This window comes from Pseudomonas sp. zfem004, from assembly GCF_032621715.1.
Taxonomy (GTDB): Bacteria; Pseudomonadota; Gammaproteobacteria; order Pseudomonadales; family Pseudomonadaceae; genus Aquipseudomonas; species Aquipseudomonas sichuanensis.
Window position 1 is genome coordinate 1 of record NZ_JAVYJF010000020.1, and the last position, 95,831, is coordinate 95,831.

86 protein-coding genes, 3 tRNA genes and 1 other RNA gene are annotated in these 95,831 nt (G+C 62.1%); 44 read left to right on the forward strand and 46 right to left on the reverse strand.

Going from position 1 to position 95,831, the window contains the following annotated elements; translation table 11 throughout:
* Window positions 1-505 (reverse strand): Hcp family type VI secretion system effector (locus RTH46_RS20080; RefSeq protein WP_316906417.1); only part of this gene is annotated, 505 nt, incomplete at its 3' end.
* 541 nt (window positions 506-1,046) lie between these two features.
* Here RTH46_RS20080 and RTH46_RS20085 point away from each other — a divergent pair.
* The 10 genes from RTH46_RS20085 (at window position 1,047) to RTH46_RS20130 (ending at window position 9,790) form a co-directional block, all read left to right on the forward strand.
* Window positions 1,047-2,771 (forward strand): tetratricopeptide repeat protein, encoded by a 1,725-nt coding sequence (locus RTH46_RS20085; RefSeq protein WP_110995619.1) that lies wholly within the window; start codon window positions 1,047-1,049, stop codon window positions 2,769-2,771.
* Window positions 2,772-2,773: 2 nt separating this feature from the next.
* Window positions 2,774-3,391, forward strand: a complete 618-nt coding sequence (gene lolB / locus RTH46_RS20090) for a lipoprotein insertase outer membrane protein LolB (protein ID WP_279848205.1) — start codon at window positions 2,774-2,776, stop codon at window positions 3,389-3,391.
* 6 nt (window positions 3,392-3,397) lie between these two features.
* A complete protein-coding gene (gene ispE, locus RTH46_RS20095; RefSeq protein WP_410478587.1) occupies window positions 3,398-4,258 on the forward strand; it encodes a 4-(cytidine 5'-diphospho)-2-C-methyl-D-erythritol kinase in 861 nt (286 codons plus the stop codon).
* Between the two features lie 20 nt (window positions 4,259-4,278).
* Window positions 4,279-4,353 (forward strand) — tRNA-Gln (locus RTH46_RS20100).
* A 47-nt stretch (window positions 4,354-4,400) separates the two neighbouring features.
* A complete protein-coding gene (locus RTH46_RS20105) occupies window positions 4,401-5,342 on the forward strand; it encodes a ribose-phosphate pyrophosphokinase (protein ID WP_099773531.1) in 942 nt (313 codons plus the stop codon).
* A 120-nt stretch (window positions 5,343-5,462) separates the two neighbouring features.
* Window positions 5,463-6,050, forward strand: a complete 588-nt coding sequence (locus RTH46_RS20110) for a 50S ribosomal protein L25/general stress protein Ctc (protein WP_316906418.1) — start codon at window positions 5,463-5,465, stop codon at window positions 6,048-6,050.
* Between the two features lie 79 nt (window positions 6,051-6,129).
* Window positions 6,130-6,714 carry an aminoacyl-tRNA hydrolase gene (pth, locus tag RTH46_RS20115; protein ID WP_110995623.1) on the forward strand — a complete coding sequence of 195 codons (585 nt, stop codon included), beginning with the start codon at window positions 6,130-6,132 and terminating at the stop codon, window positions 6,712-6,714.
* A gap of 23 nt (window positions 6,715-6,737) precedes the next feature.
* Window positions 6,738-7,838: a redox-regulated ATPase YchF gene (gene ychF / locus RTH46_RS20120; RefSeq protein ID WP_153788462.1), complete on the forward strand. Its 1,101-nt coding sequence runs from the start codon at window positions 6,738-6,740 to the stop codon at window positions 7,836-7,838.
* A 201-nt stretch (window positions 7,839-8,039) separates the two neighbouring features.
* On the forward strand, window positions 8,040-8,336 hold the full coding sequence (locus RTH46_RS20125) for a cupin domain-containing protein (RefSeq protein WP_153788461.1): 297 nt from the start codon (window positions 8,040-8,042) through the stop codon (window positions 8,334-8,336).
* Between the two features lie 293 nt (window positions 8,337-8,629).
* The gene (locus RTH46_RS20130; protein WP_316906419.1) at window positions 8,630-9,790 is read left to right on the forward strand and encodes an MFS transporter; all 1,161 of its coding nucleotides are present in this window, start codon (window positions 8,630-8,632) and stop codon (window positions 9,788-9,790) included.
* 24 nt (window positions 9,791-9,814) lie between these two features.
* Here RTH46_RS20130 and ycaC read toward each other — a convergent pair whose 3' ends face one another.
* A complete protein-coding gene (gene ycaC / locus RTH46_RS20135; protein WP_125860386.1) occupies window positions 9,815-10,435 on the reverse strand; it encodes an isochorismate family cysteine hydrolase YcaC in 621 nt (206 codons plus the stop codon).
* A 353-nt stretch (window positions 10,436-10,788) separates the two neighbouring features.
* On the opposite strand from ycaC, the gene pgi reads away from it, so the two are divergent.
* The 4 genes from pgi (at window position 10,789) to RTH46_RS20155 (ending at window position 18,489) form a co-directional block, all read left to right on the forward strand.
* Window positions 10,789-12,453, forward strand: a complete 1,665-nt coding sequence (gene pgi / locus RTH46_RS20140) for a glucose-6-phosphate isomerase (RefSeq protein ID WP_279847551.1) — start codon at window positions 10,789-10,791, stop codon at window positions 12,451-12,453.
* Between the two features lie 176 nt (window positions 12,454-12,629).
* On the forward strand, window positions 12,630-14,564 hold the full coding sequence (acs, locus tag RTH46_RS20145; protein ID WP_316906420.1) for an acetate--CoA ligase: 1,935 nt from the start codon (window positions 12,630-12,632) through the stop codon (window positions 14,562-14,564).
* Between the two features lie 40 nt (window positions 14,565-14,604).
* Window positions 14,605-15,474 (forward strand): oxygenase MpaB family protein, encoded by an 870-nt coding sequence (locus RTH46_RS20150; RefSeq protein WP_153784939.1) that lies wholly within the window; start codon window positions 14,605-14,607, stop codon window positions 15,472-15,474.
* 78 nt (window positions 15,475-15,552) lie between these two features.
* Entirely contained in the window at window positions 15,553-18,489 is a 2,937-nt protein-coding gene (locus RTH46_RS20155) for a DUF748 domain-containing protein (RefSeq protein WP_316906421.1), read from the forward strand.
* A gap of 187 nt (window positions 18,490-18,676) precedes the next feature.
* Here the strand turns inward: RTH46_RS20155 and RTH46_RS20160 are convergent, their stop codons facing one another.
* Window positions 18,677-19,090, reverse strand: a complete 414-nt coding sequence (locus RTH46_RS20160; protein WP_125462545.1) for a VOC family protein — start codon at window positions 19,088-19,090, stop codon at window positions 18,677-18,679.
* Between the two features lie 60 nt (window positions 19,091-19,150).
* On the opposite strand from RTH46_RS20160, the gene RTH46_RS20165 reads away from it, so the two are divergent.
* Window positions 19,151-19,453, forward strand: a complete 303-nt coding sequence (locus RTH46_RS20165; RefSeq protein ID WP_153784941.1) for a putative quinol monooxygenase — start codon at window positions 19,151-19,153, stop codon at window positions 19,451-19,453.
* A 79-nt stretch (window positions 19,454-19,532) separates the two neighbouring features.
* On the opposite strand, the gene RTH46_RS20170 is transcribed toward RTH46_RS20165, so the two are convergent.
* The 16 genes from RTH46_RS20170 to rlmE all read right to left on the reverse strand — a co-directional run bounded on the left by RTH46_RS20170 (window position 19,533) and on the right by rlmE (window position 35,532).
* The gene (locus tag RTH46_RS20170) at window positions 19,533-19,883 is read right to left on the reverse strand and encodes a BON domain-containing protein (RefSeq protein ID WP_153784942.1); all 351 of its coding nucleotides are present in this window, start codon (window positions 19,881-19,883) and stop codon (window positions 19,533-19,535) included.
* Window positions 19,884-20,177: 294 nt separating this feature from the next.
* Window positions 20,178-22,283 (reverse strand): polyribonucleotide nucleotidyltransferase, encoded by a 2,106-nt coding sequence (gene pnp, locus RTH46_RS20175; RefSeq protein WP_110995212.1) that lies wholly within the window; start codon window positions 22,281-22,283, stop codon window positions 20,178-20,180.
* A gap of 244 nt (window positions 22,284-22,527) precedes the next feature.
* Window positions 22,528-22,797 carry a 30S ribosomal protein S15 gene (gene rpsO / locus RTH46_RS20180; RefSeq protein WP_009404303.1) on the reverse strand — a complete coding sequence of 90 codons (270 nt, stop codon included), beginning with the start codon at window positions 22,795-22,797 and terminating at the stop codon, window positions 22,528-22,530.
* 149 nt (window positions 22,798-22,946) lie between these two features.
* The gene (gene truB, locus RTH46_RS20185) at window positions 22,947-23,864 is read right to left on the reverse strand and encodes a tRNA pseudouridine(55) synthase TruB (protein ID WP_110995211.1); all 918 of its coding nucleotides are present in this window, start codon (window positions 23,862-23,864) and stop codon (window positions 22,947-22,949) included.
* A gap of 3 nt (window positions 23,865-23,867) precedes the next feature.
* A complete protein-coding gene (gene rbfA, locus RTH46_RS20190) occupies window positions 23,868-24,266 on the reverse strand; it encodes a 30S ribosome-binding factor RbfA (protein WP_110995210.1) in 399 nt (132 codons plus the stop codon).
* A gap of 116 nt (window positions 24,267-24,382) precedes the next feature.
* Window positions 24,383-26,923 (reverse strand): translation initiation factor IF-2, encoded by a 2,541-nt coding sequence (infB, locus tag RTH46_RS20195; RefSeq protein WP_153784943.1) that lies wholly within the window; start codon window positions 26,921-26,923, stop codon window positions 24,383-24,385.
* Between the two features lie 27 nt (window positions 26,924-26,950).
* Window positions 26,951-28,432, reverse strand: a complete 1,482-nt coding sequence (gene nusA / locus RTH46_RS20200; protein ID WP_110995208.1) for a transcription termination factor NusA — start codon at window positions 28,430-28,432, stop codon at window positions 26,951-26,953.
* Between the two features lie 59 nt (window positions 28,433-28,491).
* Entirely contained in the window at window positions 28,492-28,950 is a 459-nt protein-coding gene (rimP, locus tag RTH46_RS20205; protein ID WP_016391791.1) for a ribosome maturation factor RimP, read from the reverse strand.
* Window positions 28,951-29,079: 129 nt separating this feature from the next.
* Window positions 29,080-29,156 (reverse strand) — tRNA-Met (locus RTH46_RS20210).
* A gap of 98 nt (window positions 29,157-29,254) precedes the next feature.
* Window positions 29,255-29,340 (reverse strand) — tRNA-Leu (locus RTH46_RS20215).
* Window positions 29,341-29,360: 20 nt separating this feature from the next.
* The gene (secG, locus tag RTH46_RS20220) at window positions 29,361-29,753 is read right to left on the reverse strand and encodes a preprotein translocase subunit SecG (protein ID WP_011532138.1); all 393 of its coding nucleotides are present in this window, start codon (window positions 29,751-29,753) and stop codon (window positions 29,361-29,363) included.
* A gap of 3 nt (window positions 29,754-29,756) precedes the next feature.
* Entirely contained in the window at window positions 29,757-30,512 is a 756-nt protein-coding gene (gene tpiA / locus RTH46_RS20225) for a triose-phosphate isomerase (RefSeq protein WP_153784944.1), read from the reverse strand.
* A 65-nt stretch (window positions 30,513-30,577) separates the two neighbouring features.
* Window positions 30,578-31,918 (reverse strand): phosphoglucosamine mutase, encoded by a 1,341-nt coding sequence (gene glmM, locus RTH46_RS20230; RefSeq protein ID WP_153784945.1) that lies wholly within the window; start codon window positions 31,916-31,918, stop codon window positions 30,578-30,580.
* A gap of 16 nt (window positions 31,919-31,934) precedes the next feature.
* Window positions 31,935-32,786, reverse strand: coding sequence for a dihydropteroate synthase (gene folP, locus RTH46_RS20235; protein WP_316906422.1), 852 nt, complete (start codon window positions 32,784-32,786; stop codon window positions 31,935-31,937).
* Between the two features lie 8 nt (window positions 32,787-32,794).
* Window positions 32,795-34,702: an ATP-dependent zinc metalloprotease FtsH gene (gene ftsH, locus RTH46_RS20240; RefSeq protein ID WP_316906423.1), complete on the reverse strand. Its 1,908-nt coding sequence runs from the start codon at window positions 34,700-34,702 to the stop codon at window positions 32,795-32,797.
* A 203-nt stretch (window positions 34,703-34,905) separates the two neighbouring features.
* Window positions 34,906-35,532, reverse strand: a complete 627-nt coding sequence (gene rlmE / locus RTH46_RS20245) for a 23S rRNA (uridine(2552)-2'-O)-methyltransferase RlmE (protein ID WP_153784947.1) — start codon at window positions 35,530-35,532, stop codon at window positions 34,906-34,908.
* A gap of 102 nt (window positions 35,533-35,634) precedes the next feature.
* On the opposite strand from rlmE, the gene RTH46_RS20250 reads away from it, so the two are divergent.
* Complete coding sequence (locus RTH46_RS20250) at window positions 35,635-35,943, forward strand: YhbY family RNA-binding protein (protein ID WP_153784948.1); 309 nt, start codon at window positions 35,635-35,637, stop codon at window positions 35,941-35,943.
* Between the two features lie 99 nt (window positions 35,944-36,042).
* Here the strand turns inward: RTH46_RS20250 and RTH46_RS20255 are convergent, their stop codons facing one another.
* From RTH46_RS20255 to grpE, 8 genes are all read right to left on the reverse strand, one after another.
* Window positions 36,043-36,483 carry an MFS transporter gene (locus tag RTH46_RS20255; protein WP_153784949.1) on the reverse strand — a complete coding sequence of 147 codons (441 nt, stop codon included), beginning with the start codon at window positions 36,481-36,483 and terminating at the stop codon, window positions 36,043-36,045.
* On the reverse strand, window positions 36,461-36,943 hold the full coding sequence (gene greA, locus RTH46_RS20260; protein WP_178125730.1) for a transcription elongation factor GreA: 483 nt from the start codon (window positions 36,941-36,943) through the stop codon (window positions 36,461-36,463). The genes RTH46_RS20255 and greA overlap by 23 nt, the downstream gene beginning before the upstream one ends.
* Window positions 36,940-40,161, reverse strand: a complete 3,222-nt coding sequence (carB, locus tag RTH46_RS20265) for a carbamoyl-phosphate synthase large subunit (RefSeq protein ID WP_153784950.1) — start codon at window positions 40,159-40,161, stop codon at window positions 36,940-36,942. Before carB ends, greA begins: the two co-directional genes overlap by 4 nt.
* A gap of 106 nt (window positions 40,162-40,267) precedes the next feature.
* Entirely contained in the window at window positions 40,268-41,404 is a 1,137-nt protein-coding gene (carA, locus tag RTH46_RS20270) for a glutamine-hydrolyzing carbamoyl-phosphate synthase small subunit (protein ID WP_153784951.1), read from the reverse strand.
* A 350-nt stretch (window positions 41,405-41,754) separates the two neighbouring features.
* The gene (gene dapB / locus RTH46_RS20275) at window positions 41,755-42,561 is read right to left on the reverse strand and encodes a 4-hydroxy-tetrahydrodipicolinate reductase (protein WP_316906424.1); all 807 of its coding nucleotides are present in this window, start codon (window positions 42,559-42,561) and stop codon (window positions 41,755-41,757) included.
* Between the two features lie 13 nt (window positions 42,562-42,574).
* On the reverse strand, window positions 42,575-43,699 hold the full coding sequence (gene dnaJ, locus RTH46_RS20280) for a molecular chaperone DnaJ (RefSeq protein WP_110995198.1): 1,125 nt from the start codon (window positions 43,697-43,699) through the stop codon (window positions 42,575-42,577).
* Window positions 43,700-43,911: 212 nt separating this feature from the next.
* Window positions 43,912-45,837 (reverse strand): molecular chaperone DnaK, encoded by a 1,926-nt coding sequence (gene dnaK / locus RTH46_RS20285; protein ID WP_316906425.1) that lies wholly within the window; start codon window positions 45,835-45,837, stop codon window positions 43,912-43,914.
* Window positions 45,838-45,938: 101 nt separating this feature from the next.
* Entirely contained in the window at window positions 45,939-46,493 is a 555-nt protein-coding gene (gene grpE / locus RTH46_RS20290; protein WP_153784953.1) for a nucleotide exchange factor GrpE, read from the reverse strand.
* 182 nt (window positions 46,494-46,675) lie between these two features.
* Here grpE and recN point away from each other — a divergent pair, with 182 nt between their 5' ends.
* Window positions 46,676-48,349, forward strand: coding sequence for a DNA repair protein RecN (gene recN / locus RTH46_RS20295; RefSeq protein ID WP_316906426.1), 1,674 nt, complete (start codon window positions 46,676-46,678; stop codon window positions 48,347-48,349).
* 160 nt (window positions 48,350-48,509) lie between these two features.
* On the opposite strand, the gene fur is transcribed toward recN, so the two are convergent.
* On the reverse strand, window positions 48,510-48,914 hold the full coding sequence (gene fur, locus RTH46_RS20300; RefSeq protein ID WP_028691268.1) for a ferric iron uptake transcriptional regulator: 405 nt from the start codon (window positions 48,912-48,914) through the stop codon (window positions 48,510-48,512).
* 97 nt (window positions 48,915-49,011) lie between these two features.
* Between fur and RTH46_RS20305 the strand changes: the two genes are divergently transcribed.
* A complete protein-coding gene (locus RTH46_RS20305) occupies window positions 49,012-49,533 on the forward strand; it encodes an outer membrane protein assembly factor BamE (RefSeq protein WP_279847559.1) in 522 nt (173 codons plus the stop codon).
* Window positions 49,534-49,618: 85 nt separating this feature from the next.
* Here the strand turns inward: RTH46_RS20305 and RTH46_RS20310 are convergent, their stop codons facing one another.
* Window positions 49,619-50,053 (reverse strand): type II toxin-antitoxin system RatA family toxin, encoded by a 435-nt coding sequence (locus RTH46_RS20310; RefSeq protein ID WP_153784956.1) that lies wholly within the window; start codon window positions 50,051-50,053, stop codon window positions 49,619-49,621.
* A 161-nt stretch (window positions 50,054-50,214) separates the two neighbouring features.
* Between RTH46_RS20310 and smpB the strand changes: the two genes are divergently transcribed.
* Window positions 50,215-50,697 carry an SsrA-binding protein SmpB gene (gene smpB, locus RTH46_RS20315; protein ID WP_011532120.1) on the forward strand — a complete coding sequence of 161 codons (483 nt, stop codon included), beginning with the start codon at window positions 50,215-50,217 and terminating at the stop codon, window positions 50,695-50,697.
* Window positions 50,698-50,813: 116 nt separating this feature from the next.
* Here the strand turns inward: smpB and RTH46_RS20320 are convergent, their stop codons facing one another.
* Window positions 50,814-51,581, reverse strand: a complete 768-nt coding sequence (locus RTH46_RS20320; protein WP_153788105.1) for an FCD domain-containing protein — start codon at window positions 51,579-51,581, stop codon at window positions 50,814-50,816.
* A 260-nt stretch (window positions 51,582-51,841) separates the two neighbouring features.
* Between RTH46_RS20320 and RTH46_RS20325 the strand changes: the two genes are divergently transcribed.
* From RTH46_RS20325 to RTH46_RS20380, 12 genes are all read left to right on the forward strand, one after another.
* Entirely contained in the window at window positions 51,842-53,512 is a 1,671-nt protein-coding gene (locus RTH46_RS20325) for a lactate permease LctP family transporter (RefSeq protein ID WP_316906427.1), read from the forward strand.
* A 63-nt stretch (window positions 53,513-53,575) separates the two neighbouring features.
* The gene (lldD, locus tag RTH46_RS20330; RefSeq protein ID WP_153788103.1) at window positions 53,576-54,721 is read left to right on the forward strand and encodes an FMN-dependent L-lactate dehydrogenase LldD; all 1,146 of its coding nucleotides are present in this window, start codon (window positions 53,576-53,578) and stop codon (window positions 54,719-54,721) included.
* 69 nt (window positions 54,722-54,790) lie between these two features.
* A complete protein-coding gene (locus RTH46_RS20335) occupies window positions 54,791-57,601 on the forward strand; it encodes an FAD-binding and (Fe-S)-binding domain-containing protein (protein WP_153788102.1) in 2,811 nt (936 codons plus the stop codon).
* A 449-nt stretch (window positions 57,602-58,050) separates the two neighbouring features.
* Window positions 58,051-58,290, forward strand: a complete 240-nt coding sequence (locus RTH46_RS20340) for a hypothetical protein (RefSeq protein WP_316906428.1) — start codon at window positions 58,051-58,053, stop codon at window positions 58,288-58,290.
* A complete protein-coding gene (locus RTH46_RS20345; RefSeq protein ID WP_316906429.1) occupies window positions 58,287-58,538 on the forward strand; it encodes a DUF3077 domain-containing protein in 252 nt (83 codons plus the stop codon). Before RTH46_RS20340 ends, RTH46_RS20345 begins: the two co-directional genes overlap by 4 nt.
* 143 nt (window positions 58,539-58,681) lie before the next feature.
* Window positions 58,682-58,975 carry a hypothetical protein gene (locus RTH46_RS20350; RefSeq protein ID WP_279848084.1) on the forward strand — a complete coding sequence of 98 codons (294 nt, stop codon included), beginning with the start codon at window positions 58,682-58,684 and terminating at the stop codon, window positions 58,973-58,975.
* Window positions 58,976-59,069: 94 nt separating this feature from the next.
* Window positions 59,070-59,461, forward strand: a transfer-messenger RNA (tmRNA) gene (gene ssrA / locus RTH46_RS20355).
* 188 nt (window positions 59,462-59,649) lie between these two features.
* Entirely contained in the window at window positions 59,650-60,906 is a 1,257-nt protein-coding gene (locus tag RTH46_RS20360) for an integrase domain-containing protein (protein ID WP_316906430.1), read from the forward strand.
* A gap of 964 nt (window positions 60,907-61,870) precedes the next feature.
* The gene (locus RTH46_RS20365; protein WP_316906431.1) at window positions 61,871-63,268 is read left to right on the forward strand and encodes a YfjI family protein; all 1,398 of its coding nucleotides are present in this window, start codon (window positions 61,871-61,873) and stop codon (window positions 63,266-63,268) included.
* A complete protein-coding gene (locus RTH46_RS20370) occupies window positions 63,252-63,611 on the forward strand; it encodes a hypothetical protein (protein ID WP_316906432.1) in 360 nt (119 codons plus the stop codon). Before RTH46_RS20365 ends, RTH46_RS20370 begins: the two co-directional genes overlap by 17 nt.
* Window positions 63,589-64,569 carry an integrase domain-containing protein gene (locus RTH46_RS20375; RefSeq protein ID WP_316906433.1) on the forward strand — a complete coding sequence of 327 codons (981 nt, stop codon included), beginning with the start codon at window positions 63,589-63,591 and terminating at the stop codon, window positions 64,567-64,569. The genes RTH46_RS20370 and RTH46_RS20375 overlap by 23 nt, the downstream gene beginning before the upstream one ends.
* A complete protein-coding gene (locus tag RTH46_RS20380; RefSeq protein ID WP_316906434.1) occupies window positions 64,566-64,865 on the forward strand; it encodes a hypothetical protein in 300 nt (99 codons plus the stop codon). Before RTH46_RS20375 ends, RTH46_RS20380 begins: the two co-directional genes overlap by 4 nt.
* A gap of 109 nt (window positions 64,866-64,974) precedes the next feature.
* Here the strand turns inward: RTH46_RS20380 and dcm are convergent, their stop codons facing one another.
* Window positions 64,975-66,369 (reverse strand): DNA (cytosine-5-)-methyltransferase, encoded by a 1,395-nt coding sequence (gene dcm, locus RTH46_RS20385; RefSeq protein ID WP_316906435.1) that lies wholly within the window; start codon window positions 66,367-66,369, stop codon window positions 64,975-64,977.
* A gap of 233 nt (window positions 66,370-66,602) precedes the next feature.
* Between dcm and RTH46_RS20390 the strand changes: the two genes are divergently transcribed.
* The 6 genes from RTH46_RS20390 (at window position 66,603) to RTH46_RS20415 (ending at window position 72,400) form a co-directional block, all read left to right on the forward strand.
* Window positions 66,603-67,025 (forward strand): very short patch repair endonuclease, encoded by a 423-nt coding sequence (locus RTH46_RS20390; protein ID WP_316906436.1) that lies wholly within the window; start codon window positions 66,603-66,605, stop codon window positions 67,023-67,025.
* A gap of 176 nt (window positions 67,026-67,201) precedes the next feature.
* Window positions 67,202-68,830, forward strand: a complete 1,629-nt coding sequence (locus RTH46_RS20395; RefSeq protein ID WP_316906437.1) for an ATP-binding protein — start codon at window positions 67,202-67,204, stop codon at window positions 68,828-68,830.
* Window position 68,831: 1 nt separating this feature from the next.
* A complete protein-coding gene (locus tag RTH46_RS20400; RefSeq protein ID WP_316906438.1) occupies window positions 68,832-69,656 on the forward strand; it encodes an HNH endonuclease in 825 nt (274 codons plus the stop codon).
* Window positions 69,649-71,469: a DEAD/DEAH box helicase gene (locus RTH46_RS20405; RefSeq protein WP_316906439.1), complete on the forward strand. Its 1,821-nt coding sequence runs from the start codon at window positions 69,649-69,651 to the stop codon at window positions 71,467-71,469. Before RTH46_RS20400 ends, RTH46_RS20405 begins: the two co-directional genes overlap by 8 nt.
* On the forward strand, window positions 71,466-71,903 hold the full coding sequence (locus RTH46_RS20410) for an EcoRII N-terminal effector-binding domain-containing protein (RefSeq protein ID WP_316906440.1): 438 nt from the start codon (window positions 71,466-71,468) through the stop codon (window positions 71,901-71,903). Before RTH46_RS20405 ends, RTH46_RS20410 begins: the two co-directional genes overlap by 4 nt.
* Before the next feature lie 242 nt (window positions 71,904-72,145).
* Complete coding sequence (locus RTH46_RS20415) at window positions 72,146-72,400, forward strand: hypothetical protein (protein ID WP_316906441.1); 255 nt, start codon at window positions 72,146-72,148, stop codon at window positions 72,398-72,400.
* Between the two features lie 419 nt (window positions 72,401-72,819).
* On the opposite strand, the gene RTH46_RS20420 is transcribed toward RTH46_RS20415, so the two are convergent.
* Window positions 72,820-74,358, reverse strand: coding sequence for an MFS transporter (locus tag RTH46_RS20420; protein WP_316906442.1), 1,539 nt, complete (start codon window positions 74,356-74,358; stop codon window positions 72,820-72,822).
* A 187-nt stretch (window positions 74,359-74,545) separates the two neighbouring features.
* Between RTH46_RS20420 and RTH46_RS20425 the strand changes: the two genes are divergently transcribed.
* Window positions 74,546-75,421: a LysR family transcriptional regulator gene (locus tag RTH46_RS20425; protein ID WP_316906443.1), complete on the forward strand. Its 876-nt coding sequence runs from the start codon at window positions 74,546-74,548 to the stop codon at window positions 75,419-75,421.
* Here RTH46_RS20425 and RTH46_RS20430 read toward each other — a convergent pair.
* The 5 genes from RTH46_RS20430 to RTH46_RS20450 all read right to left on the reverse strand — a co-directional run bounded on the left by RTH46_RS20430 (window position 75,385) and on the right by RTH46_RS20450 (window position 81,129).
* Complete coding sequence (locus tag RTH46_RS20430; protein WP_316906444.1) at window positions 75,385-76,416, reverse strand: YhcG family protein; 1,032 nt, start codon at window positions 76,414-76,416, stop codon at window positions 75,385-75,387. The two genes, RTH46_RS20425 and RTH46_RS20430, sit on opposite strands and share 37 nt — an antisense overlap.
* 131 nt (window positions 76,417-76,547) lie before the next feature.
* A complete protein-coding gene (gene gabP, locus RTH46_RS20435) occupies window positions 76,548-77,939 on the reverse strand; it encodes a GABA permease (protein ID WP_316906445.1) in 1,392 nt (463 codons plus the stop codon).
* Window positions 77,920-78,156: a hypothetical protein gene (locus tag RTH46_RS20440; RefSeq protein ID WP_110992735.1), complete on the reverse strand. Its 237-nt coding sequence runs from the start codon at window positions 78,154-78,156 to the stop codon at window positions 77,920-77,922. The genes gabP and RTH46_RS20440 overlap by 20 nt, the downstream gene beginning before the upstream one ends.
* Window positions 78,157-78,419: 263 nt before the next feature.
* Window positions 78,420-79,775 (reverse strand): glucarate dehydratase, encoded by a 1,356-nt coding sequence (gene gudD / locus RTH46_RS20445; protein ID WP_153789280.1) that lies wholly within the window; start codon window positions 79,773-79,775, stop codon window positions 78,420-78,422.
* A gap of 16 nt (window positions 79,776-79,791) precedes the next feature.
* Window positions 79,792-81,129: an MFS transporter gene (locus RTH46_RS20450; RefSeq protein WP_110992737.1), complete on the reverse strand. Its 1,338-nt coding sequence runs from the start codon at window positions 81,127-81,129 to the stop codon at window positions 79,792-79,794.
* 327 nt (window positions 81,130-81,456) lie between these two features.
* Here RTH46_RS20450 and RTH46_RS20455 point away from each other — a divergent pair, with 327 nt between their 5' ends.
* Complete coding sequence (locus RTH46_RS20455; RefSeq protein ID WP_316906446.1) at window positions 81,457-82,173, forward strand: FadR/GntR family transcriptional regulator; 717 nt, start codon at window positions 81,457-81,459, stop codon at window positions 82,171-82,173.
* A 94-nt stretch (window positions 82,174-82,267) separates the two neighbouring features.
* Here RTH46_RS20455 and RTH46_RS20460 read toward each other — a convergent pair whose 3' ends face one another.
* From RTH46_RS20460 to RTH46_RS20480, 5 genes are read right to left on the reverse strand one after another with little or no spacing between them, the layout of a single operon-like run.
* Window positions 82,268-83,029, reverse strand: coding sequence for an ABC transporter ATP-binding protein (locus RTH46_RS20460; protein WP_316906447.1), 762 nt, complete (start codon window positions 83,027-83,029; stop codon window positions 82,268-82,270).
* The gene (locus RTH46_RS20465) at window positions 83,026-84,087 is read right to left on the reverse strand and encodes an iron ABC transporter permease (RefSeq protein WP_316906448.1); all 1,062 of its coding nucleotides are present in this window, start codon (window positions 84,085-84,087) and stop codon (window positions 83,026-83,028) included. Before RTH46_RS20465 ends, RTH46_RS20460 begins: the two co-directional genes overlap by 4 nt.
* Window positions 84,084-85,196: an ABC transporter substrate-binding protein gene (locus RTH46_RS20470; RefSeq protein ID WP_316906449.1), complete on the reverse strand. Its 1,113-nt coding sequence runs from the start codon at window positions 85,194-85,196 to the stop codon at window positions 84,084-84,086. The genes RTH46_RS20465 and RTH46_RS20470 overlap by 4 nt, the downstream gene beginning before the upstream one ends.
* Window positions 85,197-85,212: 16 nt before the next feature.
* Window positions 85,213-85,893 carry a Fe2+-dependent dioxygenase gene (locus RTH46_RS20475; protein WP_316906450.1) on the reverse strand — a complete coding sequence of 227 codons (681 nt, stop codon included), beginning with the start codon at window positions 85,891-85,893 and terminating at the stop codon, window positions 85,213-85,215.
* Window positions 85,893-88,220 (reverse strand): TonB-dependent siderophore receptor, encoded by a 2,328-nt coding sequence (locus tag RTH46_RS20480; protein WP_316906451.1) that lies wholly within the window; start codon window positions 88,218-88,220, stop codon window positions 85,893-85,895. Before RTH46_RS20480 ends, RTH46_RS20475 begins: the two co-directional genes overlap by 1 nt.
* 182 nt (window positions 88,221-88,402) lie before the next feature.
* Between RTH46_RS20480 and RTH46_RS20485 the strand changes: the two genes are divergently transcribed.
* The 4 genes from RTH46_RS20485 to RTH46_RS20500 all read left to right on the forward strand — a co-directional run bounded on the left by RTH46_RS20485 (window position 88,403) and on the right by RTH46_RS20500 (window position 91,461).
* A complete protein-coding gene (locus tag RTH46_RS20485) occupies window positions 88,403-89,125 on the forward strand; it encodes a response regulator (RefSeq protein WP_153789297.1) in 723 nt (240 codons plus the stop codon).
* On the forward strand, window positions 89,122-90,495 hold the full coding sequence (locus RTH46_RS20490) for an ATP-binding protein (protein WP_316906452.1): 1,374 nt from the start codon (window positions 89,122-89,124) through the stop codon (window positions 90,493-90,495). Before RTH46_RS20485 ends, RTH46_RS20490 begins: the two co-directional genes overlap by 4 nt.
* Before the next feature lie 198 nt (window positions 90,496-90,693).
* On the forward strand, window positions 90,694-90,861 hold the full coding sequence (locus RTH46_RS20495; protein WP_316906453.1) for a YhfG family protein: 168 nt from the start codon (window positions 90,694-90,696) through the stop codon (window positions 90,859-90,861).
* 3 nt (window positions 90,862-90,864) lie between these two features.
* On the forward strand, window positions 90,865-91,461 hold the full coding sequence (locus tag RTH46_RS20500) for a Fic/DOC family protein (RefSeq protein ID WP_316906454.1): 597 nt from the start codon (window positions 90,865-90,867) through the stop codon (window positions 91,459-91,461).
* A gap of 38 nt (window positions 91,462-91,499) precedes the next feature.
* On the opposite strand, the gene RTH46_RS20505 is transcribed toward RTH46_RS20500, so the two are convergent.
* From RTH46_RS20505 to RTH46_RS20520, 4 genes are all read right to left on the reverse strand, one after another.
* Entirely contained in the window at window positions 91,500-92,510 is a 1,011-nt protein-coding gene (locus tag RTH46_RS20505; RefSeq protein ID WP_316906455.1) for an NAD(P)-dependent alcohol dehydrogenase, read from the reverse strand.
* A gap of 141 nt (window positions 92,511-92,651) precedes the next feature.
* On the reverse strand, window positions 92,652-93,242 hold the full coding sequence (locus RTH46_RS20510; RefSeq protein WP_153787762.1) for an HAD family hydrolase: 591 nt from the start codon (window positions 93,240-93,242) through the stop codon (window positions 92,652-92,654).
* Window positions 93,239-94,108, reverse strand: coding sequence for an acyl-CoA thioesterase II (gene tesB, locus RTH46_RS20515; RefSeq protein WP_110992748.1), 870 nt, complete (start codon window positions 94,106-94,108; stop codon window positions 93,239-93,241). Before tesB ends, RTH46_RS20510 begins: the two co-directional genes overlap by 4 nt.
* An 88-nt stretch (window positions 94,109-94,196) precedes the next feature.
* Window positions 94,197-94,766 (reverse strand): GNAT family N-acetyltransferase, encoded by a 570-nt coding sequence (locus tag RTH46_RS20520; protein ID WP_153787761.1) that lies wholly within the window; start codon window positions 94,764-94,766, stop codon window positions 94,197-94,199.
* A gap of 184 nt (window positions 94,767-94,950) precedes the next feature.
* Here RTH46_RS20520 and RTH46_RS20525 point away from each other — a divergent pair, with 184 nt between their 5' ends.
* Window positions 94,951-95,637 carry a histidine phosphatase family protein gene (locus RTH46_RS20525; RefSeq protein WP_316906456.1) on the forward strand — a complete coding sequence of 229 codons (687 nt, stop codon included), beginning with the start codon at window positions 94,951-94,953 and terminating at the stop codon, window positions 95,635-95,637.
* Window positions 95,638-95,831 lie beyond the last annotated feature (194 nt).

The following is a 95,831-nucleotide window of genomic DNA, read 5'->3' on the forward strand; positions in this document are numbered from 1 at the left end:
TGTAGTCCTTGATGTCGACGATGATCGCGTCTTCCAGGACGGTGGTGTAGTAGTGCTCCTGGGTGCCCTGGGCCGAGGTGCGGTACCACTTGATCTCGATCTTGGTCATGCGCTCGCCCGAGGTCAGGGCGGCCAGCAGCAGCGGCGAAGCTTTGTCTTCCAGGACGGTGGTGTAGTAGTGCTCCTGGGTGCCCTGGGCCGAGGTGCGGTACCACTTGATCTCGATCTTGGTCATGCGCTCGCCCGAGGTCAGGGCGGCCAGCAGCAGCGGCGAAGCTTTGTCGAAGACCTTGGTGATTTTCACTGGCTTGTGCACGCGCTGGCCGGTCGGCTGGCCGGACTGCGGGTCACGCGGGATGATCACTTCGTGTTCGAAGCCCTGGACCATGACCTGGTCTTCGTGGCCTTCCTGGTAGGTGTTGCCCACCGAGTCGGCGGTGAACGCGCCAGCGGTGATCAGGCCTTGTTTTTCGCCAGTGACGGACATGTAGGCGGGAGTTGCCATGCGTGTTGCTCTCCATGCGTTGAGAAAGTCGCCCGGTGGCAGAAAGTTGCCGAACGGGGGACATGCATCCCTACAAAAGCTGTGCCAGATAAAATTTATGCTTACAAATCAATTACTTATATTGCCAATGCATTCATTTGGATTGGCTTTTCAGCGATCGCCATTCAAAAGTTGCGCAACTTCTTGCGCAGTGCTGGCAAAAAGTTGCGCACTTGGCTGAAGAGCCCGTGCCACAAGGGCTGCAGCGCTTCACATGGCCTTTTTTGACTTTCGAAGTGCGCAACTTCTTGCGCAGTTGAACCTGAGGTCAGATCTGCCGAGTCGCCGAGGGAAAACGATACCGAAGCGAGAGGCAGCAAGAAGCCTATAAATAGCGGGGCCGGATAAATACCGCAGAGGCCGGCAACAGGCCCTGCGCCACGTCGATACGGAACCTGTAGCACCCCGCGAAGGTCGCAGCTATCCGAACGCTTCGCAGGTGGGTTTGCCACTGCGCTTGTGTCATCATGCTCCGACCGCCGGTTAGCCACCAAAGCCCTCTATGAACAAATCCTACGCATTGCTGCTTGCCCTCGCCCTGCTCCAAGGCTGCCAAAGCCTGGCCCCGAATACGTCGGGCGGCCAGACCCCCGCCGCCGATGCCGGCAAGAGCGCGGAAAAGCCCGTGGTGTACGGATCGTTCAAGCAGGAAACCGTCTACAGCCTGCTGGTGGCGGAGCTGGCCGGCCAGCGCAACCGCTTCGACATCGCCCTGAAGAACTACGTCGACCAGGCCGAGAAAACCCAGGACCCTGGCGTTTCCGAACGCGCCTATCGCATCGCCGAGTACCTCGGCGCCGACGAACCGGCCCTGGACACCGCGCTGATCTGGGCCCGCAACGACCCGCAGAACCTCGACGCCCAGCGTGCCGCCGCCATCCAGCTGGCCCGTGCCGGGCGCTACGACGATTCCATGACCTATATGGAAAAGGTGCTGCAAGGCCAGGGCGACACCCACTTCGATTTCCTCGCCCTGTCGGCCGCCGAGACCGACCAGAGCACCCGCGACGGCCTGATGCAGAGCTTCGACCGCCTGCTGGTGAAGTACCCCGACAACAGCCAGCTGGTGTTCGGCAAGGCCTTGCTGCTGAACCAGGACAACAAGCCCGAACAGGCCCTTGAGCTGCTCGAAAGCCACCCGCCGCAGAACGGCGAGATCGCCCCGGTGCTGCTGCGTGCCCGCCTGCTGCAGGCGCTGGACCGCGGCCCGGAGGCACTGCCGCTGCTGCGCGGGGCGATCCGCGACAACCCGGAAGACAAGCGCCTGCGCCTTACCTACGCGCGCACCCTGGTCGAGCAGGACCGCATCGACGACGCCAAGGCCGAGTTCGAAAGCCTGCTGCAGCAATACCCTGAAGACGACGAGATCCGCTATTCGCTGGCCTTGGTCTGCCTGGAAACCAAGCACTGGGACGAGGCCGAAGGCTATCTGCAGGAAATGGTCGAGCGCGATGCCAATGTCGACGCCGCCCACTTCAACCTCGGCCGCCTGCGCGAAGAGCGCGGCATGCCCGCCGCCGCCCTGCGCGAGTACGCCCTGGTGGGTGCCGGCAACGACTACCTGCCGGCGCAACTGCGCCAGGCCGACATCCTGATTGCCAACGGCCGCAGCGCCGAAGCCTCGCGCCTGCTCGCCGAAGCCCGTGAAGCACAGCCCGACTACGCCATCCAGCTGTACCTGATCGAGGCCGAGAGCCTGGGCAACAACGGCAAGGAGGCCCAGGCCGACCAGGTGCTGCAGCAGGCGATCAAGCGCTACCCCGACGACCTCAACCTGCTCTACACCCGCGCCATGCTCGCCGAAAAACGCGACGACCTGGCGCAGATGGAAAAAGACCTGCGCGCCATCATCGCCCGCGAGCCGGAGAACGCCATGGCGCTCAACGCGCTGGGCTACACCCTGGCGGATCGCACCACCCGCTACGGCGAAGCCAAGGCGCTGATCGACAAGGCCCACCAGCTCACCCCGGACGACCCGGCGGTGCTCGACAGCCTGGGCTGGGTCAACTACCGCCTGGGCAAGCTCGACGAAGCCGAGCGCCTGCTGCGCCAGGCCTACGAGCGTTTCCCCGACCATGAAGTGGCCGCCCACCTGGGCGAAGTGCTGTGGGCCAACGGCAAGCGCCGCGAGGCCAAACAGTTCTGGGCCAAGGGCTTCGAAGCACAGCCCGACAGCCCCATCCTGCGCAAGACCCTCCTGCGCCTGACCGGATCCGAGAGCCTGTAAACATGTTTCTGCGTCATTGCATCACCTTCTCGCTCATCGCCCTGCTCGCCGGCTGCGCCGGTTTCGGCAGCAAAGAAGCCGTACAAGGCCAGGGCAGCCCGCAACAGTGGCGTGAGCACAAGCAGCAGCTGGCCAGCCTCGACGGTTGGCAGATCAACGGCAAGGTCGGCATCCGCGCCCCGCGTGATTCCGGCAGCGGCACGCTGTTCTGGCTGCAGCGCCAGGACTACTACGACATCCGCCTGGCCGGCCCGCTCGGCCGCGGCGCCGCGCGCCTGACCGGGCGCCCCGGTGGCGTGGTGCTGGAAGTGGCCAACCAGGGCCGTTACCAGGCCGAAAACCCCGAAGCCCTGCTGGAAGAACAGCTGGGCTGGCGCCTGCCGGTCTCGCACCTGGTGTGGTGGGTGCGCGGCCTGCCCGCCCCGGACAGCAAGAGCCAGCTGACCCTCGACGGCGACAGCCGCCTGGCCAGCCTCGAGCAGGACGGCTGGCAGGTGCAGTACCTGAGCTACACCGAACAGAACGGTTACTGGCTGCCCGAGCGCCTGAAGCTGCATGGCGAGAACATCGACGTGACCCTGGTGGTCAAGGACTGGCAACCGCGCCAGCTGGGGCACTGACATCTGATGCAAAAGCTCACCCTCCCCGCCCCCGCCAAGCTCAACCTGTGGCTGCACATCACCGGCCGCCGCGCAGACGGCTACCACGAGCTGGAAACCGTGTTCCAGTTCCTCGATCACGCCGACGAGTTGAGTTTCGCGCTGCGCGACGACGGCCAGATCCGCCTGCAGACCGAAATCGAGGGCGTGCCCCACGACAGCAACCTGATCGTGCGCGCGGCGCGCCAGTTGCAACAGCAATCCGGCACTTCGCTGGGCGCCGACATCTGGCTGCACAAGGTATTGCCCATGGGCGGCGGCATTGGCGGCGGCAGCTCGGACGCCGCGACCACCCTGCTGGCGCTGGCCCACCTGTGGCAGCTGGACTGGAATGAAGATCGCCTGGCCACTCTGGGCCTGAGCCTGGGTGCCGACGTACCGGTGTTCGTCCGTGGCCATGCCGCGTTCGCCCAGGGCGTCGGCGAACAGCTGACCCCGGTCGACCCCAGCGAACCCTGGTACGTCGTACTGGTGCCGCAAGTGTCTGTCAGCACAGCGGAAATTTTTTCGCATCCAGAGTTGACACGTGATTCCCTCCCCCTTAAGATGCGCCCCGTTCCCGAGGGAAACAGTCGAAATGACTGCCAACCGGTAGTAGAGCAACGTTATCCTGAAGTTCGCAACGCGCTGATTTCACTGGGTAAATTTACGGAAGCTCGAATGACCGGCACTGGAAGTTGTGTGTTTGGGGCCTTCCCAAGCAAAGCCGAAGCTGATAAAGTTCTGGCCCTTCTTTCAGCGACCCAAACAGGGTTTGTGGCGAAAGGAAGCAATGTTTCGATGTTGCATCGCAAGCTGCAAAGTCTGCTCAAGAAGTCGAGTTCATAAGAGCTCGCAGCAACAGATACAGGGGCGTCGCCAAGCGGTAAGGCAGCAGGTTTTGATCCTGCCATGCGTTGGTTCGAATCCAGCCGCCCCTGCCATTTTCCTATACTCATCCAGGTATACCCTCAGCCTTCAGGTACTGCGCGTGTCCAAGATGATGGTCTTTACGGGGAACGCTAACCCCGATCTGGCTCGGCGTGTCGTACGTCAGCTGCATATCCCTCTCGGTGACGTCTCTGTCGGTAAGTTCTCCGACGGCGAGATCAGCACTGAGATCAATGAAAATGTCCGCGGTAAAGACGTCTTCATTATTCAGCCGACCTGTGCCCCGACCAACGATAACCTGATGGAACTGGTAGTGATGGCCGATGCCTTCCGCCGCTCCTCAGCATCCCGAATCACCGCCGTGATTCCTTACTTCGGATACGCCCGCCAGGACCGCCGTCCGCGTTCGGCACGTGTAGCCATCAGCGCCAAAGTCGTCGCTGACATGCTCACTGTCGTAGGTATCGACCGTGTACTCACCGTCGACCTGCACGCTGACCAGATCCAGGGTTTCTTCGATATCCCCGTCGACAACATCTACGGCTCGCCCGTACTGGTCGACGACATCGAAGACCAGCGTTTCGAGAACCTGATGATCGTCTCCCCGGACATCGGTGGTGTGGTACGTGCCCGTGCCGTCGCCAAGTCCCTGGGTGTTGATCTCGGGATCATCGACAAACGCCGCGAGAAGGCTAACCACTCCGAGGTTATGCACATCATCGGCGACGTCGAAGGACGCACTTGCATCCTGGTAGACGACATGGTCGACACCGCCGGCACCCTGTGCCACGCGGCCAAAGCCCTGAAAGAACACGGCGCTGCCAAGGTTTACGCCTACTGCACGCACCCTGTCCTGTCGGGCCGCGCGATCGAGAACATCGAGAAGTCGGTACTGGACGAACTGGTGGTGACCAACACCATCCCGCTGTCCGCCGCTGCTCAAGCCTGTGACCGTATCCGCCAGTTGGATATCGCACCGGTTGTGGCTGAAGCGGTACGCCGCATCAGCAATGAAGAATCGATCAGCGCGATGTTCCGCTAAGCGGGACACGTGTTGATGTGAAGCGCCCCGCCCCAACCTGTGTTGGGGCGGGGCTTTTTTGCCATCCCCGTCTGGCGCTGGTCGCAAACGCCTTTCGGGAGGCTATTTTGGAGAAACAAAATGACTGACTTCATCCTGAACGCCCAAGCGCGTACTGACCTGGGGAAAGGTGCGAGCCGCCGCCTGCGTCACACGCTGAACATCCCTGCCGTTGTTTACGGTGGCGATAAAGAAGCCCAATCCCTGACCATCGTGGCCAAGGAAATCGCCAAGCTGTTCGAAAACGAAGCTGCCTTCAGCCACGTTATCGAGCTGAACATCGACGGCGCCAAGCAGAACGTCGTGGTCAAGGCCATGCAGCGTCACCCAGCCAAAGGCTACATCATGCACGCCGACTTCGTTCGCGTCGTTGCTGGCCAGAAGCTGACCGCCAAGGTTCCAGTTCACTTCGTCGGCGAAGAAGCCCCGATCAAGAAAGGCGGCGAAATCTCGCACGTTGTTTCCGAGATCGAAGTTTCCTGCGAAGCCAAAGACCTGCCTGAGTTCATCGAAGTTGACCTGAGCAACGCCGAAGTCGGCGCGATCATCCACCTGTCGGACCTGAAAGCTCCGAAAGGCGTAGAGTTCGTTGCTCTGGCCCACGGTGATGACAAAGCTGTTGCCAACGTCCACGCCCCGCGCGTAGCCGCTGAAGGCGCTGCTGAGTAATCTACTCGGCAAGCCGGTGTTGAAGGGGTTACAGTGCCCAGCGCTGTAACCTACCAACTCCAAGGAAAGAGCCCCTGACGTGACCGCCATCCAGTTGATCGTTGGCCTGGGTAACCCCGGCCCCGAATACGAACAGACCCGGCATAACGCAGGGGCTCTTTTCGTTGAACGCGTAGCCAGCGCCCAGCGCGTCTCCTTGACCGCTGACCGCAAATATTTCGGCCTGACGGCTAAATTCAGCCATCAGGGCAACGACGTTCGTTTGCTGATCCCCACCACCTACATGAACCGTAGCGGCCAGTCCGTGGCGGCCTTGGCCAATTTCTTCCGGATCAAGCCGGAGGCCATTCTGGTGGCACACGACGAACTCGACCTGCCTCCCGGCGTCGCCAAGCTCAAGCGCGGTGGCGGCCACGGTGGGCACAACGGCCTGCGCGACATCATCGCGCAGCTCGGCAACCAGAACGATTTCCACCGCCTGCGGCTTGGCATTGGCCACCCGGGCGACGCCAAGCTGGTCTCCAACTTCGTCCTGGGCCGCGCACCGCGCGCCGAACAGGAGAAGCTCGACGCCAGCATCGATTATGCCCTCGGCGTGCTGCCGGACGTGCTCGCTGGCGACTTCGCCAAGGCGATGCGCGAGCTGCACAGCCAGAAGGCCTGACAACTCTAGTAAGGGGAATACCCATGGGTTTCAATTGCGGCATCGTCGGCCTGCCCAACGTCGGCAAGTCCACCCTGTTCAACGCCCTGACCAAGTCCGGTATTGCGGCTGAGAACTTCCCCTTCTGCACCATCGAGCCGAACAGCGGCATCGTGCCGATGCCCGACGCGCGCCTGAATGCGCTGGCCGAGATCGTCAAACCGAACCGCATCCTGCCGACCACCATGGAATTCGTCGACATCGCAGGCCTGGTGGCCGGTGCCTCGAAAGGTGAAGGCCTGGGCAACAAGTTCCTCGCCAACATCCGCGAGACCGACGCCATCGCCCACGTGGTGCGCTGCTTCGAAGACGAGAACGTGATCCACGTTTCCAACAGCGTCGACCCCAAGCGCGACATCGAGATCATCGACCTCGAACTGATCTTCGCCGACCTCGACAGCTGCGAGAAGCAACTGCAGAAAGTCGCCCGCAATGCCAAGGGCGGCGACAAGGACGCCCTGGCGCAGAAGGCGATCCTGGAGAAGCTGATCCCGCACTTCACCGAAGGCAAGCCGGCACGCAGCCTGATGAAGAACATGGCTGACGACGAGAAAGCCGTCATCCGTGGCTTCCACCTGCTGACCAGCAAGCCGGTGATGTACATCGCCAACGTGGCCGAAGACGGCTTCGACAACAACCCGCACCTGGACGTGGTCAAGGCCATCGCCGAGGAAGAAGGCGCGGTCGTGGTGCCGGTGTGCAACAAGATCGAAGCCGAAATCGCCGAGCTGGATGATGGCGAAGAGAAGGACATGTTCCTCGAGGCCCTGGGCCTGGAAGAGCCTGGCCTGAACCGCGTGATCCGCGCCGGTTACGAGCTGCTCAACCTGCAGACCTACTTCACTGCCGGCGTGCAGGAAGTACGTGCCTGGACCGTACGCGTCGGCGCCACCGCGCCACAGGCCGCGGGCGTGATCCACACCGACTTCGAAAAAGGCTTCATCCGCGCCGAAGTGGTGGCCTACGACGACTTCATCCAGTTCAAGGGTGAAGGCGGTGCCAAGGAAGCCGGCAAGTGGCGCCTGGAAGGCAAGGATTACATCGTCAAGGACGGCGATGTGATGCACTTCCGCTTCAACGTCTAAGCACAGCTCGGCATCTCCCTATCGCGGGGCAAGCCCGCTCCCACGCAGTCTGAACTGGACACGTGGGAGCGGGCTTGCCCCGCGATGCTTTTATGCAGGGGAAAGTTGAGTGTCAGCGCAACTGACTGCCAGCACTGTTGCATTTAAAGTTGCTCTGCAGCGGCCCAGGCTAGTCGCCTTTCCGTGAACAGGCATGCTCCCATGACACAAACAATTCAACGCCCCCAGGCCGTCCCCACCGTGCAGGTGAATACCGACGAGGTCATCGTCACCGAATGGCGCTTCGCCCCCGGCGCCGAGACCGGCCGCCACCTGCATGGCCATGACTATGTCGTGGTGCCGATGACCGACGGCACCCTGCTGCTGGAAACGCCCGAGGGCGAGAAACGCGCGCCACTGGTGGCGGGCCAGAGCTACTTCCGCAAGGCCGGCGTCGAGCACAACGTGATCAATGCCAGCGACCATGAAGTGGTGTTCATCGAGACCGAGCTCAAATAGCAGAGCCGCCCGCCTGGCTACCCGCACTGTCCCCATCGCTGGCAAGCCAGCTCCCACAGGGTATGCGCAAGCCTTGAGGTCGGCGTGGTCGAGGTGGGAGCCGGCTTGCCGGCGATAGGCATTGTCGTCGTGCGCTCACTTCACCCCCGCAGCACAACCGTCTACACTCCTTCCCTGCTTGAACCGGGATAACCGAAGCACTGCCTCGAAACCCGATGGACCTGACCACCGCTGGTCAACCGTCGGGACTAATGGGTCCGGACCTTGGCCGGCCTGTTTATCGGAGGCAACACATGGACCCGCGTATCTGGCTGCTGGCCCTGGCGACTTTCGTCACCGGCATGGCCGAAAACATCACCGTCGGCATCCTGCCGGCACTGGCCGATGGCCTGGACGTTCCGCTCGGCGTGGCCGGGCAACTGACCACCGTCTTCTCCCTGAGCTTCGCCCTCGCCGCGCCCTTCTCTCCCCTGCTTACCACACGCTTGCCGCTGCGTGGCCTGCTGTGCGCCACCCTGGCGCTGTTCGCCCTGTGCAACCTGCTGGCGGCATGGGCGCCCGGCTACACCGTGCTGCTGATCACCCGCATCGGCATGGCCGCGACCAGCGCATTGACCTGCCTGACCTGCACCTTGATGGCCACGCGCATGGCACCTGAAGCCCTGCGCGGGCGCGCCATCGGGGTGATCTTCATGGGCATCTGCAGCTCGCTGATACTGGGCGTGCCGGCCGGCATGCTGTTGTCCGACGCCCTGGGCTGGCGCGGCGTGTTCGTTGGCCTGAGCGGCCTGGCGGCGGCAGTGCTGCTGATGGCCTGGCGCGGGCTGCCGACGCTGCAGAGCGACGAACGCATCGCCCTGACCAGCTACATACGCCACGTGCGCGACAGCCGCCTGACGGCCGCGCAGGGCGTGTCGCTGTTGATGATCGCCGGGCACTTCACCGTGTTCGCCTACCTGGCGCCCTACGCCCAGCAGGTCGCCCAAGTGCCGGCCCAATGGCTGGCGGCGGTGTTCGCGGCATTCGGCATCGCCGGTGTGACAGGCGGTTACATCGGCGGCTGGATGGCCGATCGCCTGGGTGTGGCCAAGGCCATCCTGCTGGCGCCCTTGCTATACCTCGCCAGCCTGCTGCTGCTACCGCTGAGCGCGGGCACACCCTGGCTGTTCCTGCCGGTGATGATGCTCTGGGGCGGGCTGAGCTGGACCACTTCGCCAGTGGTGCAGAGCTACCTGGCCAAGCGTGGGGAAGATACCTTCCCGGCGGGCATGAGCCTGAACATGTCGGCCATGCACCTGGGGGTCGGGCTGGGTTCGGCCATCGGTGGCGTGGTGATAAGCGGCTCGACGCTGGCCGCTACCCCCTGGGCCGGCGCACTGTTGACGACACTGGCGGCAGGGCTGGCGATCTGGTCGGCCATGCCACGGGCCGGGGCGTTGGAAATGGCGCAGTGATCGCTCACTGCGCCAGTCGAAAGCTTACTTGGCCAGCTTGTCGTAGCTGGTCATCAGGTTGCGGTAGTCGGGGATATGGTTGGAGAACAACGTCCCCAGCCCTTCGATGTCGTTGCGCCAGTCACGGTGCAGTTCGCAGGCCACGCCGAACCAGGTCATCAGCTGCGCGCCGGCAGCCTCCATGCGCCGCCAGGCCGAGTCGCGGGTCAACTCGTTGAAGGTGCCGGAGGCATCGGTGACCACGAACACCTCGAAGCCCTCCTCCAGCGCCGAGAGCGCCGGGAAGGCCACGCAGACCTCGGTCACCACCCCGGCGATCAGCAGTTGCTTCTTGCCGGTGGCCTTCACCGCCTTGACGAAGTCTTCGTTGTCCCAGGCATTGATGTTGCCGGGGCGAGCGATGTACGGCGCATCGGGGAATTGCGCCTTGAGCTCTGGCACCAGCGGGCCGTTGGGGCCAGTCTCGAAGCTGGTGGTGAGAATGGTCGGCAGCTTGAAGTACTTGGCCAGGTCGGCGAGCGCCAGCACGTTGTTCTTGAACCGATCGGGGTCGATGTCGCGTACCAGCGACAGCAACCCGGCCTGATGATCGACCAGCAGGACGGCAGCGTTGTTCTTGTCCAGTCGCTTGTATTGGAACGCCATGGCTGAACTCCTTGCTTTGCAGGTTGGGAGTATCCAGCGTAGGCAATTAACGCGCACAAGGCCGACCGTCAGTCGGCTCAGGGCGTCTCATGACTTCAGCGTTCTGACTGCGCTGTTTGCACGGGCTAGCTGGTTTACCTGAATGCGTGGGAGCGGGCTTGCCCCGCGATGGATGGCACCGGCTACGCCGGTATCGCGGGGCAAGCCCGCTCCCACGCACAAACCTGTACCTGCAATATTTCATGCCCCGCCCCCCATTCCCGCTTCGCGACCAATGCCTATAATGAGCAGCTTGCAACTGGCAAAGATCGCCAGTGTCATAGCCTGACCATGCACCAAGGAAACCATCCGCAATGGCGTATTACCGTACTCCCCACGATGTGACGGCGCTGCCCGCCTGGCAGGCGCTCCAGCAACACCGCGACGCCATGCAGGGCTTCAGCATGCGCGAAGCCTTCGCCGCCGACGGCAAGCGCTTCGAACAGTTTTCCCTGAGCTGCTGCGGGCTGTTCCTCGACTACTCGAAGAACCTCATCGACGAAAAAGCCCGCGAACTGCTGGTCAACCTGGCCAACGAAGTGGAGCTGGGCGACGCCATCAAGTCGATGTTCAGCGGCGAAATCATCAACGGCTCGGAAGGCCGCCCGGTGCTGCACACTGCACTGCGCCGCCCGGTCGGCGACAAGCTCAGCGTCAACGGCGCCAACGTGATGCCGGAAGTGCACAAGGTGCTCAACCAGATCACCGAGCTGGTCGGCCGCATCCACGACGGCCTGTGGCGCGGCTACAGCGAAAAGCCAATCACCGACGTGGTCAACATCGGCATCGGCGGCTCGTTCCTCGGCCCGGAACTGGTCTCCGAGGCGCTGCTACCCTATGCCCAGCGCGGTGTGCGTTGCCACTACCTGGCCAACATCGACGGCAGCGAATTCCATGAACTGTCGGCCAACCTGCGCGCCGAGACCACCCTGTTCATCGTCTCGTCGAAATCGTTCAACACCCTCGAAACCCTGAAGAACGCCATGGCCGCCCGTACCTGGTACCTGGCCCAGGGTGGTTCGGAAGCCGAGCTGTACCGCCACTTCATCGCCGTGTCGAGCAACAAGGCCGCCGCCGTGGCCTTCGGCATCCGCGAAGAAAACATCTTCCCGATGTGGGACTGGGTCGGCGGGCGTTACTCGCTGTGGTCGGCCATCGGCCTGCCGATCGCCCTGGCCATCGGCACCGCCAACTTCAAGGAGCTGCTGTCCGGCGCCTACACCATGGACCAGCACTTCCAGACCGCGCCGTTCGACAAGAACATGCCGGTACTGCTGGCCCTGCTGGGCGTGTGGTACGGCAACTTCTGGGGCGCCAAGAGCCACGCGATCCTGCCGTACGACCACTACCTGCGCAACATCACCAAGCACCTGCAGCAACTGGACATGGAGTCCAACGGCAAGAGCGTGCTGACCGACGGCACCCCGGTGAAAACCGATACCGGCCCGGTGATCTGGGGCGGCGTGGGCTGCAATGGCCAGCACGCCTACCATCAGTTGCTGCACCAGGGCACCCAGATGATCCCGGCCGACTTCATCGTGCCGGTGGTGAGCTTCAACCCGGTGGCCGACCATCACCAGTGGCTGTATGCCAACTGCCTGTCGCAGAGCCAGGCGCTGATGCTCGGCAAGACCCGCGAGGAAGCCGAAGCCGAACTGCGCGCCAAGGGCCTCAACGAAGCCGACATCGCCAAGCTCGCCCCGCACAAGGTGATCCCGGGCAACCGCCCGAGCAACACCCTGGTGGTCGAGCGCATCAGCCCGCGCCGGTTGGGCGCGCTGGTGGCCATGTACGAGCACAAGGTTTTCGTGCAGAGCGTGATCTGGGGTATCAACGCCTTCGACCAGTGGGGCGTGGAGCTGGGCAAGGAGCTGGGCAAGGGCGTGTACCAGCGCCTGGTCGGCAGCCTGGAAGACAGCGCCGAGGACGGCTCTACCCAGGGCCTGATCAACTACTTCCGCGGCCGTCACCGCGGTTGATTCACCGGTAACACCCAAATCGCGGGGCAAGCCCGCTCCCACGACAAATGGAAGATCATCGTGGGAGCGGGCTTGCCCCGCGATGCTTTTCAGCTCATGGAACACCCCCACCTTCTACACTGTCCATCGAATAGCCGCCGCAGTCCCACTCCCCTACAAGAGCAGGACCACCCGCCATGTTCGATATCCGCAATTACCCCCAGGCCCTGGCCGTCTGCCAGGCCGCCGAATTGACCGACGACGAGTACCGCCGCCTTTACCGCCAGTCGGTGGACGACCCCGACACGTTCTGGGCCGAACAGGCCAAACGCCTGGCCTGGATCAAGCCCTGGGCCAGCGTGCAGCAATGCGACCTGAAAACCGGCACGGCGCGCTGGTTCGACGGCGGCCAGCTCAACGTTTCCTATAACTGCATCGACCGCCACCTGGCCCTGCGCGGCGAGCAGACGGCGTTGCTGTGGGAAGGCGACGACCCGAACGACAGCAAGGCCATCAGCTACCGCGAACTGCACCGCCAGGTCTGCCGCCTGGCCAATGCGCTCAAAGCGCGCGGGGTGAAGAAAGGCGACCGGGTCTGCCTGTACATGCCGATGATCCCCGAAGCCGCCTACGCCATGCTCGCCTGCACACGCATCGGCGCCATCCACTCGGTGGTGTTCGGCGGGTTCTCGCCCGACGCCCTGCGTGACCGCATCCTCGACGCCGACTGCCGCACCGTGATCACTGCCGACGAAGGGGTGCGTGGCGGCAAGCGCATACCGCTCAAACAGAACGTCGACAAAGCCCTGGCCAGTTGCCCCAATGTCAGCAGCGTGCTGGTGGTGCGACGCACCGGCGGCGATGTGGCCTGGAGCGATGGCCGCGACCTCTGGTACCACGAGGCCACCGAAAAGGCCGGCGATGACTGCCCGCCCGAACCCATGGCCGCCGAAGACCCGCTGTTCATCCTCTACACATCCGGCAGCACCGGCAAACCCAAGGGCGTGCTGCACACCACCGCCGGCTACCTGCTGCAGGCCACGCTGACCTTCAAGGTGGTGTTCGACTACCGCGACGGCGAGGTGTTCTGGTGCACCGCCGATGTCGGTTGGGTCACCGGCCACAGCTACATCGTCTACGGCCCGCTGGCCAACGGAGCGATCTCGCTGATGTTCGAGGGCGTGCCCAACTACCCCGACACCTCGCGCTTCTGGCAGGTGGTGGACAAGCACCGGGTGAATATCTTCTATACCGCGCCCACCGCCCTGCGCGCCTTGATGCGCGAAGGCCCGGGCCCCTTGCAAGGCACCTCACGCGCGAGCCTGCGCCTGCTCGGCAGCGTCGGCGAGCCGATCAACCCCGAAGCCTGGGAGTGGTATTTCGAGGCGGTCGGGCAGAAGCGCTGCCCCATCGTCGACACCTGGTGGCAGACCGAGACCGGCGGCATCATGCTCACCCCGCTCCCCGGCACCCTGCGCCTCAAGCCCGGCTGCGCCACCCAGCCCATGTTCGGCGTGCAGCCGGTATTGCTGGACGAAAAGGGCAAGCTCATCGAAGGCCCCGGCGCCGGGCTGCTGGCGATCAAGGCCAGTTGGCCGGGACAGATCCGCAGCGTCTATGGCGATCATCAGCGCATGGTCGACACCTACTTCAAACCCCTGCCCGGCTACTACTTCACCGGCGACGGTGCCCGCCGCGACGCCGACGGCGACTACTGGATCACCGGGCGCATCGACGATGTGATCAATGTCTCGGGCCATCGCATCGGCACCGCCGAGGTGGAGAGCGCGCTGGTGCTGCACGACAGTGTCGCCGAGGCCGCAGTGGTGGGTTACCCGCACGACCTCAAAGGCCAGGGCGTGTATGCCTTCGTCACCCCCATGAATGGTGTCACCCCGAACGATGCACTCAAGGCCGAGCTGCTGGCGCTGGTCAGCAAGGAGATCGGCAGTTTCGCCAAGCCAGAGCTGATCCAGTGGGCCCCGGCCCTGCCCAAGACCCGCTCAGGCAAGATCATGCGGCGTATACTGCGCAAGATCGCCTGCAACGAACTGGACAACCTGGGAGATACCTCCACCCTCGCCGACCCGAGCGTGGTCCAGGGCCTGATCGACAAGCGCCTCAACCAGTAACCCGCGGCCCGGGCAGGGCTGCCCTGCCCGCAAGGTCGCCATGGAAGCCCTACGCCGCCGCATCGAAACCCAGGTCATGAGCCTTACCGGGCTGGCCCTCGGCCAGCTCGACCTGGAAACGCCCAAGGGCGACCCTGGGCTGTTCGGCCCACAAAGCATCAGCTGGCAGGTGCACGGCGACTTCCCGAGCATGCTGGTGGGCGGCATCAGTGCCTTGATGTTGCAGCTGCTACACCCATTGGCACTGGCTGGTGTGTGGGACCATTCGAACTTTCGCGAAGACCTGCTCGGCCGCCTGCGCCGTACCAGCCAGTTCATCTCCGGCACCACGTTCGGCTCGACCCGCGACGCCGAGTGGCTCATCGACAAGGTACGCACCATCCATCTCAAGGTGGTCGGCACCGCCGCGGACGGACGCCCTTATGCCGCCAGCGACCCCGACCTGCTGACCTGGGTGCACGTGGCCGAAGTGAGCAGCTTTCTCGCCGCCCACCTGCGCTACCGCAACCCCGGCCTGCCCCGCGCCGATCAGGATGCCTACTACAACGAGATCGCGCTGATCGCCGAGCGCCTGGGCGCCCGCGATGTGCCACGCTCCTGCCGCCAGATCGAGGACTACCTGCAACACATGCGCCCACAGCTGCTCTGCGATGCCCGCAGCCTGGAAGTTATCGACATCCTGTTCAAGGCCCCGGCGCCCAGCCGCCTGGCCGAGCCGGTGGGCAAACTGATGCTCAAGGCCGGAGCGGACCTGCTGCCAGGCTGGGCCCAGCAGATGCTTGGCCTGCAGCAAAGCCTGCTGGCCAGGCGCCTGATCCGCCTGGGCCTGGCCAATACCGCCCCGGTGCTGCGCTGGGCCATGCGCGACGGTTCGGCGCACCGCGCAAGGCGGCGCATGGGGATTGAATGAGGTGTTTTCCGACACCGGCGGAACCTGTTGGACGTGCCATACTCCAAGCACTCCAGCCTGCTACAGACGAAGCGACACATGCACAAAGGATTGACTCGCGCCTTCGGCGCCTTGCTGGCCCTGGTGGCCCTGTACAGCCTGCTTGGCTTCCTGATTCTCCCCGGCATCGCACTGCGCATTGCCAACCAGCAGCTGGCGCAGCACGCCACCGTGCCGGCGCACCTGCAGCGCATCGAACTCAACCCGTTCAGCCTCGAGCTGACGCTGTGGGGCCTGCAGATCGGCGAGCCCGGCAAGGAGCAGATCGGTTTCGAGCGGCTGTACGCCAACCTGGCACTCGACAGCCTGTGGACCAAGGCCGTGCACCTGGAAACCGTCGAGCTGGACAAGTCGCGCACCGAGCTGCTGTTCGCCAAGGATGGCAGCCTCAACCTGACCCAGCTGTTCAAGCTGCCACCCAGCGAGCCGAAAGCCGAAGAGCCGCCCAGCGAGCCATTCCCGCTACGCATCGGCAGCATCAAGCTCAGCGAAGGCTACCTGCACTTCGAGGACCAGCGCCCCAGCGAGCCGATCGAGTTCATCTACGACTCGATGAACCTGGAGCTCAAGAACCTCAGCACCCTGCCTGACGACAACGCCGACATGACCCTGGTGGCCAACGGCCCCAACGGCGGGCGCATCGATTGGAGCGGCACCCTGAGCCTCGCGCCGATCGCCTCCGAAGGCACGCTGAAAGTCACCGACGGCAAGATGAAAGCCTTCTGGCCCTACGTACGCGACGCCGTGCCGCTGGTGCTGGAAGATGGCGTCATCAGCCTCGACACCCATTACAAGCTCAGCCTGGCCAAAGAGACCGAGCTGTTGCTGGACCAGACCTCCGTGCGCATTGCGCCGTTCGCCATCAAGGCCCCCGATGGCCGACCGCTGGCGCGCCTGGCCAGCCTGGAGGTCAGCGAAACGTCCATCGACCTGGCCAAGCAGTTGGTGACCGTCGGCAAGATCCGCAGCGAAAAACTCGAAACCTGGGCGGCACTGGAGAAGGATGGCCAGCTCGACTGGCAAAAGCTGTTCGCCAGCCAGCCGGCCAAGGCCACCCCCAAGGAAAAGGCCGAGCCTGCCGCCGCCGAACCCACTGACAAGGAAAAAGCTGCCAAAGAGCCGAGCAAACCCTGGCAGGTGCTGCTCAAGGACGTACAGGCACGCAACTACATGATCCATCTGGCCGACCGCAGCCAGAAGGAGCCTGTGGCGCTGGACGTCGGTCCGCTCAACCTCGACCTGCAGAACTTCGACAGCCTCAACCAGTCGCCCTTCACCCTCAAGCTCGATACCGGCGTGGGCAAGCAGGGCAAGCTGCAGGCCGCAGGCGAAGTGAACCTGGCGCCGATCACCGCCAAACTCGATGTGGCCACTCGCGACATCGACCTGCGTGTGGCCCAGGCCTACATCAACCCGTTCATTCGCCTGGAACTGCGCAGCGGCATGCTGTCCAGCGACCTCAAGGTGAACCTGAAGAGCACCGAGCCGCTGGCATTCGACATCGGCGGCAAGGCCCAGGTCAACCAGCTGCACACCCTGGACACCATCAAGAACCGCGACTTCGTCAAATGGCAGCAGGTCAATGTCGATGGCCTTTCCTATGTGCATGGCGATGCCCTGTCGATCGACAAGGTGACCCTGCTGCAACCCTATGCACGTTTCATCATCAACGAAGACCGCACCACCAACGTCGATGACCTGCTGATCCCGCAGCCCGCCGGGGCGCCTGCGGCCGCCCAGAGCAAGCCTGCCACTGCCGGCAGCAGCAAGCCGCTGGGCATCCGCATCGGCCAGATCAGCATCAACGATGGCTCGGCCAACTTCGCCGACCTGACCCTGACCCCCAACTTCGCCACCGCCGTGCAACAGCTCAACGGCCAGATCGGCACCCTCGACAACCGCAAGCCGCAACCGGCCAAGGTGGACATCAAGGGCAAGGTCGACCGTTATGCGCCGGTGACCATCAAGGGCGCGCTCAACCCGTTCAACCCGCTGGCCAGCCTGGACATCGCCACCAGCTTCAAGCGCGTCGAACTGACCACCCTGACCCCTTACTCGGGCAAGTTCGCCGGCTTCCGTATCCGCAAGGGGCGCCTGAACCTCGACCTGCATTACCTGATCACCAACGGCCAGCTCAAAGCCGAGAACAAGCTGGTGGTCGAGCAACTGCAGTTGGGCGAGAAGGTCGACAGCCCGGACGCGGTGGACCTGCCGATCCGCCTGGCAGTGGCACTGCTCAAGGATACCGAGGGCAAGATCTCCATCGAACTGCCGATCTCCGGCGACCTCAACAACCCGCAGTTCAGCGTGATGCCGATCGTCTGGCAGACCCTGCGCAACCTGGTGCTGCGCGCCGCCCAGGCGCCGTTCAAGTTCATCGGCGGGCTGGTCTCTGGCGGTGGTGCGGAAGATCTCGGTAATGTTTCGTTCGCCGCAGGTTCAAGCGAGCTCAGCACCGACGCCCAGGCCTCGCTGGACAAACTGGCCTCGGCACTCAAGGCACGCCCCGAGCTGCGCCTGGAGATCGAAGGCACCGCCGCCCAGGGCAGCGATGGCCCGCTGATCGCCCAGCAGCGCCTGGAGCGCGAATACCAGGCCACCTGGTACAAGGTACTGCAACGCCGTGGCGACAAGGTGCCGGCCAACCCGTCACTGCTGGTGGTGGATGACAGCGACAAACCGCCCATGCTCGAAGGTATCTACCGCACCCGACTGAAGCAGCAACCGCCCGCCGAGTGGGAAAAGCTCGGGCGTGACGAGCGCAGCGCCAAGCTGCGCGAAGCGGTGATCAAGTCCTGGGCTGAGAGCGCCCCGCTGCTGCGTACACTCGGCCAGGAGCGGGCCAGCAGCATCAAGGACTACCTGGTGGACAAAGGGCAGCTCGAAGATGACCGGGTGTACTTCATCGACGCATCGCTCGGCCAGGCCGAGAGCGATGGCCGGGTGGTGACGCAGCTGCATCTGGATGCCGAGTAGCTCGGCGCCTGGTGATGCCTGTGCTGGCCTCATCGCTGGCAAGCCAGCTCCCACAGGGATCGCGTGATCTTCAAGGTCAACGCCGTACCTGTGGGAGCCGGCTTGCCGGCGATGAGGCCGACAGCAACAGCACACGTCAGTCGCTGCGCAGGATCAGCCATACTGGCGATTGCCGTAAATCAAACACTCAAACCAGCCGCTGCCCCGACACCGACGGGTGATACAGCGGCTGCACCTTGTTCCCCGCCGGGTCCAGCAAATGGAAGCTGCGCGCCCCATCGCCGTGGTTGAACGGTCGGTCGAGCAAGGTCACGCCATGGGCCTTGAAGTACTGGTACCAGGCCTCCAGCTCCTCCACGCTGTCGACGATGAAGCCATAGTGATCCAGGGTTTGCAGGCCATTGGCCGCACCTGCGCCGCGCCCCAACGAGAGGTTGTCGTTACCGCAGGTGAGATAGACCAGGTCCTCGTTGGCGCGGTTGAGCACTTCCATGCCCAGCACATCGACGTAGAAGCGCTCGCACTCCTCCAGATTGGGCACCAGCAGGGCAATGTGGCGCAGGCCGTTGAGTCGGCCCGGGCGGGCAGGTAGATCGGTCATGGTCAGGACTCCATTTTTGTATACAATTCGAGTGCGAATTTAAAACAAAAGGAAGCGCCTGTGTATAGCCTGTTTATCAAGACGCGCGTGAAGCCCGGTACCGCCGAAGCCTTTCTCAGCGCCATCAAAGCCAATGCGGCTGCCTCGGTCGCTACCGAGCCGGGCTGCCTGGTGTTCGATGTGTCCGTGGACCGCGAAGACCCGCAGGTGATCTACCTGTACGAGATCTACCGCGACGACGCGGCCTACGAGGCCCATACCCAGACCGCGCACTTTCGCGACAGCCGGCCATTGGTGGAGCCGTTGATCCTGGAGCAGGAGTGTTTCGAGAGTGATGTGATCGCCCGCAATCCCGGGGTCTGATGCATAAGCAAAAGCCCCGGCAGGCGCCGGGGCTTTTGCTTGAATGGTGGCCAATTCCCTTTGGCCGACGGGACATCCCTTATTCGGACTTCAGGCCATCAGCCGAGACGGCCTGTACACCCTTGATTTTCTTGGCGATGGCGACGGCCATCTCTTTCTGCGCATCGGTAATCGCCACTTCGGACGACAACGACACAACGCCCTTGTTGGTTTCGACCTTGATGTCGCTGCCCGGCACGCCTTTCTCGGTCATCAGGTCAGCCTTCACCTTGGTGGTGATCCAGGTATCGGAGGTAGCTTCCTTGGCTTTGGTCACCTCACCGGCCGCAAGCGTCATCGGGGCCTGGGTGGACTGGGCAGCAAACGCCGCGTTAGCCATGGTCAGGGTCAGCGCGGTAGCAGTAGCGGCAGCAATGGCGAACTTCTTCATGAGGGTCACTCCTGTTTTTCGAAAGGTCTGCGCCGTGATTCCTGGCGTCAGGTAGGAGTGATGTTGCAGGGGCTGTGCCAGGTTTTTGCCTTTTGATTAATCCTTATAAATCAATTACTTATAAAAATCGCATGACACAAGGGATCGTGCAATTTGCAAGTATGCGGAGATTGTTGAGTGCAAGTTGCAAGCTCGCCCGCAGGGGGCTGTGCCTGCATCAAGATGTTCTACGGGCATGATCGACGCCCATAAAAAAAGGACCCCGAAGGGTCCTTCTTTCCAGCATCGAAATGCTTAGACGCCCGATGCCTTGGCAGCGGCAACATCTTTGATCGACAGCTTGATACGGCCGCGGTTGTCCACGTCCAGTACCAGAACTTCGACTTCCTGGCCTTCCTTCAGGATGTCGGTGACCTTCTCTACACGCGCATCGCTGAGCATGGAGATGTGCACCAGGCCGTCCTTGCCCGGCAGGATGTTGACGAAGGCGCCGAAGTCGACGATACGCTCGACCTTGCCGACGTAGATCTTGCCGATCTCGGCTTCTGCGGTGATGCCCAGGATGCGCTGCTTGGCCGCTTCGGCCGCTTCCTTGGTTTCACCGAAGATCTTGATCGAACCGTCGTCTTCGATGTCGATCGAAGCCTTGGTTTCTTCACAGATACCGCGGATGGTGGCGCCGCCTTTACCGATGACGTCACGGATCTTGTCGGTGTCGATCTTCATCGCGATCATGGTCGGTGCGTTGGCCGACAGCTCGGTACGCGACTGGCCAATGATCTGGTTCATCTGGCCGAGGATGTTCAGGCGCGCTTCCAGGGCCTGGCCCAGGGCGATTTCCATGATCTCTTCGGTGATGCCGTTGATCTTGATGTCCATCTGCAGCGCGGTAACACCTTTGGCGGTACCGGCGACCTTGAAGTCCATGTCGCCCAGGTGGTCTTCGTCACCCAGGATGTCGGTCAGAATGGCGAACTTCTCACCTTCCTTGACCAGGCCCATGGCGATACCGGCCACCGGTGCCTTCATCGGCACACCAGCGTCCATCAGGGCCAGGGAAGCGCCACAGACCGAAGCCATGGAGCTGGAGCCGTTGGACTCGGTGATTTCCGATACCACGCGGATGGTGTACGGGAACACGTCGGCGGCCGGCAGCATGGCCTGGACCGAACGACGGGCCAGACGGCCGTGACCGATTTCGCGACGGCCAGCACCGCCCATGCGGCCACACTCACCTACCGAGAACGGTGGGAAGTTGTAGTGCAGCATGAAGGGGTCTTTCTTCTCGCCTTCGAGGGTGTCCAGCAGCTGGGCGTCGCGAGCGGTGCCGAGGGTGGCAACCACCAGGGCCTGGGTTTCGCCACGGGTGAACAGGGCCGAACCGTGGGTCTTCGGCAGAACGCCGACTTCGATGTTCAGCGGGCGCACGGTCTTGGTGTCGCGGCCGTCGATACGTGGCTTGCCGTTGACGATGTTTTCGCGAACGGTGCGGTATTCGATCTCGCCGAAGATCTCTTTGACTTCACCGGCCGATGGCTGGCCTTCTTCACCGGAGAACTTGGCAACCGCCTGGTCGCGCAGCTCGCCCAGGCGCGCGTAACGGTCGGCCTTGACGGTGATGGTGTAGCCCTGGGAGACCGCCTCGCCGAACTCGGCGCGGATGGCGTTGAACAGCTCGGTGTTGGCAACGGCCGGTTTCCAGTCCCAGGTCGGCTTGGCGGCTTCGGCAGCCAGCTCTTTGACAGCCTTGATCACGGCCTGGAATTCGTCGTGGGCGAACAGCACGGCGCCCAGCATCTGGTCTTCGGTCAGCTCTTTGGCTTCCGATTCAACCATCAGTACGGCATCGGCGGTACCGGCTACGACCATGTCCAGGCTCGAAGCGGCCTGCTGCTCGTAGGTCGGGTTCAGCAGGTAGCCGGTGCTTTCGTGGAAGGCAACGCGGGCGGCGCCGATCGGGCCTTCGAACGGAATGCCCGAAATGGCCAGGGCAGCCGAGGTACCGATCATCGCAGCGATGTCCGGATCGGTCTTCTTGCTGGTGGAAACCACGGTGCAGACAACCTGCACTTCGTTCATGAAACCTTCTGGGAACAGCGGGCGGATCGGGCGGTCGATCAGGCGCGAAGTCAGGGTTTCTTTTTCGGATGGGCGGCCTTCACGCTTGAAGAAACCACCTGGGATCTTGCCAGCGGCGTAGGTCTTTTCCTGGTAGTGCACGGACAGCGGGAAGAAGCCCTTGCTCGGATCTGCCTGCTTGGCACCGACCACGGTCACCAGCACGGTGACATCGTTGTCGACGGTGACCAGCACAGCGCCGGTGGCCTGACGGGCAATGCGGCCCGTTTCGAGGGTAACGGTCGATTGACCGAACTGGAATTGCTTGATTACCGGGTTCACGGTTTCCTACCTTTTTCAGTGGCTCTGGGGGAACTGGTTTCTTGCGAATTCTTGGGCAGAACAGGGAATCGGCCCCGTTGACCGTCCAGATACAACACGAGGCTGGGAGCCTGGCGCCGAGCGGAAATCCCGCTCGGCATTGCCAGGCTGCCAACCTCGAAGATACGCATGACGTGCCCAACGGGAACGCTGCCAGGCAGCGTAGCCGATGAATGCGCCATGCACACCACTGACCAGGCCGCTATTAGCGACGCAGGCCCAGGCGACCGATCAGGGCGCTGTAACGAGTGGTGTCTTTGCCCTTCAGGTAGTCCAGCAGCTTACGACGCTGGTTGACCATACGGATCAGGCCACGACGCGAGTGGTGGTCTTTGCCGTTGGCCTTGAAGTGGCCTTGCAGCTTGTTGATGTTCGCGGTCAGCAGAGCAACCTGAACTTCCGGGCTACCAGTATCGCCAGCAGCTTGCTGGTAGTCGGCAACGATTTGAGCTTTTTCTTCAACGCTGAGGGCCATGTGGCTTCTCCTGATAAACGGATCCCGCAAGCGGGGTCCAATAGGCCAGGGACTTGATCCCTGTATTAATAAAAAAGGTGTGACCGTGCCTACTGACAGCCACCCTTGTATCCGCACGCTTCAGCCGAAGCCTGGGCCTGCGGTTTCGGTCATTCCGACCGAATCAGTCGACGTGGCGCCACGCGCCCGTCTTCGCTCACTTCACCGATACCGATGAAGCGACCGTTGTGATCCTGTACGCGGACCATGCCGAACTGCGGCGCATCCGGGGCACGTACGGCCTGGCCATGCAGCCAGTAGAACGCACTGTGCTCGGAAAGGCTCAACAGCGGCCAGTCCTGCAGCCCGCTGTCGGACGGCATGAGGAAGCGATCGAGCGCTTCGTTGCCACCTTCGGCGTGGGCCTGTTCGAGCTCCTCGAGGGTCACGGTCTGTGCCAGTGCGAAGGGCCCGGCCTGGGTCCTGCGCAGCTCGGCGACATAGGCGCCGCAGCCAAGTGCCTCGCCGATATCCTCCACCAGGGTGCGGATATAGGTGCCTTTGCTGCATCCTACGCTCAGCCGTGCACGGGTGCCTTCGCACTCGAGCAACTCCAAGCGGCCAATAGTAACAGAACGCGCCTCGCGCTCCACTACCTCTCCTGCACGTGCCAGCTTGTAAAGCGGCTGGCCGTCACGCTTGAGCGCCGAGTACATCGGCGGTATCTGGCTGATCGGGCCGCGAAAACGCGGCAGCAGTGCCTCGATGTCGGCGCGACCGACGGTCACCTCACGGGTCTGCAGGACTTCGCCTTCGGCATCACCGGTGTTGGTAGTCTGCCCCATCTGCATGACCGTTTCGTAGCCCTTGTCGGACTCGAGCAGGTATTGCGAGAACTTGGTCGCTTCACCGAAGCACAGCGGCAGCACGCCGCTGGCCAGCGGGTCGAGGCTGCCGGTGTGGCCGGCCTTCTCGGCATTGAGCAACCAGCGGACCTTCTGCAACGCGGCGTTGGAGGTGAACCCCAACGGCTTGTCGAGCAGGATGATGCCGCTGACGTTGCGGCGGATACGTTTGACCTGGGCCACCGCTTACTCCTTGGCGCCCGGCTCGTCGGCATCCTTGTGCAGACGGTCTTCGGCGACCGCCCGCTCGATCAGTGCCGACAGGTGCACGCCACGGCTGACGCTTTCATCGAAGTGGAAGTGCAGTTGCGGCACGCTGCGCAGCTGCATCGAGCGGCCCAGGTGCAGGCGCAGGAAGCTGGCGGCACTGTTGAGGGCCTTGAGCGACTGCTGCACGGCGTCCGGGGTTTCTTCACCCATGACGGTGATGAAGACCTTGGCGTGGCCCACGTCACGGCTGACGTCGACGGCGGTGATGGTCACCAGGCCCACGCGTGGGTCTTTGACTTCGCGGCGGATCAGCTCGGCCAGCTCACGCTGCATCTGATCGCCGATACGTTGGGTACGGCTGTATTCTTTTGCCATTTTTGCTACCTGTATCTAAAGCGGCAAACGCCCGGTTCAGACTGAGGCCTGACCGGGCGCTACCTGCAGAGGCGCTGCCAACCGCCGTACGACGGGGGTTGGCAGCGGGCTCGCCCTTAAAGGGTACGAGCCACCTGGACTTTCTCGAAGACTTCGATCTTGTCGCCGACCTTGACGTCGTTGTAGCTCTTGACGCCAATACCGCACTCCATGCCGTTACGCACTTCGGAAGCATCGTCCTTGAAGCGACGCAGCGATTCCAGCTCGCCTTCGAAGATCACAACGTCGTCGCGCAGTACGCGGATCGGACGGTTGCGGAACACGGTACCCTCGATGACCATACAGCCAGCGATGGCGCCGAATTTCGGCGAACGGAACACGTCACGCACTTCGGCGACGCCCAGGATGTTCTCGCGAACATCGCTGCCGAGCATGCCGGTCAGGGCTTTCTTGACGTCTTCGATGATGTCGTAGATCACGTTGTAGTAACGCATATCCAGACCTTCCTGCTCGACGATCCGGCGCGCACCGGCATCGGCACGCACGTTGAAGCCGAACAGCACCGCGTTCGAGGCCAGTGCCAGGTTGGCGTCGCTCTCGGTGATACCACCGACGCCGCCACCGATCACACGTACCTGAACTTCGTCGTTGCCCAGGCCGCCGAGCGAGCCCTGCAGCGCTTCCAGAGAGCCACGCACATCGGTCTTGAGGACGATGTTGAGGGTCTTCTTCTCTTCCTGACCCATGGTCTCGAAGATGTTTTCCAGCTTGCCGGCGTGAGCACGGGCCAGCTTGACCTCACGGAACTTGCCTTGACGGAACAGGGCAACTTCACGGGCTTTCTTCTCGTCGGCCACCACGGACATTTCGTCACCGGCGTCCGGGGTGCCATCCAGGCCGAGGATCTCGACCGGGATCGACGGGCCGGCTTCCTTCACAGGCTTGCCGTTCTCGTCGAGCATGGCGCGCACGCGGCCATAGTTGGAGCCGACCAGGACCATGTCGCCCTGACGCAGGGTGCCGTCCTGAACCAGGATGGTGGCAACCGGGCCACGGCCTTTGTCCAGACGCGATTCAACCACGACACCGCGACCTGGAGCAGTCGGGGTGGCGGTCAGTTCGAGAATCTCGGCCTGCAGCAGAACGGCTTCGAGCAGCTCGTCGACACCGGTACCCATCTTCGCCGACACCTTGACGAACGGCGTGTCACCACCCCAATCCTCGGAGGTGACGCCTTCGACGGCCAGCTCGTTGCGGATGCGATCGAGGTCGGCACCCGGCTTGTCGATCTTGTTCACCGCAACCACCAGCGGCACGCCAGCAGCCTTGGCATGCTGAACGGCTTCGCGGGTCTGCGGCATCACGCCGTCGTCCGCCGCCACCACCAGGATGACGATGTCGGTGGCCTTGGCACCACGGGCACGCATCTGGGTGAACGCAGCGTGGCCTGGGGTGTCGAGGAAGGTGACCATGCCACGGTCGGTTTCGACGTGGTAGGCACCGATGTGCTGGGTGATACCACCGGCTTCGCCAGCAGCAACCTTGGCACGACGGATGTAGTCGAGCAGCGAGGTCTTACCGTGGTCAACGTGACCCATGACGGTAACGACCGGCGCACGCGATTCGACTTCACCTTCGAACTTCAGCGATTCGGCCAGGGAGTCTTCCAGGGCGGTATCGCTGACCAGGGTGACCTTGTGACCCAGCTCTTCTGCTACCAGCTGAGCGGTTTCCTGGTCGAGCACCTGGTTGATGGTGACCGGAGTACCCATCTTGAACATGAACTTGACGACTTCGGCGCCCTTGACCGACATGCGCTGGGCCAGGTCCGAAACGGTGATGGTCTCACCGATGGTCACGTCACGAATGACCGGACCGGACGGGCTCTGGAAGCCATGCTGGTTGCGCTTCTTGCCTTTGCTCTTGCCACCGCGGCCACGACGGAAACCATCGCTTTCTTCTTCGGTGGTACGTGGCGCGGCACGTGGAGTCGGAGCCTTTTCCTTCTCCTTGACCTTGACCTTGACCGACATGCGCGGCGCTTCGCCACGGCCGGCAGCAGCCGCGCCACCACCACGACGGTCGTCGTCACGGCTACGGCTTTCGTTGCGACGGGTCTCGTCTTTCTTGCGCTCGGCAGCACGAGCAGCGGCGTCTTCGGACACCGGCGCATTGGCCACTACCGGGGCAGCAACAGCGACAGGCTCGGCCTTGGCGACTGGGGCAGCGGCCGGGGCTTCGGCGGCCTGACGGCGTGCCTGCTCCTCGTTGCGCTGGCGCACTTCGGCTTCGACCTTCTCGCGTGCGGCGTTTTCGGCCGCGCGGCGCTCTTCCTGCTCGCGCTTCTGCTCAGCCTGGATCTCTTCCGGGCTGCGCTGCACGAATACTTTCTTCTTGCGTACTTCTACGCTGATGCTCTTGCTACCGGCGACACGCAGCGTGCTGGTGGTCTTGCGCTGCAAGGTAATCTTGCGCGGCTCTTCCGCCTTGCTCTTGTGGCTGCTCTTCAAATGGGTCAGCAGGGTCTGCTTCTCATTATCGGTCACTACCTGACCGGCGTCGGTGTGCGGCAGACCTGCCTCACGCATCTGCTGCAGCAGGCGCTCTACCGGTGCCTCGACCTCTTGGGCCAGTTCTTTCACCGTGACTTGCGTCATGCACTTCTCTCCTCAGGCCGCGCCTAATTACTCGAACCAGTGGGCTCGGGCGGCCATGATCAACTTGCCGGCACGCTCTTCGTCGATGCCGTCGATGTCGAGCAGATCGTCGATCGACTGCTCGGCCAGGTCTTCGCGGTTAACCACGCCGCGCACCGCCAGTTCGGCCGCCAGGTCCTTGTCCATGCCCTCGAGGGAGAGCAGGTCTTCGGCCGGATGGGCGTCTGCCAGTTTTTCTTCGGTAGCGATGGCCTTGGTCAACAAACGGTCCTTGGCTCGAGCGCGGAGCTCATTGACGATTTCTTCGTCAAAGCCATCGATGTTGAGCATTTCTTCCAACGGTACGTAGGCAATTTCTTCGAGGTTGGTGAAGCCTTCGTCGACCAGCACTTGTGCCAGTTCTTCGTCGACTTCCAGTTCCTCGACAAAATTACGCAGGATGTCGCCGGTTTCAGCCTGTTGCTTGGCCTGGATGTCCGATTCGGTCATCACGTTCAGGGTCCAGCCGGTCAGCTGGCTGGCCAGACGAACGTTCTGACCGCCACGACCAATGGCCTGAGCCAGGTTGTCGGCACCAACGGCGATGTCCATCGCATGGGCGTCTTCGTCAACGATGATCGCGGCAACCTCTGCCGGCGACATGGCGTTGATGACGAACTGCGCCGGGTTCTCGTCCCACAGGACGATATCCACACGCTCGCCACCCAGCTCGCCGGATACGGCTTGGACGCGCGAACCACGCATGCCGATACAGGCACCTTGTGGGTCGATGCGCTTGTCCTTGGAGCGGACGGCGATCTTGGCACGCGATCCCGGATCACGGGAGGCGGCCATGACTTCGATGAGGCCTTCGGCGATTTCCGGCACTTCGATGGTGAACAGCTCGATCAGCATCTGCGGCGCAGTGCGCGACAGGATCAACTGCGGGCCACGGTTCTCGGTGCGGATTTCCTTGAGCAGTGCACGCAGGCGCACACCGACCCGGAAGGTCTCACGGGGGATGATGTCTTCACGGGCCAGCAGCGCTTCGGCGTTGTTGCCCAGGTCGACGATGACGTTGTCGCGGGTGACCTTCTTCACGGTACCGGAGATGATCTCGCCAACGCGTTCGCGGTAGGCGTCGACCACCTGGGCGCGCTCAGCTTCGCGAACCTTCTGCACGATGACTTGCTTGGCGGTTTGCGCAGCAATGCGACCGAACTCGATCGATTCGATCTTCTCTTCGATCACGTCGCCAACTTTGGCTTCAGGATGACTTTCCTGAATCTTTGCTGGCCAGACTTCGATTGCCGGATCGTCCAGATCCGCTTCCTCGACGACCGTCCAGCGACGGAAGGTTTCGTAGCTACCGGTGTGGCGGTTGATTTCCACACGCAGGTCGACTTCGTCTTCAAAACGCTTTTTGGTTGCAGTGGCCAGTGCCACTTCCAGCGCCTCGAAAATAACGCCGGGCGGTACACCCTTTTCGTTGGATACCGATTCAACAACCAGCAGTACTTCTTTGCTCATCGTACGCCTCGCCTTGCGCAAGCCATTGGGCCCGTAAATTCCGCCGGGCCCGGCACGTCTCAGTCAAAACTGGGAATAATATTGGCCTTGTCGATCGAGTCGATCGGCAGCAGGAACTCATGGTTATCCACCTGGACCACCACATCCTGCTCCTCCACACCGCGGAGAAGGCCCTGGAAGTTACGACGACCTTCGAAGGGCGTACGCAGCTTGATCTTCACTTGCTCGCCGGCATGCGAGGCAAACTGTTCCAGAGTGAACAGCGGGCGATCCATGCCTGGAGAGGAAACCTCGAGGGTGTATTCACTGCTGATCGGGTCTTCCACATCCAGGATGGCACTGGCCTGACGGCTGACCGCTTCGCAGTCCTCCACCAGAATGCCGCCTTCCTTGTCGATGTAGATACGCAGTACCGAATGCTTACCTTGGGAGACGTATTCGATCCCCCAGCACTGATAGCCCAGCCCCTCGACCACTGGGGCCAACAAGGCCTGCAACTGTTCTAGCTTGCTCGACACCTGAACCCCCTCGTGCATGCTGTGCAAATAAAAAATGGGCGAAGCGCCCATCCCTGAAAGCGCCGTTGGACAACGACGCCGAAAACTGTTGGCTAGCAAAAAGCCCCTGAAAAGGGGCTCCGCTGAAGCTGGTTGCGGGGGCTGGATTTGAACCAACGACCTTCGGGTTATGAGCCCGACGAGCTACCAAGCTGCTCCACCCCGCGACAAAGCTGGGGCGAAAGTATAAGACCGAACCCCCTTGAGGGTCAATCCAACCTCCACCTACAAGAAAGCCCGCTAAAGCGGGCTCTCTTGCTTCAATTGGTACCGAGAAGGGGACTCGAACCCCTACACCCTATGGGCACAACCACCTCAAGGTTGCGTGTCTACCAATTCCACCACCTCGGCAATACTACATTTGAAACCCGTTACTGCTGCTCTTTGGCCGGAGGAGGTACATCACCAGAGTTGGTGGTTTCGCTCTTCTGCTGCTGGAGCACCGGTACATCATCATTGACTGCCGGCTTTTGCTCTTTGACTTCCAGCACTGCTGGATCTGGCAGACCAGCTTGAGTCAGCTGGTGAGCCTGCTGCTTGGCGAAGTATCCTAACCCAAGTGCAGTCAAAAAGAAAGTGGCGGCAAGTATAGCAGTAACTTTACTCAAAAAGGTAGCGGAACCTTGGCTTCCGAACACAGTATTTGAAGCACCTGCGCCGAAAGATGCACCTGCTTCCGCACCTTTACCCTGTTGCAGCAGCACCATTACTACCAGTGCCAATGCCGCCAACAGATGAAAAACAACTACGACTGTTTCCAGCATTGTTCAGTTTCCTGCGGCGCGACAAATTGCACCGAATTCGTCTGCATTCAGGGACGCTCCACCAATGAGCCCCCCATCGATATCCGGCATGCCGAACAGTTCGGCCGCATTGGCCGCCTTCACGCTGCCGCCGTAGAGAAGCTGCACCTTAGCTGCAACTTCGGCGTCCTTCGCCGCCAACTGCTTGCGGATGGCTGCATGCACATCCTGAGCTTGTTGTGGCGAGGCCGTCAAACCAGTACCGATGGCCCATACAGGCTCATAGGCAATTACTGCATTGGCAAAAGCGGCAATACCGAACGCATCGATAACACTGCTTAGTTGACGCCCTACAACTTCAAGCGTCTTGCCTGCCTCGCGCTCTTCGAGAGTTTCCCCTATACAGAGCACTGGCGTCAAACCACTTTTCTGAGCAGCTGCAAACTTTTGATTCAGCACTTCGTCAGTTTCACCAATAATCTGGCGACGCTCGGAATGCCCGATCAGAACATATTTGCAACCAACTTCAGCCAACTGACTCGGTGCAACTTCGCCGGTCAGCGCGCCTTGTTCAGGCTGTACCGCAGAATTCTGTGCGCCGACGGTGATTCCCTTTCCTTCCAGGCCTTTGATCACTTGATCAATGAACAGGGTTGGCGGAAACACCGCGACTTCCACACCGCTTGGCAGGGACATATTGCCCAAGCCCTGAGTCAGCTCAGCGACGCTGGCGCGGGTACCGTGCATCTTCCAGTTACCAGCTACCATGGGGCGACGCATGCTTTACCTCGTCGGTCAAAGTGGGCGCAGATCTTACCCAACCCGATCTGCGCTGGCAAGCCTCTTCAGGCACAAACTTCAGCGACCAGCTTGGCCAGGGCTTCGGCATGGCCGCGCACCTGGTTTTCGTCGTCGCCTTCGACCATCACGCGCACCAGTGGCTCGGTGCCGGACTTGCGCAACAGCACACGCCCGCGACCCGCCATGTCTTCGGTCGCCTTGTCGCTTGCCGCTTGCACCAGCGGGTTCTTCAACGGGTCGCTCTTGCCTGCTTCGAAGCGCACATTGATCAACACCTGAGGGCACTTGCGCACGCCCTGGCGCGCCTGGGCAAGGGTTTCGCCGCGACGCTTGAGGGCCATCAGCACCTGCAGCGCGGCGATGATCGCATCACCGGTGGTGGTGTGGTTGCAGCACACGACATGCCCGGAGTTTTCACCGCCCAGCAGCCACTCGCGCTCAAGCAGTTCGGCCATGACATAGCGGTCACCGACCTTCGCCCGCACGAACGGGATGTCCAGCTCCTTGAACGCCAGCTCCAGGCCAAGGTTGCTCATCAAGGTACCCACCACGCCGCCTTGCAGCTTGCCGCGCTCGTGCAGGTCACGCCCGATGATGTACAGCAGCTCGTCACCGTCGACGATGGCACCGGTGTGATCGACCATCAGCACCCGGTCGCCATCGCCGTCGAAGGCGATACCCAAGTCGGCATGCCCAACCAGCACCGCAGCCTGCAACGACTCGATGTGCGTCGAACCGCAAGCCTCGTTGATGTTCAGGCCATCCGGCGCGGCATGCAGCACCGTCACATCGGCGCCCAGCTCACGGAACACGCTGGGGGCAACCTTGTAGGTGGCACCATGGGCGCAATCCACGACGACCTTGAGGCCTTCGAAACTGGTGCTGGTAGGCACGCTGCTCTTGCAGAACTCGATGTAGCGGCCCGCCGCATCGTTGATGCGCGAGACCTTGCCCAGCTTGCCCGACTCGACGACGGTCATCGGTTGGTCGAGCAACTCCTCGATCATCAACTCGACTTCGTCCGGCAGTTTGGTGCCATTGCCCGAGAAGAATTTGATGCCATTGTCGTCGTGCGGGTTGTGCGACGCACTGATGACGATGCCGGCTTCGGCGTGGAAGGTGCGGGTGAGGTAGGCGATCGCCGGGGTCGGCATCGGCCCGAGCAGCATCACGTCGGCACCGGCGGCAGAAAGGCCGGCCTCGAGCGCCGACTCGAACATGTAGCCAGAGATACGGGTGTCCTTGCCGACCAGTACACGGCAGTGGCCCTGCTTGCGGAAAGCCATGCCCGCGGCCCAGCCGAGCTTCAGCATGAAGTCCGGGGTGATGGGGAACTGGCCAACGCGACCACGGATACCATCGGTACCAAAGTATTTTCTGCTCATAGGGACTCCAGTTTTCTTATTCGGCGCTCTGCACGGCGGCGATCATGCGCACTACATCGACCGTTTCGGCGACATCATGAACGCGCAGGATGCTCGCGCCCTTGGTCATGGCCAGTGCCGCCAGCGCCAGGCTGCCGTAGAGCCGCTCACCTACCGGGCGATCCAGCGTGAGGCCAATCATGCTCTTGCGCGAGACGCCCACCAACAGCGGCCGCCCAAGGCGGTAAAGCGCTTCCATGTGTTTGAACAGGCTCAGGTTGTGCTCAAGGGTCTTGGCAAACCCGAACCCGGGATCGAGGACGATACGATCGGCGTCGATGCCGACCGCCGCACAGGCCGCCATGCGCTGCTCAAGATAGCGCGCGACATCGGCGGTTACATCCTCGTAATGTGGATTGTCCTGCATGTTGCCCGGCTCGCCGCGCATGTGCATCAGGCACACCGGCAACCCTGTGGCGGCAGCCGCATCAAGCGCACCGTCGCGCTCCAGGGCGCGCACGTCGTTGATCAGGCCGGCACCGACGCGGGCCGACTCGCGGATGACTGCGGGTGTCGAGGTATCGACCGAGATGATCACATCAAGGCAGCTGCTGATCGCCTCGACGATGGGCGCCACGCGCTCCAGCTCTTCGAGCGGCGAAACGGCCCGAGCACCGGGGCGCGTGGACTCGCCGCCGACATCGACCAGGGTCGCGCCGGCGGCCACCATCGCCTCGGCGTGACGCAGCGCTGCGTCGCGCTGGCTGAAGCGCCCGCCGTCGGAGAAGGAGTCGGGGGTGATATTGAGAATACCCATGACATGGGTACGGGACAAATCAAGAACCCGGTTGCCGCAAGGCAACCGGGTCGGGTACTGCTGTGAACTCATGGCTACCCTTAGTGTTGAGCCGCTGGGCCGCCGATCGGCGACTCCGGACGATCACCCTGGGAGGCCTGGTTGCCGGAAGTGCCGGCATCGTTGTCCCAGTCACGTGGTTCACGCGGGGTGCGGCCTGCCATGATGTCGTCGATCTGGTCGGCATCGATGGTTTCGTACTTCATCAATGCTTCGGCCATGGCGTCGAGCTTGTCACGGTTGTCGGTGAGGATCTGCTTGGCGGTGGCGTAGCACTGATCGATGATCGCGCGCACTTCCGAGTCGATCATCTTGGCGGTCTCACCCGACACGCTGGCGTGCTGGCTGCCGGCGCTGCGGCCAAGGAACACTTCGCCCTCTTCTTCCGCGTACATCAGCGGGCCGAGCTTCTCGGACAGGCCCCACTTGGTGACCATGCTCCGGGCGATCTGGCTGGCACGCATGATGTCGTTGGAGGCACCGGTGGTGACGCCATCGAAGCCCAGGGTCATTTCTTCAGCGATACGGCCACCGTACAGCGAGCAGATCTGGCTGATCAGCGCGCGCTTGGACAGGCTGTAGCGGTCTTCTTCCGGCAGGAACATGGTCACACCCAGTGCGCGACCACGCGGGATGATCGACACCTTGTAGACAGGATCATGCTCAGGCACCACGCGACCAACGATGGCGTGGCCGGCTTCGTGATAAGCAGTGTTCTGCTTCTCTTTCTCGGACATGACCATGGTCTTGCGCTCGGCGCCCATCATGATCTTGTCCTTTGCCAGCTCGAACTCCTTCATCTCGACCACGCGCTTGCTGGCGCGGGCGGCGAACAGCGACGCTTCGTTGACCAGGTTGGCCAGGTCAGCACCGGAGAAACCAGGGGTACCGCGAGCAATGACCGCCGGGTTGACGTTCTCGCCAATCGGGACCTTGCGCATGTGGACTTTGAGAATCTGCTCGCGACCACGGATATCCGGCAGGCCGACTACTACCTGGCGGTCGAAGCGGCCCGGGCGCAGCAGCGCCGGGTCGAGCACGTCCGGACGGTTGGTGGCGGCGATGACGATGATGCCATCGTTCATCTCGAAGCCATCCATCTCGACCAGCAACTGGTTGAGGGTCTGCTCACGCTCGTCGTGACCGCCGCCCATGCCGGCGCCACGGTGGCGACCGACGGCGTCGATTTCGTCGATGAAGATGATGCAGGGGGCGTGCTTCTTCGCCTGCTCGAACATGTCGCGCACACGGCTGGCACCGACACCGACGAACATTTCAACGAAGTCGGAACCCGAAATGGTGAAGAACGGCACCTTGGCTTCGCCGGCGATGGCCTTGGCCAGCAGGGTCTTACCGGTACCAGGCGGGCCCACCATCAGCACGCCACGCGGGATACGGCCACCCAGGCGCTGGAACTTGCCCGGGTCGCGCAGGAACTCGACCAGCTCGCCAACCTCTTCCTTGGCCTCGTCGCAACCCGCGACGTCAGCCAGCGTGGTCTTGACCTGGTCTTCGGAAAGCAGGCGCGCCTTGCTCTTGCCAAAGCTCATCGGGCCGCCTTTACCGCCGGCACCGCCCTGCATCTGGCGCATGAAGAACATGAACACGGCGATGATCACCAGGATCGGGAAGCTCGCCACCAGCAACTGAGTCCAGATGCTCTGCTGCTCAGGCTGCTTGCCTTCGACGGTCACATGGTTGTCGACCAGGTCGCCGATCAGGCCGTTGTCGGTGATGGCCGGGCGCACGGTCTTGAAGTTGTCGCCGTCGGTGCGCTTGCCGGTAATGATGTAGCCGTCGACGGTCACGCGCTCGACCTTGCCATCCTTGACCTGCTGGATGAAGTCGGAATAGTTGAGGGTCTGCGGCTCGTTAGGGCTGGAGAAGTTGTTCATCACCGTCACCAGGACGGCGGCGATGATCAACCACAGGATCAGATTCTTTGCCATGTCGTTCAATTCGCTACCCTCTGAGGCCGGCGCACGACGCAGCCGTGCCTCGCATGATATTCATCGCCCTAACTTACTACATTACCTACGCAACCGCAGGCACCGTCTGTAACCCTTTGTGAAAGCTAGACTACACGAAGTTCGGACGATCCAGACGGGGTAGCTGATTGGAATTAACTATCGGCCACCCCGCAGCACGCCTTTCATGCCCCTTTGAAACCCTTGCCCAACAGGTACTGTTCGCGGGAGCGATCCCGCGAGGACGATGGCTTGCGCATCTGCACCTTGTCGAACTTGCTGCGCACGTCCTTCAGGTACATGTCGAAACCTTCGCCCTGGAAGATCTTGATCAGGAAATCCCCACCCGGCTTGAGCACGCGGGTTGCCAGATCCAGGGCCAGCTCACAGAGGAACATGGCGCGCGGCATGTCCACCGCGGGCGTACCACTCATATTGGGGGCCATATCGGAAATCACAAGGTCTACGTGCGAATCGCCGACTGCTTCCAGGATTTGCTGCAACACTTCGTCCTGGGTGAAGTCACCCTGGATGAAGGTCACGTCCGGGATCGAGTCCATCTCCAGGATGTCCGAGGCGATCAAACGACCTTGGCCACCAATCAGACGACTGGTCACCTGCGACCAGCCACCCGGGGCTGCGCCGAGGTCGATCACGCTCATGCCGGGACGGATCAGGCGGTCTTTTTCCTGGATCTCCAGCAGTTTGTAGCTCGCACGGGAGCGGTAGCCATCCTTCTGTGCCTGTTTCACAAAAGGATCGTTGAAATGCTCGCGCAACCAGTTTGCGCTGCTTTTGGAACGTTGTACCACGGGGCACCTCGATGATATGCGTCGTGTTTGACTGGGCGGAGCCAGGGGCCCTCGGGTAAAATGCCCGTCAATTTTACAGAATCAGACGAAAAGGGTCAGATTATGCCGCTCAATAACGAGCAGAAGAAGCAATACAAGTCCATTGGTCATGACCTGAAGCCGGTCCTGATCGTTGCTGGCAACGGTGTTAACGAAGGCGTCGCCGCCGAACTGGAGCGCGCCCTGGTCGATCACGAGCTGATCAAGGTCGAAATCCGTTCGGAAGACCGTGAAGAGCGCGCCGCCGCGATCGCCGAACTGTGCAAGATCGGCCGCGCCGAGCTGGTGCAGACCATTGGCAAGAAAGCCCTGATCTACCGCAAGAACCCACAGCCGAACAAGCAGCTGTCGAATATCCACCGTTTCAAGTGATCGAATCCGCGGGACGTGGGAGCGGGCTTGCCCCGCGAACACCGGCGTAGCTGGTGCCATACACCGCATCGCGGGGCAAGCCCGCTCCCACGATCCCGGTCAGCGGCGAGCCCTGACCGGGACCGGCTGGGCCACCAGGACGATGCCTGAGAAGCCCAGCACCAGGAAGCAGAACATCTGCCAACGCTCACCTACGGAAATCCCGTAGCGCAGCGTGTAGTAGCCGATGCAGGCAGCAAAGCCAAGCAACAGCATCTGCCCTCGGAACTGCCGCCACCAGGCCGCCAGGCCGTCCACCCTCGCCAATACCGCCAGCTGGGTCAACAGCCCGAGCATCGCCACGCCGATCAACCAACGGTCGATCTGCCCGGCCACATCATGCACCAACAACGGCGCAAGGCCACTGACCTTGAGCGCCGGCACCAGCCCCACATGGAACACCCACAGGCCACCGACCCAGAATACCTGGGCCAGTTGCCATAGGATCCCCTCGAGGGATGGCGCCCGCAGGCGCCGGTCAGATGTGCTGGACTTCGACAATCTCGTACTCGACAGTGCCGCTTGGCGTCTTGATGACGACTACGTCACCTTCTTCCTTGCCGATGATGGCCTTGGCGATAGGCGCACCACTCGAGAGCTTGCCTTGCTTCACGTCAGCTTCATCTTCACCGACGATCTGGTATTTCACCCGCTCGTCGGTCTCGGTGTTGGCCAGCTCCACGGTGGTACCGAAGATGACCTTGCCGGTGTGGGCAATAGTGGTCACGTCGATTACCACCGAGTTTTGCAGGCGGCCTTCGATATCACGGATACGCGCCTCGACCATGCCCTGCTCTTCGCGGGCGGCGTGGTATTCGGCGTTTTCCTTGAGGTCACCCAGCTCACGGGCTTCACCGATCGCCTGGCTCAGGCGCGGGCGCTCGGTCTTGCTCAGGAACAGGTGCTCCTCTTCCAGGGCGCGAGCGCCCTGGACGGTCATTGGGTACTTGGTAATGCTCATGCTTTGAGTCCTGCATGCAGATCCTGCAAGCGACGAACGGTCTTTTCCGGACCGAATTTCAGCGCTTCGCAGATGGCTTCACCGGCCGCAATGGTAGTGGTGCAGTAAATCTTGTGCTGCAGCGCATTGCGACGAATCGAGTACGAGTCGGCGATCGACTGACGGCCTTCGGTGGTGTTGATGATCAGCGACACTTCGTCGTTCTTGATCATGTCGACCACGTGCGGACGACCTTCGGTCACCTTGTTGACGCGACGCACCTTCAGGCCAGCAGCTTCGATGATCTTCGCGGTGCCAGCAGTGGCGACCACTTCGAAGCCCAGGGCGATCAGGTCGCGGGCAACGCCAGCCACTTGCGGCTTGTCGTCGTCACGCACGCTGATGAAGGCGGTACCGCCGGTCGGCAGCACTTCGCTGGCGCCCATCTGGGCTTTGGCGAAGGCTTCACCGAAGCTATCACCGACACCCATCACTTCACCAGTGGACTTCATCTCTGGGCCGAGGATCGGGTCGACGCCTGGGAACTTGGCGAACGGGAATACCGCTTCCTTGACGCTGTAGAAGTTCGGGATGATTTCCTGGGTGAAGCCCAGCTCTTTCAGGGTTTTACCGGCCATGACACGGGCGGCGATCATCGCCAGCGAGGTGCCGATGCACTTGGACACGAACGGCACGGTACGCGAAGCGCGCGGGTTGACTTCGATCACGTAGATCTTGTCGCCCTGCAGGGCCAGCTGCACGTTCATCAGGCCGACCACGCCCAGCTCCAGGGCCATCTTCTTGACCTGGTCGCGAACCTGGTCCTGTACGTCCTGGCTCAGCGAGTACGGCGGCAGCGAGCACGCCGAGTCACCAGAGTGAACGCCGGCCTGTTCAATGTGCTGCATGATGGCGCCGATAACCACGTCGGTGCCGTCGCACACCGCATCCACGTCCATCTCGATGGCGCAGTTGAGGAAGTGGTCGAGCAGTACCGGGCTGTCGTTCGACACTTGAACCGCTTCACGCAGGTAGCGCTTCAGCTCGTCCAGTTCGTAGACGATTTCCATGGCACGGCCGCCCAGTACGTAGGACGGGCGCACCACCAGTGGGTAACCGATACCGCCGGCCGCCTTGATGGCTTCGTCTTCGCTGCGCACGGTGGCGTTTGGCGGCTGCAGCAGGTTCAGGCGCTGAACCATCTGCTGGAAGCGCTCGCGGTCTTCGGCGCGGTCGATGGCGTCAGGGCTGGTACCGATGATCGGTACGCCAGCTTCTTCCAGGGCGCGAGCCAGCTTCAGCGGGGTCTGGCCGCCGTAGTGAACGATCACGCCTTTCGGCTTCTCGACGCGGCAAACCTCCAGCACGTCTTCCAGGGTCAGCGGCTCGAAGTACAGACGGTCGGAGGTGTCGTAGTCGGTGGAGACGGTTTCCGGGTTGCAGTTGACCATGATGGTCTCGTAACCGTCTTCACGCAGGGCCAGTGCCGCGTGCACGCAGCAGTAGTCGAACTCGATGCCCTGGCCGATACGGTTAGGGCCACCGCCGAGGATCATGATCTTGTCACGGGTCGACGGGTTGGCCTCGCACTCTTCCTCATAGGTCGAGTACAGGTAAGCGGTGTCGGTAGCGAACTCGGCGGCGCAGGTGTCGACGCGCTTGTACACCGGGAACACTTCCAGCTTGTGGCGGTGACGGCGCAGGTTCTTGTCGGTGATGCCCAGCAGCTTGGCCAGACGCTGGTCGGAGAAGCCCTTGCGCTTGAGGCGCAGCATGTAGTCCTTGTCGATGGCCGACAGGGCCAGGGTCTTGACCTTCTCTTCTTCCTTGATCAGATCTTCCATCTGTACCAGGAACCACAGGTCGATACCGGTCAGCTCGAAGATTTCTTCGATGGTCATGCCCGAACGGATGGCGTCAGCCACGTACCAGATACGCTCGGCGCCCGGCACGGTCAGCTCGCGCTTGAGGATGCCGGCAGCTTCAGGGCTGGCCAGGTCGACTTTCGGGTCGAGGCCGCAGGCGCCGACTTCCAGGCCGCGCAGGGCCTTCTGCAGGGATTCCTGGAAAGTACGGCCGATGGCCATGACTTCACCCACGGATTTCATCTGGGTGGTCAGGCGGGCGTCGGCTTTCGGGAATTTCTCGAAGGCGAAGCGTGGCAGCTTGGTGACGACGTAGTCGATCGACGGCTCGAAGGAAGCCGGGGTGCGGCCGCCGGTGATGTCGTTCTGCAGCTCGTCGAGGGTGTAACCGATGGCCAGCTTGGCGGCGATCTTGGCGATCGGGAAGCCGGTCGCTTTCGAGGCCAGGGCCGAGGAACGCGAAACGCGCGGGTTCATCTCGATCACGACCATGCGGCCAGTGTTCGGGCAGATACCGAACTGCACGTTGGAACCGCCGGTTTCAACACCGATCTCACGCAGCACCGCCAGCGAGGCGTTGCGCATGATCTGGTATTCCTTGTCGGTCAGGGTCTGCGCTGGAGCAACGGTGATCGAGTCACCGGTGTGCACGCCCATCGGGTCGAAGTTTTCGATCGAGCAGACGATGATGCAGTTGTCCTTTTTGTCGCGGACCACTTCCATCTCGTACTCTTTCCAGCCGATCAGCGATTCGTCGATCAGCAGCTCTTTGGTCGGCGACAGGTCCAGACCACGGGTGCAGATCTCTTCGAATTCTTCACGGTTGTAGGCGATACCACCGCCGGTGCCGCCCATGGTGAAGGACGGACGGATGATGCACGGGAAGCCGAGCTTCTCGAGCACCGCGTTGGCCTCTTCCATGCTGTGGGCGATACCGGAGCGCGGGCACTCCAGGCCGATGTCTTTCATGGCCTTGTCGAAGCGCGAACGATCTTCGGCCTTGTCGATGGTGTCGGCGTTGGCGCCGATCATCTCTACGCCGAACTTCTCCAGAACGCCGTGGCGCTCCAGGTCCAGGGCGCAGTTCAGTGCAGTCTGGCCGCCCATGGTCGGCAGTACCGCGTCCGGACGCTCTTTCTCGATGATCTTGGCCACCGACTGCCACTTGATCGGCTCGATGTAGGTAGCGTCGGCCATGGCCGGGTCGGTCATGATGGTGGCCGGGTTGGAGTTCACCAGGATGACGCGGAAACCTTCCTCGCGCAGGGCTTTACAGGCCTGGGCGCCGGAGTAGTCGAATTCGCAGGCCTGGCCGATCACGATCGGGCCAGCGCCGAGAATCAGGATGCTTTTGATGTCTGTACGTTTTGGCATGGTTGTCACTCAAATCCGCGGGTCAGTCGGCAAGCCGTCTTGAACAATCTGGGTCAGGCGCTTCCGGGCGCGGCACACGCCGCCCCGGGGCCTTGCAGCAGGATGCTCAGCGGCGCTTGGCCATGGCATCGATGAAACGATCGAACAGTGGCGCGACGTCGGTCGGGCCTGGGCTCGCTTCAGGGTGGCCCTGGAAGCTGAACGCGCTCTTGTCGGTGCGCTCGATACCCTGCAGGGTGCCGTCGAACAGCGACTTGTGGATGGCGCGCACGTTAGCCGGCAGTGTGGCTTCGTCAACGGCGAAACCGTGGTTCTGGCTGGTGATCATGACCACGCCGGTGTCCAGGTCCTGGACCGGGTGGTTGGCACCGTGGTGGCCGTGGCCCATCTTCACGGTCTTGGCGCCGGAGGCCAGGGCCAGCAGCTGGTGGCCGAGGCAGATGCCGAACACCGGGATCTCGGTGTCGAGGATCTCTTTGATCGCCTGGATGGCGTAGTCGCATGGCTCCGGATCGCCAGGGCCGTTGGACAGGAACACGCCATCGGGGTTGAGCGCGAGCACTTCGCTGGCCGGGGTTTGTGCCGGCACCACGGTCACGCGGCAGCCGCGGGCAACCAGCATGCGCAGGATGTTCAGCTTGACGCCGTAGTCGAAGGCAACCACGTGGTACGGCAGGTCGGCGGCTTCGATGGTCGGGTGGCTGTCGGTTTTCAGCTCCCACACGCTGGAGCGCCACTCGTAGCGTTCCTTGGTGGAAACCACCTTGGCCAGGTCCATGCCTTTCAGGCCCGGGAAGCCGCGGGCGGCGGCGATGGCCTGCTCTTCGGTGATGTTGTCACCGGCGAGGATGCAGCCGTTCTGAGCGCCCTTTTCACGCAGGATACGGGTCAGGCGACGGGTGTCGATGCCAGCGATGGCGACGACATTGTTGGCCTTGAGGTAGTCAGGCAGCGACTGGGTGTTACGCCAGTTGCTGGCCAGCAGCGGCAGGTCACGGATGACCAGGCCGGCGGACCAGACGCGGTTCGACTCGGCGTCTTCCGGCGTGGTGCCGGTGTTGCCGATGTGCGGGTAGGTCAGGGTAACGATTTGCTGGGCATAGGAAGGGTCTGTAAGGATTTCCTGGTAGCCGGTCATAGCAGTGTTGAACACCACCTCACCAACGGTCTGACCGTCGGCACCGATGGCTTCACCGCGAAAAATACTGCCGTCGGCAAGGGCGAGTATGGCTGGCTTTGTCAAGAAGACCTCCCGTAGATCAAGCATGAAAGGGCGATCGCAGGTTGCAAAAAAGCGGAGTGACGTATGGACACGTCACCCCGCTTTCATGTGCTGAATTCAATTCGCTGCGCGCTTTTAGTGGACACACTAAAGCTGTAGCTTACAGAAAAGTGCGTTTTGGGTCTACCGCAGATGTGTCTCTAAAACACATGATTGCGACAAAATCGCTGACTGGACGTGATGGTGATCCGTGGGAGCGGGCTTGCCCCGCGATTGCGCCAGGCCTGCAGGCAACACAGGCCGGGCATACGCATCGCGGGGCAAGCCCGCTCCCACAGAGCTCCTTACCCGCAAAGGCCTGCACCCGCAGATCAATGCAGCTCGAGCACATCCTGCATGTCGTACAGCCCAGGCTCGCGCCCATCCAGCCACAGCGCGGCACGCACCGCGCCCTTGGCGAAGGTCATGCGGCTCGACGCCTTGTGAGTGATCTCCAGGCGCTCGCCTTCGGCGGCGAACAGCACGGTGTGATCACCGACCACGTCACCGGCACGCACCGTGGCAAAACCGATGGTCTTGCGGTCACGGGCGCCGGTCTGGCCTTCACGGCCATAGACCGCCACTTCCTGCAGGTCACGCCCCAGCGCATTGGCGACCACTTCACCCATGCGCAACGCGGTGCCCGAAGGCGCATCGACCTTGTGCCGATGGTGCGCCTCGATGATCTCGATATCCACGTCATCACCCAGCACCCGGGCCGCCATGTCCAGCAGCTTGAGGCTCAGGTTGACGCCCACACTGAAGTTGGCGGCGAAGACGATCGGGATTTCCTTGCCCGCCTCGGCCAACTGCTCTTTCTCTTCCGGCGTGAAACCGGTGGTGCCGATGACCATGGCCTTGCCCGCCTTGCGGCAGAACGCCAGGTTCTTCAGGGTCACCGAAGGGTGGGTGAAGTCGATCAGCACATCGAACTCGTCGACCACCTTGGCCAGGTCGTCGCAGATCGTCACGCCGATGCGGCCCAGGGCCGCCAGCTCACCGGCATCCGCCCCGACCAGCGAGCTGTCGGGGCGATCGATCGCCGCCGTCAGGCCTGCCTGTGGCGCCTGTTGCTGCACCGCCTCGACGAGGGTCTTGCCCATCCGCCCTGCTGCGCCCATCACTGCAATACGTCGCATAGCCTGTTCCTTGTCAGAGATCGCCGAAGAAGCGCTTCACGCCTTCGAACCAGCCACTGGCCTTGGGCGAGTGGGAGCTGTCGCCCTCAAGGGAGGCGCGCAGCTCTTCGAGCAGCTCGCGCTGGCGACGGCTGAGGTTGACCGGGGTTTCCACCGCCACGCGGCACAGCAGGTCACCCGCCGCACCGCCACGCACTGGCGCCACACCTTTGCCGCGCAGACGGAACTGCTTGCCGGTCTGGGTGCCTTCCGGGATCTTCAGCTTCACGCGGCCGTCCAGGGTCGGCACTTCCAGCTCGCCGCCCAGGGCTGCGTCGGTGTAGCTGATCGGCACTTCGCAGTACAGGTGCTTGCCGTCGCGCTGGAAGATCCCGTGCTCACGCACGTTGATCACCACGTACAGGTCGCCGGTCGGGCCGCCATGGGCACCCGCCTCGCCTTCGCCGGACAGGCGAATGCGGTCGCCGGTATCGACGCCAGCCGGCACCTTGACCGACAAGGTCTTGTATTCCTCGACACGGCCTTCGCCATGGCAGGAATTGCAAGGGTCGGTGATGATCTTGCCCTGGCCATGGCAGCGCGGGCAGGTCTGCTGCACCGAGAAGAAGCCCTGCTGCATGCGCACCTGGCCGATACCGCCACAGGTCGGGCAGGTCGACGGGGTCGAGCCCTTCTTGGCACCCGAACCGTCGCACGGCGCGCAGTTGACCAGGGTAGGCACGCGAATGCTGACCGTGGTGCCACGCACCGCTTCTTCAAGGTTCAGTTCGAGGGTGTAGCGCAGGTCGCTGCCGCGCTGAGCGCCGCCACGCGAGCCACCACGGCCGCCACCAAAGAAATCGCTGAAGACATCGCCGAAGATGTCGGAGAAGTTGGCGCCGCCGAAGCCCGCACCACCGCCGCCCATGCTTGGGTCGACGCCGGCGTGGCCGTACTGGTCGTACGCCGCGCGCTTGCTGGCATCGGACAACACTTCGTAGGCCTCGTTGGCCTCCTTGAAGCTGTCTTCCGACGCTTTGTCACCAGGGTTGCGGTCCGGGTGGTACTTCATCGCCAGGCGGCGATAGGCCTTCTTGAGATCACCTTCGCTGGCGCCTCGCTCGACACCCAGGACCTCATAAAAATCACGCTTTGCCATAGGTCATTTGCACTCTTGTGGGCGTTCGGCACACGGTGCGCAATCATTGCGTCGTGCCGTCAGCACCTGCCGCCATACGCGAATGCGCCCAGACAGATGCTGTAAATAATTCTCGTGTTCCAGACACGCCAACGCGGGAGCAAGCCCCCGCGCGGCGACATCCTACCAGCTCACCGGCAAACGCCGCTGAGCTGGCCGACAACATGCAGGCATTACTGCTTGTTGTTGTCTTTCACTTCTTCGAACTCGGCGTCAACCACGTCATCGTGCTTGGCTTCCGGCTCGGCCTGCTGCTGGGCGCCGCCCTGCGGCTGCTCGGCCTGCTCTGCGTACATCTTCTGGGCAACCGGCGCGGAGACCTTGGACAGCTCCTCGACCTTGGCATCGATGGCAGCCTTGTCGTCGCCTTTGACGGCGGCTTCCAGGGCAACCACGGCCGCTTCGATGGCGGTCTTCTCTTCGGCAGTGACCTTGTCACCGGCCTCATTGACCATCTTGCGGGTCGAGTGCACCAGCGCGTCGCCCTGGTTACGGGCAGCGGCCAGCTCTTCGAACTTGCGGTCTTCCTCGGCGTTGGCCTCAGCGTCACGCACCATTTTTTCGATTTCTTCGTCGGACAGGCCGGAGTTGGCCTTGATCACGATCGACTGAGCCTTGCCGGTGGCCTTGTCTTTGGCGCCGACGTGCAGGATGCCGTTGGCGTCGATGTCGAAGGTCACTTCGATTTGCGGCACGCCGCGTGGTGCTGGCGGAATGTCAGCCAGGTCGAACTTGCCCAGCGACTTGTTCTGCGAAGCTTGCTTGCGCTCGCCCTGCAGCACGTGGATGGTCACGGCGCCCTGGTTGTCGTCGGCGGTCGAGAACACCTGCGACTTCTTGGTCGGGATGGTGGTGTTCTTCTCGATCAGCGCGGTCATCACGCCACCCATGGTTTCGATACCCAGGGTCAGCGGGCTGACGTCCAGCAGCAGCACGTCCTTCACGTCACCGGCCAGAACGGCGCCCTGGATGGCGGCGCCCATGGCGACGGCTTCGTCCGGGTTGACGTCTTTACGCGCTTCTTTGCCAAAGAACTCGGCAACGGCCTTCTGTACCATCGGCATACGGGTCTGGCCACCGACCAGGATCACGTCGTCGATCTTGCTAGTTTCGATGCCGGCGTCTTTCAGGGCGATGCGGCATGGCTCGATGGTACGGTTGACCAGGTCTTCGACCAGCGACTCCAGCTTGGCGCGGGAGATCTTCACGTTCAGGTGCTTAGGACCGGTGGCATCTGCAGTGATGTACGGCAGGTTGACGTCGGTCGACTGAGCGGACGACAGCTCGATCTTGGCTTTTTCAGCGGCTTCTTTCAGACGCTGCAGGGCCAGGGGATCGTTCTTCAGGTCCATGCCGGACTCTTTCTTGAACTCGTCGACGAGGTAGTCGATCAGGCGCATGTCGAAGTCTTCGCCACCCAGGAAGGTGTCGCCGTTGGTGGCCAGTACTTCGAACTGGTGCTCACCGTCGACTTCGGCGATTTCGATGACCGACACGTCGAAGGTACCGCCACCCAGGTCATAGACGATGACGGTGTGGTCGCCCTTGCCCTTGTCCATGCCGTAGGCCAGCGCGGCTGCGGTCGGTTCGTTGATGATACGTTTTACGTCCAGGCCAGCGATGCGGCCGGCGTCCTTGGTCGCCTGACGCTGGCTGTCGTTGAAGTAGGCCGGAACGGTGATGACCGCTTCGGTAACCGGCTCGCCGAGGTAGTCTTCGGCGGTCTTCTTCATCTTTTTCAGGACTTCGGCGCTGATCTGCGGCGGAGCCATCTGCTTGTCGGCAGCCTCGACCCAAGCGTCACCATTGTTGGCCTTGACGATCTTGTAAGGCACCAGCTTGATGTCTTTCTGCACGACGTCTTCTTCGAAGCGACGGCCGATCAGGCGCTTCACCGCGAACAGGGTGTTGTGCGGGTTGGTGACCGCCTGGCGCTTGGCCGACTGACCAACCAGGATCTCGCCGTCGTTGGCGTAGGCGATGATCGAAGGAGTGGTACGCGCGCCTTCGGCGTTCTCGATGACTTTGGCGGTGCCGTTTTCCAGCACGGAGACGCAGGAGTTGGTGGTCCCCAGGTCGATACCGATGATTTTGCCCATGTTAACTCTCCCGAAACTTGAATTTGTTCGCAGCGACTAGACCAGACGACTGCGGAAATACTTGAGTGCTTGACACCTAGATGGGGGTACCCAGCAGGATTTCAAGCCTTCTCGTTGATAGAAGGCTGAGGTGCCGCCGGCGCCTTGCTGACCACCACCATGGCGGGGCGCAGCAGACGGCCGTTGAGCAGGTAACCCTTCTGGAACACGTTCAGCACGCTGTTCGGCTCGACCTCGGCGTTTTCCTGCATGGCCATCGCCTGGTGGTGCTCGGCATTGAACGGCTGGCCGTGCGGGTCGATGGCTTCGAGGTTGTAGCGTTTGAGGGTGTCCTGGAACATCTTCAGGGTCAGCTCTACGCCATCACGGATGGTCTTGACCTGTTCGTCTTCGGCACTGGAGTGCGCCAGGGCCAGTTCCAGGCTGTCGATGACCGGCAGCAGGTCGCCAGCGAACTTCTCGAGGGCGAACTTGCGGGCCTTGTCGACTTCCTGCTCGGCACGGCGAATGCCGTTCTGCGCTTCTGCAGCGACACGCAGGGACTGATCCTTGGCGGCGGCCAGCTGCTCCTCGAGTTCCAGAATGCGGGCGTCGGCGGTAGCGGCAACGGCCTCTTCGGGATTCAGGTTCTTTTCATCCAGCTGTTCGTCAGCCATTGGGTATCTCCTCCACAATTTCTGTTGTGCGAGCCAGGCTCGCCGTGTCTTGCCGGCTATATGGGGTCGGAAAAACCAGGTTCAAGGGCTGAGCGGGAAATCCACATTCATCAGCCGGGCATTGTCAGACCAGCAAAAAGCACTGTATAAATATCCAGACCAAACCTTCGGGAGCCGCCCACATGCTGGTGCACCTGTCCATTCACAACTACGCCATCGTCGAACACCTCGACCTCGAACTCGCCCGCGGTATGTCCGTCATTACCGGCGAAACCGGTGCCGGCAAGTCGATCATGCTCGACGCCCTCGGCCTGGCGCTGGGTGATCGTGCCGACAGTGGCGTGGTACGCCCCGGCGCAGACAAGGCAGACATACTCGCCACCTTCGACCTGGTGGACATCCCCGAAGCCCATGGCTGGCTCGCCGAACGCGACCTCGAAAGCGACGGCCCCTGCATCCTGCGCCGGGTGATCACCGCCGAAGGCCGCAGCCGCGGCTACATCAATGGCACACCCTGCCCGCTCGGCGACCTCAAGGCCCTGGGCGAGCTGCTGATCGACATCCACAGCCAGCACGAACATCAGTCCCTGCTCAAAACCGACACTCACCGCCGCCTGGTGGACGAGTATGCCGGCGCCATCGACCTGGCACGCCAGGTACAGCTTGCAGCCAAGCGCTGGAGCCAGACCCGCCAGGAGCTCGAGCGTCTGAGCAATTCCGGCGACGAGCAGCGCGCACGCCACCAACTGCTGAGCTACCAGCTCGAAGAACTGGACAACCTCGGGCTCGGCGAAAACGAGCTGGAGCTGCTAGAGCAGGAACACAAGAACCTGACCAACGCCGAGGCGCTCTTCGGCATCTGCCGCCAGGTCATCGACCAGTGCAGCGAAAGCGACTCGGGCAACGTACTCAGCGCCCTGACCGTCAGCCTCAACCGCCTCACGGCAGTCAGCAATGCGCCCAGAGCCCTGGGCGAGGCGGTCAACCTGATCGCCAGCGCACAAATCCAGGTGGAAGAAGCCGTCGGTGAACTGAACCGCTTCCTCGACAACTTCGATGCCGACCCGCTGCGCCTGCAGGCGCTTGAAGAGCGGCTCGACACTATCTATACCCTCGCCCGCAAGCACCGCGTGCACCCCACCGAACTGCCGCAGTTGCAGCAACGCCTGATGGAAGAGATCGAAGGCCTGAACGCCAGCGATGAATCGATCGAGCGCCTGGGCGAAGAGCTGGCAGCCTTTGCCCAGCACTATAAAGAGCGGGCCCGCGAGCTGAGCGCCCTGCGTGAACAGGCCGCCAAACAGCTGGCCACTGCCGTGGAGCAGGAAATCCAACGCCTGGGCATGCCGGGCGGGCGCTTCTGCATCGCGCTTACCCCCTTCGACAATGGCGACCTCTCACCCCACGGGCTGGAGCAGGTCGAGCTACTGGTCAGCGCCAACCCAGGCCAGCCACTCAAGGCCTTGGCCAAGGTGGCTTCGGGCGGTGAGCTGTCGCGTATCAGCCTGGCGATCCAGGTGATCACCGCACAGACCTCACGCATCCCCACGCTGGTGTTCGACGAAGTGGACGTCGGCATCGGCGGCCCCACCGCCGAGATCGTCGGCCAATTGCTGCGCCGCCTGGGTGAACGCGGCCAGGTACTGACCGTGACCCACCTGCCGCAGGTAGCGGCGCAGGGGCATCACCACCTGTTCGTGCACAAGGTGCGCAACAGCGACACCACCCACACCGCCGTGGCCTGCCTGGCCAAGCGCGAGCGGGTCGAGGAAGTGGCGCGGATGCTTGGCGGCATCGACCTGACCAAAGAGTCCTTGGCCCATGCGCGCAAGATGGTGGTGACCAGCAAAACCTGAGATCGCGCAATCCGTGGGAGCGGGCTTGCCCCGCGATAGCGCCAACAGCAACACAACGCCATCGCGAGGCAAGCTCGCTCCCACGCCACCCTCAACCACATCCCCGAAAGCACAAAGGCGACCCGAAGGTCGCCTTTGTCGTCAATAACGAGCTAAATCGTTACTTCTTTTTACGCACATAGAGAACCAGATTGTGGTCCACCAGTTCGAAGCCGTGCTCGGCAACGATCTCTTTCTGGCGCTTCTCGATTTCGGCATCGAAGAATTCAATGACTTCACCGCTGTCCACATTGACCATGTGATCGTGGTGCTTGCCATCTGCCAGCTCGAACACTGCATGGCCGCCATCGAAGTTGTGGCGCTCCACCAGGCCCGCCGCTTCGAACTGAGTCAGCACACGGTACACGGTCGCCAGGCCGACATCTTCGCCCGCTTCCATCAGCGCCTTGTAGACATCCTCGGCACTCATGTGACGCTGCTCGGCGGAGTCGAGCATCTGAAGAATCTTGACTCGAGGCAGGGTTACCTTGAGGCCCGCTTTGCGCAATTCGCTATTTTCAACCATGGTCAGCTTTCTCGCCGATGCTGCTTCGCAGCTTCTCTTAATACGGGTATGATCGGGGTTTACGTTGTCCAGCCAAGATAGTGGAAGTCGCCCACCGATGCAAAACACCAAGCTCTTGCTAACCAGCCTCACCCTTGTGGGACTGCTCGCACTCGCCGGTTGCTCGTTTCCCGGGGTTTACAAAATCGACATCCAGCAGGGCAATGTCGTCACGCAGGACATGATAGACCAATTACGCCCGGGAATGACCCGTCGACAAGTAAGGTTTATCATGGGCAACCCGCTGATCCAGGACCCCTTCCACACCAATCGCTGGGACTACCTGTACAGCCTGCAGCCTGGTGGCGGTGAGCGTCAGCAAGAGCGCATGAGCATCTTCTTCAACGACAGCGACCAGCTGGTCAGCCTGGCCGGCGACTTCATGCCAGGCGTCAGCCGCGACCAGGAAATCCTCGGCGGCAGCGGCGACACCACGGTCAGCCCGGCGCACCAGCCAAGCCAGCAACCGGAAAAACCGGCCAAGCCAGGCTCGCTGGAAGAAACCCTGCAAAAAGAGATCGACACCATCGAGACCACCCCGGTCCCGACGCCAGCACCGCTGGACACCTCGCCGCAATAACAGCAGGCGACAAGGAAAAAGCCCGGACACTGTCCGGGCTTTTTATTGCGCGACTGCCTGGCAAGCTTAACTGACGGCCGACACCTCAGGCATGCAGTTGCTTGGCACGCTCGCAGAACGCATCGACCATGGTGTTGGCAGCCTGATTGAACAGTGGCCCCAAGGTTGCGCGCACCAAAGCACCGGCATAGTCGAACGACAGGTCGAGGCTGATCTTGCAGGCCTTCTCGCCCAGCGGCTTGAACACCCACAAGCCATGCAGCTGGGTGAACGGCCCCTCTTCAAGGTTCATTTCGATCGACTGCCCCGGCACCAGCACATTACGGGTGACGAAGTGCTGGCTGATGCCCCCCTTGGCCACTTCAAGCTTGGCGCGCATGTGCGTGTCGCTGCTCTCGATCACCGTCGAGGCCGAGCACCAGGGCAAAAACGCCGGGTAGCTGGCCACATCGTTGACCAGGTCGTAGAGCGCCTGGGCAGGGTAAGGCAGCAGGGCGGAACGTTGAATATGGGTAGTCATCCAGGCGTCACTTCCAAACGGGACGGCAGCGCTACATAGCGCCTCGAATACGATTCTGTTGATCAGAACAAGGGCTGCATTGTCCGGGATTCACACAACAGGCTCAAGCGCACCTAAACCCCATAGCCGAGGACGCGGCGACTCCCTATAATGCCGCCCCTATGGCTAAGCAAAAGAAACATCCGACCGGGACCATCGCGCAAAACAAGAAGGCGCGACACGATTACTTCATCGAACACAAGTTCGAGGCCGGGCTGGTCCTGTCCGGTTGGGAAGTAAAGAGCCTGCGGGCCGGCAAGGCGCACCTGACCGACAGCTACGTGCTGCTCAAGGATGGCGAAGCCTGGCTGTTCGGCAGCCACATCACCCCGCTGACCACCGCCAGCACCCACGTCATCGCCGACCCGATCCGCACACGCAAGCTGCTGCTGAACAAGCGCGAGCTTGAGCGCCTCGAAGCGGCCGTGGCGCAGAAGGGCTATACCTGCGTGGCGATGTCGCTGTACTGGAGCAAGCACCTGATCAAGTGCGAGATCGCACTCGGCAAGGGCAAGAAGGAATTCGACAAGCGCGACACCGTGCGCGAACGCGATTCCAACCGCGAGCTGCAGCGCACCATGCGCAACAAGGGCAAGGAAGAGTAAAACTCTGCCTTACCCTCGTGGGAGCGGGCTTGCCCCGCGATGGCGCCAGGCCAGGAAGCACTGTTGCCCCTGCTGGCGCCATCGCGGGGCAAGCCCGCTCCCACGGTGCGCAAACATCAGCGCCCGCTGCGCCGCTCCGCCCGGGCCACCCGCTGGGCTTCTTCCTGCGCCTCTTCCAGCACCTCCTGCACATACAGAATGTGCCGGCTGGAAACCTCCCGCGCATCCTCCGCACGCCCCTCGACAATCGCCTCGTACAGCTCACGGTGCTGCCCGATCAGCATGTCGCGCGTCTCGCTGCGCTGCCGGTACATACCGCCAATGTTGGTCACCACGTTGCGCTTGAGCAGGTCGAACAACCCACGAATGGTATGCAGCAGCACGGCATTGTGGCTGGCCTCGGCGATGGCCAGGTGGAAGTTTGCATCGGCCGCGCCCTCCTCCGCCCGGCTGACCTCGTCAACCCGGTTGTAGCAATCCTGCAAGGCATCGAAGGCCACCTTCAACCGCTCGCGGTCCGGCCCGGTGGCACGCTGCGCCGCGTAATAGGCACATGACGCCTCCAGAGTGTGGCGAAACTCCAGCAAGTCATGCTGCGCCTGCGGGCTACCCTCGAGCAACTTGAGCAAAGGGTCGCTGAAGGTCGACCCCAGCGACTCGGCGACAAAGTTGCCACCGCCCTGGCGGCTGACCAGCAACCCCTTGGCCACCAGTTTCTGGATCGCCTCACGCAACGACGGACGGGACACGCCGAACTGCTCGGCCAGTGCGCGCTCGGCCGGCAGCCGCTGCCCCGAAGTCAGCGTGCCTTCCAGAATCATCCCCTCCAACCGATCGACGATGTCGTCGGACAGGCGCCGTTGGCGGACCTGATCAAAAACCATCTACATGCTCTCCACAAACCCCGGCGTGCGGATCCCGGGGGCGCCTATTCTGCGCCTATCCGGCCTGTGCCGACACCCATCAGCCGGCGATTTTAGCCACCCATCAGGTGCCCGCTCATCGGCGTCCGACCAAAGTTTTGCACGGGACAAATTGACACACCCGCAATGGCGCTTTTAACCTAGCGACCAGTCATTGTAAATTGGTCTTACCAATTATCCAATGCCAGTGCCTTACCAACAAAAATTAGGGGCCACCCCATATGCAAACCTGGCAACAACTCTATAGCCCGCTTGGTAGTCTTGGTCTGTCCGCACTGGCGGCGGTCATCCCTATCGTATTCTTCTTCCTTGCCCTCGCCGTGTTCCGCCTCAAGGGCCACGTCGCCGGCAGCATCACCCTCGCGCTGTCGATCCTGGTGGCGATCTTCGCCTTCCAGATGCCTGTCGATATGGCCTTCGCCGCCGCGGGCTATGGCTTCCTCTACGGCCTCTGGCCGATTGCCTGGATCATCGTTGCCGCGGTGTTCCTCTACAAACTCACGGTCAAGAGCGGCCAGTTCGAAGTAATCCGCAGCTCGGTGCTGTCGATCACCGACGACCAGCGCCTGCAAGTGCTGCTGATCGGCTTCTGCTTCGGTGCCTTCCTCGAAGGCGCCGCCGGCTTCGGCGCCCCCGTGGCCATCACCGCCGCGCTGCTGGTGGGCCTGGGCTTCAACCCGCTGTACGCCGCCGGCCTGTGCCTGATCGCCAACACCGCCCCGGTGGCCTTCGGCGCCCTCGGCATCCCGATCATCGTCGCCGGCCAAGTGACCGGCATCGACGCCTTCCACATCGGCGCCATGACCGGCCGCCAGCTGCCGCTGCTGTCGCTGTTCGTGCCGTTCTGGCTGGTGTTCATGATGGACGGCCTGCGCGGCGTGAAGGAAACCTGGCCTGCCGCCCTGGTCGCCGGCCTGAGCTTCGCCGTCACCCAGTACTTCACCTCCAACTTCATTGGCCCAGAGCTGCCCGACATCACCTCGGCCCTGGCCAGCCTGATCGCCCTGACCCTGTTCCTCAAAGTCTGGCAGCCCAAGCGCTCGTTCAGCGAAGCCAAGGGCAGCGTCGGCGCCGCCGTGGTGCAGTCGGGTGGCAGCCAGCCGAGCCCCTACAGCTTCGGCGAGATCTTCAAGGCCTGGTCGCCGTTCCTGATCCTCACCGTGCTGGTGACCATCTGGACCCTCAAGCCGTTCAAGGCGGCATTCGCCCCGGGCGGCGCGATGTACAACTTCGTGTTCAACTTCGCCATCCCGCACCTTGACCAACTGGTGATCAAGACCGCGCCGATCGTTGCCGCACCTACCGCCATGCCCGCGGTGTTCAAGCTCGACCCGATCTCCGCCACCGGCACCGCGATCTTCCTCTCCGCGCTGATCTCCATGGCCGTGCTCAAGATCAACTTCAAAACTGGTCTGACCACTTTCAAAGAAACCTTCTGGGAGCTGCGCTGGCCGATCCTGTCCATCGGCATGGTGCTGGCCTTCGCCTTCGTCACCAACTACTCGGGCATGTCTTCGACCATGGCCCTGGTACTGGCCGGCACCGGCGCCGCGTTCCCGTTCTTCTCGCCGTTCCTCGGCTGGCTGGGCGTGTTCCTGACCGGCTCCGACACCTCGTCCAACGCCCTGTTCAGCTCGCTGCAGGCCACCACCGCGCACCAGATCGGCGTCAACGACACCCTGCTGGTAGCCGCCAACACCAGCGGCGGCGTGACCGGCAAGATGATCTCGCCGCAATCGATCGCCGTGGCCTGCGCCGCCACCGGCCTGGTAGGCAAGGAATCCGACCTGTTCCGCTTCACCGTCAAGCACAGCCTGTTCTTCGCCACCATCGTCGGCCTGATCACCCTGGTCCAGGCTTACTGGCTGACCGGCATGCTGGTTCATCACTAAAGTGAAAGGGGCCGGGCGCGCCACTGCGCCCGGCATCTCCTTCAACCCACGCTGCGAGAATCCATGATCATTTCCGCCTCCACCGACTATCGCGCCGCGGCCCAACGCAAGCTGCCCCCCTTCCTGTTCCACTACGCCGACGGCGGCGCCTACGCCGAACACACCCTGCGCCACAACGTGTCGGACCTGGCCAGCATCGCCCTGCGCCAGCGCGTGCTCAACAACATGTCCGAGCTGAGCCTCGAGACCCAGCTTTTCAACGAAACCCTGAGCATGCCCGTGGCCCTGGCCCCGGTCGGCCTCACCGGCATGTACGCCCGCCGCGGCGAAGTTCAGGCCGCCCGCGCCGCCGCCGCCCACGGCATCCCCTTCACCATGTCCACCGTGTCGGTGTGCCCGATCGAAGAAGTGGCCCCGGCCATCAACCGGCCCATGTGGTTCCAGCTGTATGTGCTCAAGGACCGCGGCTTCATGCGCAACGCCCTGGAGCGCGCCAAGGCCGCCGGCGTGAAAACCCTGGTGTTCACCGTCGACATGCCCGTGCCCGGCGCCCGCTACCGCGACGCCCACTCCGGCATGAGCGGCGCCAACGGCCCGCTGCGCCGTGTGCTGCAAGCCATGACCCACCCGCAATGGGCCTGGGACGTCGGCGTGATGGGCCGCCCCCACGACCTGGGCAACATCTCCGCCTACCGTGGCAACCCCACGGGCCTGGCCGACTACATCGGCTGGCTGGGCAACAACTTCGACCCGTCCATCTCCTGGAAAGACCTGGAGTGGATCCGCGAATTCTGGGACGGCCCGATGATCATCAAGGGCATCCTCGACGCCGATGACGCCCGCGACGCGGTGAAGTTCGGCGCCGACGGCATCGTCGTCTCCAACCACGGCGGCCGCCAGCTCGACGGCGTGCTGTCCAGCGCCCGCGCCCTGCCGGCCATTGCCGACGCGGTGAAGGGCGATATCAAGATCCTCGCCGACTCCGGCATCCGCAGCGGCCTCGACGTGGTGCGCATGATCGCCCTGGGCGCCGACACCGTGCTGATCGGCCGCGCCTTCCTCTATGCCCTGGCCACCCACGGCGAGGCCGGGGTGAAGAACCTGCTGGAGCTGTTCGAGAAGGAAATGCGCGTGGCCATGGTGCTGACCGGCGCCAAGTCCATCAGCGAGATCACCCGCGACTCGCTGGTCCGCGAACTGGGCGCCTGAGCGCCCGCTACCGCCTGAATACCCGGGGCACGCCGCGCGCCAGACGCCGCGGCCCCGCGAGGAGACTGCATGAGCCTGCCCGCCGCGTTCCTGCGTGATGCCGAGCGCCTGATCCCCGCCGAACGCCGCTTCGACGACCCCACCTCGACCCTGGCCTTCGGCACCGACGCCAGCTTCTACCGGCTGATCCCCAAGCTGGTGGTGCGCGTGGAGTCCGAAGACGAAGTGGTCGGCCTGCTCCAGCTGGCCCAGCGCGAGCGCGTGCCAGTCACCTTCCGCGCCGCCGGCACCAGCCTGTCTGGCCAGGCCATCAGCGACTCGGTGCTGATCGTGCTTGGCGACAACTGGAACGGCCGGGAGATTCGCAGCCAGGGCGAGCAGATCCGCCTGCAACCCGGCGTGATCGGCGCCCAGGCTAACGCCTGGCTGGCCCCTTACGGGCGCAAGATCGGCCCCGACCCGGCCTCGATCAACGCCTGCAAGATCGGCGGCATCGTCGCCAACAACGCCAGCGGCATGTGCTGCGGCACTGCGCAGAACACCTACCACACCCTGGCCGGCCTGCGCCTGGTGCTGGCCGACGGCACCCGCCTGGACAGCGAAGACCCGGCCAGCGTCGCTGCCTTCGAAAACAGCCACGCCGACTTGCTGCAAGCGCTCGCCCGCCTCGGCCGCGAAACCCGCGCCAACACCGAACTGGCCGACCGCATCCGGCACAAGTACCGGCTCAAGAACACGACCGGTCTGTCACTCAACGCACTGGTGGACTACGACCAGCCCCTCGATATCCTCCAGCACCTGCTGGTCGGCTCCGAAGGCACCCTAGGCTTCATCAGCGCCGTCACCTACGACACCGTGCCCGACCACCCGCACAAGGCCAGCGCCCTGCTGGTGTTCCCCACTGTGGAGAGCTGCTGCCGCGCCGTGACCGTGCTCAAGCGCCAGCCGGTGTCCGCCGTGGAGCTGCTCGACCGCCGCAGCCTGCGTTCAGTGCAGGAGATGCCGGGCATGCCGGCGTGGGTCAAGGACCTCTCGGCCAACGCCTGCGCCCTGCTGATCGAGTGCCGCGCCGCCAGCCAGAGCCTGCTGCACGAGCAGCTGCAACAGGTGATGGCGTCGATTGCCGACTACCCGCTGGAGCAGAAGGTCGAGTTCAGCGAAGACCCGGCGGTGTACAACCAGCTGTGGAAAATCCGCAAGGACACCTTCCCCGCCGTCGGCGCCGTGCGCCAGACCGGCACCACCGTGATCATCGAAGACGTCACCTTCCCCATCGAGCAACTGGCCGAAGGCGTCAACCGCCTGATCCAGCTGTTCGACAAGCACCGCTACGACGAGGCGATCATTTTCGGCCACGCCCTGGAAGGCAACCTGCACTTCGTCTTCACCCAGGGCTTCAACAGCGCCGAGGAAGTGGCGCGCTACCAGGCCTTTATGGACGACGTGGCACAACTGGTGGCGGTGGAGTTCGGCGGCTCGCTCAAGGCCGAGCACGGCACCGGGCGCAACATGGCGCCCTTCGTCGAGCTGGAGTGGGGCAAGGACGCCTACCAGCTGATGTGGCAACTCAAGCGCCTGCTCGACCCCAACGGCATCCTCAACCCCGACGTGGTGCTGAGCGAAGACCCGGACATCCACCTGAAAAACCTCAAGCCGCTGCCCGCCGCCGACGAGATCGTCGACAAGTGCATCGAGTGCGGCTTCTGTGAACCGGTATGCCCGTCCAAAGGCCTCACCCTCAGCCCGCGCCAGCGCATCGTCATGTGGCGCGATATCCAGGCCAAGAAGCGCGCCGGCGTCGACACCCGCGAGCTGCTGCAGACCTACCAGTACCAGGGCATCGACACCTGCGCCGCCACCGGCCTGTGCGCCCAGCGCTGCCCGGTGGGCATCAACACCGGCGAGCTGGTTAAGAAGCTGCGCGGCCAGGCTGCCGAGCACGCCAAGGCCGCCGACTGGCTGGCCGAGCACTTCCATGCCACCCTGCGCGGCGCCCGCCTGACCCTGGCCGCCGCCAACGGCGCCCGCAAGCTGCTGGGCGCGCCACGCATGGCCCGCCTCAGCGCCAGCCTGAGCAAAGCCAGTAAAGGCCGCCTGCCGCAGTGGACCCCGGCCATGCCGCAGCCCCTGCGCGCCATCGCGCTGAACGCGCCGAGCAACGACGCCCGCCCCCGCGTGGTCTACCTGGCCGCCTGCGTCTCCCGCGTGATGGGCCCCGCTTACGCCGACCGCGAGCAAAGTTCGTTGCTGGACAAGACCCGCGCCCTGCTGGAAAAGGCCGGTTACCAGGTAGTGTTCCCCGACAACGCCGACAGCCTGTGCTGCGGCCAGCCGTTCGCCTCCAAGGGCTACCCGGAGCAGGCCGAGCACAAGCGCCAGGAGTTGATTACCGCCCTGCTGCAAGCCAGCCGTGGCGGCCTTGATCCGATCTATTGCGACACCAGCCCCTGCACCCTGCGCCTGGTGCAGGACCTTGGCGAAACACGGCTGGACCTTTATGACCCGGTGCGGTTTATCCGTACCCATCTGGTCAACAAGCTGGAGTTCACCCCCCAGGATGAACCGGTGGCCGTGCATGTGACCTGCAGCACCCAGCATCTGGGCGAGAGCCAGGCGCTGATCGATTTGGCGCGGCGTTGCAGCAAGAATGTGGTGATTCCTGAAGGTATCCATTGCTGTGGGTTTGCTGGCGACAAGGGGTTCACCACGCCCGAGCTCAATGCCCACTCGCTGCGTACGCTCAAGGATGCGGTGCAGTATTGCAGTGAAGGGATTTCTACCAGCCGTACCTGTGAGATTGGGCTGTCGAGCCATAGCGGGATCGACTATCACGGGTTGGTGTATCTGGTGGATCGGGTTACGCGAGCACGCAGCATTTAAATACCCATCGCGGGGCAAGCCCGCTCCCACGCCTGCCTAGGCGAGCACCTGCGAGCGTGGGAACGTGGGAACGTGGGAACGTGGGAACGTGGGAGCGGGCTTGCCCCGCGATGAGGCCGTCAAACCCGTAAGACATTTCCGAACCTGCAACCAAATGCTTCAGCCCAAAAGGCTTGGGAACTATCCTACGCACCTGCCGGAAGTTGCTGCGTTGTCGGGGAAATCCCTCAGGGCTAACTTGACCCAGTCGCCACATTTGGTGACCGGGTGTGAGAACCCGACGCGAAAAGTCTACGGCATCTCTGTTATGGCAGCCGTGCCCGGGCAGACTTCGGTCTGGCCGAGGTTCACTTCCGCGTCGGTTTCTCACCCCGTGTACGGCTGCCACCCCTCGTCCCGTGAGAAAGGCATGGACGGCAGCTTCCATGAACTACGCGGAAGTGTTGAACATGAAAAAGATCGTCCCCGACCCACCCCGTTTCTTCCCTTACCTGTCCATCTCCCCCGAACTCACCCCCGAAGCCGCCCGCACCGAAGCCACCTCCCTGATGGGCTGCCTACGCGAAGTCCTCGACATGTACTTCGACACCAACAGCGAAGAACAGCGCCAAACCCTGCTGAACACCTGCATCTACCTCAACCAGCTGCTCTACCCCCTGATCCGCCACGAGACAGGAGCGCAGCCATGACCGAGCCCTCCGACCACTGGAGCACCACAGGCACCACCACCTGCCTGGAGCTCTACCGCATCCAGCCCGGCATCCCTTTCCAACATGCCTTCAGCGAACTGTCGGTATTGCTGGGCTGCATCCGCCACCTCACCTGCGAAGCCGAGATGGAAGGCGACCTGATAGCCGGCGGCACCGCCCGCATCCTCAGCGCCATGGCCAAGGCCCTGATCGACGACCTCGAGCTCGGCATGGGCCACAGCACCTAACCACGCCCCAAGCCCGCCTCACTTCTGAACGTGGGAGCGGGCTTGCCCCGCGATGGTCAACCATCAAACCAATTGAACCCTGCTCATTCGTGCACAGTCCACCCAACAGGCCCACCTTCCCGAGGCCTCACGAGGAGACACCCATGAAAGGTACTGCGCTATCCGCCCTGTTCGCGGCCGCCACCCTGCTGGCCTCGCCCGTATTCGCCGCCGACGACCTGTGCGCCCTCAACCTGCAAAAGATCGACGACGCCATGGCCACCGCCGGCGCCACCTCCGAAGGCATGGATAAAGCCGTCACCGAACACGTGGACAAAGCCAAGGCCGCCCAGGCCTCGGGCGACACCAAGGAATGCATCGCCATCACCAGCAAAGTGCTCGAACGCCTGGAGAAAACCGAAAAAGGCGGCAACGGCGCCAGCGGCAGCGGTGCCTGAGCCCTGCGAAGGGCGGCGACAGTCGACGCCGCCCGCTCAAGGGCGTATACTCCGCCTCACGTGCCGAAAGGTACGGTCAGCTAGAGCTGAGTGTGGGGCCGATTAGGATTCGACGCCGGTAGCGAAACTCTAGGTGCATGCCGAGTTGGTAACAGAACTCGTAAATCCACTGTTGCAACTTTCTATAGTTGCCAATGACGAAAACTACGAGGGCTACGCTCTCGCTGCGTAAGCAGCTGAGCCCGCTCTCCTGGTAGCTTCGGCTCCAGCAATCATCAGGGGATGCCTGTAAACCCGAAATGATTGTCATACAGAACAGGATCGTCGTGCAGCACGTTGGGGGCGAAGCGACTAAAACTTACCCAACTCATCCAAAGCACCCTGCCCGTCGGGCGGCTGCGGATTAAATCAGTAGACACGGCTAAGCATGTAGTACCGACAGCGGAGTACTGGCGGACGGGGGTTCAAATCCCCCCGGCTCCACCAAATTATCAAACAAAGACGTCCACGGACGTCTTTTTTTGTGCCTGGAAGTCAGTGAAATCAAGGGTTTACTGCTCTTTTGAGGGCCACAATGGTTTTTTGAGTTCCAGCTATCCCGGTATTCCCCGTGGTATTCCAGCCTACCTGGGGCTAATCTTGGGAATACCAAAAGGTGTCATGGAGCCTCTCCCATGTGCGCTCAAACAGCTCGTCTCTCCGACCGCCAGCTCAAGTCGGTCAAGCCCAAAGACAAGGACTACGTCCTCACGGATGGCGACGGCCTGCAGCTTCGCGTCCGGGTCAACCGCTCGATGCAGTGGAATTTCAACTACAGGCATCCGGTCACCAAGAATCGCATCAACATGGCGCTCGGCTCCTATCCCGAGGTCTCGCTGGCGCAAGCTCGGCGGAAAGCGGTTGAGGCTAGGGAAGTACTTGCTCAGGGGATCGACCCCAAAGCTCAGCGCAATGATCTCGCGCAGGCCAAGCTAGCCGTGACGGAACATACGTTCGAGAAAGTAGCCGCTGCCTGGTTCGAGCTGAAAAAGGACTCGGTCACGCCGGCCTATGCCGAGGACATCTGGCGCTCACTCACGCTGCACGTTTTCCCGAGCATGAAATCGACCCCGATCTCGGAAGTCAGCGCACCGATGGTGATAAAGATCCTTCGCCCTATCGAAGCCAAAGGCAGCTTGGAAACGGTGAAGCGGCTTAGCCAGCGCCTCAACGAGATCATGACCTACGGGGTCAATTCGGGAATGATTTTCGCGAACCCGCTCAGTGGGATTCGGGCGGTATTCAAGAAACCGAAGAAAGAAAACATGGCGGCGCTTCCACCCGAGGAGCTTCCTGAGCTCATGCTGGAAATAGCGAACGCCAGTATCAAGCGCACGACCCGCTGTCTGATCGAATGGCAGTTGCACACCATGACTCGCCCAGCTGAGGCGGCGACTACTCGTTGGGCAGACATCGACTTTGAAAGGCGTGTCTGGACCATCCCGCCGGAGCGGATGAAGAAGCGCCGCCCGCACAGCATCCCGTTGAGCGATCAAGCCATGTCATTGCTGGAGATACTGAAGTCCCACAGTGGTCATCGGGAATACGTCTTCCCCGCAGACCGAAACCCTCGTACTCATGCCAATAGCCAGACCGCCAACATGGCATTGAAACGCATGGGCTTCCAGGACCGCTTGGTCAGCCACGGCATGCGCTCGATGGCCAGCACCATCTTGAATGAACATGGGTGGGACCCGGAGCTCATCGAAGTGGCGTTGGCGCACGTCGACAAGGATGAAGTGCGCAGTGCCTACAACCGGGCCGACTACATCGAGCGACGGCGGCCGATGATGGCTTGGTGGAGCGAGTACATTCTGAAGGCATCGACGGGCAATCTCTCGGCCAGCGCGATGAATGTGGCTAGGGATCGAAACGTAGTACCCATCCGATAGGGCGGCGACAACGGCGACACTGGCGACAGACCGCGCGCCATCTACATCCTTGCCGTCTGAGCGGATGGCGACAGTCGCCAACTCGCCTCGACTTTGGCTTCTCCGGCTAAGCCCGTGAGCATGGGGAGGCTTCGCATCCCCATGCTCACGGGCTAACACTAGAAAAGCGACAAACGGCCACTTTGCCACTGACACCCACCGACTTCCATAGCACGCCAGAGGTGGAATCTGGCGCATTTCCATGTGCCCTTCACCAATTGACCCGTGCCGCGGTGACAGATAGAACGAAGGTTCAAAGCGCTGCCTTAGGCAGCACCCCAGATGACCAGAGCCTTCAAGGTCATGCCGTTAACCCGGTGGTTCATCCCAAAGTGCGATTCGCGCCCGGAGGCTCGCACGGTCATTCGCCAGAATGATGGACGCCCTCTAAACAATCCGCCTAGTGCGGCTGCCCGCTAACCCTTTAGCCCTGCAGCAACGAACCTGCTCGGCCAACGTTTTGCGCCAACCGCTCGCCCGTCTCTTTTTCCAGAAAAGAGACGGGCGCTCCTACCACTGCTGCAGCCATCATCGCACAGGGCTTTGCGGCAATTCCCCTCGTGACAATCGGCGTGACAAACGCAGATGTCACCAGCGACAGCCCTGTAGATGATGGTGCCGCAGACAAAGGAATGGACTGCACCTGACTGACAGTCAGGCATGCCCCGGTCATCGCAGTGCTGCTTGCTCCTGGCTCAGGATCTCGCGGCGCTGGTCTCGTCAGCCAGTGCAGCCTCCACCCGCCCACCGGTAACGGTGCTCAGGAGGCCAGATCATGAGATGCCCTTGCTCCTAGTCGTAAGGAGCCGCCAGTCCCGCGTCAGTGGACACCCTCACAGGTCGCAGGGGCCTTGATCCCTGATAACACTCAACATTCTTGGCGGGATGACGTGAGGGAGAGATCGGTAATTTATGGAGGACGGCTATGCAACTGCGCGAAGTACAAGGGCCACCACGCCCTTTGTTGGAACAGCAGATTACGCCCCTGCCCTACCCGGTCGAGGCGCTGGGCGATCTATTGGGGCCTGCCGTCGAACGCATGGCCGATGTAATCGGCGTTCCCTGCGCCATGGCCGCGCAATCCGTTCTGGCCACAGCAGCGCTAGCGAGCCAGGCGCACGCCAATGTTCACCTCGACGGCCGAAACTATCCGTTGTCGCTGTACTTGCTCACCGTGGCTTGCTCGGGTGATCGCAAAAGCGCGGTGGACCAAGTTGCGCTGCAAGCCGTACGCGACTGGGAGAGACAACAGTGGATCGCTTATGGCGAACAGCTCAAGGCGCACCGCGCCGCAATGAGCGCCACCGCAAAATCTCCGACCTCGAAAAAGTCGGTACAGCGAGCGCTAGACGCCCAAACTGAACCTGCCCAACCGAGACTGCTCAGTGCTGAGCCAACTATTGAAAGCCTGGTGAAAAGCCTGTGCCATGGTTTGCCAAGCATGGGGCTATTCAGCGATGAAGGCGGGCAGTTTTTGGGCGGCAGCACCATGAGTAAAGACAACATGATCAAGGCGATCACTCACTTGTCGACGCTGTGGGACGGTAGCCCGATTGATCGGTCGCGCGCGATGGCTGGGGAAAGTCTGCGTGCCTATGACCGCCGCCTCAGCATGCACTTGATGCTCCAACCCCGCCTGGCAGACCGCTTGCTGCAAGACGCTGATATCAAAGACCAGGGCATCCTGGGACGCTGCCTGATCAGTTGGCCAGAGCGTCTGGTTGGACAACGGCTGTACAAAGCGATCGACCTGACCCGTGATCCAAAGGTGCACCTGTACCAGCAGCGCATTGCCGCGCTCATGCAGATGCCTTGGTCACGCCATAAAGACGGCGGCCTCAGCCCTGCAACCCTAGAGTTAAGCCCCCGCGCCCGTGAAGCATGGATTGCCATTCACGACACCATTGAATGCGAGTCCGGGGAATTCGGCGAGCTAGTCAACGTGCAGGCTGCTGCGGGCAAAGCCGCAGCGAACGTTCTCCGCATGGCTGGTGTGATGGCGGTGGTTGAAGAATCGACTGTCTTGGAAGAAATGCACATCCAGCGCGCCTCTACGCTGATGGACTACTACCTGGCCGAGAACCAACGACTGACCGAACAGGAACCACTGAACAAGCTTCGCGCAGAGGCCGATTGTCTGCTCCGCTGGTTGATTAAGAAGAACTGGCCACCGTTCCGCCTCCGCGATCTCACGCGAAACGGCCCTCGCTTTGCCCGTAAAAGCACGCGGCACACCTTCGAGCTATTGCTGCAGCTGGTTACCCATAACTGGCTGAACAATGCCGGAGACATATTCGAGGTGCGCCATGTTCCGTCTCAATGACGCCGTGCGTCGCTACCAGGCGCAACATCGCTCGTCGACCGAATTGCGGCTTGTCGCCGCCACCGTTACCACTTTGTCGCCACGTGCCAAGCGACATGCAACGGGGGTTGTCGCCAGTGTCGCCACTGTCGCCACTACAACATCTGAGCTCATCGACCTCGCTCAGCTCATCGAGCAGTTGCAAGAAGAAGGAGCTCTGCTGGAACACACCGAAAATGCCCTCCTCATCCGCCCAGCACACTGGGGGCAGTTGGACAGCGTCGGCGCCCACTGGAAAGCCCTGCTGCTGCTCCTTCAAACCAAAGTTCACGGTGAAGACAATGGCGCTGGTCGGTCGGCGTGACGGTCGCAACTTTGGCTACGGCCGACAACTGAGCTACGCCGGTCGGCAGGCACTGCAAGATCTGTTTGCCGGCGGCCACTTCGCCACAATCAAAGCGCACAGCGATCGCTGGCAAGCCTTCGCGCGCTGGTGCCGGTCAGAAGACGGCCCCGGCTACAACGATGCGCGCCAGATCGATCAGCAGACATTGCAAGACTATGCCACTTATTTGCGCCAACTAATCAAGAAAGGCGAACTGTGCATCGCCACCGCGCAGAACCGCCTGAGCAGCGTCAACCGCACCCTCGCTGCGCTGCGCGGTGATCAGAACGTTACAATCGTCAGCCCGAGCCAAGCCTTGGGACAGCAGCGCTGCTCAGTGCGCGTCCGTGCGCCGGATGGCCAAGACCACCAAAAAGTGCAACAACTGCTTCAGGTGCTGGTTGAGAAAAAGCACGAGCGGGTGGCTGCGATTGTCATGCTGGCCCGAACTACCGGAATGCGTTTGCGCGAAGCAATCCTGGCGGATCTGCCACGCCTGCACCGCCAAGCCAAGCAAATTGGCCGTATCAACATCCAAGAGGGTACCAAGGGAGGGCGCTCGGGGGCATCAGCGCCGCGTTGGATCATCGCGAACGAAAAAGTAATCGCGGCACTCGAGTCGGCGCGTGAAGCGTCTCCCGTCGGCAGTCGCAACTTACTGGACCGCACTGAAAGCTACGCCGCATTCTTGCAACGAACGGTTCTCCCCGCCCGCGAAGTGCTGCGTACGTACGGATTGAAAGGTTTCCATGAATTGCGCGCAGCCTACGCTTGCGAACGCTACACTCAGCTCACAGGCCACCCTGCCCCAGTCAATCGATGTCAGAGCTATCGTATTGATTGCGATTTAGATCAAGCAGCCCGCAAGCAAATTAGCCTCGAGCTAGGGCATTATCGGGTTGACGTGGTTTCCGCCTACATTGGAGGGCGGATATGACCAAAACTTTTGATATGGAGCTGTTTTTAAGCGGTGTTTTAACGGGCTCGAAGCTCACCCAGCAGCGCCACCTACGGCAAGCTAAGATCATGCAAGCAGCCATTCAGCTTCGATGGCAGCGAGACAATCCTTGGGTTTGGCAGCTTAAACACTTGCGATGGTTTTTCGCACAATATCTAAAAAATCGCTCCTACAGCACCCGCTATTACTACAGACTAACAACCTTGATTATCTATAAACGGCTAGGCAAAAATGATCAGATGCTCATCGATTGGCTGAACACCAAGAAATTATAGCCCCGCCACTCTCTTTCTCGCCCGTCCATCTCAGCGAGCGCATCTTACTAGATGCGAAACGCTGCGATGGGGATACATAGACTTCAGACGACCTCAAACGCTTGCCGCCTCACCTTCCAATTTTTTCCTTTGCCTTCAAAATTCTTGACTTCATCATTTTTGCAACAGCCTCGAAAACAGGCACTGCCACTGAATTACCAAACTGACGATACGCCTGAGTGTCCGAAACAGGTATAACGAAGGTGCTTTCGCCTGGTTTATCAAAGCCCATAAGCCTGGCACACTCTTGAGGTGTCAGCCGACGGGGGCGACTCAGACTGTTAACTTCGCCATAAAAGTCTAAGTTATCTGAGAATCCGCGATCGACCAAAATTTCCGAACCATCCTTATGATACCGTGCAGAAAGTGTACGAGCCACATCATTAGGACGAGTAAGGCCGAAGCCAAAGCCATTACCCTTCGCCTTGTGCTTTTGAGCATACTTGTACAAATACTCCCAAAGTTTAGGAGTCAGTACGTACTTGCTATCAACGTTTTTATCAAGCAGATCACCGAAGGAAGGACGCTGAACCGGCTCAAACTTCGAAATATCCTTCAGTGTGAAGCCCTGATGGACATTCAGGTCTCGCCTGAAGCCTACCAGGACGATCCGTTCTCGATGCTGAGGCAAGAACTTGACTGCATCGATGACCTTCGGATCAGCGCCTTTGGGAGCATTAACATCTGCTACCTCATAGCCCAGCTCATCTAACGTTTCACAAATAATCCGAAAAGTATTTCCTTTGTCATGACTTTTGAGGTTCTTGACGTTCTCGAGCAGGAAAGCAGCGGGACGCTTCGCCGCGATGATTCGGGCCACATCGAAAAATAAAGTACCCTGAGTTTCACACTCGAACCCATGCTTGCGTCCTAAAGAATTCTTTTTCGACACACCTGCAAGAGAAAACGGCTGGCAAGGGAAACCAGCAAGCAGCACATCATGATCTGGGATTTCCCGATCGATATTTCGGTAAGCCTCCTCCTCACTAACCTCCGGTTTGTCCGAGAGCGTTACTGATCGAATGTCTAAATTAAAACGATGACGAGCAGGATCGCAATAGTGGTTAGCCTTATAGGTCCGGACCGCATATTTGTTCCATTCAGAAGTAAAGAGACATTCGCCGCCTACTGCCTCGAACCCCTTGCGAATTCCACCGATACCGGCAAACAAGTCGATAAAAGTGAAAGTTCTCTCCCCTTCCACCTTCCGTGGCAGCAGCTCACTGAGGCGTTTGTGGTCAATGTATGACAGCTTGGGAGACGCCTTGCCCTTATGCCAACGATTAATCGTCTCGCGACACCAATGTCCCGGGCTTGCTTCGTTAAGCACAGCAGCTAGAAAACCCTGATCATAGATTTCGAGCAGCTCCTGCAGTAACGCTCGATCGCTTCCTGCATAGTCACCGGATTGATCGGTAGCAGCAGCGCGCGGGTTTGCGCCTTGCACATCTTCAATAAAACTCATAAGCGCTCTCTGGGTCAAATCTGTGACGATACGTCACTATTCTATCCCTTAGATCAGCAATGTGAAGCGTTTTTTACCGAGCTATCCTAAGGACGCTACATCGTAGGCGGCGCCGCCGAAGCAGCCAAATCGCCAATGCCCTTTCATGGAGGTCTGAAAAGGAGGTGAACCTCGTGTCATAGATGGAACCGAACGTAAAATAAACAAAGCTCCGCTCTGCCAATGGTAACGATATGGACACGGTCGATTCAGCAACTCGCTCCAGGATGATGTCTGGCATCCGAGGGAAGGATACCGCTCCCGAAATGCTGGTCAGACGATTCCTGCACAACCAAGGGTACCGATATCGCTTGCATCGAAAGGACCTTCCCGGGAATCCGGACATTGTGATTCCACGCCTCAAGGTATGCATTTTTGTCCATGGCTGCTTCTGGCATCGTCACCCCGGTTGCCGATACGCGACCACTCCCAAAACCCGACCTGAGTTCTGGGGTGACAAATTCCAGAAAAACGTAGCTAGGGATGCTGCCAACACGCTAGCGCTGGAGGGTCGCGATTGGACCGTCTTGATCGTCTGGGAATGCCAGTTGAAAAAAGATCCCGAGACGTTGTCTAGGCTGGAACACCGGCTCCAAATGATTGCCCATGCTAGCTAAGGACGCGACCACGCCGCGGAGGTCACCTCCCTGCCGCAGTTTGCACCAGGCGATACCGACAAGGTTGCCTTGTGGTGGCGGAGTGCAATTATACTGACCACTTCCGAGAGTCTCGCAGAGCTCATGGCACTGGGGCTAGGGAAGCCTAGAGCCCCATAAATGCAAAGGACCCCAATGTGAGTGATTTGATCAACGAGCCAGATGCGCCCCGCCTGATCTTCGGGCTTAGAGATACAGGCTACAACGTCAGGACTGCTGCCGCAGACATCATAGATAACTCCATCGCCGCCAAAGCAGATCAAATCAACGTCGAGATCACCCTGCGTAGCGACGGCCGTAAGCTGGTCTACTTCGGAGACAATGGCGAAGGGATGGATGCTGATGGTGTCTACAAGGCGATGCGATATGGGGCGCCGGAACGCGACAACCCCGAGAGTCTCGGGAAGTTCGGGCTTGGGCTTAAGACTGCATCCAGCTCCGTTTGCCTCAAATACACGCTGATTTCTCGCAAACGTCCCACCGATGAATTCGCAAAGCTCGCTTGGGATCTCGACCACGTCGCTCAGAGCGAAAAGTGGGAGATGCTCCGCGAGCCCGTCACCCCAGACGAACAGGAGATGTTCGAGGAGCTATGTGGGGAAAGGGGCACGCTCTTAATATGGGAAAAATGCGATAGGATTCTGACCAGAGAATACGAAGCAGGCTCGAGCAAAGAACAGAGCGCGATTAAGCGCCTCGCGGAAAGCCTGATTAAACATCTATCCCTCGTTTATCACCGATTCCTTGACCACACTGACGAGCGCGAACGCAATATCGATATTTTCATCAATCAAATGCCGGTAGAGCCGTGGAATCCGTTTTACCCTGCACGCTCCGAGCAGGTTCTTTCAGAAAAAAAGCAAAAGTTAGTAGTAGAATTGGCTGACGGCTGCGAGGAGACGGCGACTATACGAGCGTGGATTCTGCCGCACCGCAGCGACATGACAAAAGATGAGGAAAAGATCCATGCACGCATCTCAAACCGTGCTCAGGGTTTTTACGTCTATCGAGAAGGTCGCTTGATCCAAGATGGAAGCTGGCTAGAAGTCTTTGGTGCACCAGAGCCTCATACCTCCTTGCTGCGTGTGGAGTTTGACTTCGGACATAAGCTTGACGACGCATTTCGGATCGACGTCAAAAAGTCAAGAATCCTTTTCCACCCAGACCTAGAGGACGGGCTGCGAGAGTTGCTTCAGCCAGTCTATCGTGAAGCAGGACAGCGGGCTCGTAGACAAAACCGAGAGCAAACCAATCTCAAAAATATCGACCACACCAGCGCTAACAAGAACATTGCGGAAACCGGCAGTGCTAGCAAACCGCAGGTGAACTCTGTCGATCCCGCAACCCAGTCTGCGATCATTTCAAATAATCAAGGCAACAAGATCAAGCTTAAGGTACCAGTTCAGAATCATGTAAGTCCCGAAACAGTGTATGTAGACGCTGTAGAGAACATCAATACCGGAGAGCTCTGGCAACCAGCTCTCCGCAGTGCTGGAAATAGTGACCACGTCCCTGCAGTTTTGCTCAACAAACATCATGACTTCTATCAGAAAATCTATAAACGCGCGGCCGCTAACGGTTTCGCCGTTGAAGGTATGGATCTTCTGTTGTGGGCTTTTGCTGTAGCTGAGCAAAATAATACCAACGACGAGCTTGAGCCGATATTTGAGGATATCCGTAACGAAATATCCAACAACCTTCGCAAACTTCTACGAAATGTTCCCGACCCTGAGCCGGGCGACCTGATGGCTGAAGAAGAAGGCTGAGATGATCGGCGGAAAGAAAGATCTGATCCTCAGAGAGCTTGAGGAAGGGACTGGAGCTCTCATATCGGCCGCAGTCGATCTTAGTGGACTTAGGTCAGGACTTCGTATTTGGTTTGGTGACTTAGACGAGAAACACGGGCCGGTTGCGGAGCTTCGCCCATTTGGACTCAAGGGACATAGTGTAAGTCTCTTCTTTGGACGCTTCTCCGGAGAAGTCATCGGACAGATCAAAAAGGCGTCCCTTGAAGACGTCCAATTAGCACGTGCTCTAGTGGCATCAATCCGAACTGACATCGACTTGGAGATTTCGGGCCAAACTCTCACGGACTGGAGAATAACATCTGGGGATTTTCAAATTTCCGCAAAAATTCGTGACCAAGATGATCCACATAGCGATGCCAATATCATTGCGACATGTCGTGAAGTGATCGTCCCAATGATGGCTGCGATGGCGGAGCTTATTGGCTACGATGTAATCGAGGACGATTTAGGTGAGGTGGCTCCGGTTTTCGAAGGCGCTATCTCGCACTCGGTTATAAAACGACGGGAAAGAAATCCTCGCAATAGACTTTTGTGCATTCGCATTCATGGAGAACGTTGCCTGGCTTGCGGCTTGGAGCCAAAGTTATCCTATGGCGAGGCAGGATCAATAATTGAAGTTCATCACCTAGAGCCTGTAGGACTTCTTTCAGAGCCTCGCCCGTATGACCCGCGCACGGATCTAGTACCACTCTGCCCTAACTGCCACAGAGCCCTACATACGAGGCGACCCATACCGTTTACCCTCGAAGACTTAAAAGCGCTGAGGGAAAATTGCCGTGACTGATATTATCAAACTTCCTGAGACCTTCGCAGCCCTCCTAAGCAGTCCCCCTGAAAACCTGGCACTCTCAGAGCGGCTTGTTGATCCTGTCATGATCATCTGTAAGACGGGGGATCGTATAGTCGCGCGCCTAGGAGGGATTCGATCGCTTCGAGGCAAGCGGTCTGTTCATTATGCTCCAAGCAATCGACATTCTTGGATACTGGATGGAAACACAATCCGACCACTTCCGAGCGACGCAGTCACTCTTTTTAACGAAGCGCTGAATTACTCGTCGTCCGAAAATCTTTCTTACAGCAAGGCTATTGAGCTAATTCGAACCCCTAACCCGAGTTTGGAGGTGCTTCCTGATGAGATATTTCTACAATCGGGAAGAGTTGCTGCGCATAAACTTGAGGGGGAGCTTACAATCCATGGGCTGAGCGCAACGCTATTTCCCTATCAGTCGCGTGGTGTTCTCTGGATGTGGGAAACCGTTAAACATACGGGCGGACTGATTCTCGCCGATGAAATGGGGCTGGGCAAAACCCTTCAGATTATCGCATTGCTGCTAATGGACCCACCAAAGTCCGACTCGCCTGCATTGATAATCTGTCCGACTAGCCTTATTGCCAATTGGGCGCGAGAGTTTGAACGGTTTGCAGCTGGATTGACCTTGATGATACATCGTGGTCAAAGTCGGGCAGGAATATATCGAGAACTGCAACGAACCAGTGTTGTAATCACAACATATGACACCATGGTCAATGACATCTCAATTTTTTCATCCGTCGAATGGTCTTGGCTAATCTGCGACGAAGCACAAGCAATCAAGAACCCGCAATCAAATCGCAGAAGGGCTATCGCTTCGATCCCACGCCGACGTACTGTTCCCATGACTGGTACGCCCGTTGAAAACAGTCTGGTTGATCTATGGTCTCTTGCCGACTTCGCCATCCCCGGCCTACTTGGCTCTCAGCTTGACTTCGAAGTTCAATATCCGGACTGTATGGAATCGGCTCAGGCAGTGGGGCAACTCACTGATCCTATGATACTCAAACGCCGGGTAGCAGATGTAGCTGGCGATTTACCCCAGCGAATAAATATCGATTTGCCGCTCGAGCTGGACGATCTTCTGACTGAGCATTATTTAAATGTACGATCTGAAACACTAGCCAAGTACCCTACAGCAGGGGCGCTAGTGGCTACGCTTCAACTGCAACTTGTATGTGCTCACCCTTGGCTGCGCCAAGTTTCCGAAGGGGACGTTGATGGTGAGGACTCGACAATCACTCGCACAACCAAACTCCCCCTGATGACCTCAAAAATGGAGAGAACAATCTCTCTCTTAAAGGAGTCATTCGCAAACAAACGAAAAGTCATAATTTTCGCGCTATTCAACCGAATCGGCGAATTAGTAAGGGAGGCGTTCCCGGGCTCGCCCAATACGTACTGGGGCTCTATTAATGGTTCTACCGCCCAACCAGATCGCCAATCAATTATCGATGACTTTACAAATCACGACGGCCCCGGATGTTTGATACTCAACCCTAAAGCGGCCGGTGCCGGTTTAAATATTACCGCAGCAACCGTGGTGATACATTTCACTCCAGTATGGAACCCGGCACTAGAAGCACAGGCGAGTGCTCGGGCCCACCGACGAGGCCAAACTCAGCCAGTCACCATTTACCGTCTTTTTTACAAAAATACAGTGGAAGAAGTTATGTTAGAACGTTCTCTTTGGAAGAGCGAGCTGGCAAATGAAAGCATCCCAGTTTCTTCCAGAGATGCAACCGACATCAGACGCGCCCTTGAAATTACTCCGGTGAAGACATGAAAACATCCATATTCCGAAAAATTTTGAGCGCTAATGACGTTGGCGCGACTGGCGCTCATCAAGCCGGCATCCTCATACCAAAATCAGAGTCGGATCTTCTTTCAATACTCCCCTCGCTTGACCCAGCAATAAAAAACCCAGATGCATGGATTGAATGCGAAGATGAAGATGGAACCATAAGGAAGTTTCGCTTTGTATATTACAACAACAAAATCCATAAATCCGGCACTAGAAATGAGTACCGAATCACTCACATGACAAAGTACTTTAACGAGACAGGAGCCCGCGAAGGCGAATCATTGGAAATATCTAAGCCTGAAAATTCCAGTCATTACAGAATTCGGATCGTACGCTCGGCAACGACACTCGAAGCTCTTGACCAAGAAAGCGGTGTCAGAATCAAAATCAAGTCAGCATGGCGGCGCGTCCACTAAAGACATCACTATCGTAATACTTGGATATTCCATAAGTGTGATGGCGTCGTGCACGATCGAATACCTTTGGGGGCCAGCATTAGTTTCCTAAGTAAGCTCAAGCTGCGCCCCTTCTGGCTTACGCTGTTCGACAACAGATGCGGGGGAGAACCCTCGCTCTCTGCATCAACCCAATCTCAGCACCGCTCCCACTGAGAAATGCCAGGGCGGTGCTCCGCACTGCCAGTGCGAATTAGGATGCAATGAAGCAGGCCCTGCCCATCGTAGCCGATGATGACATTATCACCCTCTTGGGCATGCTCCATAACTTGGTTGTTTTGGAAGTAGAGCCGATACTCGGAGCGGGTAGGATGTTCCTCGCGGGCATCGTACCAGGTCATTTTAGCCCGATCGGAAACGCTTTCACCTCTGACCGAGAACTGGACACTGAATTCCGCCCGATCAGGCCCGAACACGTTTTTGAGCGCGGACACACCATTAAACTCATGCTGGTTTGAACGCTCAGGGCGAGCCTCCACCGCAGACAAGGTCTTGATACAAGCAGGGTTGAGCACTACTGGCCGACTCGACATTGCATTCCAATCCTTCTGAAACTCGCACAGGGGTTCATCACCGAAGCCTTCTCAGCTGGCAGCTTGGCGACTTTTCCTCAATCATATGATGGCAACCTGACCCCATTTCAAGGGCTTGCCGTAAAACGTAGCTGACGGAGGATTTTCGCGAGTTTTTTGTACCGATCAGATAGCTCTCGCCGAGAGCTGGTGGCCATCTGCGTGGCAAAGGCGTTCGGATCGATTGCAAACGGATGGCCGAGCAGCGACCAGCATTCCTATTGGTATTCCCAGCTGAAATTGATATTAATTTTTTCTATATATATCAACGACCTGTCGGTAGAGTTCAGATTACCCCGCCTCATTCATACTCGCATGCCTAACCCCTCCACACCAGGAAGAGGCCGACTTAGCAACACCCCAACCACCACCGCAAACCCCAACCCCGCCCCCCCAGCAACCAGCAACACCGCCTCAAACCCACCCACAAACGCCCCCCGCGCCAACGGCGCCACCACCTCACGCAACCCCGGCTCAAGCATCCCCAACGCCGCCTGCAAATCCCCCGCCGCCACCCGCGTCGCCATCTCCCCAACCTTCCCCATCGCCTCCGGCGCCACCCCAGCCATGGCCTCACGCAACAACTGCCCACTACGCGCCGCCAGCACCGCACCCAGAATCCCAATGGCCAACACAATCGCCCCAAACCGCGTAGTAGTACTCAACCCCGAAGCCATCCCAGTCCGCTCACGCGGCACGCAAGCCATGATGTTTTTCTGCGTATCACCATTAAGCAACCCTGCCCCCGCCCCCAGCACCAAGCTAGCCAGGGCAAAAGCACCGTAACCACCGTGACCAACCGCCCAGGCACAAGCCAGGTTCCCCACCCCCACCAACACCAACCCCAACGCAAACACCTGCGCCGCACTCAACCTAGCCGCCAGGCGCATCCCCAACCGCGGCGTCAGCAGCATCGCCACGGCAAACGGCAACATCCCCGCCCCCGCTTCAAGCGCCGACAGTTGCAACCCGTTCTGTAGGTACAGCGGTAACAAGGTCATCATCACCTGGGCACAAGCGGCATAGGCGAACATCCCCAACAAGGCGCCAATGAACCGCCCACTACGCATCAGTTGTAGATCAATCATCGGCCGTGCCTGGCTACGCTCGACCATCACGAACAAGCCAAACAAAAAGGCCGCGATCACCAACCGCCCCAAGGTGGGCGCGCTGTCCCAGCCAACCCGGTTGGCATCAATCAACGCCCAGATCAGGTAGCCCAGGCTGCCGGCAAAAGTCAGGCTGCCCAACGGATCAAGCCGGGCAGCAGCGCTATCGCGGGACTCTTCAACGCTGCGCAGCACCATCAGCGCCAGCACGGCCACCAGCGGCAGGTTGATGTAGAAGATCCAGCGCCACCCCAGGGTACTGGCGATCAGCCCGCCGAGCAGCGGTGCAAAGGTGATGGTGGCGCCCATGCAGGCGCCCCAGAAGGCCCAAGCGCGCATCCGTGCTTCGGGCTCATGGAAGCGATGGCCGATGGCGGCCAGGGCGGCGGTGAGCAACAGCGCAGCGCCCACGCCTTTGCCGGCCCGGGCCAGGTCAAGCCACAACAGGTTCGGCGCAGCACCGCAGGCCAGGGAAGCCATGCCGAACAGTGCCAGCCCGAGCAGCAGCATGCGCCGTCGGCCAAAGCGGTCGGCCAGGCTGCCGGCGGGCAGCAGGCAGGCGGCGAAGGCCAGCAGGTAGGCGCTGACCACCCATTCGATGTCGGCGAACGAGCCAGACAGGTCGCGGGCGATGCTGGGCAGGCTGACGGCGACGATGTTGGTGTCGAGGATGATCAGGGCGCACACGGCCGAGGCGGTGAACAGGGTGAAACGCGCAGAAGCGGGGGTGGACATGGCAAGGCTCCAGGGAGCGTCATCGCGGACTGCGAGATGCCCCGCGATGGCATTGAGGCTCGACCGGTCATCGGACTTTGCCGCCGCGACGCCAGCCTTGTAGTGTTGCCCTCACCATAACGCCGCCGGGCGCGGGGCTTGTTAGCCGCCACGTCCTGCGTCATTAGCCAGCGGCTAACGAGGCCCCATGGAAATCCGCCACTTCCGCTACTTCCTCAGCGTCGCCCGCCACGGCCATTTCACCCGTGCGGCCGAGCAACTGGGCATCGCCCCGCCCACCCTCAGCCGGCAGATCCAAGACATGGAGAAAGCGCTGGGTGTGCTGCTGTTCCAGCGCAGCCAGCGCGAGGTACGCCTGACCACCGCGGGCGAAGCATTGCGTGTGGAAGCCGAGCAGGCAGTGCGCCAGTTCGACGCCGCGCAACTCAGCGCGCAGCGCGCCGCACGTGGCGACAGTGGGCGCATCGAGCTCGGCTATGTGGCTTCGGCGGCCTACTCCGGCACCTTGCAACAGCAAGTGACCCGCTTCAGCGAGGGCCACCCCGGCGTGCATCTGAATATCCGCGAGGCGCCTATGGATGCGCTGCCCGCGCAGGTGCTCGACGGCCAGCTGGACCTGGCCTACGTGCGCTCGCCGATGGACCTGCCGGACGGGCTGGAGGCGATTCCCCTGCATGAAGAAGGCTTCGTCCTGGCGCTGCCCGCCGGCTCGCGCCTGAACGAGCTCAAGCAGCTCCCGGCCAAGCGCTTGGCCAATGAAACCTTCATCCTCCCCGAGCAGATCTCCGGCACGCTGGAGGTCGCCGCACAGGGTGGTTTCGTACCGCGCCTGGGCCCGCAGCCGGGCAGCCTGGTGGCGGTAATCACCTTGGTATCGCTGGGCCAGGGCGTTGCAGTGGTGCCGGAATCAGTGGTGAGGCGGATCAACTTGCCGCAGGTGAACTACCGGGTTGTCGAGGATTGCCGGACGAGTTCGTGGTTGAGCCTTTTGTACCGGCGCTTCGAGAAGTCACCGGCGGTCGCGCGCTATATCGAGGCGGTGCGCTCGGCATCCAGCGCGTAGAACTCCTGCAGCTTGGCCTGCAGCAGGGCCTTGTCCGGCAGGCGGGTCTGGTACTCGGCGATCAGCGCGGGGGAGAGGCTGCGGTTGAGTGCGTACTCGACCACTTCATCGTCCTTGCTGGCGCACAGCAGCACACCGATGGCGGGGTTCTCGTGGGCTTTGCGTTCGTTGCGGTCGAGGGCTTCGAGATAGAAATCCAGCTTGCCCAGGTACTCGGGTTCGAAGCGCCCCACCTTCAGTTCGATGGCCACCAGGCAGTTGAGGCCACGGTGGAAGAACAACAGATCGAGGGCGAAGTCACGGCCGCCCACTTGCAACGGGTAGTGCGAGCCGACGAAGCAGAAGTCGCGGCCCAGCTCGACCAGAAAGTCCTTGAGGCGGCCAAGCAACCCTTGGTGCAGGTCAGCCTCGGCGTGCCCGCCCGAGAGGCCGAGGAACTCGATCATGTAGGCATCGCGAAACACCTCCAGCGCCGCCGGATGGGTCTGGGTGAGCGCGGCCGATGCCTTGGCCGGTTGCGTCACGCTGCGCTCGAACAGCGCGGCCTTGAGTTGGCGTTCCAGTTCACGCTTGGACCATTTTTCCTGGCTGGCCATGCGCAGGTAGAACAGCCGCTCTTCAGGGTGCTTGCACTGCCCCATGACCATCATGTTGTGGCTCCAAGGCAATTGTCGCACCAGTGGTGCGACTATTTCGTCGCCCCGGTAAACCTCGTAAAACTGCCGCATGCGGAACAGGTTGGCGCGGGTGAATCCGCGCAACCCGGGCTGGGTCAGCAGCAGATGATCCGCCAGCTGGTTGACCACCCCGTCGCCCCATTCGGCCCGCTCCAGCTTGCGGCTGATGTAGGCCCCGACCTGCCAGTAAAGCTCGATCAGCTGGGTATTCACGGCCTGGACCGCACGTTGGCGGGCCGATTGGATCAGGGACAGCACTTCATCGAAACGCCCATTGCTGGCTAAGAGTGCTGACGCGCCTTGCTGCTCATCGTTCATGCAACGACTCCATGGCAAATAGGGAAAACCCGCCAGAGTCTACCCCTGCCCCTCACCCGCCCCGGCCGGTGAAACTGTTGCAAAACGCAAAGAGGGCGCCCACTGGCGCCCTCTCGTTCACAGCAAAGCCATCAGCCCATCGACCGCGCACCCACCACCCGCGCATGCCCCCGCGTGGTCACGATGCCCAGGAACGAAATCACGATGGCCAGCCCCAGCGTGGCGCTAACCTCGGCCCGGTGCTCCTCGGTGAACATCATCACCCCCAGCGCGCAACTGATGAAGATGATCACCGCCCAGGTCAGCCAGGGGAACAGCCACATCTTGAACTTGAGGTTGGCGTTTTCACGCTCCAGCCGGCCACGCATGCGCAGCTGAGAGATTGCGATCACCAGGTACACCAGCAAGGCAATGGCGCCGGAGCTGGCCAGCAGGAACTCGAACACGCCCTTGGGTGCGAAGTAGTTGAGGATGGCGATGGCCGCACCGATCAGGGTGCTGCCGAACACCGCCGCGCGCGGCACGCCGACCTCGGAGGTTTCCTTGAGCATCGCCGGGGCATCGCCGCGCTTGGCCAGCGAGTACATCATCCGCGAGGCGATGTAGATCGACGAGTTCATGCAACTGGTCACCGCGATCAGCACCACGAAATCGACCATCAACGCGGCGTTGGGGATGTTCATGATTTCCAGTGCACGCTGGTACGAACCCACCACCGCCAGCTGCGGGTCGTTCCACGGCACTACCGAGATGATCACGAAGATCGACAGGATATAGAAGGTACTGATGCGCCAGATCACCGAGCGGGTGGCCTTGGCGATGTTGCGCGCAGGGTCGCTGGATTCGGACGCGGCGATGGTCACCGCCTCGGTGCCGATGAAGCTGAACATCACGGTGATGAAGGCACCGATCACCGCCGACCAGCCCTTGGGCGTGAAGCCGCCGTGCTCGGCCATCAGCGTGCTCAAGCCGCTGACCTCACGGTTGGGCAGCCAGCCCATCAGCGCGGCGAAGCCCAGGCCGATGAAGCCGAGGATCGCCGTGACCTTGAGGATCGCGAACCAGAACTCGAACTCGCCGTACTTGGCCACGCTGAACAGGTTGGTGCAGGCCAGCAGCAGCACCGAGGCCAGGGCGAAGATCCAGCTGTCCACCTGGGGGAACCAGGCGTTGAGCACATGCCCCGCGGCCAGGGCCTCGATGGGGATCACCAGCACCCAGAACCACCAGTACAGCCAGCCAATGGTGTAGCCGGCCCAGCGGCCGATGGCCTGGTCGGCGTAGGTCGAGAACGACCCGGTGTCGGGATGTGCCACGGCCATTTCGCCGAGCATGCGCATGACCAGCACCACCAGGGTGCCGGCCACGAAATAAGAAAGAATGGTGGCTGGTCCGGCCGCCGCGATGGCGTGCCCGGAACCTACGAAAAGCCCGGCGCCGATGATGCCGGCGATGGACAGCATCGTTACATGACGCGGCTTGAAACCTTGTGCAAGGTTGCCATCAGATCCCACGGTGCTCATTGATCTTGTTCTCTTTTTGCTGACACAAGGAAGGGACGGGCAGGTACAGGCGAAAAAGCATCTCCTTGAAAAACAATAAGAATGACACGTCGCTCAGGCGCTGTTGTTGAACTTCTTCACGCTTTTGCAGAGCCACGCACCGAACGATCCGGGGGTTATTTAAGCCGCGCGGGGCACGGGGAAATTGTTCGAGAACGTCCCGCAGGTTCGCGATCACGACACCCCGTGCCCGATCCCGTCAGATGTCGTGATTGGCTTGCCTGGAAACGACATGGGCCAGGCGCCCACAAAAAAGCCCCGGTCTCCCGGGGCTGTGCTGCACAGGCGTCTGCCTACGCCTTACCGACACGCGGGGTGCCGGATGGCAGCAGGGAACTGTTGTGTGGTCATGTCTGGCCTCATCGCCGGCAAGCCGGCTCCCATAGGTTCAGCGCAAACCCTGTGGGAGCTGGCTTGCCAGCGATGAGGCCCGCACAGAAATCAACGCACCAGGCAAGGCTTCTTGTTGTCGAAGGTCCAGCCCGGAATCAGGAACTGCATCGCCACGCTGTCATCCCGCGCCCCCAGCCCCATGTTGCGGTAGCACTCGTGGGCCTTGGCCAACTGATCTTCATCCAGCTCCACACCCAGGCCCGGACGCTCCGGCACCCGCACATGGCCGTCGACGATGCGCAGCGGGTCGCGGGTCAGGCGCTGGCCGTCCTGCCAGATCCAGTGGGTATCGAGCGCAGTGATCTCGCCCGGCGCCGCCGCCCCCACCTGGGTGAACATCGCCAGCGAAATGTCGAAGTGGTTGTTCGAATGCGAGCCCCAGGTCAGGCCCCAGTCGTGGCACATCTGCGCCACCCGTACCGAACCCTGCAGGGTCCAGAAGTGCGGGTCGGCCAACGGGATGTCCACCGACTGCATCTGGATCGCATGGCCCATTTGCCGCCAGTCGGTTGCGATCATGTTGGTGGCGGTCGGCAAGCCGGTGGCACGGCGGAACTCGGCCATCACTTCACGGCCCGAATAGCCGTTCTCGGCGCCGCACGGGTCTTCGGCGTAGGCCAGCACATCATGCTTGTCGCGGCACAGGGCAATGGCCTCTTTCAGCGACCAGGCACCATTGGGGTCGAGGGTAATGCGCGCCTCGGGGAAGCGCTCGGCCAGCGCCGTCACCGCCTCCATCTCTTCTTCGCCACGCAGCACGCCGCCCTTGAGCTTGAAGTCGCTGAAGCCATAACGCTGCTTGGCCGCCTCGGCCAGGCGCACCACCGCTTCCGGGGTCAGGGCCTTCTCGTGGCGTACACGGAACCAGTCATCGTCCGAGTCGGCCTCGTTGCGGTAGGCCAGGTCGGTCTTGTGGCGGTCACCGATATAGAACAGGTAACCCAGCATTTTCACTGCATCGCGTTGCTGGCCTTCGCCCAACAGGGCCGCCATCGGCACGTTCAGGTGCTGGCCGAGCAGGTCGAGCAGCGCCGATTCGATGGCGGTCACGGCGTGCACGGTGATGCGCAGGTCGAAGGTCTGCAGGCCCCGGCCGGCCGCATCGCGGTTGGCGAAGGTCTGGCGCATGGCGTTGAGCACGCGCTGGTAGTGGCCGATCGGCTGGCCGACCACCAGGCTGCGGGCGTCTTCGAGGGTCTGGCGGATCTTCTCGCCACCCGGCACCTCGCCCAGGCCAGTGTTGCCGGCGCTGTCGCGCAGCACCACGATGTTGCGGGTGAAGTACGGGCCATGGGCGCCGCTGAGGTTGAGCAGCATGCTGTCGTGGCCGGCCACCGGGACCACGCGCAGGTCGGTGACCACGGGGGTGGCTACGTGCACGTCGGGGGTTGTCTGCATGTTCATGAAGTCTCTCTCGCAATCAGTTGGCCGAGGCGGCCTTGAGGTCTTGGGCAGGCGCGCCCTTGGCGCGGGTCCGGACGAAGAACACCGCGATGGCGGCCACGACCGAGGTCACCGCCAGGCCGTACAAACCGCCCTGGATCGAACCGGTCTGCTGCTCCAGCAAGCCGAAAGTGGTGGGGGCGACGAAGCCGCCGAGGTTGCCCACCGAGTTGATCAGGGCGATCACCGCCGCGGCGATGCGGGCATCCAGGTAGCCCTGGGGGATTGGCCAGAACAGCGATGAGGCCGCCTTGAAACCGATGGCCGCAAAGCACACGGCAACGAAGGCGAACACCGGCCCGCCGGTGGTGGACATGAACATGCCGGTCGCCGCCACCAGCAGCGCCGCCGCCACCCAGGCCTGCTGGAAGCGCCAGCGCCGGGCGCAGGCCGCGAAGCTGTACATGGCGATGATCGAAATCAGCCAAGGGATGGAGTTGAAGAAGCCCACCTGCAGGTCGCTGAGGTCGCCCATGCGTTTGATGATGCTCGGCAGCCAGAAGGTCGCGGCATAGATGGTCAGCTGGATGCAGAAGTAGATCAGGCAGAACAGCAGGATCTGGCGGTCCTTGAGCAGGCTCCAGGACGAAGCCTTGACCACCCCGCCCGCCTCGCGCTCGCGCTGCTCCTGGTCGATGGCGGCCACCAGCGCGTCCTGCTCTTCGCGGCTCAGCCACTTGGCGTCATGGGGTTTGGAGTCGAGCCAGAAGAACACGAAGAAGCACAGCGCCACCGAGGCCATGCCTTCGATGAACAGCATCCATTGCCAGCCGTGCAGGCCCATGCCCTGGATCTGCATCAATGCCCCGGCCAGCGGCCCGGAGATCAACGAGGCCACGGCCGAGCCACTGAGGAAGATGGCGATGGCCTTGCCACGTTCGGCGGCCGGCAGCCAGCGGGTGAAGTAGTAGATCACCCCGGGGAAGAACCCGGCCTCGGCAACCCCCAGCAGAAAGCGCAGCACGTAGAACTGCGTTTCGTTCTGCACGAAGGCCATGGCCGTGGCCACCAGGCCCCAGGTGAACATGATGCGGGTCAGCCACAGGCGTGCGCCGACCTTCTGCAACAGCATGTTCGAGGGCACTTCGAACAACGCGTAACCGATGAAGAACAGCCCGGCGCCGAAGCCAAAGGCCGCCGCGCTGATACCCAGGTCACTCTCCAGGTGCGGGCGGACGAAGCCGATGTTGACGCGGTCCAGGTAATTGACGATGAACATGATGACGAACAGCGGCAGCACATGCCGTTTGACCTTGGCCACGGCGCTGGTCAGCACCGCGTCGCGCCCGGCGGACGGATCGAGGGTGTGGTTCACAGGTGTTTCTCCCACTAATTGTTTTTGTGCGGGTCGATGGAGGCCCGGGCGTCTGGCAAACGCCCTGTTGTCTGACATCCAGATGAACGAATCATAGGCGCCGCAAAGTTGTACGACAAGATCGAAAACAGTCAGTAAAAAGCAAAATACAAGTAGATAAAACGCCTAAAAGCAGCGAAAAAACAAAAACAAGTCACCCTTGCGCAAGTAAAGGCGGCCGGTTAAAGGGCTAAATTATTTTCATTTTTTTAACTTGTCGTACAAGCAGCCCTGCTAGGCTCGGCTGATCGGCCAACCACTTGTACCGGCCCATCAGCGAGCCCCCGCATGGACACCCAAGAAACCCCGCGCAAACGCGGCCACAGCCGCGCCCACGACCTGGTCTCCAGCCTGACCCAGCAAATCCTGCTGGGCACCTTCAGGCCCGGCGACCGATTGCCCTCGGAAAACACCCTGGTGCGCGAGCACGGCATCAGCCGCACCGTGGTCCGTGAAGCGCTGTCCAAGCTGCAGGCCTCGGGCCTGGTGGAGCCGCGCCACGGCATCGGCACTTTCGTCATCGAACGCCAGGCCCAGGCCGGCCTGCGGGTGGGCGCCGAAAGCGCCGCCAGCGTGCGCGACCTGCTGGAGTTGCGCATCGGCCTGGAAGGCCAGGCGGCCGCGCTGGCCGCCCTGCGCCGCACGGATCGGCATCTGGCGCAGATGCGCCAGGCCCTGGACGACTATCAAGACCTGGCCGCCGCCGGCGACAGCTGTATCGAAGCCGACCGGCGTTTTCACCTGCTGATCGCCGAGGCCACCGGCAACCTGTACTTCGGCGAGATGATGGCGCACCTGGGCAGCGCGCTGATCCCGCGCAACCGCCTGGCCCAGGCGGACCGCGCCGGGGCCAGGCTGGCGCGCCAAGCGTACCTGGCCAACCTGGAGCACGAGGCGATCCTCAACGCCATCCGCCGCCAGGACCCGGACGCCGCGCGGGCGGCGATGTGTTTGCACCTGTCCAACAGCCGGGATCGGTTGGTGCCGGATCAAGCACCTGTGTAATCCGTTCCGGCCCTATCGCGGGGCAAGCCCGCTCCCACGCCAGCACACACAATGGCGTGGGAGCGGGCTTGCCCCGCGATAGGGCCCGCACAGCTCACCCCAAGGCCCGATCCACCAGCACCTGCAAACGCCCCCGCGAACAGCGCTCCACCCGCGCCTCGACGCCATACACCTCGGCCAGCAACCCCGGCACCAGCACCTGCTCCGGCGCCCCACTGGCCACCACCCGCCCCTTGCTCAGCACCACCAGCCAGTCGGCATGGCTGGCCGCCAGGTTGATGTCGTGCAGCACCGCCACCGCCAGCAAGCGATGGGCGACCACCCGCTCACGCACTGCATCCATCACCCGCAACTGGTAATGCAGGTCCAGCGCGCTGGTGGGCTCGTCCAGCAGCAATACCCGAGGGTTGCGCGCCAGCAGCTGAGCCAGCGCCACCAGTTGCCGCTGCCCCCCGGACAGGCTGCCCAACGGCTGCTCGGCCAGATGCTCGATACCCAACCGGCGCAGCGCTTCGAACGCCGTACCCAGCGGGTTGTCGGCCCCACCCACACGCAAACCGACAATGATGCTTTCCAGCACCCCCAGGGCGATCCCCGGAGGCAATTGCTGGGGCATATAGGCCAGCCGCCGCGAGCGCTCGACAACGCCTAGCCGGGTCACCTCCTCACCATCCAGCGTCAGCGAACCCTGCATGCGCTCAAGCCCCGCCAACGCGCGCAGCAAGGTCGACTTGCCCGCGCCGTTCGGCCCCACCAGCGCCACCAGGCTGCCGGCCGGCAACGCAGGCAAGCTGACCTGGTGCAGTACCTGCCGTGCGCCATACGCCACCGACAATCGATCGATCAACAGGCTCACAGGTTTCTCCCCCGGCGGAACACCAGCACCACGAACACCGGCACACCCACCAGCGCGGTGACGATGCCCACCGGCACTATCACCCCGGGCAGGATCAGCTTGCTGGCAATCGACGACAGCGACAGCAGCAGCGCCCCCACCAGCGCACTCGCCGGCAGCAGGAAGCGCTGATCCTCGCCCACCAGCAAACGGGCGATATGCGGCCCCACCAGGCCGACGAAACCGATGGTGCCGACAAAGGCCACGGCCGTGGCCGACAGCAGGCTGATGCGCACCAGCGAGGCGAAACGCAGGCGCCGGGTATCGACACCAAAACTGCGCGCCCGCTCCTCGCCCATGCGCAGCAGGGTCATGGCCGGCGCTGCGCGCAGCGAGAACGGCAACAACACGGCCAGCACCAGGGCAAGGATGCCGAGCTTCTGCCAGTCGGCCCGGGCCACGCTGCCCAGGGTCCAGAACACCAGCTGCTGCAGCACGTCCTCGGTCGCCAGCAATTGCAGCAGCGACACCAACGCATTGCAGCTGAACACCAGGGCAATGCCGAACAGCACCAGGCTCTCGACACCGGCGCCGCGCAGCCGCGCCATGGCCTGCAACAACACCACCGACAGGCAGGCGAAGACGAACGCCATCAGCGTCACCTGCACGCCCGGCGCCAGCCAGGCCACGCCCAGCGGATAGGCGATGGCCAGCGACGCGCCCAGCGCCGCCGCCGACGACACGCCCAGGGTGAACGGGCTGGCCAGCGGGTTGTCGAGGATCGCCTGCATCTCGGCCCCGGCCAGGGCCAACGCGGCCCCCACCAACACCGCCATCAGCGAATAGGGCAACCGTACATTCCAGATGATCACCCGCTCGGTGCCGCTCAGGCTCGCGGGGTCGAGCAGCCCGTGCAGCAATTGCCCCAGGCCCATGCCCGAGGCACCACTGGCCAGGTCCAGCAACACCGACAGCAGCAACAGCGCCGCCAACCCCAGCACCAGCCCGCTGCGCCGCCACAGCAGGCGCCGGTAGCGCCCGGCCGCCAGGGCCGCGCCATCCTGCGCCAGCGCGGTCACCGGGCGTCGACCCAGTACTGGCCGTCCAGGCCGATGTTCAACAGGCGATTGATCTCGGCCAGGGTGGCCTGCGGATCGAGGTCCTTGAAGCGCTCGGGCTGAATCCAGCGCGCCATGGCTTCGATGGCGAGGATGTTGAACGGTGAGTTGTAGAAGTCATGCCACAGGCCATGAGCCTGCCCGGCCTGGATCGGCCGCAGCGGCGCGAACTCGGGGCGGGCGGTGATTTGCGCCAGGCTCTGGCGCGCGGTGTCGGTCGCCACGCCGGCCCCCAGCAGCACACCCGGTGCGCGGTTGCCGGTGGCAATGTAAACGTCGGGGTCGGCCTGCAGCACGTACTCGACACTCACGTCGCCCACTGCGCCCGGCACCACATCGGCGCCGATGTTATGCCCGCCGACAGCCGCCACCAAGCTGCCCAGCCCGCTCTTGCCGGTGGTGTGCCCCGGCGCCTGCCATACCCCGGCCAGCAGTTCGAGGAAGACCTTCGGCCGCTGGCTGTCGGGTAGCCCGGCCACCTTGTCGGTGACCTGCTTCAAGTGCCGGTCATACAGGCTCAGGTATTGATCGGCCTGCGGCTCACGGTCCAGCAGTGTGCCGAGCGCACGCAGGCTGACCCGGGTGTTCTCGATCGGGTGCACGCGAAAGTCGATGAACAGTACCGGCACCCCAGCCTTGGCCAGCAGGTCGGCCACCGGGCTGTGCTGGGTCGGGCCTTCACCGGCGATGCTGAACACCGCCAGGTCCGGCTTCAAGGCCAGGATCTGCTCGGCGCTGACGCTCTGCTCCGAGGCCTGGCCAATCAACGGCAGCTTGCCGATCTGCGGGTAGCGCTTGGCGTAGGCCGCATAGGTGTGCGGGTCGAGCAGGCGCATGTCGTTCTGCCAGCCGACCACCCGCCCGAAGGGGTTGTCGCGGTCGAGCAAGGCCAGGGCGAAGAACAGCCGGCCTTCGCCGAGCACGATACGCTGCGGCGTGTGCTCGACCGTAACCGTGCGCCCGAGCACATCGGTGACCTGCACCGCGCTGGCCGCTTGCGCCAGGCCCAACCAGGCACCGAGCATCAAGGGCAGCGCCAGCAGGCGCCGCCAGATAGAGGGTTGCATCATGGGTGACCTCCCAAGGTCAGGTGTCGCCCCAGCGACGGAGCAGGTTGTGGTACACGCCGGTCAGTTCCAGCAACGAACCGGCGTCGGCCTGTTGTGCAGTCAGGCGCTGGATCGCCACGTCCATGTCCAGCAGCAGGCTACGCTGGCTGTCCTCGCGCACCAGGCTTTCGATCCAGAAGAACGCCGCCAGGCGCTCGCCTCGGGTCACCGGCGCCACCCGGTGCACACTGCTGCCTGGGTACAGCACCAGGTGCCCGGCCGGCAGCTTGACCTGGCGCTCGCCGAAGGTGTCGCGGATCACCAGTTCACCGCCGTCGTAACTGTCCGGCTCAGCCAGGAACAAGGTCGCCGACAGGTCGGTACGCACCCGCTCGCGCACGCCCTTGATGCCGCGAATGGCGTTGTCGATGTGGTAGCCGAACCCTTCGCCGGCGCCGTAACGGTTGAACAACGGCGGGTAGATGCGCTTGGGCAGGGCGGCGGACATGAACAACGGGTTGTCCGACAGCCGCTGCAGGATCAGCCCGCCCAGCTGGCGGGCGACCGGGTCGTCCTCGTCCAGCTGGCGGTTGTGCTTGGCCTGGGCCGACTGCACGCCGGCCGTGGCCTTGCCATCGACCCAGGGCTGCGCCAGCAATTGCTGGCGCAGTTCGCGCAGTTCGTCGGCGCTGAACAGGTTTTCGATCTGCACCAGCATCAGAAGCTGTAATCCACGCTGGCGGTCAGGGTGCGCCCGGCCCCCGGCACGCCGTACAGCTGGAAGCCGTCGAGCGAGGCGCCGACGCGGCTGTAGTAGAAGGTGTTGAACAGGTTCGACACGTTCAGGTTGAGCGTGGTCTGGCTGTCGACCTTGTAGCGCGCCGCCAGGCTGTGCAGCCAGTAGGACGGCGCCTTTTCATGGTCGCGGGTGTAGACCGTGTAGACCCCGGTCGGGCCGTTGGCGTAGCTGCTGTTGTTGTTCAGCCCGCCGACGTACTTGTTGTCGCTGTAGCGGCGCCGGCCCACATAGTCGGCGCCATAGCTGACGCTGAGCTGGTCGGTGAGGTCGTAGGTGGTCCACAGGTTGGCGGTCAGGTCGGGGACGTTCTTGGCCTCCTCGCCCTTGTTCGCGCCCTTGGTCTGGCGGCTCTTCATCGCGGCGAAACCGGCGTAGGCCGACCAACGCTGGGTGAGCTGCCCCTGCAGGCCCAGCTCGATACCATCGACCCGCTTGGCCGGCAGCGCACGCACCGGCGAAGTCTCGCCTTCGCTGTATTCCCAGCTGTCTTCGAGCTCGGTGCGGAACAGCGCGGCAGTCAGGTTCAGGCGCTCGTCGAGCAGTTCCCACTTGGTGCCCAGCTCGTAGGTTTTCGAAACCGCCGGCTTGTAGGCCTCGGTGCTGGCCGCGCCGTAGATCTGGTTGTTGGTGCTGGCCCCCACTGCCGATGGCTGCGCGGCCTGGCTATAGGACAAGTAGATGCTGCCGTTGGGCAGCGGCTTGTAGACCACCCCGGCACGCCCGCCAAAGGCATCGTCGCGGCTACTGCTGCTGCCGGTGGCGCGCTCGCTGTCGACCTGCCAGTGGTCATAGCGCAGGGCCAGCAGCAGTTGCCATTGCGGGTCCAGGGTGAGGGTGTCGGAGGCGTACAGGGCCGCGTCCTTCACCACGCTGCGCGGGTCGCCGTAGCCCTTGTCGGTGCGGGTCGAGGCAAAGCTGTGGGCCGGGTCGGACAGGTCGAAGAACATCGAACCGTCCGGCACCTTCATGCTCTTGTGCAGGCCGCCGTAGGTTTCGCGGTACAGCTCGACGCCCGTCACGGCCTCGTGGTGAATGCCGCCGGTGTCGAGGTTGAAACGCAGATCGGTCTGGTTGTCGACGATCTCGTAGCGCTTGGACAGGCCGAAGTCGCTGCCGCGCAGGTAGCCGTAGCCACTGGCGCTGTTGGCGTAGTCGGTGTAAGCGCTGATGCCGTTGATCGAGCTGCGCGCCCCCAGCCCGACATAGCCCAGGCTGGCGCAACGGGTACCGGTGCAGGTGCGGCTGCCGTCGGCATTGGCGGCGACGAAACGGGCCGGCGACAGCACGGCCCAATTGTCGGTCTGCTGCCAGCGCAGCTGGTTGCGCAGGGTCAGGTCGTCGCTGAAGTCGTGCTCGAACAGGCCGGTCAGCGAGCGGGTTTCGCTGCGCTGGGTATACAGGCTCGAATCGCCGTACCAGGCATCGCGGTCGACGCCCGGCATGCGCTTGCCATCGGTGCCGCGCTGGATCGGTACGCCGCCATCCGGGGTGTTGCGGTCTTTTTGGTAGAACGCATCGAGCCAAAGCCGGGTATCGGTGCCCAGGCCGAAACCGAACGAGGTGGCCAGGCCCCAGCGGTCGTAGTCCACCTCGTCGCGCTCGGACACCGCGTTGTAGTGCTTCATCAGGTTGACGCGCACGGCGCTGGTGTCATTGAGCTGGTGGTTGACGTCGGCGGTCAGGCGTTTGTAGTTGTCGGTGCCGATGCCTGCCGAGAGCTTGCCGGCATCGCCCAGGTGCGCACGCTTGCTGACCAGGTTGACGCTGCCGCCCACGGCCGACACGCCCGACTCCACGGAGCCTGTGCCCTTGTAGACCTCGGCCTGCTCCAGGTTGAAGGTGTCGTTGCGGCTGGCCATGCCGGCGTCGCGCACGCCATCGACGGTCATGCTCTGCTCGGCGGCGAAACCGCGAATGGAGAACAGGTCGCCCCAACCCAGGTTGCCCTCGCCCGACATGAAGGTGATGCCCGGCACATTGCGCAACACCTCCTGCAGGCTCTGCGCGTTCTGCTCCTCCAGCACCGCGCGCGGCACCACGCTGATGCTCTGCGGCGCATCCAGCAAGGGCGTGGTGATCTTGCTCGAGGTCACCGTGTCGACCTTGTAGCGGTCCTGCTTGCCGTCCACCCGGGTGGCGGGCAGGTCGAGCGTGTCGGCCAGGGCTGGCAGGGCGCAGGCGCCCAGCATCAGGCCAAAGGCCGGCGCCAGGGTCGCCGGGAGGCGCGGGGAGGATGCGTGGGGCATGTGAAGTCCTTAAAGAAAATCAGTCGCATTTGAGTGGCGCAATTCTAATGACGGCCCCACGCCGTCTTGTGTGCGCAAATGTACGGCGCGGCAGGCCGGCGGTCGCCCAACACATTCCGTTACATTCGCCAGGGCAAGCGCGGTGTAAGGTGCCCTGCGCTTTCAACCTACAGGCCTGCCCCATGTCCAAGCCCGACCACATCCTGATCGTCGATGACGACCCTGAGATCCGCCAGCTGCTGTCGCTCTACCTGGAAGAGGCCGGCCTGCGCACTTCGGTGGCGGCCCATGGCCGCGACATGCGCCGCTGCCTGGCCGAGCGCCTGGTCGACCTGGTGGTGCTGGACCTGATGCTGCCCGGCGAAGACGGCCTGACCCTGTGCCGCGAACTGCGGGTGCAAAGCAATATCCCGGTGATCATGCTGACTGCCCGCGGCACCCTGGTGGACCGCATCGTCGGCCTGGAGATGGGCGCCGACGACTACCTGGCCAAGCCGTTCGACCCGCGCGAACTGCTGGCGCGGATCAAGGTGGTGCTGCGCCGGACCCAGAGCTTCCCCGAGCGCGCCCGGGTGGACGAGGCCAGCCAATTGCGCTTCGCCGGCTGGCGCCTGGACACCGCCACCCGCCAGTTACGCTCGCCTGATGGCCTGGTGGTCAGCCTGGGCAGCTCCGATTACCGCTTGCTGCGGCTGTTCCTGCAGCACCCCAACCGCGCCCTGAGCCGCGACTTCTTGCTCAACCATGTATTCGACCGCGAGCGCGAACCGTTCGACCGTAGCATCGATGTGTGCGTCAGCCGCCTGCGCCAGCACCTGGGCGACCACCCACGCAACCCGGCGCTGATCCGCACCGTGCGCAACGAGGGCTACATGCTCACGGTCAATGAGGTGGCCAGCGAATGAAACGCGGCTGGCCACGTTCGCTGCATGGCCGCCTGGTGCTGATCCTGGTCGGTGGCATGCTCGCCTCGCAGTTGCTCACCAGCAGCATCTGGTACGAAGTGCGCCAGACCCAAGTGCTGGAAATCCCACTGCGCCTGCTTGCCGGGCGCCTGGCCGACCTGTTGCAGGTGGCCCGCGAGCGGCCGGCGCAGTTGCCGATATTGCTCGAAGGCATGGCCTCTTCGCGCTGGCAGCAGTTGCCAGCAGCGCCGACCGGGCTTGCCCAGGCGACGCCCGAGCAGGACGCATTGCTGCGCCGGCTGCTCAGCGAACGCACCGGCGCGCCAGCGCCCCTGCGCCTGCTGCACCTGCAACTGCTCGCCCCCGACAACCAGCCCGGTGGCGCTGGCCTTTTGATGCGCGGGGCGCCGGCCAGTGTGCGCAGCGTGGTCGAGCTGACCCTGCCCGACGGCCAGGTGCTGTACCTGCAAAGCACCGAAGACCAGGGTTGGCGCAGCGCCTCGATCGGTTCGCTGGTGTTCGATTTCCTGTTCCGCATCTACCTGTTGCGCACCGTGGTGGTGGTGCTGCTGGCCTTGATCGCGGTGCGTATTGCCCTGCGCCCGCTCAGGCAGATGGCCGCCGCCGCCGAAGCCCTGGGCCAGGACATCCACCGCCCGCCGCTGAGCCTCGATGGCCCCCAGGAAGTGCGTCAGGCGGCCCAGGCGTTCAACGCCATGCAGCAACGGCTGATCGACAGCATCGCCGAGCGCACCCGTTTCTTTGCCGCCGTGTCCCACGACCTGCGCACGCCCATCACCCGCCTGCGCCTGCGCACCGAACTGCTGCCGCAGGAGAACCTGCGCCAGCGCTTTCGCGCCGACCTGCAGCAGATGGAAGACATGGTGGCCGCCAGCCTCGATTTCCTGCGCAGCGGCGAGCTGGAAAATGCCCGTGAGCCTGTGGATATCGACGCGCTGCTGCGCGCCCTGCAGGCCGACTTCGAAGACCTCGGTGGCGAGTTGCGCCTGCATGGCCAGGCCCGCCCGCTCAACGCCCACGCCAGCGGGCTGCGCCGTTGCCTGCAGAACCTGCTGGACAACGCCCACCGGCATGCGCCGGGGCCTGTGGATATCGAGGTGCAGGATAGCCCGGAACGCTTGCGTATCCAGGTGGGTGACCGTGGGCCGGGGATCGACGGCGATCACCTGGCCCAGGTGCTGGAGCCGTTTTATCAGGTTGACCCGTCGCGCAGTGGTGGGGGGCATGGCCTGGGGTTGAGCATTGCTGCCGGTATTGCCAATGCCCATGGGGGGGCGCTGACGCTGGGGCCGCGGTTGGGGGGCGGGTTGCTGGTTACTGTGGATTTGCCGCGTGCGGGCGGGGCGTGAGTGGTTGGAGGCGGTGATGCGTTGCTGCTGTGGGGCACCTCGGCGACGCTACTCGACCATTGAGGCTCCCGCTGCTGACCCACAGCTGAGGCCATGTGGGGCCTGCACTGGACCTTTCGCCAGCAAGCCTTCCAGCGCAATGAAACGCGACTTTCGCTATAATCGTGCTCATTCATCCCTGATTCGAGGCGTCCTCCGGTGAAAGGCATCAGCTTGGAAACCAAGAAGGCTTATTGCATCAAGACTCGCCGCTCCAATTACGCGGCCAGCTTGCGGCTCGAAGGTTATGACGTCACCCCGGAATCTGCGCAGCGCAAGCTCCCCACCCGCGACGAACTGCTGCGCAAGTACCGCAGACAAGGTTGATCCTTGGACAAATACGGTGTCGGCCAGGATGCCTACTGTTACCCCGGCACAACGGTCCTGAGCAACCGGCTCAATATCCGGGACGATACTGAGCTATTCAACGCCGAGCGGGACTTTTCCGAGCTCGCCGCGAGCCAGATCGGCTTCAGCCCTCCTCCCTATGACCTTTCCTATCTGCAGCACCTGCACCGTACACTGTTTGAAGACGTCTACGCATGGGCAGGCACTATCCGTACCCTCGATATATCCAAGGGTGATACGCGTTTTTGCAACGTCAACCGGATAGAGCCTGAAGCCGAAAAGGTCTTCCAAGCCATGGCGCGCTTCGGCTGGTACGAAGGCTATGCTCGCGAAGCGTTGATCATCGCCATTGCTGAAAGCTTCGGCGACTTGAACATGATTCACCCGTTCCGCGAAGGAAACGGGCGCGCCCAACGCATCCTTTTCGAACACTTGATCCTCAATGCTGGATTTGAGGTCAACTGGTGGTGCGCGCAACCGCAGGCCTGGATAGACGCCAACATCGATGCTGTCGTTTGCAACTACTCGGCACTGGAACGTATTTTCGACAGGTGCATAGGACCAGCCATCCCCGAGTAATGACAACCCGGCGGACCTGCCTGCGGTCAGCGGATGCCTCACCAGCTCAGGCAGATCTTGCCGAAATGCTTGTTGCTCTCCTGATACCTGAACGCCTCGACGATCTGCTCCAGCTCAAAGTGCTTGTCCACCACCGGCCGCAGGCCGTTGGCATCGATGGCGCGGACCATCGCCTGCTGCTGCTCGCGGCTGCCCACCAGCACTCCTTGCAGGCGGATCTGCCGCACCAGCGCCTGGACCAGCGGCAATTGCCCGGCCACACCGGTAAGAATGCCGATCAACGACACATGACCACCAATACGAGCGGCAATCATCGATTGCTCGAGCGTGGCCGGGCCACCCACTTCGATCACATGATCGACCCCGCGGTTGTCGGTGAGCGCACGCACGCGCTCGCCCCACGCCGGGGTGGTCTTGTAGTTGATCAGGTGGTCGGCGCCCAGCGCCTTGAGGCGTTCGAGCTTGGCATCGCTGGACGAGGTGGCGATCACCGTGGCACCGGCCAGCTTGGCGAACTGCAGGGCGAAGATCGAAACGCCGCCGGTGCCCTGCACCAGCACGGTGTCGCCGGGCTTGAGGTGGTCGTCGCTCATCAGCGCGCGCCAGGCCGTAAGGCCGGCGGTGGTCAGGGTGGCCGCCTCGGCGTGGCTGTAGCTTTTGGGGGCGAGGGTGAAGGACGTGGCGCGGGCGGTCACCTGCTCGCGGGCGTAACCGTCGATGCCGTCGCCGGGCACGCTGGCGAAACCTTCGACCTGGGCCTGGCCGGCGAGCCAGTCGGGGAAGAAGGTGCTGACCACCGCATCACCGACCTTGAACTCCGTGACCCCGGCACCGACCGCGATCACCTCGCCGGCGCCATCGGCCATGGGGATGCGCCGCTCGCTCGGGCCCCACATGCCGCTGACCACGGCGAAGTCGTGGTAGTTGAGGGAGCTGGCGTGCAGGCGCACGGTGATTTCGCCGGTGCCGGGCGCGGCGGCCTCGCTAATGCCGACCTGAACCTTGTCGTAGCCGCCGCCGGGGAGGACGTAGATCGCCTTGGTGCTCATTCGAGGGGTCTCCATCGAGGGAAAGGGTGCAGAGCAGCTTAGACAGGTCTGACCGATCGCGGGGCAAGCCCGCTCCCACGCCTACCCGCACAGACGTAGGAGTGGGCAAGCGTGGGAGCGGGCTTGCCCCGCGATTGGCCATCAGCCCAGCAGTTCCCTCAGCGCCCGGCAATCCGCCGCATGCCAGTCGGCCAGCTCCGGCCAGGGATTGTCCGGCAGGTTGACCAGTACGGTCCTGGTCCCGGCGGCCCGCCCGCAATCCAGGTCGAAGCGGTAGTCGCCGACCATCACCATCTCGCCCGGCGCCACCGCCCATGCCCGGGCGATCTGCAACAACCCGTCCGGGTTGGGCTTGGGCTCCGCCTCATCACGACCAAGCACATGCTCGACCGGGAAGCAGTCGGCCAGCCCAATGGCTTCAAGGGTAACATGGGCCAGCTCGCGGGCGTTGCGGGTCAGGATCGCCAGCCGGCATCCGCGCCCGGCCAGTTCGCGCACCAGCTCCACCGCACCTTCAGCAGCCTGCGAGGCAATCGCCAGGTCGCGTTCGTGCTCCAGCAGCCAGGCATGCTTGGCCGCCGCCTCGGCCGCTGGCAGCGCCGCCAGGTGGGTGAGGATGTCGTGTTCGGCCGGGATGTCGAGCGCCTCGCGGATGGCCGCAAAGTCATGCACCGCGACGGTCAGGGTGCCGTCCATGTCGAACACCCAGTGGCGGATATCACCGAGGCTCATGCCCAGTCCTTGCGGTGGCGGATCAGGCCTTCCTGGGTGGACGAGGCCACCAGTTGCCCGGCGCGGTTGAAGATGCTGCCACGGCAGAAACCACGGGCATTGCCGGCCCAAGGGCTGTCGGTGGCGTACAGCAGCCACTCGTCGGCGCGCAGGTTGCGGTGGAACCACAGCGAGTGATCGAGGCTGGCGATCTGCATGTCCTTCTGCCACACCGACTTGCCATGGGGCAGCAGCGCGGTGGTCAGCAGGCCGAAGTCCGAGGCGTAGGCCAGCAGGTACTTGTGCAACGCGGGGATGTCCGCCAGGTTGCCGTCGGCGCGGAACCAGGCGTACTTGACCGGGTCGCCCGGCTTTGGGTTGAACGGGTCGCGCTCGGTGACCGGGCGGATTTCGATCGGCTTGGCGCACAGCACCTTGTCGCGAATGCGCTCTGGCAGCTGGTCGGCCATGGCGCTGGCCAGCTCGACTTCGCTGGGCAAGTTCTCCGGGCCGACCACGTCGGGCATCTGCACCTGGTGTTCGAAGCCTTCTTCGTCGTACTGGAACGACGCGCTGCAGGTGAAGATCGGCTGGCCCTTCTGGATCGCCGTCACCCGCCGGGTACTGAAACTGCCGCCGTCACGCACGCGATCCACCGAATAGACCACCGGCATGCTGGCGTCACCGGGGCGCAGAAAATAGCCGTGCAGCGAATGCACATGGCGGGCGTCCTCGACCGTCTGGCTGGCCGCCGACAACGACTGGCCGAGCACCTGGCCGCCGTACAGCTGGCGGAAGCCCAGGTCCTGGCTGCGGCCACGGAACAGGTTCTCCTCGATGGACTCTAGGCTCAACAGGTCGACAAGGTCGTCCAGTACGTGACTCATGGAAGGTTCTCCTGGCAAGGCATTACGGCGCGGTTATACCGGCAAATGATACAGGGTTTGTCGGCGGCCCCGTCGAGGGGCATCCCCGTCAGCCACGCAGGGTGTCCTGCCATCGGGCCCGGTCGATGCGGTACAGCACGTGGGGGCGCAGGGGGTGGCCGACGGGCAGCCGGGGGTGTTCGAAGCTGCCGTCCAGGTCCTGCTGCATGCCGATGGCCTGCATGACTTTCTGCGACGGCAGATTGCCCTCGGTAGTGAACGACACCACCTCCTCCAGGCGCAATTGGGCGAAAGCACAGCGCAGGCAGGTCCAGGCCGCCTCGCTGGCGAACCCCAGCCCCCAATGGCGCCGGGCCAGGCGCCAGCCGATCTCCACCGCCGGGCCGAACGGGGCTTCGAAATTGACGTTGAGCAGCCCGGTCATGCCGATGAAGGCGCCGCTGTCCTTGCGCTCCAGCGCCCACAGGCCGAAGCCGAATTCATTGAAATGGCCACGCACCCGGCCGATCAGCGCAGCGGCCTCCAGGCGGGTCATCGGTGCCGGGAAATAGCGCATCACCTGAGGGTCGGCGCACAGCGCGGCGAACTCACGCAGGTCGTCGTCCTGCCATTGGCGCAGCACCAGGCGGGCGCTTTCCAGTTCGAGGATGGGGGGCATCGGGGGGCTCCGGAATCGCGGTCTGGCAGTTTACAGCGTAGGCCGCTGAATGAAGTTTCATCCAGGCCGCTGGCAGCGGATGTTTTTTTCACATCCCGTTCACCGGGCTCCGACAGGCCGCTTTGCACACTGCCTGCCATTACAGCGGCCACAAGTCGACGCCGCACTGCCATCGGAGTGACGCATGCTTTCCAGCACGACCTTGCACGACCCTGCCCTTGTGGCCCGCCCCAAGCGCCGACGCTCGCGCAAGCTGATCAGTGCCGCCATCGGCCTGTTGATGGCCGTGGCCGGCGTAGGTACCTGGCTGGCAACGAGGACGCACATCGTGGACCTTGGCAACGAGCAACAGCTGAGCGAAAGCAGCCTGTTGCAGCAATGGAAAGACGGCGCGGTGCTGGTGATGATCCGCCATGCCGAACGCTGCGACAGCGCCCCCGGGCCATGCCTGGACGACTCCACCGGTATCACCGTTGCCGGCAGCGAGGCGGCTGGCCGGGTGGGCCAGGGCCTGCGGCAACTGGGCCTGGCCGGTGCGGACGTGTTCAGCAGCCCGAAGCTGCGCACCCGGCAGACCGCGCACTTCCTGCTGGGCCAGGACGCGGCCACCCAGGACTGGCTGGAAACCTGCGACAAGCAGTTCGCCGACGAAGCCCTGGCACGCAAGCGCAGCGGCCACAACCTGGTGCTGGTCACCCACAACGGCTGCATCGACCACTTCGCCCGCCAGCAACGCGTCGTGGGGGGTGAGCGCGAGAGCGGGTATGCCAGTGCGCTGTTCGTGTCGGTGAATGGCGAGGGCAAGGCCAGGATTCTCGGGCGCATGAACGAGCCGGACTGGCAGCGGGTGTTGGCGTCCTCCGGTAAGTGATGCATTGAATTTTCAGGCCAAATCGCCGGCAAGCCGGCTCCCACAGGGGTGGACTGCCCCCAAGAAGTTGGACACCAATCCAACCCTTGGGGGATTTATGGGCAAGTACACCGAGCGCTTCAAGCTCATAGCCATCAGCGCCTACCTAGAAGGCAACAATGGCTTCAGGAAGGTAGCGCAGCATTTTGGTATCG

Bases quoted from the DNA above. Each gene is read 5' to 3' on its own strand.
- RTH46_RS20085 (WP_110995619.1), top strand. From the start codon at position 1,047: ATGAACAAATCCTACGCATTGCTGCTTGCCCTCGCCCTGCTCCAAGGC.
- lolB (WP_279848205.1), top strand. From the start codon at position 2,774: ATGTTTCTGCGTCATTGCATCACCTTCTCGCTCATCGCCCTGCTCGCC.
- ispE (WP_410478587.1), top strand. From the start codon at position 3,398: ATGCAAAAGCTCACCCTCCCCGCCCCCGCCAAGCTCAACCTGTGGCTG.
- RTH46_RS20110 (WP_316906418.1), top strand. From the start codon at position 5,463: ATGACTGACTTCATCCTGAACGCCCAAGCGCGTACTGACCTGGGGAAA.
- ychF (WP_153788462.1), top strand. From the start codon at position 6,738: ATGGGTTTCAATTGCGGCATCGTCGGCCTGCCCAACGTCGGCAAGTCC.
- RTH46_RS20125 (WP_153788461.1), top strand. From the start codon at position 8,040: ATGACACAAACAATTCAACGCCCCCAGGCCGTCCCCACCGTGCAGGTG.
- RTH46_RS20130 (WP_316906419.1), top strand. From the start codon at position 8,630: ATGGACCCGCGTATCTGGCTGCTGGCCCTGGCGACTTTCGTCACCGGC.
- ycaC (WP_125860386.1), bottom strand. From the start codon at position 10,435: ATGGCGTTCCAATACAAGCGACTGGACAAGAACAACGCTGCCGTCCTG.
- pgi (WP_279847551.1), top strand. From the start codon at position 10,789: ATGGCGTATTACCGTACTCCCCACGATGTGACGGCGCTGCCCGCCTGG.
- acs (WP_316906420.1), top strand. From the start codon at position 12,630: ATGTTCGATATCCGCAATTACCCCCAGGCCCTGGCCGTCTGCCAGGCC.
- RTH46_RS20150 (WP_153784939.1), top strand. From the start codon at position 14,605: ATGGAAGCCCTACGCCGCCGCATCGAAACCCAGGTCATGAGCCTTACC.
- RTH46_RS20155 (WP_316906421.1), top strand. From the start codon at position 15,553: ATGCACAAAGGATTGACTCGCGCCTTCGGCGCCTTGCTGGCCCTGGTG.
- RTH46_RS20160 (WP_125462545.1), bottom strand. From the start codon at position 19,090: ATGACCGATCTACCTGCCCGCCCGGGCCGACTCAACGGCCTGCGCCAC.
- RTH46_RS20170 (WP_153784942.1), bottom strand. From the start codon at position 19,883: ATGAAGAAGTTCGCCATTGCTGCCGCTACTGCTACCGCGCTGACCCTG.
- rpsO (WP_009404303.1), bottom strand. From the start codon at position 22,797: ATGGCCCTCAGCGTTGAAGAAAAAGCTCAAATCGTTGCCGACTACCAG.
- rbfA (WP_110995210.1), bottom strand. From the start codon at position 24,266: ATGGCAAAAGAATACAGCCGTACCCAACGTATCGGCGATCAGATGCAG.
- infB (WP_153784943.1), bottom strand. From the start codon at position 26,923: ATGACGCAAGTCACGGTGAAAGAACTGGCCCAAGAGGTCGAGGCACCG.
- nusA (WP_110995208.1), bottom strand. From the start codon at position 28,432: ATGAGCAAAGAAGTACTGCTGGTTGTTGAATCGGTATCCAACGAAAAG.
- secG (WP_011532138.1), bottom strand. From the start codon at position 29,753: ATGCTGGAAACAGTCGTAGTTGTTTTTCATCTGTTGGCGGCATTGGCA.
- tpiA (WP_153784944.1), bottom strand. From the start codon at position 30,512: ATGCGTCGCCCCATGGTAGCTGGTAACTGGAAGATGCACGGTACCCGC.
- glmM (WP_153784945.1), bottom strand. From the start codon at position 31,918: ATGAGCAGAAAATACTTTGGTACCGATGGTATCCGTGGTCGCGTTGGC.
- folP (WP_316906422.1), bottom strand. From the start codon at position 32,786: ATGAGTTCACAGCAGTACCCGACCCGGTTGCCTTGCGGCAACCGGGTT.
- ftsH (WP_316906423.1), bottom strand. From the start codon at position 34,702: ATGGCAAAGAATCTGATCCTGTGGTTGATCATCGCCGCCGTCCTGGTG.
- RTH46_RS20250 (WP_153784948.1), top strand. From the start codon at position 35,635: ATGCCGCTCAATAACGAGCAGAAGAAGCAATACAAGTCCATTGGTCAT.
- greA (WP_178125730.1), bottom strand. From the start codon at position 36,943: ATGAGCATTACCAAGTACCCAATGACCGTCCAGGGCGCTCGCGCCCTG.
- carB (WP_153784950.1), bottom strand. From the start codon at position 40,161: ATGCCAAAACGTACAGACATCAAAAGCATCCTGATTCTCGGCGCTGGC.
- dapB (WP_316906424.1), bottom strand. From the start codon at position 42,561: ATGCGACGTATTGCAGTGATGGGCGCAGCAGGGCGGATGGGCAAGACC.
- dnaJ (WP_110995198.1), bottom strand. From the start codon at position 43,699: ATGGCAAAGCGTGATTTTTATGAGGTCCTGGGTGTCGAGCGAGGCGCC.
- dnaK (WP_316906425.1), bottom strand. From the start codon at position 45,837: ATGGGCAAAATCATCGGTATCGACCTGGGGACCACCAACTCCTGCGTC.
- grpE (WP_153784953.1), bottom strand. From the start codon at position 46,493: ATGGCTGACGAACAGCTGGATGAAAAGAACCTGAATCCCGAAGAGGCC.
- recN (WP_316906426.1), top strand. From the start codon at position 46,676: ATGCTGGTGCACCTGTCCATTCACAACTACGCCATCGTCGAACACCTC.
- fur (WP_028691268.1), bottom strand. From the start codon at position 48,914: ATGGTTGAAAATAGCGAATTGCGCAAAGCGGGCCTCAAGGTAACCCTG.
- RTH46_RS20305 (WP_279847559.1), top strand. From the start codon at position 49,012: ATGCAAAACACCAAGCTCTTGCTAACCAGCCTCACCCTTGTGGGACTG.
- RTH46_RS20310 (WP_153784956.1), bottom strand. From the start codon at position 50,053: ATGACTACCCATATTCAACGTTCCGCCCTGCTGCCTTACCCTGCCCAG.
- smpB (WP_011532120.1), top strand. From the start codon at position 50,215: ATGGCTAAGCAAAAGAAACATCCGACCGGGACCATCGCGCAAAACAAG.
- RTH46_RS20320 (WP_153788105.1), bottom strand. From the start codon at position 51,581: ATGGTTTTTGATCAGGTCCGCCAACGGCGCCTGTCCGACGACATCGTC.
- RTH46_RS20325 (WP_316906427.1), top strand. From the start codon at position 51,842: ATGCAAACCTGGCAACAACTCTATAGCCCGCTTGGTAGTCTTGGTCTG.
- lldD (WP_153788103.1), top strand. From the start codon at position 53,576: ATGATCATTTCCGCCTCCACCGACTATCGCGCCGCGGCCCAACGCAAG.
- RTH46_RS20335 (WP_153788102.1), top strand. From the start codon at position 54,791: ATGAGCCTGCCCGCCGCGTTCCTGCGTGATGCCGAGCGCCTGATCCCC.
- RTH46_RS20340 (WP_316906428.1), top strand. From the start codon at position 58,051: ATGAAAAAGATCGTCCCCGACCCACCCCGTTTCTTCCCTTACCTGTCC.
- RTH46_RS20345 (WP_316906429.1), top strand. From the start codon at position 58,287: ATGACCGAGCCCTCCGACCACTGGAGCACCACAGGCACCACCACCTGC.
- RTH46_RS20350 (WP_279848084.1), top strand. From the start codon at position 58,682: ATGAAAGGTACTGCGCTATCCGCCCTGTTCGCGGCCGCCACCCTGCTG.
- RTH46_RS20360 (WP_316906430.1), top strand. From the start codon at position 59,650: ATGTGCGCTCAAACAGCTCGTCTCTCCGACCGCCAGCTCAAGTCGGTC.
- RTH46_RS20365 (WP_316906431.1), top strand. From the start codon at position 61,871: ATGCAACTGCGCGAAGTACAAGGGCCACCACGCCCTTTGTTGGAACAG.
- RTH46_RS20370 (WP_316906432.1), top strand. From the start codon at position 63,252: ATGTTCCGTCTCAATGACGCCGTGCGTCGCTACCAGGCGCAACATCGC.
- RTH46_RS20375 (WP_316906433.1), top strand. From the start codon at position 63,589: ATGGCGCTGGTCGGTCGGCGTGACGGTCGCAACTTTGGCTACGGCCGA.
- RTH46_RS20380 (WP_316906434.1), top strand. From the start codon at position 64,566: ATGACCAAAACTTTTGATATGGAGCTGTTTTTAAGCGGTGTTTTAACG.
- dcm (WP_316906435.1), bottom strand. From the start codon at position 66,369: ATGAGTTTTATTGAAGATGTGCAAGGCGCAAACCCGCGCGCTGCTGCT.
- RTH46_RS20390 (WP_316906436.1), top strand. From the start codon at position 66,603: ATGGACACGGTCGATTCAGCAACTCGCTCCAGGATGATGTCTGGCATC.
- RTH46_RS20400 (WP_316906438.1), top strand. From the start codon at position 68,832: ATGATCGGCGGAAAGAAAGATCTGATCCTCAGAGAGCTTGAGGAAGGG.
- RTH46_RS20410 (WP_316906440.1), top strand. From the start codon at position 71,466: ATGAAAACATCCATATTCCGAAAAATTTTGAGCGCTAATGACGTTGGC.
- RTH46_RS20415 (WP_316906441.1), top strand. From the start codon at position 72,146: ATGAAGCAGGCCCTGCCCATCGTAGCCGATGATGACATTATCACCCTC.
- RTH46_RS20420 (WP_316906442.1), bottom strand. From the start codon at position 74,358: ATGTCCACCCCCGCTTCTGCGCGTTTCACCCTGTTCACCGCCTCGGCC.
- RTH46_RS20425 (WP_316906443.1), top strand. From the start codon at position 74,546: ATGGAAATCCGCCACTTCCGCTACTTCCTCAGCGTCGCCCGCCACGGC.
- RTH46_RS20430 (WP_316906444.1), bottom strand. From the start codon at position 76,416: ATGAACGATGAGCAGCAAGGCGCGTCAGCACTCTTAGCCAGCAATGGG.
- gabP (WP_316906445.1), bottom strand. From the start codon at position 77,939: ATGAGCACCGTGGGATCTGATGGCAACCTTGCACAAGGTTTCAAGCCG.
- gudD (WP_153789280.1), bottom strand. From the start codon at position 79,775: ATGAACATGCAGACAACCCCCGACGTGCACGTAGCCACCCCCGTGGTC.
- RTH46_RS20455 (WP_316906446.1), top strand. From the start codon at position 81,457: ATGGACACCCAAGAAACCCCGCGCAAACGCGGCCACAGCCGCGCCCAC.
- RTH46_RS20470 (WP_316906449.1), bottom strand. From the start codon at position 85,196: ATGATGCAACCCTCTATCTGGCGGCGCCTGCTGGCGCTGCCCTTGATG.
- RTH46_RS20475 (WP_316906450.1), bottom strand. From the start codon at position 85,893: ATGCTGGTGCAGATCGAAAACCTGTTCAGCGCCGACGAACTGCGCGAA.
- RTH46_RS20480 (WP_316906451.1), bottom strand. From the start codon at position 88,220: ATGCCCCACGCATCCTCCCCGCGCCTCCCGGCGACCCTGGCGCCGGCC.
- RTH46_RS20485 (WP_153789297.1), top strand. From the start codon at position 88,403: ATGTCCAAGCCCGACCACATCCTGATCGTCGATGACGACCCTGAGATC.
- RTH46_RS20490 (WP_316906452.1), top strand. From the start codon at position 89,122: ATGAAACGCGGCTGGCCACGTTCGCTGCATGGCCGCCTGGTGCTGATC.
- RTH46_RS20505 (WP_316906455.1), bottom strand. From the start codon at position 92,510: ATGAGCACCAAGGCGATCTACGTCCTCCCCGGCGGCGGCTACGACAAG.
- RTH46_RS20510 (WP_153787762.1), bottom strand. From the start codon at position 93,242: ATGAGCCTCGGTGATATCCGCCACTGGGTGTTCGACATGGACGGCACC.
- tesB (WP_110992748.1), bottom strand. From the start codon at position 94,108: ATGAGTCACGTACTGGACGACCTTGTCGACCTGTTGAGCCTAGAGTCC.
- RTH46_RS20520 (WP_153787761.1), bottom strand. From the start codon at position 94,766: ATGCCCCCCATCCTCGAACTGGAAAGCGCCCGCCTGGTGCTGCGCCAA.
- RTH46_RS20525 (WP_316906456.1), top strand. From the start codon at position 94,951: ATGCTTTCCAGCACGACCTTGCACGACCCTGCCCTTGTGGCCCGCCCC.